Origin of the sequence: Paraburkholderia sp. WC7.3g (assembly GCF_050436345.1) — a bacterium.
Lineage (GTDB): Bacteria > Pseudomonadota > Gammaproteobacteria > Burkholderiales > Burkholderiaceae > Paraburkholderia > Paraburkholderia podalyriae.
In genome coordinates, this window is the sequence record NZ_JBNDMA010000001.1 from 2,179,428 (window position 1) to 2,294,322 (window position 114,895).

General features: G+C 64.8%; 103 protein-coding genes and 2 pseudogenes (2 of these 105 only partly in view). 70 read left to right on the plus strand and 35 right to left on the minus strand.

Translation table 11 applies throughout. From position 1 onward, the window contains the following. Positions 1-697, plus strand: partial view of a cupin domain-containing protein gene (locus OKW43_RS10065; RefSeq protein ID WP_429446938.1) — the 3' portion only. Its footprint begins 284 nt before the window's first position; the window shows 697 of its 981 coding nt (coding positions 285-981); the start codon falls outside the window, past its left edge; the stop codon is at positions 695-697. 27 nt (positions 698-724) lie between these two features. On the opposite strand, the gene OKW43_RS10070 is transcribed toward OKW43_RS10065, so the two are convergent. Continuing rightward, complete coding sequence (locus OKW43_RS10070) at positions 725-1,297, minus strand: FUSC family protein (protein WP_429446940.1); 573 nt, start codon at positions 1,295-1,297, stop codon at positions 725-727. A gap of 74 nt (positions 1,298-1,371) precedes the next feature. Beyond that, the gene (locus OKW43_RS10075) at positions 1,372-2,799 is read right to left on the minus strand and encodes a PLP-dependent aminotransferase family protein (RefSeq protein WP_429446942.1); all 1,428 of its coding nucleotides are present in this window, start codon (positions 2,797-2,799) and stop codon (positions 1,372-1,374) included. A 342-nt stretch (positions 2,800-3,141) separates the two neighbouring features. Here OKW43_RS10075 and OKW43_RS10080 point away from each other — a divergent pair, with 342 nt between their 5' ends. The 4 genes from OKW43_RS10080 (at position 3,142) to OKW43_RS10095 (ending at position 9,762) form a co-directional block, all read left to right on the plus strand. Continuing rightward, positions 3,142-4,374 (plus strand): NAD(P)/FAD-dependent oxidoreductase, encoded by a 1,233-nt coding sequence (locus OKW43_RS10080; protein ID WP_429446944.1) that lies wholly within the window; start codon positions 3,142-3,144, stop codon positions 4,372-4,374. A gap of 35 nt (positions 4,375-4,409) precedes the next feature. After that, positions 4,410-5,558, plus strand: coding sequence for a branched-chain amino acid ABC transporter substrate-binding protein (locus tag OKW43_RS10085; protein WP_187634134.1), 1,149 nt, complete (start codon positions 4,410-4,412; stop codon positions 5,556-5,558). A 495-nt stretch (positions 5,559-6,053) separates the two neighbouring features. Further along, a complete protein-coding gene (locus OKW43_RS10090; protein WP_429446946.1) occupies positions 6,054-6,839 on the plus strand; it encodes a response regulator transcription factor in 786 nt (261 codons plus the stop codon). Between the two features lie 157 nt (positions 6,840-6,996). After that, the gene (locus tag OKW43_RS10095) at positions 6,997-9,762 is read left to right on the plus strand and encodes a LuxR C-terminal-related transcriptional regulator (protein WP_429446948.1); all 2,766 of its coding nucleotides are present in this window, start codon (positions 6,997-6,999) and stop codon (positions 9,760-9,762) included. A gap of 38 nt (positions 9,763-9,800) precedes the next feature. Here the strand turns inward: OKW43_RS10095 and OKW43_RS10100 are convergent, their stop codons facing one another. Beyond that, a complete protein-coding gene (locus OKW43_RS10100) occupies positions 9,801-10,214 on the minus strand; it encodes a DUF3175 domain-containing protein (protein ID WP_429446950.1) in 414 nt (137 codons plus the stop codon). Positions 10,215-10,276: 62 nt separating this feature from the next. After that, positions 10,277-10,783 (minus strand): PRC-barrel domain-containing protein, encoded by a 507-nt coding sequence (locus OKW43_RS10105; RefSeq protein ID WP_187634138.1) that lies wholly within the window; start codon positions 10,781-10,783, stop codon positions 10,277-10,279. A 311-nt stretch (positions 10,784-11,094) separates the two neighbouring features. On the opposite strand from OKW43_RS10105, the gene OKW43_RS10110 reads away from it, so the two are divergent. Together OKW43_RS10110 and OKW43_RS10115 are read left to right on the plus strand one after the other, a co-directional pair. Then, on the plus strand, positions 11,095-11,391 hold the full coding sequence (locus OKW43_RS10110) for a hypothetical protein (protein ID WP_187634139.1): 297 nt from the start codon (positions 11,095-11,097) through the stop codon (positions 11,389-11,391). A gap of 86 nt (positions 11,392-11,477) precedes the next feature. Beyond that, entirely contained in the window at positions 11,478-11,774 is a 297-nt protein-coding gene (locus OKW43_RS10115) for a hypothetical protein (protein WP_187634140.1), read from the plus strand. Positions 11,775-11,778: 4 nt separating this feature from the next. Here the strand turns inward: OKW43_RS10115 and OKW43_RS10120 are convergent, their stop codons facing one another. After that, positions 11,779-13,011, minus strand: a complete 1,233-nt coding sequence (locus OKW43_RS10120) for a DNA topoisomerase IB (RefSeq protein WP_429446952.1) — start codon at positions 13,009-13,011, stop codon at positions 11,779-11,781. A gap of 175 nt (positions 13,012-13,186) precedes the next feature. On the opposite strand from OKW43_RS10120, the gene OKW43_RS10125 reads away from it, so the two are divergent. The 6 genes from OKW43_RS10125 to OKW43_RS10150 all read left to right on the plus strand — a co-directional run bounded on the left by OKW43_RS10125 (position 13,187) and on the right by OKW43_RS10150 (position 16,551). Further along, positions 13,187-13,531 (plus strand): chemotaxis protein, encoded by a 345-nt coding sequence (locus OKW43_RS10125; protein WP_429446954.1) that lies wholly within the window; start codon positions 13,187-13,189, stop codon positions 13,529-13,531. A gap of 201 nt (positions 13,532-13,732) precedes the next feature. After that, the gene (locus OKW43_RS10130) at positions 13,733-14,284 is read left to right on the plus strand and encodes a type 1 glutamine amidotransferase domain-containing protein (protein ID WP_429446956.1); all 552 of its coding nucleotides are present in this window, start codon (positions 13,733-13,735) and stop codon (positions 14,282-14,284) included. Between the two features lie 59 nt (positions 14,285-14,343). Next, positions 14,344-14,916 carry a DUF4142 domain-containing protein gene (locus OKW43_RS10135; protein ID WP_187634144.1) on the plus strand — a complete coding sequence of 191 codons (573 nt, stop codon included), beginning with the start codon at positions 14,344-14,346 and terminating at the stop codon, positions 14,914-14,916. Continuing rightward, positions 14,913-15,254 (plus strand): DUF1488 domain-containing protein, encoded by a 342-nt coding sequence (locus OKW43_RS10140; protein ID WP_429446958.1) that lies wholly within the window; start codon positions 14,913-14,915, stop codon positions 15,252-15,254. Before OKW43_RS10135 ends, OKW43_RS10140 begins: the two co-directional genes overlap by 4 nt. A gap of 97 nt (positions 15,255-15,351) precedes the next feature. Further along, entirely contained in the window at positions 15,352-15,933 is a 582-nt protein-coding gene (locus tag OKW43_RS10145; RefSeq protein WP_429446960.1) for a hypothetical protein, read from the plus strand. Positions 15,934-16,098: 165 nt separating this feature from the next. Then, positions 16,099-16,551, plus strand: a complete 453-nt coding sequence (locus tag OKW43_RS10150) for a PA2169 family four-helix-bundle protein (RefSeq protein ID WP_187634146.1) — start codon at positions 16,099-16,101, stop codon at positions 16,549-16,551. Positions 16,552-16,640: 89 nt separating this feature from the next. Here OKW43_RS10150 and OKW43_RS10155 read toward each other — a convergent pair whose 3' ends face one another. Beyond that, complete coding sequence (locus OKW43_RS10155; RefSeq protein WP_187634147.1) at positions 16,641-16,979, minus strand: BON domain-containing protein; 339 nt, start codon at positions 16,977-16,979, stop codon at positions 16,641-16,643. A 507-nt stretch (positions 16,980-17,486) separates the two neighbouring features. On the opposite strand from OKW43_RS10155, the gene OKW43_RS10160 reads away from it, so the two are divergent. Both OKW43_RS10160 and OKW43_RS10165 read left to right on the plus strand, forming a co-directional pair. Beyond that, positions 17,487-18,968, plus strand: coding sequence for an RNA polymerase factor sigma-54 (locus OKW43_RS10160; protein WP_429446963.1), 1,482 nt, complete (start codon positions 17,487-17,489; stop codon positions 18,966-18,968). A 215-nt stretch (positions 18,969-19,183) separates the two neighbouring features. Next, positions 19,184-20,359 (plus strand): pyridoxal phosphate-dependent aminotransferase, encoded by a 1,176-nt coding sequence (locus tag OKW43_RS10165; protein ID WP_187634149.1) that lies wholly within the window; start codon positions 19,184-19,186, stop codon positions 20,357-20,359. A gap of 74 nt (positions 20,360-20,433) precedes the next feature. Here OKW43_RS10165 and OKW43_RS10170 read toward each other — a convergent pair whose 3' ends face one another. After that, entirely contained in the window at positions 20,434-21,423 is a 990-nt protein-coding gene (locus OKW43_RS10170) for a ferritin-like domain-containing protein (protein ID WP_429446965.1), read from the minus strand. A 215-nt stretch (positions 21,424-21,638) separates the two neighbouring features. On the opposite strand from OKW43_RS10170, the gene OKW43_RS10175 reads away from it, so the two are divergent. The 7 genes from OKW43_RS10175 to OKW43_RS10205 all read left to right on the plus strand — a co-directional run bounded on the left by OKW43_RS10175 (position 21,639) and on the right by OKW43_RS10205 (position 31,252). Next, positions 21,639-23,453: a S10 family peptidase gene (locus OKW43_RS10175; RefSeq protein WP_429446967.1), complete on the plus strand. Its 1,815-nt coding sequence runs from the start codon at positions 21,639-21,641 to the stop codon at positions 23,451-23,453. Positions 23,454-23,547: 94 nt separating this feature from the next. Beyond that, positions 23,548-24,294: a FadR/GntR family transcriptional regulator gene (locus OKW43_RS10180; RefSeq protein ID WP_187634151.1), complete on the plus strand. Its 747-nt coding sequence runs from the start codon at positions 23,548-23,550 to the stop codon at positions 24,292-24,294. A 146-nt stretch (positions 24,295-24,440) separates the two neighbouring features. Next, positions 24,441-25,184 (plus strand): (Fe-S)-binding protein, encoded by a 744-nt coding sequence (locus OKW43_RS10185; RefSeq protein WP_429446969.1) that lies wholly within the window; start codon positions 24,441-24,443, stop codon positions 25,182-25,184. Continuing rightward, positions 25,181-26,584: a lactate utilization protein B gene (locus OKW43_RS10190; protein WP_429446971.1), complete on the plus strand. Its 1,404-nt coding sequence runs from the start codon at positions 25,181-25,183 to the stop codon at positions 26,582-26,584. Before OKW43_RS10185 ends, OKW43_RS10190 begins: the two co-directional genes overlap by 4 nt. Beyond that, positions 26,571-27,155 carry a LutC/YkgG family protein gene (locus OKW43_RS10195; protein ID WP_429446973.1) on the plus strand — a complete coding sequence of 195 codons (585 nt, stop codon included), beginning with the start codon at positions 26,571-26,573 and terminating at the stop codon, positions 27,153-27,155. Before OKW43_RS10190 ends, OKW43_RS10195 begins: the two co-directional genes overlap by 14 nt. Before the next feature lie 69 nt (positions 27,156-27,224). After that, positions 27,225-28,994 (plus strand): VRR-NUC domain-containing protein, encoded by a 1,770-nt coding sequence (locus tag OKW43_RS10200; RefSeq protein WP_429446975.1) that lies wholly within the window; start codon positions 27,225-27,227, stop codon positions 28,992-28,994. Next, the gene (locus tag OKW43_RS10205) at positions 28,991-31,252 is read left to right on the plus strand and encodes an ATP-dependent DNA helicase (RefSeq protein ID WP_429446977.1); all 2,262 of its coding nucleotides are present in this window, start codon (positions 28,991-28,993) and stop codon (positions 31,250-31,252) included. Before OKW43_RS10200 ends, OKW43_RS10205 begins: the two co-directional genes overlap by 4 nt. Before the next feature lie 46 nt (positions 31,253-31,298). Here OKW43_RS10205 and OKW43_RS10210 read toward each other — a convergent pair whose 3' ends face one another. After that, complete coding sequence (locus tag OKW43_RS10210; RefSeq protein ID WP_429446979.1) at positions 31,299-33,881, minus strand: mechanosensitive ion channel domain-containing protein; 2,583 nt, start codon at positions 33,879-33,881, stop codon at positions 31,299-31,301. Positions 33,882-34,253: 372 nt separating this feature from the next. Continuing rightward, on the minus strand, positions 34,254-35,693 hold the full coding sequence (locus tag OKW43_RS10215) for a sigma 54-interacting transcriptional regulator (RefSeq protein ID WP_429446981.1): 1,440 nt from the start codon (positions 35,691-35,693) through the stop codon (positions 34,254-34,256). A 1,329-nt stretch (positions 35,694-37,022) separates the two neighbouring features. Between OKW43_RS10215 and OKW43_RS10220 the strand changes: the two genes are divergently transcribed. The 5 genes from OKW43_RS10220 to OKW43_RS10240 all read left to right on the plus strand — a co-directional run bounded on the left by OKW43_RS10220 (position 37,023) and on the right by OKW43_RS10240 (position 41,685). Continuing rightward, entirely contained in the window at positions 37,023-37,316 is a 294-nt protein-coding gene (locus OKW43_RS10220) for a hypothetical protein (RefSeq protein ID WP_187634279.1), read from the plus strand. Then, a complete protein-coding gene (locus tag OKW43_RS10225) occupies positions 37,282-38,484 on the plus strand; it encodes an AAA family ATPase (protein WP_429446984.1) in 1,203 nt (400 codons plus the stop codon). Before OKW43_RS10220 ends, OKW43_RS10225 begins: the two co-directional genes overlap by 35 nt. A 180-nt stretch (positions 38,485-38,664) precedes the next feature. Next, positions 38,665-40,104 carry a nicotinate phosphoribosyltransferase gene (locus OKW43_RS10230; protein ID WP_429447388.1) on the plus strand — a complete coding sequence of 480 codons (1,440 nt, stop codon included), beginning with the start codon at positions 38,665-38,667 and terminating at the stop codon, positions 40,102-40,104. A gap of 141 nt (positions 40,105-40,245) precedes the next feature. Next, positions 40,246-40,725, plus strand: coding sequence for a nuclear transport factor 2 family protein (locus tag OKW43_RS10235; protein ID WP_429446986.1), 480 nt, complete (start codon positions 40,246-40,248; stop codon positions 40,723-40,725). A 99-nt stretch (positions 40,726-40,824) separates the two neighbouring features. Next, positions 40,825-41,685, plus strand: coding sequence for a 2OG-Fe(II) oxygenase (locus OKW43_RS10240; RefSeq protein ID WP_429446988.1), 861 nt, complete (start codon positions 40,825-40,827; stop codon positions 41,683-41,685). 283 nt (positions 41,686-41,968) lie between these two features. Here the strand turns inward: OKW43_RS10240 and OKW43_RS10245 are convergent, their stop codons facing one another. From OKW43_RS10245 to OKW43_RS10265, 5 genes are all read right to left on the minus strand, one after another. Then, the gene (locus OKW43_RS10245) at positions 41,969-42,262 is read right to left on the minus strand and encodes a contact-dependent growth inhibition system immunity protein (protein ID WP_187634162.1); all 294 of its coding nucleotides are present in this window, start codon (positions 42,260-42,262) and stop codon (positions 41,969-41,971) included. Between the two features lie 11 nt (positions 42,263-42,273). Next, positions 42,274-43,101: an RNase A-like domain-containing protein gene (locus OKW43_RS10250; protein ID WP_429446990.1), complete on the minus strand. Its 828-nt coding sequence runs from the start codon at positions 43,099-43,101 to the stop codon at positions 42,274-42,276. A 122-nt stretch (positions 43,102-43,223) separates the two neighbouring features. Then, a complete protein-coding gene (locus OKW43_RS10255) occupies positions 43,224-43,376 on the minus strand; it encodes a hypothetical protein (protein ID WP_429446992.1) in 153 nt (50 codons plus the stop codon). Between the two features lie 34 nt (positions 43,377-43,410). Next, entirely contained in the window at positions 43,411-44,850 is a 1,440-nt protein-coding gene (locus OKW43_RS10260; protein WP_187634165.1) for an MFS transporter, read from the minus strand. A 241-nt stretch (positions 44,851-45,091) separates the two neighbouring features. Further along, a complete protein-coding gene (locus OKW43_RS10265) occupies positions 45,092-45,976 on the minus strand; it encodes an isocitrate lyase/PEP mutase family protein (RefSeq protein WP_429446994.1) in 885 nt (294 codons plus the stop codon). Between the two features lie 198 nt (positions 45,977-46,174). Here OKW43_RS10265 and prpR point away from each other — a divergent pair, with 198 nt between their 5' ends. The 3 genes from prpR to ahpF all read left to right on the plus strand — a co-directional run bounded on the left by prpR (position 46,175) and on the right by ahpF (position 50,679). Further along, entirely contained in the window at positions 46,175-48,196 is a 2,022-nt protein-coding gene (gene prpR, locus OKW43_RS10270; RefSeq protein WP_429446996.1) for a propionate catabolism operon regulatory protein PrpR, read from the plus strand. Between the two features lie 147 nt (positions 48,197-48,343). Further along, positions 48,344-48,907 carry an alkyl hydroperoxide reductase subunit C gene (gene ahpC, locus OKW43_RS10275; RefSeq protein WP_090809789.1) on the plus strand — a complete coding sequence of 188 codons (564 nt, stop codon included), beginning with the start codon at positions 48,344-48,346 and terminating at the stop codon, positions 48,905-48,907. Positions 48,908-49,080: 173 nt separating this feature from the next. Then, a complete protein-coding gene (ahpF, locus tag OKW43_RS10280; RefSeq protein ID WP_429446998.1) occupies positions 49,081-50,679 on the plus strand; it encodes an alkyl hydroperoxide reductase subunit F in 1,599 nt (532 codons plus the stop codon). A gap of 111 nt (positions 50,680-50,790) precedes the next feature. On the opposite strand, the gene OKW43_RS10285 is transcribed toward ahpF, so the two are convergent. Continuing rightward, complete coding sequence (locus OKW43_RS10285; protein WP_187634169.1) at positions 50,791-51,204, minus strand: DoxX family protein; 414 nt, start codon at positions 51,202-51,204, stop codon at positions 50,791-50,793. A 93-nt stretch (positions 51,205-51,297) separates the two neighbouring features. Continuing rightward, positions 51,298-52,023, minus strand: coding sequence for a pirin family protein (locus OKW43_RS10290; RefSeq protein WP_187634170.1), 726 nt, complete (start codon positions 52,021-52,023; stop codon positions 51,298-51,300). 137 nt (positions 52,024-52,160) lie between these two features. Between OKW43_RS10290 and OKW43_RS10295 the strand changes: the two genes are divergently transcribed. After that, a complete protein-coding gene (locus tag OKW43_RS10295; RefSeq protein ID WP_429447001.1) occupies positions 52,161-53,051 on the plus strand; it encodes a LysR family transcriptional regulator in 891 nt (296 codons plus the stop codon). A gap of 70 nt (positions 53,052-53,121) precedes the next feature. Here OKW43_RS10295 and OKW43_RS10300 read toward each other — a convergent pair whose 3' ends face one another. Further along, on the minus strand, positions 53,122-54,138 hold the full coding sequence (locus tag OKW43_RS10300; RefSeq protein ID WP_429447003.1) for a 1-aminocyclopropane-1-carboxylate deaminase: 1,017 nt from the start codon (positions 54,136-54,138) through the stop codon (positions 53,122-53,124). Positions 54,139-54,278: 140 nt separating this feature from the next. Here OKW43_RS10300 and OKW43_RS10305 point away from each other — a divergent pair, with 140 nt between their 5' ends. From OKW43_RS10305 to OKW43_RS10330, 6 genes and pseudogenes are all read left to right on the plus strand, one after another. Beyond that, positions 54,279-54,818: an Lrp/AsnC family transcriptional regulator gene (locus OKW43_RS10305; protein ID WP_429447005.1), complete on the plus strand. Its 540-nt coding sequence runs from the start codon at positions 54,279-54,281 to the stop codon at positions 54,816-54,818. A 153-nt stretch (positions 54,819-54,971) separates the two neighbouring features. Continuing rightward, a complete protein-coding gene (gene msrA / locus OKW43_RS10310) occupies positions 54,972-55,730 on the plus strand; it encodes a peptide-methionine (S)-S-oxide reductase MsrA (protein ID WP_429447007.1) in 759 nt (252 codons plus the stop codon). 318 nt (positions 55,731-56,048) lie between these two features. After that, a complete protein-coding gene (locus tag OKW43_RS10315) occupies positions 56,049-56,948 on the plus strand; it encodes a MipA/OmpV family protein (protein WP_429447009.1) in 900 nt (299 codons plus the stop codon). A 162-nt stretch (positions 56,949-57,110) separates the two neighbouring features. Then, entirely contained in the window at positions 57,111-58,310 is a 1,200-nt protein-coding gene (locus OKW43_RS10320) for an aromatic amino acid transaminase (protein WP_429447011.1), read from the plus strand. A gap of 100 nt (positions 58,311-58,410) precedes the next feature. Further along, a pseudogene (locus OKW43_RS10325) lies at positions 58,411-58,614 on the plus strand (class II aldolase/adducin family protein); the annotation flags it as partial. A gap of 78 nt (positions 58,615-58,692) precedes the next feature. After that, the gene (locus OKW43_RS10330; RefSeq protein WP_429447013.1) at positions 58,693-59,688 is read left to right on the plus strand and encodes a 2-dehydropantoate 2-reductase; all 996 of its coding nucleotides are present in this window, start codon (positions 58,693-58,695) and stop codon (positions 59,686-59,688) included. Between the two features lie 132 nt (positions 59,689-59,820). Here OKW43_RS10330 and OKW43_RS10335 read toward each other — a convergent pair whose 3' ends face one another. From OKW43_RS10335 to OKW43_RS10365, 7 genes are all read right to left on the minus strand, one after another. Then, the gene (locus tag OKW43_RS10335; protein ID WP_429447015.1) at positions 59,821-61,626 is read right to left on the minus strand and encodes a WD40 repeat domain-containing protein; all 1,806 of its coding nucleotides are present in this window, start codon (positions 61,624-61,626) and stop codon (positions 59,821-59,823) included. Then, positions 61,527-62,075 carry a WD40 repeat domain-containing protein gene (locus OKW43_RS10340; protein ID WP_429447016.1) on the minus strand — a complete coding sequence of 183 codons (549 nt, stop codon included), beginning with the start codon at positions 62,073-62,075 and terminating at the stop codon, positions 61,527-61,529. The genes OKW43_RS10335 and OKW43_RS10340 overlap by 100 nt, the downstream gene beginning before the upstream one ends. 258 nt (positions 62,076-62,333) lie before the next feature. Next, the gene (locus tag OKW43_RS10345) at positions 62,334-64,073 is read right to left on the minus strand and encodes an AI-2E family transporter (RefSeq protein WP_429447017.1); all 1,740 of its coding nucleotides are present in this window, start codon (positions 64,071-64,073) and stop codon (positions 62,334-62,336) included. 377 nt (positions 64,074-64,450) lie between these two features. Further along, positions 64,451-64,669 (minus strand): hypothetical protein, encoded by a 219-nt coding sequence (locus OKW43_RS10350; RefSeq protein ID WP_187634179.1) that lies wholly within the window; start codon positions 64,667-64,669, stop codon positions 64,451-64,453. A 169-nt stretch (positions 64,670-64,838) separates the two neighbouring features. Then, a complete protein-coding gene (locus OKW43_RS10355; protein ID WP_429447390.1) occupies positions 64,839-65,039 on the minus strand; it encodes a UbiA family prenyltransferase in 201 nt (66 codons plus the stop codon). Between the two features lie 508 nt (positions 65,040-65,547). Continuing rightward, the gene (locus OKW43_RS10360; protein WP_429447018.1) at positions 65,548-67,221 is read right to left on the minus strand and encodes a hypothetical protein; all 1,674 of its coding nucleotides are present in this window, start codon (positions 67,219-67,221) and stop codon (positions 65,548-65,550) included. Positions 67,222-67,545: 324 nt separating this feature from the next. Next, on the minus strand, positions 67,546-68,826 hold the full coding sequence (locus OKW43_RS10365) for a DUF445 domain-containing protein (protein WP_429447019.1): 1,281 nt from the start codon (positions 68,824-68,826) through the stop codon (positions 67,546-67,548). 221 nt (positions 68,827-69,047) lie between these two features. Between OKW43_RS10365 and OKW43_RS10370 the strand changes: the two genes are divergently transcribed. Further along, the gene (locus OKW43_RS10370; protein WP_429447020.1) at positions 69,048-70,253 is read left to right on the plus strand and encodes a metallophosphoesterase family protein; all 1,206 of its coding nucleotides are present in this window, start codon (positions 69,048-69,050) and stop codon (positions 70,251-70,253) included. Further along, positions 70,250-72,871, plus strand: a complete 2,622-nt coding sequence (locus OKW43_RS10375) for an AAA family ATPase (RefSeq protein WP_429447021.1) — start codon at positions 70,250-70,252, stop codon at positions 72,869-72,871. The genes OKW43_RS10370 and OKW43_RS10375 overlap by 4 nt, the downstream gene beginning before the upstream one ends. A gap of 30 nt (positions 72,872-72,901) precedes the next feature. Here the strand turns inward: OKW43_RS10375 and cobJ are convergent, their stop codons facing one another. Genes cobJ through cobG form a run of 4 tightly spaced genes read right to left on the minus strand, consistent with a single transcriptional unit; the run spans position 72,902 to position 77,545 of the window. Then, on the minus strand, positions 72,902-74,674 hold the full coding sequence (gene cobJ / locus OKW43_RS10380; RefSeq protein ID WP_187634273.1) for a precorrin-3B C(17)-methyltransferase: 1,773 nt from the start codon (positions 74,672-74,674) through the stop codon (positions 72,902-72,904). Next, positions 74,671-75,414 (minus strand): precorrin-2 C(20)-methyltransferase, encoded by a 744-nt coding sequence (locus OKW43_RS10385; protein ID WP_187634184.1) that lies wholly within the window; start codon positions 75,412-75,414, stop codon positions 74,671-74,673. The genes cobJ and OKW43_RS10385 overlap by 4 nt, the downstream gene beginning before the upstream one ends. Then, positions 75,415-76,041 carry a precorrin-8X methylmutase gene (locus tag OKW43_RS10390; protein ID WP_187634185.1) on the minus strand — a complete coding sequence of 209 codons (627 nt, stop codon included), beginning with the start codon at positions 76,039-76,041 and terminating at the stop codon, positions 75,415-75,417. After that, positions 76,034-77,545: a precorrin-3B synthase gene (gene cobG, locus OKW43_RS10395; RefSeq protein ID WP_429447392.1), complete on the minus strand. Its 1,512-nt coding sequence runs from the start codon at positions 77,543-77,545 to the stop codon at positions 76,034-76,036. The genes OKW43_RS10390 and cobG overlap by 8 nt, the downstream gene beginning before the upstream one ends. Positions 77,546-77,572: 27 nt before the next feature. Between cobG and OKW43_RS10400 the strand changes: the two genes are divergently transcribed. The 9 genes and pseudogenes from OKW43_RS10400 to OKW43_RS10440 all read left to right on the plus strand — a co-directional run. Next, a complete protein-coding gene (locus OKW43_RS10400; RefSeq protein ID WP_429447415.1) occupies positions 77,573-77,827 on the plus strand; it encodes a hypothetical protein in 255 nt (84 codons plus the stop codon). A 30-nt stretch (positions 77,828-77,857) separates the two neighbouring features. Then, complete coding sequence (gene cbiE, locus OKW43_RS10405) at positions 77,858-79,081, plus strand: precorrin-6y C5,15-methyltransferase (decarboxylating) subunit CbiE (protein WP_429447022.1); 1,224 nt, start codon at positions 77,858-77,860, stop codon at positions 79,079-79,081. Continuing rightward, complete coding sequence (locus OKW43_RS10410) at positions 79,081-80,181, plus strand: cobalt-precorrin-5B (C(1))-methyltransferase (protein ID WP_429447023.1); 1,101 nt, start codon at positions 79,081-79,083, stop codon at positions 80,179-80,181. Before cbiE ends, OKW43_RS10410 begins: the two co-directional genes overlap by 1 nt. Continuing rightward, positions 80,178-80,918: a cobalt-precorrin-6A reductase gene (locus OKW43_RS10415; RefSeq protein ID WP_429447024.1), complete on the plus strand. Its 741-nt coding sequence runs from the start codon at positions 80,178-80,180 to the stop codon at positions 80,916-80,918. Before OKW43_RS10410 ends, OKW43_RS10415 begins: the two co-directional genes overlap by 4 nt. A 19-nt stretch (positions 80,919-80,937) precedes the next feature. Beyond that, positions 80,938-81,666 (plus strand): precorrin-4 C(11)-methyltransferase, encoded by a 729-nt coding sequence (gene cobM / locus OKW43_RS10420; protein ID WP_429447025.1) that lies wholly within the window; start codon positions 80,938-80,940, stop codon positions 81,664-81,666. Between the two features lie 176 nt (positions 81,667-81,842). Then, on the plus strand, positions 81,843-82,376 hold the full coding sequence (locus tag OKW43_RS10425; protein ID WP_429447026.1) for an alpha/beta hydrolase family protein: 534 nt from the start codon (positions 81,843-81,845) through the stop codon (positions 82,374-82,376). Positions 82,377-82,649: 273 nt separating this feature from the next. Beyond that, the gene (locus tag OKW43_RS10430; RefSeq protein WP_187634191.1) at positions 82,650-82,925 is read left to right on the plus strand and encodes a DUF1488 domain-containing protein; all 276 of its coding nucleotides are present in this window, start codon (positions 82,650-82,652) and stop codon (positions 82,923-82,925) included. A gap of 317 nt (positions 82,926-83,242) precedes the next feature. Next, on the plus strand, positions 83,243-83,878 hold the full coding sequence (locus OKW43_RS10435; protein WP_187634192.1) for a carbonic anhydrase: 636 nt from the start codon (positions 83,243-83,245) through the stop codon (positions 83,876-83,878). A 143-nt stretch (positions 83,879-84,021) separates the two neighbouring features. Next, positions 84,022-84,366, plus strand: a pseudogene (locus tag OKW43_RS10440) (Fic family protein); the annotation flags it as partial. A 1-nt stretch (position 84,367) separates the two neighbouring features. On the opposite strand, the gene OKW43_RS10445 reads toward OKW43_RS10440, so the two are convergent. After that, positions 84,368-85,414, minus strand: a complete 1,047-nt coding sequence (locus OKW43_RS10445) for a YncE family protein (protein ID WP_429447027.1) — start codon at positions 85,412-85,414, stop codon at positions 84,368-84,370. Between the two features lie 436 nt (positions 85,415-85,850). On the opposite strand from OKW43_RS10445, the gene OKW43_RS10450 reads away from it, so the two are divergent. After that, positions 85,851-86,651 carry a DUF4148 domain-containing protein gene (locus OKW43_RS10450; protein WP_429447028.1) on the plus strand — a complete coding sequence of 267 codons (801 nt, stop codon included), beginning with the start codon at positions 85,851-85,853 and terminating at the stop codon, positions 86,649-86,651. 32 nt (positions 86,652-86,683) lie between these two features. On the opposite strand, the gene surE is transcribed toward OKW43_RS10450, so the two are convergent. After that, the gene (surE, locus tag OKW43_RS10455; protein WP_187634195.1) at positions 86,684-87,463 is read right to left on the minus strand and encodes a 5'/3'-nucleotidase SurE; all 780 of its coding nucleotides are present in this window, start codon (positions 87,461-87,463) and stop codon (positions 86,684-86,686) included. 115 nt (positions 87,464-87,578) lie between these two features. On the opposite strand from surE, the gene OKW43_RS10460 reads away from it, so the two are divergent. The 8 genes from OKW43_RS10460 to OKW43_RS10495 all read left to right on the plus strand — a co-directional run bounded on the left by OKW43_RS10460 (position 87,579) and on the right by OKW43_RS10495 (position 94,453). Further along, complete coding sequence (locus OKW43_RS10460; protein ID WP_429447029.1) at positions 87,579-88,754, plus strand: epoxide hydrolase family protein; 1,176 nt, start codon at positions 87,579-87,581, stop codon at positions 88,752-88,754. 164 nt (positions 88,755-88,918) lie between these two features. Continuing rightward, complete coding sequence (locus tag OKW43_RS10465; RefSeq protein WP_187634197.1) at positions 88,919-89,701, plus strand: COG4705 family protein; 783 nt, start codon at positions 88,919-88,921, stop codon at positions 89,699-89,701. A gap of 28 nt (positions 89,702-89,729) precedes the next feature. Beyond that, entirely contained in the window at positions 89,730-90,182 is a 453-nt protein-coding gene (locus tag OKW43_RS10470; RefSeq protein WP_187634198.1) for a hypothetical protein, read from the plus strand. Between the two features lie 16 nt (positions 90,183-90,198). Further along, positions 90,199-90,957 carry a COG4705 family protein gene (locus OKW43_RS10475; RefSeq protein ID WP_429447031.1) on the plus strand — a complete coding sequence of 253 codons (759 nt, stop codon included), beginning with the start codon at positions 90,199-90,201 and terminating at the stop codon, positions 90,955-90,957. A gap of 22 nt (positions 90,958-90,979) precedes the next feature. Continuing rightward, entirely contained in the window at positions 90,980-91,645 is a 666-nt protein-coding gene (locus tag OKW43_RS10480) for a response regulator transcription factor (RefSeq protein ID WP_429447033.1), read from the plus strand. Further along, complete coding sequence (locus tag OKW43_RS10485; RefSeq protein WP_429447035.1) at positions 91,621-92,997, plus strand: ATP-binding protein; 1,377 nt, start codon at positions 91,621-91,623, stop codon at positions 92,995-92,997. Before OKW43_RS10480 ends, OKW43_RS10485 begins: the two co-directional genes overlap by 25 nt. Before the next feature lie 82 nt (positions 92,998-93,079). After that, positions 93,080-94,024: a metallophosphoesterase family protein gene (locus OKW43_RS10490; RefSeq protein ID WP_429447037.1), complete on the plus strand. Its 945-nt coding sequence runs from the start codon at positions 93,080-93,082 to the stop codon at positions 94,022-94,024. Between the two features lie 138 nt (positions 94,025-94,162). Then, positions 94,163-94,453 carry a cupredoxin domain-containing protein gene (locus tag OKW43_RS10495; RefSeq protein ID WP_246530048.1) on the plus strand — a complete coding sequence of 97 codons (291 nt, stop codon included), beginning with the start codon at positions 94,163-94,165 and terminating at the stop codon, positions 94,451-94,453. Positions 94,454-94,599: 146 nt separating this feature from the next. On the opposite strand, the gene OKW43_RS10500 is transcribed toward OKW43_RS10495, so the two are convergent. Then, positions 94,600-94,866, minus strand: a complete 267-nt coding sequence (locus OKW43_RS10500) for a hypothetical protein (RefSeq protein ID WP_429447039.1) — start codon at positions 94,864-94,866, stop codon at positions 94,600-94,602. 44 nt (positions 94,867-94,910) lie between these two features. Next, positions 94,911-95,393 carry a hypothetical protein gene (locus OKW43_RS10505; protein ID WP_429447041.1) on the minus strand — a complete coding sequence of 161 codons (483 nt, stop codon included), beginning with the start codon at positions 95,391-95,393 and terminating at the stop codon, positions 94,911-94,913. A gap of 450 nt (positions 95,394-95,843) precedes the next feature. Between OKW43_RS10505 and OKW43_RS10510 the strand changes: the two genes are divergently transcribed. Then, positions 95,844-96,671, plus strand: coding sequence for a hypothetical protein (locus OKW43_RS10510; RefSeq protein ID WP_429447043.1), 828 nt, complete (start codon positions 95,844-95,846; stop codon positions 96,669-96,671). Then, on the plus strand, positions 96,628-97,824 hold the full coding sequence (locus OKW43_RS10515; RefSeq protein WP_429447045.1) for a diguanylate cyclase: 1,197 nt from the start codon (positions 96,628-96,630) through the stop codon (positions 97,822-97,824). Before OKW43_RS10510 ends, OKW43_RS10515 begins: the two co-directional genes overlap by 44 nt. A gap of 13 nt (positions 97,825-97,837) precedes the next feature. Here the strand turns inward: OKW43_RS10515 and OKW43_RS10520 are convergent, their stop codons facing one another. The 3 genes from OKW43_RS10520 to OKW43_RS10530 are packed head-to-tail and all read right to left on the minus strand — an operon-like array spanning position 97,838 to position 100,176. Beyond that, positions 97,838-98,488, minus strand: a complete 651-nt coding sequence (locus tag OKW43_RS10520) for a glutathione S-transferase family protein (RefSeq protein WP_429447047.1) — start codon at positions 98,486-98,488, stop codon at positions 97,838-97,840. Next, positions 98,489-99,964, minus strand: a complete 1,476-nt coding sequence (locus OKW43_RS10525; RefSeq protein WP_429447049.1) for a sodium:solute symporter family protein — start codon at positions 99,962-99,964, stop codon at positions 98,489-98,491. Beyond that, positions 99,961-100,176, minus strand: a complete 216-nt coding sequence (locus OKW43_RS10530; RefSeq protein WP_429447051.1) for a DUF3311 domain-containing protein — start codon at positions 100,174-100,176, stop codon at positions 99,961-99,963. Before OKW43_RS10530 ends, OKW43_RS10525 begins: the two co-directional genes overlap by 4 nt. Positions 100,177-100,541: 365 nt before the next feature. Between OKW43_RS10530 and OKW43_RS10535 the strand changes: the two genes are divergently transcribed. From OKW43_RS10535 to tssF, 11 genes are all read left to right on the plus strand, one after another. Beyond that, positions 100,542-101,219, plus strand: coding sequence for a MarC family protein (locus tag OKW43_RS10535; protein ID WP_187634208.1), 678 nt, complete (start codon positions 100,542-100,544; stop codon positions 101,217-101,219). Positions 101,220-101,614: 395 nt separating this feature from the next. Next, positions 101,615-103,987, plus strand: coding sequence for a DUF2345 domain-containing protein (locus tag OKW43_RS10540; protein ID WP_429447053.1), 2,373 nt, complete (start codon positions 101,615-101,617; stop codon positions 103,985-103,987). Positions 103,988-103,991: 4 nt separating this feature from the next. Continuing rightward, a complete protein-coding gene (locus OKW43_RS10545; protein ID WP_429447055.1) occupies positions 103,992-106,496 on the plus strand; it encodes a M23 family metallopeptidase in 2,505 nt (834 codons plus the stop codon). Further along, complete coding sequence (locus OKW43_RS10550; protein ID WP_429447057.1) at positions 106,496-107,095, plus strand: hypothetical protein; 600 nt, start codon at positions 106,496-106,498, stop codon at positions 107,093-107,095. Before OKW43_RS10545 ends, OKW43_RS10550 begins: the two co-directional genes overlap by 1 nt. A gap of 19 nt (positions 107,096-107,114) precedes the next feature. After that, positions 107,115-107,477: a hypothetical protein gene (locus tag OKW43_RS10555; protein ID WP_429447059.1), complete on the plus strand. Its 363-nt coding sequence runs from the start codon at positions 107,115-107,117 to the stop codon at positions 107,475-107,477. Then, positions 107,443-108,465 (plus strand): IS30 family transposase, encoded by a 1,023-nt coding sequence (locus OKW43_RS10560; protein ID WP_429445436.1) that lies wholly within the window; start codon positions 107,443-107,445, stop codon positions 108,463-108,465. Before OKW43_RS10555 ends, OKW43_RS10560 begins: the two co-directional genes overlap by 35 nt. A 258-nt stretch (positions 108,466-108,723) precedes the next feature. Next, positions 108,724-108,999 carry a hypothetical protein gene (locus OKW43_RS10565; protein ID WP_429447061.1) on the plus strand — a complete coding sequence of 92 codons (276 nt, stop codon included), beginning with the start codon at positions 108,724-108,726 and terminating at the stop codon, positions 108,997-108,999. 96 nt (positions 109,000-109,095) lie between these two features. After that, the gene (locus OKW43_RS10570; protein WP_429447063.1) at positions 109,096-109,356 is read left to right on the plus strand and encodes a PAAR domain-containing protein; all 261 of its coding nucleotides are present in this window, start codon (positions 109,096-109,098) and stop codon (positions 109,354-109,356) included. Then, positions 109,356-110,636, plus strand: a complete 1,281-nt coding sequence (locus tag OKW43_RS10575; RefSeq protein ID WP_429447065.1) for a hypothetical protein — start codon at positions 109,356-109,358, stop codon at positions 110,634-110,636. The genes OKW43_RS10570 and OKW43_RS10575 overlap by 1 nt, the downstream gene beginning before the upstream one ends. Further along, positions 110,617-114,276, plus strand: coding sequence for an ImcF-related family protein (locus tag OKW43_RS10580; RefSeq protein WP_429447067.1), 3,660 nt, complete (start codon positions 110,617-110,619; stop codon positions 114,274-114,276). Before OKW43_RS10575 ends, OKW43_RS10580 begins: the two co-directional genes overlap by 20 nt. After that, on the plus strand, positions 114,273-114,895 hold the 5' end (the start) of the coding sequence (gene tssF / locus OKW43_RS10585; protein ID WP_429447069.1) for a type VI secretion system baseplate subunit TssF. Its footprint extends 1,237 nt past the window's final position; 623 of the gene's 1,860 nt are visible here — the first part of the coding sequence; it begins with the start codon at positions 114,273-114,275; its stop codon lies beyond the right edge, outside the window. The genes OKW43_RS10580 and tssF overlap by 4 nt, the downstream gene beginning before the upstream one ends.

Below are 114,895 nucleotides of genomic sequence, written 5' to 3' on the forward strand. Positions count from 1 at the left end.
CATGCTGCCCGTGCGGCGCAACGACGGCCACGAAACCACCGACACGTCCGAGCCCGCGCCCACCGGCACTGCGATACATGACGGCGTCGATCTGCTGTGCGGCCGCTTCGTCTATGTGCCCGGTTCATCGGCGCTGCTGCTCAACGCGCTGCCCGATCCGCTGCACGTGTCGCTTGGCGACCCCCAAACGCTCGATGCGTTGCAAACGGTGATCGCGCTGATGCGCGGCGAAGCGGAGCGGCGTCAGCCTGGCGCGCTCGCTATCGTGACCGCGTTGAGCCACGCGCTGTTCGCGATGGCACTGCGCGTACACGGCGAGCGCAACGCGAACAACGCCGGCATGCTCGCGTTGCTGACGGACGCACGCCTCGGCGCATCGGTGCAGGCCATGCTCGACGCGCCCGAACGGGCATGGACGATCGCTGAACTCGGCGAGCGCGCGGCGATGTCGCGCGCGACAAGCGCGCGCCACTTCAACGAGCGCGCGGGCGTGACCGTGATGGATTTTTTGACGCAGATCCGCATGGCGATCGCCAGCGATCTGCTATTGCGTACCCAGCGCAGCGCGGCGGACATCGGCGAGGCGGTCGGCTATCAATCGGAAGCGGCGTTCGGCAAGGCGTTTGCGCAAAGCGTCGGCGTGACGCCGGGACGCTACCGGCGTCGCAAGCAAGCGGACGATGCTCTGGATGACTGACTGAAGACTCGACGCGTGCGTGCGATTCTATTTGCGCGGCTTTTTCTTGCTGAACGCACGTCTTTCGAGCGACGCCATCAACCGTGCGACCAGCAGCGCGCAGACCGTGCCGAGCGTCACTTCGGCAAGCCGCAGCAAGGCCTTGTCCCATGCGGGGCCGACGCCCGGCGCCAGCAGCATGATCGTCGCGGTGATGCCGCCGAGGCGCGCCGCGCTGCCGACGTTGACCACCCAGCAGATCATGATCGCGGCCGCTACGGTCGCCGCGTAGGCGGCGAAATGGCCGCCGCCCGCGAGCGTGCCGATCAAGCCGCAGATGCCGCCGACCATCGCGCCGATGAACTGGTCGCGCGACAGCTTGCGGGTGTCGATATAGCTGTGCTGGCTCACCGCAATCGCGGTGATCGCGGCCCAGAACGCCTGCTCGGTATGCAGCGCGCGGCCGATGCCGAACGCGAGACTCGCGCCCGCAACCGCCTGCACGGCCATGAAGCCGCCCTCGATCAACCTGTCGCCGAGCGGCAGCGTCTTCAGGAAAGCGAACAGCGCATCGGCGGCGTGCGTGCGCGAGGTATGGCTTGAATCGTCGGACGGAGTCATCGGATAAAGGCGGCTCGGCGGAGCATGACGGTGCCGTATTCTAGCCGCTCCGCTCGACCGCTCCATCGCTATGGCTAGATCGTGCCGAACAGCGCGCGCGGCCGGTCGCGCAGCGTGTGCGCCAGAATCTGCAGGCCGCGCGTCAACTGCTCGCGCGACTCGGCGCAAGCGAGATTGATGCGCACGCCGTGCTCGACGGTCGAGCGATCGACCGCAAACGCGGATGCTGGCATCGTGTTGACGCCGCGCGCGAGCGCGTTCGCCGCGAAGTCGTCCGAGCGCCACGGCGACGGTATGCGCAACCACACGAACATGCATGCGGGGTCGCTCTTCAGATGCTCGGCAGGCAACAGTTCGCGCGCGATCTGCTGGCGCGCGCGCAGCTCGGTGCGCTGCGCGTCGAGGATCGTCCGCGCGGTGCCGTCCTCGATCCAGCGCGTGGCGATCAGCGTCGACAGCGGCGCGGGCATCCATGCGGTCGTGCGGACCGCTTCCGCGGCGAGGGCCGAGCCGTGCGGCGGCGTGCGCAGATAGCCAATACGCAAACCCGGCGCGAGGACCTTCGACGTCGACGTGATGTGGAAGGTCAGCTCCGGACACAGACTCGCAATCGTCGGCAGACGCGCTGGCAGCAGCGGGCCGTACACGTCGTCCTCGATGATCACGATGTGATGCCGACGCGCGATGTCGGCGAGCGCCGCGCGACGCGCGAGACTCATCGTCACGACGGTAGGGTTCTGCAGATTCGGCACCGTGAAAATCGCCTTCACACGCCTGTGGCGGCATACATCTTCGAGACGGTCGGGCAGCAGCCCTTCGTCGTCGCTCGGAATGCCGACCAGTTCGAACTGGAACACCGGCGCGAGGGCTTTCAGGCCGTAGTAGGTCAGCTGGTCCGACAGGATCACGCCTTCGTGACCCATCAGGCTGCTGAGCACCGCGTACAGGCCATGCTGCGCGCCGCTCGTGACGACCACGCTATCGGCACCGGGCGCGAAGCCAGGCGCGGCGATCCACTGCGCGCCCGCCGCGCGCGCCCACTCGGGGCCTTGCGGCGGCTGATATTCCTGGGTCTCCGGGTAGCGGGGATCGTGCGCGATCTGCGCCATCGTCCGCGCGAGCTGGGTAAGGAATTCGCCGGTGGCCGGCCGGTTCACGGTCAGGTCGATGACGGCGTTCGCGTTGGCGCTGCCGCTTGCCGATGCGTTGTCGCTTCGGGCATGCACGGCGGGCATGGCGCCGCCGGTGACGATCGAGCCGCGCCGCTTGCTTGCGACGATCAGTCCACGCGCCTGCAACTCCTTGTACGCACGCGACACGGTGGAGACATTCAGACCCAGCTCCGCCGCAAGCTCGCGCTGTGGTGGCAGGCGGCTACCTGGCGGGTAAAGCCCGCTGCGGACTTTTTCCTCGAGGCTGCGCGTCACTTCGAGATAAGTCGGCTGACGTCCCTTTGTCTGGAGGATGTTTTCTTCTTTTGTGTGGTCAATTGCGCTCTTCATCCAGGTCCTATCTCCATCCAAAAAAATCGGTCGACCGCCGGCAGGTCAATACTAAACCCGTTTGCTGTCCGGCTGACTGCTTCGAACCTGCTTCTGATGCACGATCTCGGCCTGCATGTGCTCGGGAAAGTACCTAAGTCCATACAAAGCCAAATTAATTGCACACAAAAAAACTTTGTGTGACTATTAAAGCATGATTTGTGTGGCGTCGCATCAAAACGCGACCTGCAACAGTAGTACAGGAGGGACGGTTGTGACAGAGCAACAGAACACGATCCTGCCGGACGATGCAAGCGGCGCAAGTTCGGGTCGGGCGGTCGGTTCGACCGGCCGGCAAGCGCGATGAGCGACGTCGCCGTGGTGGGCGCGGGCTTCATCGGCCTGTCGAGCGCCTACTGGCTGATGCGCGACGGTCACCACGTCACGCTGTTCGACGCGCTCGGTCCGGGCGAGGCCACGTCGTACGGTAATGCAGGCACGTTCGCCAACTACGGGTGCATTCCGGTGAACAACCCGCAGGTGTTCCGCAATCTGCCGCGTTTCCTGTTTTCACCGACGAGTCCGCTGCGGATCCGCTGGCGCTATCTGCCGCAGCTCGCGCCGTGGCTCGCGCGCTTTCTGCTCGCATCGATGCCGCGGCGCTACCTGCACAGCGCGCAGGCGCTTGCGAGCCTGCTGTCGCGCGCCTCCGACGGCTACGGTGAAATGCTCGCCAGCGACGACCTGGCTCGCTTCGTGCGGCCGCGCGAATGCCTGTACCTGTACTCGAGCGTGGCATCGTTCGAGGCGGCGCAGCCGTCGCTCGCGTTGCGCCGCTCGCTTGGCGTGCGCTTCGACAACGTCGACCGTGCCGGCATCGCCGCACTCGAGCCGAATCTCGCGCCGATTTTCGTGCACGGCACCTTGTTCAACGGCAGCTGGTTCCTCAGCGACCCGCGCGGCTTTTTGCAGGCGCTGCACACAGCGCTGCTCGCGCGCGGTCTGCGGCACGAGCGCATCGCGGTTCGCACACTCGCGCCGGGCCGCAACAGCGTGCGCATCGTCGACGACGCGGGTCGCGCCTATGACGCCGCGCAGGTGGTCGTCTGCGCGGGGGCGTTTTCGCGGCGCTTCGCGCGCCAATGCGGCGACCGCGTACCGCTCGATACGGAGCGCGGCTATCACGTGCGTTTCCCCGGCACGTCGTCGCTGATTTCACGGCCGTGCGGCTGGGCTGAGCGCGGCTTCTACATGGTGCCGATGGACGGCGGCATCCGCGCCGCAGGCGCCGTCGAGCTCGGCGGCTATGGACCGCAGCGTAATGCCGCGCTGCTCGATCTGATCACGCGCTCCGCGCGGCACGCGCTGCCGCAATTGCCGCAGCCGGACAGCGACTGGCTCGGTTTCCGGCCGAGCCTGCCCGACGGACTGCCGGTCGTCGGGCCGTCGAGCGCGTCGCCACGCGTCGTCTACGCGTTCGGTCATCAGCATCTGGGCGTCACGCTGGGCGGCGTGACGGGCAGCGTCGTCGCCGATCTGGTGGCGGGGCGCGTGCCGCCGGTCGATCTCACGCCTTTTAGCCCGCGTCGTTTTTAACCACCGCAACTGTTGCACGGAAGAGGACGGACATCATGAAACGCAGAAACCTGGTTGTCGCACTCGCCCTTGGGATGTTGTGCGCGCACGCGCCGTCGTACGGCGCCGAGCCGCAAATCGTCAAGATCGGCTTCGTCGGACCGCTGACCGGACCGGTCGCGCGGGTCGGCAAGGACCTGCAGAATGGCGCGCAGCTCGCGGTGGACGAAGCGAACGCGAAGCGTCCCACGATCGGCGGCAAACCCGTCAAATATGTGCTCGACGTGCAGGACGATCAGGCCGATCCGCGCATCGCGATCCAGGTCGCCCAGAAGCTCGTCGACGACGGCGTGGTCGGCGTGATCGGCCATTACAACTCGGGCTGCAGCATTCCGGCCTCGGCGGTCTATCACACGGCGAACGTCGCGATGATCACGCCGGGCTCGACGAACCCGGCTCTGACCGCGCAGGGTTTCGCGAACGTGTTTCGCACGATGGGGCACGACGGCGTCGGCGGCGTGATCGCGGGCGAGTTCGCGGTGCAGCAACTGAAGGCGAAGCGCATCGGCATCATCGACGATCGCACCGCGTTCGGCCAGGGCCTCGCCGATGCGTTCGAAAAGGGTGCGAAGCAGGCGAACGGCAATATCGTCGATCGCGAGTTCACGAACGACAAGGCGGTCGATCTGCGCGCGATCCTGACTTCGTTGAAGCAGAAAAACGTCGATCTGGTTTTCTTCGGCGGTCTCGACGAGCAGGGGGCGATGCTGGTCAAGCAGATGCGCTCGCTCGGCATGCCCGCGCAACTGTTTGGCGCGGGTGCGCTGAAGAGCAACGCGTTCCTGCAGATTGCGGGCAACGCGGGCGAGGGGACGCGCGATCTCGAACCCGGCCCGGCACTCGACAAGCTGCCGGCGGCGCAGGAGTTCGGCAAGCGCTACAAGGCGCGCTTCAATCAGGACGTCGAACTCTATGCGCCGTTCGCCTACGACGCCGCGCTCGCGATGATTCAGGCGATTCAGGACGCGGACTCGCTCGATCGCGCGAAGATCGTCGCGGCTTTCCCTAAGGTCAACGTGACGGGCGTGACGGGGAAAATCGCGTTTGATCCGCATGGGGATTTGATCAAGCCGCCGTATACGCTGTTCGAGGTGCAGCAAGGGCAGTGGAAGAGTCAGCGGACCGTGGGCGGGAATGGCGTTTGAGATTGATTCGCGCGGGCGCGGCTGTCGCGACGACGCTTCGCTTCGCAAGTCGGTGTCCACGATCGGCTCGGACAGCTACATGAACTCCACGACAGTTCGACCGTAGTCGGGGAACCCGACGGTCTGTCCTCGACGACCGCGATTTTTTTGCCGCCGCCGACGCGCGGCCGGATGCTCTCCCCCAGATCGAATCACCGATATGGGGGGGGGCTGACCAGGCGATATGCCCCCCCTTCGAAAGCGCCATCCCCACTCCCCACAGGGGGGGATTTGAAAAGCCACTGGCTCTATCTTTCTTCTCGAAATTCACAAGGCATATGGGGCCGACGCCGCTGGCCGCTCACGCCGACCCAAAGCCGTATGCGATTTTCATGTTGGCTTTTTCGTGCTGTTTGAACTGGGTGCTCGTATGAGTGGAATTCCAGATGCAAATGTCTTTCGCCGCATTTGTCGGGGGGGCCGGTTTTCCACTCGGGCGAAAGAAAAAGGTGATCAATGAATATCCTGTTGGTGGAAAACGATCCTGCGCAAGCTGATTCGGTTGAAAGGGAAATCAGGCTATCCGGGCATCGAATCAGCAAAGTGGAGCGGGGCAAGGACGCAATCAGCTTTCTTCAGGCTAACGAGGTCGATCTCGTGGTGCTCGATTGGGAATTGCCGGGCATGAGCGGCTTCGAGGTGCTGTACTGGATACGCCGCCATCTGGGCCGCGAACCCGCGGTGCTGTTCGTGACCAGCCGACTTCTGGAAGTCGACATCGTGCAGGCGCTAGACGCCGGTGCGGATGACTACGTCATCAAGCCGTTCCGAAACAAGGAGCTGGTGGCGAGAGTCGGCGCGCTGTTGCGTCGCGCACGGCGCACCATAAAAGTCGAAAGCGCAATCGCCCTTGGACCGTATATCTTCGACGTCACGCAGCGCGGTGTTTTTCTGCACGGCGAATCAATCTTGCTGACCGAAAAGGAATTCGACGTCGCGGCGTATTTCTTCGCGAACGTGGGACGGGTCGTTTCCAAAAGGCTTCTGGCGAAACTTGCCTGGGGCCGCGAGCTGGACAGTACGTCGCGCACGATCGACACGCATATCTATCGGCTTAGACGCAAGCTGGCCCTGCACCCGGACAACGGCGTGCGACTGACGACCGTCTATACGCACGGCTACCGGCTCGACGAGGTCGATGCCGGCAGTGTCGACGCGCAAGCGCCGGTCGAATCCGAGCGGGAAGATCCTGTCGCGGCGAACGACATGCCCGAGCAGGGCGCGCAAAGCAATCTGCGTTAGCGATTCGACATGAAGCCATGCGCGACCTGAACCGGATTCCGGTCGTCGCGCCTCCTGCGCAGCGCTGCATTGAGTCGTCACGCGGTTCGGCGTATCTTGAAACCAAATTCACCAAGACCCTCCATGCCTGTCACGGATAGGTGTGAGAGGACCACTCATGAATACATCCACAGATAGTTTCGAGCGTGAATGGATCGTGTCGCTGATCCAGACCAAGATGATGCCGCCGCGCCTTCCCGCGGGTTGCGTGCAACGGCCTCTATTGATGCGGCGACTCGATGAACGACGCCCGCGTCACATCACAGTCGTCACCGCGCCCGCGGGTTTCGGCAAAACGACCTTGCTTGCCGCGTGGAGCGAAGCGCAAACCAGAAAGAAGCGTCCCATTGCGTGGCTCAGTCTCGATGGAGAAGACGACGATCCCCAGCAACTCGGCGCCTATCTGGTAGCGGCGCTTGCTCGCGCCTCGAAGGAGATCGCGTGGCAGGCGCAGCAACTGCTCGATAACGATGCACACACGCCGGTCAGAACAGTCATTTCAGTGCTGCTCAATGGCATCGCCGCATACGGCCGGGATGCTTTCCTCGTGCTCGACGACGTCGACCGTCTGAGCGCGAGACCCGTTCTCGCGATCGTGTCACGCCTGCTGCGCTACGCGCCCGACAATCTGCATGTCCTGCTCGGCGCGCGCGGCGAACCGGCGCTGTCGCTGGGCGCGCTGCGCTCGCCCGACAAACTTTCGCGTGTGAATGTCGACGATCTTCGTTTTTCGCTCGACGATGCTCAGGCGTTTTTCGACCAAACGGGTAACGCGCTGCTCAACCGCAACAGCGTGGAGTTGTTGAACAGCGCGACCGAAGGATGGGTGGCCGGTTTGCAACTGGCTTCCCTCGGACTGAAACGGGTCGACGACGTGGCCGCGCTCGCCGGTCATCTAGCCGATACCCGATTCGGAATCGATCGCTACCTGAACGATACGGTTTTTGTGCATCTGCCACCGCATATGCTGACATTTCTGCTGTACACGTCGATTCTCGAACGACTTACCGGGGCGCTGTGCGATGAAGTCATGGGCGGTGAAGGCGAGAGCGGAGAGAAACTGGACTGGCTCGAGCGGCATAACGTGTTCATCCGGCCGCTCGATGAAACGCAAAGCTGGTACCGCTATCACGCATTGCTGAGCGATGCGCTTCGCCGCCGTCTCGTGCGTCGGACGCCACGGCAGGTCCCGTTGCTGCATCGCCGCGCAAGCCTCTGGTTCGCGCGGGCTCGCCTGTGGCCCGAAGCCGTGCGACATGCGCTGGCCGCGGGCGATCTCGCGCAGGCGGCGCAGTGGGCCGAAAACTGTGCGATGGAGATGCTCCAACGCGGGGACCCGTTCATGCTGCCGGGCTGGATTCGCAAACTTCCGCCGGATGTGATCGCGGGTCGACTGCGCTTGCGTCTGGCGAAAGCCTGGGCTCTCGCAATGTCGCTTGAAACCGCGCGTGCGTCGAAGGAGATCGGTGACATTGCCGACGAGTTCGAGCGGATGGCCGGTGATGACCGGTCGGTAGCCGACGAGGTCGCATCGGCGGAGATCAACGCGATCCGCGCGGTGATCGCTTGTGTGAACGACGACAGCGAGCATGCGCTCGAACTCGGGCGTGCTGTTGAGGCATCGACGGTGCCTGCGGACCCTTGGGTACGCCATTACGGGCAAAGCGCGGAAATTTTCGGTTTGATGTATCGAGGGCAGTTCGCCTATATATCCCGCGTCTGGAGAGCGCGAGTCGATCAGGTCGGACTCAGCCGGAAGCCGAACAGCGCGGATATGCTGCGCGACGCTGTGTATGGCATTGCCGCGCTGATACACGGCGAGCTTCCCGATGCGAGGCGCGTGATGGAGGTGGCGATACGGTACTCCGAAGATAAGCTAGGGGAGTGGTCGGCGGCCGCGGCGGCGGTAGCCGGTTGCCTTGCGTCGATTTACTACGAGGGTAACGAACTGTCCAAGGCTCGGAAATTGATCGAGGGTCGCATGACCATCGCTCTCGAGACCGCGCCACTCGCTGCGTTGATGCGCTATCTGCTGACCGCGTCGCGCCTGCTGTGGCGCGATGGCAAGAAGGGGCCCGCGCTGGCCGTTCTCGAGGACGGTCGACAGGTCGCGATAAGCCGTCGATGGTTGCGTCTGAAGCTCGCGTGCGATGCGGAAACCGTCAGACAGCTCGTTGCGGACGGTAGGGTGGTCGAGGCGCGACAGCTCGCCGATGAACTGAGCGCGAGCGTACCGATGATGTGCGAAGGACGGCGGGGCTCGGCGATGGAAACGTGGGCAAGCTACTGTGTGCTGCAGGCCCGCGTCCTGCTCGCTGAAAATGCCGCCGAGGACGCCGTTGGTTTTCTTTCGCGCTCGCTCGAGAATCTGGTTGCACTGGGTTGGCGCTATGCCGAGGCCGTTGTTTCGTTGCTGCTTTCTGTCGCGCATGACCAGAATGGCGCTTCGGAACAGGCGTTCGCCGCGCTCGGAAATGCGCTGCGGATCGGCTGCGCGATGGGGCTGATCAATAGCTTCGTAGACGAGGGGCCGCCGATGCGCGCGTTACTGGAAAGCTTTCGCCGCACGCCATCGGAAATCGCAACAGGGCACGCCACCTATATCGGCACACTGCTGTCGGCTTTCGACGACGCCGATAACCTGCGCGCCTCGTCGTCGGGCTATGCCGGCATCAAGGTGACGCCGGGCACCCTGAGCGCGCGAGAGCTCGAAATACTGGGCTACGTTGCGCGCGGGCTGTCCAACAAGGAAATCGGACGATCATTGAATCTGGCGCCCGAGACGATCAAATGGCATCTGAAGAACATCTTCGAAAAACTGAACGTCAATTCGCGATTCGAGGCCGTGCAGAGTGCCTTCGGCATTCAGCCTGGAGCCGACTGAAGCGCCGCGCTGCGTGACTGCGCCGCCATCGCGTCACCTCACCGCGGCTCGCGTCCAAACGCTTCGCGCAGCTTGCGCTTGGCCCGTTCCAACGTATCACGCCGCTCCTTCGGCAGGTTGCGGCCCGCTCGATTGATGTAGAAATTGAGCATCGACATCGCGGATTGAAACGGCGTGCCCTTGCGTCGACTGCTCACCGTCGACGAGTGCTTCAACGATTGCGCGATGGACTCCGCGTTGCCAGTTTTGAAAATATCCTTCTGGATGTCCATCGCGTCGCTCGTTTCCATTACATGATGCGACCATCTCTTCCCGCCGGAGGCGCCATTCGACTTCGCGGTTTTCGCACGATGCGCGGCGTACGCCTGCGCGTGGCGTTGCCGCGGCGGCCGTCCCGACTTGCCACGCGACTCAGGGCGTTTCGATTTGCTGCTGCTCTTTCGCGGCGCCATGATGTGCTCTCCCGAAGCGGAACGTCGGACCGGTCACAGGTCGAAAATGGTCGGGTTGGCGCTCAGAGCTTCACGCCGCCGGCCTCGGGCGCGTCCGACGATCCCGGAGGAATTTGACCGGCGCCGAACTCCTCGCGTCTCGTATAGACGTCGCCGCCCCAGTACGGTTCGCTGCCGTAGTACTGATGCACGCTGGTGGCCCACGTCTGATCCGCCATCGACGGCCAGTGATCCTTATCGAATCCCGGGGCGTTCTTCACGCGCTCGGCCGTCATGTTCAGCACGAAGCATTTCTCCTCGGTGTCGAGCGTCAACGCACGCCAGGGAATCGCGAGCAGCTTGTCGCCGATGCCAAGAAAACCGCCGCTCGACAGCACCGCATACGCGATGCGGCCGGAACGCACATCGAGCATGATGTCTTTGATCTTGCCGATGTTCTCGCCGTCGCTGCTGAGGACCTTGTTGCCGTCGAGCGTAGCCGCGGCCATTACATCCGGGCCTGGGCCTTCCGCGGTTGCGGCGCCTTTGCCGACGATGTTCGCACCTTGCGTCTGGGTCTGGATGACCATGATGGGCTCCTTTGAGGGGTGTATGTACGAGCCATTTAGCAACGGCCGTTCCATCGAGTCGTGCGGCGCGCTCACGCCGTGGCGCACGGCGGACCCGCGCGACGAGGCTGCGCGCGCGTAAAGGATGCGAGCGCGTTTGAAATTATTTCGTCCCGGCTAACGCAAGCGCTGACGAAGAGAAGCGTGAAAGAAGCGTGAAGCGAACCAGCGACGCACCCCTCGCGCGGCATAGGCCTTGCTCGACTTTGAGTGACAGCAGCAGGGAACCGAAGGATCGCCCCCCGTCCTTTTTTACTTCAGGGAGAAACCGGATGAACAAGTATCCGAAGGCATGGCTAGCCGCGGCATGTGTGATCGCGTCGGGCGCGGCGTTCGCGCAGGCGGGCGGCGGCAACGGCAATAGCGGTGCCGGCGGCGGCAACGCGCATGGCGCCGCGACCGCCGCGCCGACGGCGGGCAACCAGCCCGCGTCGAATGCGATGGGCAGCACCGCGGGCTCGACGTCGTCGATGAAGCATCATCACAAGAAGTCGAAGGCGAACAAGCCGATGACCGATACGACGAACACGCCCGGCGCCGATGCCAGCAGCGATACGAAGGGACAGTGACGCTGGATCGATGCAGGCGCGGCCACGCACCGCTGCGGTTCGTAGCGCCCGGGCGATGCCGCGCTCTGCCTGTCGGGAGAACGATCGTGGGAAAGAAAATTCATTATCAGACGAACATCTGCGGCGGGGACTTCGCGCACGTTCGCGAGTGCTTCCGCAACTGGAAGTCCGAGACGCTCGTGTATCGTCGGCAGCAGCCGATGTTCGAAGGCAAACAGGAAGTTCGGCCCTTGTCGGAGCGTGTGTTCACCAACGGTGAAGTCGCACACAACACGCTCGCGCGCGTGTGTTCGCCGGGCGATGCCTATGCGCTGGCGGCCGAGATAAACGACGGCGAACGCGATGTCTGGCTCGTGATGGCTGCGTTCGAGGAAGATGCTTGAGCCATCATCGATTCACCACGGAGCCTGTCACTGAGTTGGCGGCTTTCTTGCGCACCACGCGCGATTTTTTCAGCAAACTCGTCAGTGAACCGTTGATGCTCTCGTCGACCGACAACTCTCGTGCCTTGCGGCCTTTCGCACCGGCTGCGCGCGCCAGTTTCGCCGCGCGTTTTTCCGCCTGCGCGAGCAAGACCGCGAGGGCCAGTTCATCTGCCTTCAGTCCACGGCGCGATTGGCGCGGTGCGAGGCTCTGCAATTCATCGGCTTCGAACGCGCTGATGATCGCCGGGTGGATATAGCAGCGCCGGCAGACGGCGGGCGTATTGCGCAGCAGCGCGGCCACGTCTTTGACGGTCGCGACGATATGACGGCGCGCTTCGGCCGCGCTGCTGCACATCAACCGGCGCAATGCCGCCAGCGCGTATACGCTGCCCGCCCACGTGCGATAGTCCTTCGCGGTGAAGTCCGCCCCGCTCACCCGACGCAGGTAGTCGTTGATATCGGTCGAGCCGACGGTGCGGCGCGTGCCGTCTTCGTCGAGGTACTGGAACAGGTCGTGACCCGGCAGCTCTGCGCAACGCCGCACGATCCGCTTGATGTGCGGATTGTCCACCGCAACGTCATGCTCGATGCCGCTCTTGCCGCGAAACTTGAAGCGCAATTGAGCGGCCTCTATCTTCACGTGCTTCTTGCGCAGTGTCGTTAATCCGTATGACTGATTATCGCGCGCGTATTCGACGCTGCCGATGCGGATCAGCGTCGTGTCAAGCAACTGCACGATGGCCGCGACCACCTTGTCGAGCGGCATGCCCGGCAATTTCAGATCACGTGCGACGCGCGCGCGGATTTTCGGCAGCGCCCGGCCGAACTCGGCCATCCGTTCGTACTTGTCGGCGTCGCGCGTTTCACGCCAGCGCGGATGATAGCGGTACTGCTTGCGGCCACGCGCGTCGCGGCCGGTCGCCTGCAAATGACCTCGCGGATCGGGGCAGATCCAAACGTTTTCATAGGCCGGCGGAATCGCGAGCGAGTTGATGCGTTGAATCTCGTCCTCGTCGACGATGCGCTCGCCGTTCACGTCGAAATAGATGAAGCCTTTTCTGTCGCGCCTGCGTGTGTAGCCGGGCCTGGTGTCGTCCGCGTGACGCAGACCCGGCGGCATCGGTTGCGAGGCGGTGTCGCCGTTCGCGCTCGTCGGGTTGCGCGATGCGGTCGTGGCATGAGTCGCGGTAGCCATCGTTGCAGGTAGAAGTTTCAAGCGTGGTTGGGATCGGTTCGCCCGGTACGTGCGATGCGTGCCGTGTGATCGGCGGGAAGCAAGGGGGATGCCATTCGCCACGCCCAGCAGCGCCGAAGCGGAACGGTCCTTGCGAAAGAGCCGGTGTGATCAACCAGCCGGAAAAGGAGGTTTCATGAGCAGCACACTCGATCCCGATGAAGAGCCGCAGAAGACCGTCAAGCAGACGTCTGGCACGACGGGCGAACTGGGCCCGAGCGACTCGTCCGATAGCGGCAGCGATGTGGCGGGCGCAAAGCGTCACGTGTTCGACGTCGATACGGAACTCGACAATCACGCACTCGAAACCGGCGACACCGAACTCGGCAGCGATACCGATCGCTCGGGCACGGGCGAGCGCGCGTCGGCCGATGGCGATTCGACGTTGGAGTTCGACCGCGATATCGAAGCGGATCACGTCGTTGATCCGCGAGTGTCGCCGGGCGCGGAGCGCGCCGGCGAAGACGAAACCGACGTCTGACCGCGACGCTGTGCCGATCACGCGGCCCGCGCGACGCAGCGCGAACGCAGTGGCAATGCAACGCCAACCCGGCGTAAACCATGGACACGGGCTTCCAGTGGGCACGTGTTTTGCGTAACAACGCTTTAACGGAGGCGCCGCGCTATGCGCGTGCTTAGCGAGCAAGTGCATCAGCGCGGCGCCGCACGAAGGAGAGGACGCATGACCGACGCATTGAGTGGTTGCAAGGTAGCGGTACTCGCGGTAGACGGTTTCGAGCAGGCAGAACTCGTGGAACCGAAACGAGCGCTCACCGAGGCGGGCGCGACGGTCCATGTGATTTCGGCGAAGCCGGGCAAGATCCAGGGCTTCAGGCACGTCGACAAGGGCGACACCGTCGACGTCGATGCGACTTTCGACAAGGCCAGTCCCGACGACTATGACGCAGTGGTGTTGCCGGGCGGTGTCGTGAACGGCGATGCGCTCCGGTTGCTGCCGCAGGCGCAGGCGTTCGTCAAAGCGGTCAACAACGCGAACAAGCCGATCGCGGTGATCTGCCACGGCACGTGGCTGCCGGTGTCGGCGGGGATCATCAAGGGGCGCACGGTGACCAGTTGGCCCAGCCTGCAGGACGATATCCGCAACGCGGGTGGCACCTGGGTCGATCAGGAAGTGGTCGAGGACGGCAATCTGATTTCGAGCCGCAAACCCGGCGACATTCCCGCGTTCAACAAGACGCTGATCGGGCAGCTGACGAAGCGCAAAGCGGCTTGAGCGAAGGCGGCGGTTGGCTTCGGCGCCCGCGCATCGGTGCTTCAACAGGGAGAAAATGCATGAAATTCCGGTATTCCCTACAAGTGTTGACTACCGCGCTGGCCGTATTGGGCATGGGCGCGGCATCGATCGACACGGCCCGCGCGCAGGCGAGCGATGCACCCGCGAGCGCGGCGCCGACCGGCGGCACGACGCTGTCACCCGCCGATCAGCAGTTCGTGCTCGATGCGTCGAAGTCTGACGCCACCGAAATCGCCGCCAGCAAGGTCGCGCTGAAGAACTCCAACGATCCGCAGGTCAAGAAGTTCGCGCAACAGATGATCACGGACCACACGAAGCTGTCGCACGCAATGGCCGCGCTGGTCGCGAAGAAGGGCTTCAAGCCGACACCGTCCGCGGATTCCGCGCTGGTCGGCAAACTGCAGACGTTGAAGGGCACCGAGTTCGATCAGGCCTACGTCGAGCAGGTCGGCGTGGAAGCGCATCAGCGCGCGGTGGATCTGTTCCAGCAGCAAAGCGGGAGCGGCACCGATTCGCAACTGAAGGCCGCGGCCGCGCAGGCGCTGCCGACCATCAAGCATCACCTCGAGATGGCGCAGCAACTCGCCGGCAAATTGAAGGGCTCGTCATGAACGCGATGCTGCCACGGCCTGCCTATGAGGACTCTCTGATGCAGATCACTTTTCCCGATGACGAACCGACCTTCGACGGCGCCAATCTGACGGTGCGCTTTCTGGCGTGCGTCGATGGTGAGCCGGTGGTCTGCGCGATCACCGCCGAGGCTCTGGAAGATCATTTCGGCGCCGAGTCGGCACTCGAAGCGGCACTGATGGCCGCTTTCGACAAAGGCCGTCAGCGCATCCGCTCAGTCTGCGCCGAAGCACTCGACCAGAACAAAGGAGCAGGCGTAGTGTTGCATAGCGGACTGTTCAGAGTGGAAGGCATGGAACCGGATCGCGGCGCCGCTTAGCGCCGCCGCGTGCCGCGCTAAGCGGGCGCGCTGCTTTGACGCGCGCCACCCGGCGACCGTATGGTCCGCGAATGCCAATCAACGATAAGGACGCCGTATGTCACTCATCGTCGCAGCACGCTTCATGACTTTTCCGGCTGCGGAAAGCGCGGCGCAAAAGCTTTTCGATGCAGGTTTCGTGGAAGAGGACGTCACGCTGTTTTTCGTCAATCCGCGCGGCCAGCATGCGCGTTTCCCGATCGGCGGTGACACCGATACCGACCCCGGCGCGCGAGAGGCGCCCAAAGGCGCGGGCATCGGCGTGACGATCGGCGCGGTGATCGGCGCGATCGTTGGCGTGGCGATCTTCGCGGCGTTTTCCGCACCGCTGCTGGTGTCGCTGATCGCGGCGGGCGCCGGCGCATATGTCGGCTCGCTGGTCGGCGCGATGTCGCGCACTCACGAGCGCGGCAATTCGGACTATCGCGTGCCGTATCACGAGGAGGCGCGCGATTCGGGTGTGCTCGTCGCCGTGCACGTGTCGCCCGACAATCAGCTCGACGCCGCACGCGTGCTGCGTGAAGCGGGCGGCGTGTCGATCGAGAAGGCGACCGGCCGCTGGCAGCAGGGACGCTGGGCCGATTTCGATCCGCGGAAAACGCCCGAGCCAATCAAGGAATTCGCGGACAAGCGCGCGTGATATAAGCCACGCGCCATACCAACATAAAAGCGGCCTAATGACGCCGGGCACGCGTGATGCGTGCATCCAAATGCAGCCCGCCGCGCGTTGGATCGACCCATCGCGACACAAACAAAAACCCCACGCGGCGGATTCCGCGAGGAACGAAACCCTTGGAGGTATTGAATGGCTACCAACGTTGTTTCCGTGTTGAATGACCTGGTCGAAACGTCGAAAGATGGCGAAAAGGGCTTTTTGAAGGCCGCCGAGGATGCGCACGACGAACAGCTGAAAACACTGTTCCGCGACAGTGCCGAAAACTGCTCGCGCGGCGCGCGTGAGTTGCAGGATGCCGTTCAGACACTGGGCGGCAAGCCCGAAAACCACGGCAGCATGACCGGTGCGCTGCATCGCGGCTGGGTCGACGTGAGATCGGCGGTGGCGGATCGCAGCGACCATGCGATTCTCGCCGAGTGCGAAAAAGGCGAAGACGTCGCGAAGAAACGCTATCACGACGCGCTCGAAAAGGATTTGCCAGCCGACGTGCGGGAGATCGTCGAGCGGCAGTACCATGGCCTTCTGCAGACGCATGATCGCGTGCGCGATCTGCGCGACCAGTACGCGGCGATGAAGCGTTGATCGACGCGTCGGTGCAATAGAAAGAGCCGGCGATGCCGGCTCTCTTTCGTTCCACTGAGCAAAATCGGCGCGAACCGCTTGCGCGGGTATCAGTCTGCCGCGACCTTCAGATGGTTCTTCACGCTGGTCACGCCCTTGACGTTCTGCACGACATCTTCGGCGGCGGATTTTTCGTCGGCCGAAGGCACCGAACCGGTGAGCCACACCACGCCCTTGTGGGTCTTCACGTGGATATGCGTCGATTTGACGTTCTTCGCGGCAAGCAGATCGGCCTTGACCTTGGTCGTGATGGTGCCGTCGTCGATATGCTGGCCCACGCTCTCCGACGCCGCGGGCGGGGCCGAAGCGCTGGTCTGCGCGTTCGCGTTCAGCGCGAACGCGGCGATGGCGATGCTGCCGGCGGTCTTCAGAAGCTGGATGGTTTTCATGGTTCTCTCCTTCAGGTGTTGATGAAAATGGCGGTCTTGTTGCCGGTGGCCGATCGCGGCCGATGCCGCTGATGACACACGTGGGGCGCCGCTACGGTACCGTCAGGGGCCCGTTTCTCGACACCGGAGGCCGTGCTCGCAGCGGCGCTTGATCGGCGCATTTTTGCGAAGGGCGGCATCCGTCCACACGCCACCGTTTCGCAAGCACCGTGCCCGCCTTCTCGGCGCCACCCCATGCTGCTCGCAAAGGCCGCGTCCACCGGGACTTTTCGACTGACGAATCGGGCCGCGGCGCGGCCATGTGCGAGGCGGCCTGAGATGTGAAGAAAGGGACGGGAAATTGCCTGCCGTTTGTAAAAACCGACATTCGCGGTCCCGGCAATTCGTGCGTCTGAATAAACAAAGCACAATCAAAACAGCGTGTTGCGCGAACTGGTACGGACGTTGCGTTGAAGAGCGAACTCTGCTCTTTGAGTCCTTGGTTACCAACGAACGGGATCTACTCCAATGCCTTCAATCGAACTACGTACAAGGCAGTCTCTGGCACTGACGCCTCGTCTTCAGCAGTCGGTGCGGCTCTTGCAGTTGTCGGCTCTCGAGTTCCAGCAGGAATTGCGCACGGCGCTCGATACCAATCCGTTCCTCGAATACGACGCATCCGAAGCGGAGGACGTCGCGCTCGCCGGCACGACGCCGGTTGAAGACGCCAGCGCGCCGCCCGCCGCCGATGGGCTTGCCGCCACCGAGCCCGACGGATTGCCGGTGGAAAGCGCCGGTAGCGACACGCTCGAAAGCGCGGGCCAGGACGACATGCCCGCCGACTTCTCCGGCGACTATGGTTCGCGCAACTCGACGCGCCAGAACGGCGACTCGGACGGCAGCGACCCAGCCGATTGGGCTCGCTCTCAACCCACGCTGCGCGAGCAGCTGCACGACGCGTTGCGCCTGTACCGGCTCGATGACCGCGATCGCGCGGTGGCGCGCTTCATCATCGAGGCGCTCGATGACGACGGCTATCTGCGGCAATCGCTCGCCGACCTGGCCGATAGCGTCGATCTCGAACCCGAGCTGACCGAGGAAGAACTGCTGGTGGCGTTGCGCCTCGTGCAGTCGCTCGATCGTCCGGGGCTCGGCGCGCGTTCGCTGTCGGAATGCCTCGCCCTGCAGATCACGGCGCTACCCGCCAATACGCCGGGGCGCGACGTCGCGCGGCAGATCGCCGAGCATCATCTGGAACGTCTCGCGCGCCGCGAGCAGGCCGAGTTACAAAAGCAGATCGGCTGCAGCGCGGAGGAATTGCGCGTGGCCTGCGCGCTGGTGCGCAAGCTCGATCCGAAGCCGGGCAATTGCTACGGCCGCGCCGAGGATAACTATGTGGTGCCCGACGTGATCGTGCGTCAGGCGCGCAACAAGTGGGTCGTGTCGATCAATCCGGCGGTGCAGCCGCGGGCGCGAATCCATCGCATGTACGCGCAGCTTTTCGCGCAGTCGGCCGGCGCGAGCCGTTCGCCGCTCGCGCAGCAGTTGCAGGAGGCGCGTTGGCTGATCCGTAACGCGCAGCAGCGTTTCGATACGATTCAGCGGGTTGCCGAATGCATCGTCGCGCATCAGAAGGCCTTCTTCCTATATGGCGAGATCGCGCTGAAACCGATGGTGCTGCGCGACGTGGCCGACGAACTCGGCCTGCACGAATCGACGATCTCGCGCGCGACGGGCAACAAATATATGGCGACCCCGCGCGGCATCTTCGAGTTCAAGCATTTCTTCCCGCGCGAGCTCGGCACCGAAAGCGGCGGCACCTGCTCGGCCGCCGCAGTGCGCGCGCTGCTCAAGGAGATGATCGCCGCGGAGAACACGCACGACCCGCTGTCGGATGTGACGCTCGCGAGGATGCTGGCGGATCAGGGCGTGCTGGTCGCGCGGCGCACGGTGGCGAAATACCGGCATTTAATGAAGGTGCCACCGGCGGAACTGCGCCGGCAGCTTTGACGCGCCGAAGTTTTAGCGGGGGTTTGAAACAAGGCAGTCGTTCGGACAGCAGTACATCGAGCAGTACATTGCGCATAGGGTCATGTGAGATTGTCATCTCGCATGACCCTTTTTCGTATCTGGACGTTTCGTCGGCGTGCCATTACATTGGCGGGTCGAATCGAAAGAGATCAGCGGAACGGTTCGGCACAACAGCACAACAACGGGTGAGCGCAATGAAGTATTCGAATCTGGTCGAGCGACTGCAAGGGCGGCGCACGTCGGCGTGGGAAATTCATCGCGTCGCGCAGCAGGCGGCCGCCAACGGTGAAGACGTGATCGTGCTGAGCGTCGGCGATCCCGAATTCTCGACGCCCGCGCCGATCGTCGAGCGCGCCATCGACGCGTTGCGCGCCGGCGACACGCACTATACGGCGATGGCCGGTCGCGAGCCGCTGCGCGCGGCGATCGCCGCGGAGCACGCGCGCACGACGGGCTGCGAGGTGAGCGCCGCCAACGTGGTGTTGACCGCCGGCGCGCAAAACGGCGTGTTCGCGGTGTCGCTGTGCCTGCTGGAAGCCGGCGACGAAGTGATCGTTCCCGAACCGATGTATCTGACCTACGAGGCCTGCGTGCGCGCAGCGGGCGCGACGCTCGTCGCGGTGCCGGTCGACCCGGTGCGTGCGTTTCACGTCGACTGCGACGCGCTCGAAGCGGCGATCACGCCGCGCACGAAAGCGATCTTCTTCGCGACGCCGTGCAATCCGACGGGCGTGGTGATGCGGCGCGCCGACCTCGAACGCATCGCGCGGCTCGCGTGTGAGAACGACCTGTGGGTGCTGTCCGACGAGGTCTATGCGGAACTCACGTTCGAGCGCGACCACGTGAGCATTGCGTCGCTGCCCGGCATGGCCGCGCGCACGGTCACGCTCGGCAGTCTGTCGAAGTCGCATGCGATGGCGGGCTGGCGCGTCGGCTGGGCAATCGGGCCTGCGGCGCTGATCGAGCACATGGCGCGGCTCGCGCTCGCGATGCTGTATGGCCTGCCGGGTTTCATCCAGCAGGCCGCGTTGACGGCTTTGGAGAACCGGGCGGACATCGTCGCCGATATTCGCGAGATCTACCGGCGTCGGCGCGACGTCGTATTCGAGCGCTTGCATCGCGTGCCGGGCTTGCGGTGCCTGTTGCCCGAAGCCGGCATGTTCGTGATGGTCGACGTCAGCGGGACCGGGCTCGATACGGTTGAGTTCACGTGGCAGCTGTTTCGTGCGCAAGGCGTGGCCGTGCTCGACGCGAGTGCGTTCGGGGAGACCGCGAAGGGATTCGTCAGGCTGGGGCTGGTGGTGGGCGAGGATCGGTTGATCGAGGCGTGCGACAGGATCGCGATGTTTGTGGAAGGGGTGAGGCGCTGACTCGACCGTCAATCGGCGATTCGCAATGCCCGAATGCTGAGTCGCGCGGGCAGCGCGCGTGCTCGCGGCGCGTCTTACTTCTTGTTGCGCACGAACTTCAAGCCGAAGCGCACCAGCCACGGCATCGTTTCGGGCCGCAACAACCGTGGGTCATAGCCGGCGAATCGCCGTTCGTTTTCCTCGAGACACAGTTGCATCAATTCGGGCACGCTGATATCGACATTCGTCACCGATTGCGCGCCGTTTACCGTGAAATTGTTGTCGTGCTCGTGAACGTTGCCGTCGGCATCCATCGCACGGGCGAGCCCGATACGCTCCCAAATGAGAAACGCCCACACGCCCGCCACCTTGATCTCGAAGCGGACGCGCTGCCACCATGAAAGCTGCGCGCGATGCCATGCGACCCAGTTCGCGAATAGCAGAATATGGCGGCACTCTTCCTGCATCACCGGCTCGAAAGTCTCGGTCAGTTCCGGCGGGAACAGGCCCGAACGCCGCGCTACTTCGAACAGGCCGAAGGCGAAGAAGCTGTCGATACATTCGCTATAGCCGGTCACGAGGTAAGCCCGTTCCGTGTCTTGCGGATAGACGTAGCGCGGCTCGCTCGCGAGCGCGATGCCATACGCGTGCACCATGCGCGACAGCACTTCCTTATGGCGGTTTTCTTCCCACGCGTTCAGCGCGAGCGCGTCGCGCAAGTCCGGGGTGTCGAGCGTCGCCGCATAGGCGGCCATGCGCAGGCGCGCCCTGCCTTCGGTCTGCACGGCGATGTCCCAGATCGGCAGCTCGACGATGCGCTTGAGCGTCGCGGCTTCGAGCGGCGGCCATGCGAGTACGGACGGGCGATACGGATTGAAGGTCTCGCGAAACATGCGGCACATTTCACGCCGATGCACGTCGGAGCCGGGCGGCAGCGGGCCGCTGACGGTGCTTGTCCAGTGGCGCATCGCGTGGTCGGCGGCGTCGAGGGTCGAGGGGTCCGGCTGTTCGTGCGGCAGTTGGGGCGCGCGAAAGCCGGGGATCAGCGCGGCAGCGTCGAATGCATCCAGTACCAGTTGGTCCATTGGGTATTCTCGACAAGGCGACGAAGGTTCTGTCGATTCTGCCATGACTGCGCAGGTGCACGCCACGACGAGGGAAAAGCGCTTCGTCATGTTGGGCGTGCGAGGATGCGGAAGGTTGACGCCGCGCAATCTTGCGTCAAGAATCGAGCGCCGGGTTTGCCGTCGAATCCGGCTAGCCGGATTCCAGCGTGTTTCGACTCCTCGTGGACAACTTCATGATGCTTCGTTGCTTCCCTTCGTTGCGCCGCTTGCTGACGGCGGGATTACCAGCCGCCGCGCTGACGATGACGCTTTCTGTCGTCAGCGCGGTGCCGTTCGGTGAACGGTGCATCGCAGCCGAGCAGTCCGATGCGTCGAGCGGCGCGCAAAGCACGGAAACGGGGGACAGCGCGGACGCCGCCGCATCCGCGCCCAACGCGCCAGGCCAGGGGCCAGAGGCGAACGCAGCGCCGGTCGGCGATGTGCGCGAGCCGCACGCGACGGCGGCGCGTCCGAATGGCGAGCCGCGCAAGCGGACGGCTTCGCGTGGCGATACGCAGGCTGCAACGGATGCACCGGCCTCGGCCGACGCGACAGCCAGGCCACGCAACGATAAGGCGTCGACGCCCGCGATCCCGGTGCCGCCTGAAACCACGAGCGTCACCACGCATTCGCTTCGCGTGGACGGCCGCAAGCTCGACTACACCGCGAGCGCCGGCAATCTGTTGCTGCACGACAAGACCGGCGCGGCCAACGCGAGCGTGTTCTATGTCGCTTACACGGTGCCCACGAAAACGCCAGCGACGCGTCCGATCACCTTTCTGTTCAACGGCGGCCCAGGCGCCGGCAGCGTGTTCCTGATGATGGGCTCGGTCGGGCCGAAGCGGGTGCGCACCGCGAGCCCCGCGAGCACGCCGCCCGCGCCGTATTCGCTCGCCGACAACCCCGACACCCTGCTCGACACCAGCGACCTCGTGTTCATCGACGCGGTCGGCGCCGGCCTGTCGAGACCGGTCGGGCATGGCGCGGGCAAGGACTTCTGGGGCGTCGATCAGGACGTCAGTGCGTTTGCGCAATTCATCGACCGTTATCTGACGGTGAATCAGCGCTGGAATTCGCCGAAGTACCTGCTTGGCGAATCGTATGGCACCGCGCGCGCCGCGATGCTCGCTTATCGGTTGGGGCAGAACAATATCGCGCTGAACGGCGTGATCCTGCTGTCGTCGGTACTCAATTCCGCGGCGTTCTCGCCGGGTACCGATTTCAAGAGCGAGAGTTATCTGCCGAGTTTCGCGGCGATCGCTTGGTATCACGACAAGGTCACGCCAAAGCCCGCGAGCCTAGCGGCCTTTCTCGACGAAGCGCGCGCGTTCGCTCGCGGACCCTATGCGCAGGCGCTCGAACAAGGCGACGCGCTGCCCGACGACCAGCGCGACGCAATCGCCGCGCGCGTCGCGTACTTCACCGGACTCGACGCGGGCTTCGTCAGGCGCAACCGACTGCGTCTTTATCCGTCGCGTTTTCGAAACGAGCTGCTGCGCAACGAGTCGCGCAGCGTGGGCCGCTACGATGCGCGTTTCGAAGGCCTGAATCACGACGATGCATCGGAGGACCCCGACTTCGATGCGTCGGTGAGCAGCGTATCGAATGCGTTCAATGCGGCGCTTCATCAGCACCTGGCGGAAGACCTGCACTACACGCCAACCGATCGTTACCTGGTGTTCAGCGACGACGCATTGAAGCAATGGGACTGGAAACATCGCGAATGGTGGGGCGAGCGGCTGCAGCTCCCCTACGCGGGCGGCGATCTGGCCGAAGCGATGCGGCAGAACCCGCAGTTGCGGGTGCTGTCGCTGAACGGCTACTTCGATCTGGCTACCCCGTTCTTCGCGACCGAATACGCGCTCGCTCATCTCGGCCTCGATCGGCCGCTGCGCGAGAACGTGCGCATCGCCTACTATCCGACCGGCCACATGGTCTATCTCGACGATGCCGCGCTGCACGCGATGAAGCGCGATCTGGTGAGTTTTTATACGTCGCAGCCGCGTTGAGATCGGCCAATCGGCGCATGCCGTGCAACGGTATAATTCCAGGCATCGTGGAGTCGCCGCGCGCTCCGTCAACCGGCTTCATCGTTTGCCGCTCATGCCATTCACACCGATTCCGTCCTTCGCGCGTAAGCGCATTTCCGACGTGGTGTCCGACCAGATCAAGCAACTGATCTCGGAGGGCACGTTGATGCCCGGCGACCGGCTGCCGGCCGAGCGCGATCTCGCGGCGCAGCTGGGCGTGTCGCGGCCGTCGCTGCGCGAGGCGCTGATCCGGCTGGAGGCGGACGGTTACATCGAAACGTCGGGGCGCGGGGGCTTCACGGTGGTCGACGTGACCGCGCCGATCATCTCGAAGCCGCTTGCCGAACTGCTGCTGCAAAATCCGCGTACCAGTGCCGACATTCTGGAGTTGCGCCAGGGGCTCGAAGCGATTTCAACCGTCTATGCCGCGCAGCGCGCCACCGCCACGGACCTGAAGAAAATCCGCGCCGCGTTCGAGGCGTTGAAAGCCGCGTCGTTGTCGCACGATCGCGCGAATCTCGCCGAACTCGATGCCGCATTCCATCTCGCGATCGCCGATTCCACGCACAACGTCGCGTTGGCGCATGTGATGCACGGCATTCATACGCTGATTCGGGAGGGCATGCGCCAGTATCATCGGTTGATCGATTACGACGACGCGATGGAAAAGCAGTTGATGAGCCAGCACCAGGCGATTTACGACGCCGTCGTCGCACGCGATGCGCCCAAAGCGCGCAAAGCGGCCGAGCGGCATCTGGCCTTCGTGCGCGAGATTTATCAGGACGATGCGACGAAGCCGTCGGCCGCCGTGATTTCCTGATTTCCCCGATTTCGAGGCCCGCGCTGGCCGAATTGACACCGCCAACGGACTTTTCTATAGTCTTGGTCAGACCAACATGACCAAGGCGGCCAGACGGGCCACCTCGGTCGACCAACATCGTCCCCGCCGCTTTTCCCCGAGAGCCTATGAAAGTCGCGCTGTTTATCCCGTGCTTTATCGACGCGTTCTATCCCGAGGTCGGTATCGCGACGCTCGAACTGCTCGAACGTTTCGGCATCGAGGTCGACTATCCGCAGCAGCAGACCTGCTGCGGCCAGCCGATGGCCAATAGCGGCGCGCATGCGGACGCCGCCGCGACCGAGCGGCTGTTCGCGCGCAACTTCGCGGGCTATGACTACATCGTCGGGCCGTCCGCGAGCTGCATTCATCATGTGCGCGAGCATCTGAGCGCACTCGAGCAGACCGATGAAGTGAAGAAACTGCGCGCGAGCGCTTACGAACTGGTCGAGTTTCTGCACGACGTGATCGGCGCGCGCGAATTCCCGTGGGCCGAGTTTCCGCATCGCGTCGGTCTGCATACCAGTTGCAGCGCGCTGCGTCATCTGAGGCAAGCGTCCGTGTCGGAGATCGCCGGCAAGCCGTTTTCGAAGCCGCGCGCGTTGCTCGACGGCGTGAAGGGCATCGAGTTCGTGAAGCCCGCGAGGCCCGACGAATGCTGCGGTTTTGGCGGCACGTTCTCGGTGACCGAAGAGGCGGTGTCGGTGCGCATGGGACAGGACAAGGTGCGCGACCATCTGAATGCGGGTGCCGAGTACATCGTCTCGGGCGACATGTCGTGTCTGATGCACCAGCAGGGTTGCGCCGAACGCATGAAGGCCGACGCGCACTTTATCCATATTGCGCAGGTTCTCAATGGAGCGCGCTCATGAGCCGTGGCGATTACCGTGTCGATCACGCCAAAGCGGCGGGTTCTTTCATCGGCCAGACCGAACACGTCGCGTTTCACGACAAGCGTCTGTGGGACCTGCGCGAGAAGCGGGATGCGCAGGCGCACGGCATTGCCGAATGGGAAACGCTGCGCTCGCTGGCGTCGGGCATCAAGGAGCACACGCTGTCGCATCTGGCCGACTACCTCGAGCAGTTTGCGGCGGCGGCCGAGGCCAATGGCGTGGTCGTGCATTGGGCGGCCAACGCGCAAGAGCACAACGCCACCGTTCACCAACTGATGTCCGAGCGCGGCATGACGACGCTGGTGAAGAGCAAGTCGATGCTGACCGACGAATGCCGGATGCGCGAGTATCTCGAACCGCGCGGCATTACCGTGATGGAGACGGACCTCGGCGAGCGCATCCAGCAGCTCGATCATCAGGACCCGAGTCATATGGTCGTGCCGGCCGTGCACAAGCTGCGCGCGGACGTGGCCGAGCTGTTCGGCCGCTCCATCGGCACCGATCCGACGAATAGCGACATTCACTATCTCGCCGAAAGTCAGCGCATGAACACACGGCCGTATTTCGTGCGCGAGAAAACGGCTGGTATGACCGGCTGCAATTTCGCGGTGGCGGAAACCGGCACGGTCGTCGTCTGCACGAATGAAGGCAATGCGGATTTGTCCGCGAACGTGCCGCCGCTGCATATCGCGTCGATCGGAATCGAGAAGCTGATACCGAAGGTGTCGGATCTTGGCGTGTTCGTCCGCATGCTGTCGCGCAGCGCATTGGGTTCGCCGATCACACAGTACACGTCGCATTTCCGTGCGCCGCGGCCGGGCACCGAGATGCATTTCATCCTCGTCGATCATGGCCGCTCCGAACGGCTCGCGATGGCGGACTTCTGGTACTCGCTCAAATGTATTCGCTGCGGCGCGTGCATGAATACATGTCCGGTCTATCGACGCAGCGGCGGCCTCTCTTATGGCGGCACCTATTCGGGGCCGATCGGCGCGATCATCAATCCGACTTTCGATCTGAAACGCTATAGCGCGTTGCCGTTCGCGTCGACACTCAATGGCAGTTGCACGAACGTGTGTCCCGTGAAGATCAATATTCACGAGCAGATCTATCAATGGCGCGCGGTGATCGCCGAGCAACACGAAGTGCCGTTCGTGAAACAGGAGGTGTTGAAGATGGCGGGGCGTCTGCTATCGAGTCCGACCTTGTATCGCGCGACGGTGTCGTCGATGGGCAGCGCGTTGCGGCGGCTGCCGAATTTCGTGCTGTACAACCCTCTGAATATCTGGGGCCGGCAGCGCGAATTGCCGGAAGCGCCGAAGATGACCTTTCACGCGTGGTACAGAAAGAATCGCGGAGGCGGCGATGATAACGCGTGAGGCTTTTCTCGCCAAAGTGCGTGCCGCGCAGCCGGCTGCGCGGCCGCGTCCCGACGTGCCGTTGTTCGATGCGGTTGGCGGCGATCTGCGGGCGCGATTCACGGCGGCGTTGCAAACGATGGGTGGCACGTGCGTCGAAGCGCCGAGCGCGAGCGGCGTCAGCGATCTGATTCGCGAGCGTTTCGGCGCGGCGGCGTCGATCGCATCGGCGAGCCCGGAAGTGCCGGGCACGCGGGCGATCGGCGCGGATATCGAGCCCGCATCGCTGCAGGACGTGGACGTCGGCGTGGTGCGGGCACGCTTTGGCGTCGCCGAAACCGGCTCGGTGTGGTTCAGCGAGCGCGAATACGTGGTCAATGCATTGGGCTACCTCGTCCAGCATCTGGTCGTGCTGCTCGATCCGTCGCAATTGCTCGATGGACTGCAAGACGTCTATCGTCGCGACGATTTCCGCAGCGCGCGTTATGCGGCGCTGGTGACGGGACCGTCGGCCACCGCCGACATCGAGGGCGTACTGATTCGCGGCGCACAGGGCGTGCGTTCGCTGACGGTCGTGTGGCTCGGGGGCTGATGCGTGGCGGTTGTCGCGCCGGACTTTGCTATCATCACTGTATAAACATACAGGTTCTGCAAAAACGCCGTGGCAACCGATGCTCGCTCAGAGCGCCGCTCTGAGGTCCCTTATTACCTGCTGAATTTCGAGCGCGCGCTTGCGTGGCTGGCCGCGCGTTACGACGACCTGCTCGACGACGAAGAGCACGCTTTTCTGCAGACTTTCGCGACGTTGCCACAGGCATCGCGTGCGTTGCTGGTGCGCATGCTGATGCGCAAGGGCATGCTGTTTCGCGCGAGCCGCCTCGTTTATGACGAAATCGGCTGCCCATTGCGGGCGGTGCTGCCGATGGCGGCGCATCGCTGGATCGACACCGAACCGGCTTTGTCTGTCGACGATCTATTCGCGCTCAGCACGCGTGCGCAATTGCTGGACATATTCGCCGAAGCGATCGCGCGGATTCCCGGCGCGAAGGCGTTGCGCAAAGCGGATCTGCTCGAAACGCTGCGCGCGTTTTACCAAACTGCCAGCGGCGACGCGCATGCGAACCCCTCGCGTCCGCTTTCGGCATGGCATGGCGCCACGACGGACCGCGTGCTGCACGTCGCGATCGCGCCGTTGTGCGATCGCTTGCGCCTGATGTTCTTCGGCAATCTGCATCAGGACTGGTCGGAGTTCGTGCTCGCCGATCTTGGCGTGTTCCAGTACGAAAAGGTCGCGTTCGGGACTTCGTCGCGCGCGTTCCAGCAGCGCGCCGACGTGGACGTATATCTCGCGCTGCACGCGTGCCGCGAAGCGCTCGAATGGCTACCGGTCGACCACGACGTCTCCGTACTGCACGAACTGATCGCGACCGTCCGCTCGATCGACACCGCGAATGCGTGGCTCGAAATGCGTCGCGCAAAACTGCTGTTCCGGATCGGCCGGGATTGCGAGCGGCGTGCGCAGTGGGACTCCGCGCTCGCGGTATACGAAGCGTGCGCGTGGCCCGACGCGCGTCATCGACGCATGCGCGTGCTCGAGCGCAGCGAGCGCTACGGCGAAGCGCTCGCGCTGGCCTCGCAGGCCGATGTCGCGCCCGGGAGCGAGGAAGAGGCGCAGCGCGTCGCCCGGATGTTGCCGCGCTTGCGGCGCAAATGCGGCGTGCCGGTGCCGCGCGCGCCAGCGGCGCGGACTGTCGAGCGCGGCACGCTGGTGCTAGCGAAGCCTGATACGCCGGTGGCCGTCGAATACGTGGTGCGCGATCATTTGAGCAGCGACGCGGCGCCGGTGCATTACGTCGAGAACGCGCTGATCAATTCGCTGTTCGGCCTGCTGTGCTGGGAGCCGGTGTTCGCGGCGCTGCCCGGCGCGTTTTTTCATCCGTTCCAACGCGAACCGGCCGATCTGCACGCGCCGGATTTTCACGCGCGTCGCGCGACGCAGTTCGCCGCCTGCTTCGCGCAGCTCGATAGCGGCGCGTATCGAGAGACGATTCTGCGGCATCTGCGCGACAAGGCCGGCATGCAATCGCCGTTCGTGTTCTGGGGACTGCTGACGCCCGAACTCGTCGCGCTCGCGCTCGACTGTCTGCCCGCCGCGCATCTGAAGCTGTGGTTCGAACGCTTGCTGCGTGACATTCGCGGCAATCGTTCGGGCTTGCCCGACCTGATCCGGTTCTGGCCGGCCGAGCGTCGCTATGAATTGATCGAAGTGAAAGGCCCCGGCGATCGTCTGCAGGACAACCAGGTTCGTTGGCTCGCGTACTGCGTGCAGCACGGCATGCCGGTCCGCGTGGTCGATGTCCGATGGGCCGGGCAGGAGCCGCAGAGCGAAGCCGATGTCGCGACGCCAGCCGCCGCGGAGCGCGTTGCATGAGCTACGTCGTGGCCGTCCGCGCGATGTGCGAATTCACCGCGCGGCGCGGCGATCTCGATCTGCGCTTCACGCCCGCGCCGACTTCGCTCGAAGGCATTGCAGGCCATCAGATGGTTGCCGGCCGTCGCGCAAGCGGCTATGAAACCGAGCTTACGCTGACGGGCACCCATCGCAGCTTGACCGTGCGTGGCCGCGCGGACGGCTATGATCCCATCGCGAACCGGCTCGAAGAAGTGAAGACGTATCGCGGCGATCTCGCGCGCATGCCCGCGAATCATCGCGTGCTGCATTGGGCGCAGGCGCTCGTGTATGGGCATCTGTTGTGCCGGGCGCGCGGGCTCGCCGAGTTGACGGTCGCGCTCGTGTACTTCGATGTCGGCAGTCAGAAGGAAACCGTGCTGACGCAGCAGCACAGCGCGCGCGAACTCGAAATCTGCTTTATCGAGCAGTGCGAGCGGTTTCTTGATTGGGCCGTGCAGGAAGATGCGCATCGCGTCGCGCGCAATGCGGCGCTCGTCACGTTGCAGTTTCCGTATGGGCAGTTTCGCCGCGGGCAGCGCGAGCTCGCGGTGGCCGTGTATCGCGCGGCACGTGACGGCAAGCGGTTGATGGCGCAGGCGCCGACCGGCATCGGTAAGACGCTGGCGACGATTTTTCCGTTGCTGAAGGCTTGCGGCGAGGACCGGCTCGATCGCGTGTTCTTTCTGACCGCGAAGACACCGGGCCGCGCGCTTGCGCTCGATGCGATCGACTCGCTGCACCACCGGGCACTGTTGCCGCTCAGAACGCTCGAACTCGTCGCGCGCGACAAAGCCTGCGAGCACCCGGACAAAGCCTGCAACGGCGAATCCTGTCCGCTCGCGCGCGGCTTTTACGATCGTCTCGATGCGGCGCGTGCCGCCGCGCTGGCAAGCCCGCGGCTCGATCGTGCGGCGGTGCGCGAGGCCGCGCTCGCGCACGACATCTGCCCGTACTACCTGGCGCAGGAGCTCGCGCGCTGGGCCGATGTGATCGTTGGCGATTACAACTACTACTACGACGCGAGCGCGATGCTGCATGCGCTCACGCAGATCAACCAGTGGCGCGTCGGCGTGCTGGTCGACGAAGCGCATAACCTGCTCGAACGCGCGCGCCGCATGTATACCGCGTCGCTCGATCAAAGCGCGTTCCGGCTCGCGCGCAACAGTGCGCCGGCGGCGTTGAAGAGGCCGCTCGAACGCTTGCAGCGCGAGTGGAACGCGGTGAAGCGCGCGCAGACGGCCAGCTATCAGGTGTATGCGGAGGTGCCCGGCAAACTGCTGTCCGCCGCGCAGAACCTGATTGGCACGGTAACGGATCAGCTCGCCGACGCGCCGTTGTCGATCGACGAACACGCGCTGCGCGTTTTCTTCGACGCGATGCACTTCGTCGCGCTCGCCGAGCAGTTCGGCGAGCACTCGATGTTCGACGTGACATTGAGCGCCGACCGCTACGCGTCGCGCGACAAAACCAGCGCATCGCTGTGCGTACGCAACGTGATCCCCGCACCGTTCCTCGCGCCGCGCTATGCGGCCGCGCGGACCACGGTGATGTTCTCCGGCACGCTGAACCCGCAGCATTTCTATCGCGACACACTGGGGCTCGCCGACGACACGCAATGGCTCGACGTGGAAGGGCCGTTTCGCGCGGAACAATTGCAGGTGCACGTGGCCGCGCATGTATCGACGCGCTGGCGCGACCGCGAGCGCTCGCTCGCGCCGATCGTCGAGCTGATCGCGAAGCAGTACGACGCGCAGCCCGGCAATTACCTGGGTTTTCTGAGCAGCTTCGACTATCTGCAACGCGTGGTCGCGCTGCTGCGCGAGCGGCATCCCGGCTTGCCGGTGTGGGCGCAGCAGCCCGGCATGGACGAAGCCGCGCGCGATGCGTTTCTCGCTCGCTTCAGGACGATGAATCAGGGTATCGGCTTCGCGGTGCTCGGCGGCGCGTTTTCCGAGGGTGTCGATCTGACCGGCCAGCAACTGATCGGCGCGTTCGTCGCGACACTCGGTCTGCCGCAGATCAACGACGTCAACGAGCAGATGCGCCGCGCGCTCGACGCGCGTTTCGGCAATGGCTACGACTACATGTACCTGTATCCGGGATTGCAGAAAGTCGTGCAGGCCGCGGGGCGCGTGATTCGGACCGAAGAGGACCGCGGCGTCGTGCATCTGATCGACGACCGCTTTCGCAGGCCGGAAGTGCGGCGCCTTTTGCCGCGCTGGTGGCAGGTTCGCTAGCGCTGCGCCGCGCGAGCGAACGCTCACGCGCGCGGCGCTCGGCGCATCACGCGTGCGGCGAGGCCGCGCCAGGATTGCCGGGCGTGCCGGGGCCGCCCGCTGGGCTCGAATCGACCGGAATCTGATCGTCGAGCGGCGCGTCACCCTTATGCGGAGCGTGGTCGTCCCGCGCGGCGTCGCCGTCCGGATGGTCACCGTGGCGTGCGCGAGGCATGGCTGTATCGACCCTGGCCTTGCTCGCCGGGTCCCACGTGAGCAGATGACGCTGCGGATTCGCGATCTCGATGCCGAGTTCGCTGAAGCGTTCGAGGATGCGCCGGTTGAATTCGCGCTGGACGCCCCAGCGCGACGTATCGCGGCATTGCATCTGGCCGGCCAGCGTGATCGCCGAACCGTCGACTGCATCGACGCCCCAGAACGAGAAGTCCGACAGGATGCCGCTGTTGAAGTTGTCGTCCGCGCGCAGCGATGCGCCGATGTCCTTCAGCGTGCCGATCGCGCGCTCGACGTCCTGGCCGAACACGATGTTCACGCGCACCGCCGCATTGCCGATGCCGCGATTCGTATTGTTCACGGTCGACACGGAGCTGAACGGCACCGTAAACAGCGAGCCGTCGCTGCCGCGCAGCCGCACGGTGCGAATCGACAGATATTCGACGGTGCCCGACACGCCCGCGAGCGTGACCCAGTCGCCGACCTGCATCGCGTTCTCCATCAGCAGGAAGATGCCGGTGATGAAGTCCTGCACGAGCTTCTGCGAGCCGAAGCCGAGCGCGACGCCGAAGATGCTCGCGCCCGCGAGCAGCGGGCCGATGTTCACGCCGAGCTGGCTCAGCCCGGTCAGCACGACGATGAGCGCGATGACGCAGAACAGCGCGCTGCGCAGCATCGGCATCAAGGTGCGCAGGCGCGCGGCGCGCACCAGATCGCCGCTGCTCGTCCAGTTATCGAGGCGACGTTCGGCCGACACGTTGACGACCTCCCACACCACTAGCGCGATGATCGCGGCGACGGCGATCGTCGCGAGCGCCGATGCGAGCCGGTGGCCGATCGTGCCGCTGCGGAACAGATCGATGACGTCGACGCCCCACGCCTGCAACAGCACCAGCGCGGTGACGCTGCCGATGATCCAGCCGATCACGCGCCGCAGTGCCGGATAGTATCGGTAGGCGTGCTCATGCACGAGCGAGCGTGACGCATCGTCCTGCACATGGAAGATGCGCGCGAGCGCGCCGAAGATCACGATCGACACGAGCCGTGCGCCGATCAGTATCGCGAGCGTCATGCCGCCGATATTCACGAGCGCGTGATAGCCGTTCCGTACGTCGAAGGCCCAGACGAACCATAGGCCCATCACGATGACCACGGTCACCACGGCCCACGCGTCCGCGAACGCGTTGCCGAACATCTCCAACGACTCGTGAGCGGCGAAGCGATTGCGGATCCGGTTGGCGACCGGTTTCGCGCAGCGCAGCACGAGGATCGAGATCATCACGTGACCGGCAAGCGCGATCACTTTCAGCATCGCGAGATGCGCGGCGTCGTTCATGCCAAGCGCCTGCGCGACTTCGGCGAACGCGAGGCCGGCACCGACCACGCTGACGATCCGCACGATCCAGCCGAGCACGAACGCGGCCCACGCATCGCCCATGCGCAGTAGCCGCAGACGCGGAGCGCTCGGCTGCAGGAAGAACGCGCCGACGATTACGACGCAGCGGCATGCCACATACACGTCGATTAGCGAATCGAGCGCGCGATCCTGCGGCGTGCCGTTGTCGGTGAAGATCGACATCAGCGCGCTCGCCGCGCCGACGAACACCGCGATCGGTACGAGCCGCACCAGCGTGATCAGCAACGCGCGCGGCAGACGTTGCAGCAGCGTCCAGTGGAGCGTCGCGTTGCGCTTGCCTTCAGCTTCGATTGCGCGGCCTTTCTGGGATGATGTCGCGTACGACGCGGCCGGCCCAGTCGCGACGGCTTGCGCCTCCGCCTCCAGCGCTGGCGGCACCGACGACGCCGCAGGCAGCGGCGCGTCGTCGTTGTCGTCCTGCAGCGCGGCTTCGCGGCGCGCGGCGATCGCCCGATAGATGCGCCGCAGCAGCCGCCGCGCCAGCCATTCGAGGACCAGAGCGGGGATCAGCGCCGCCAGCAGCGACCACAGCACCTTGAATAGCACCGCGCGCGCGTGCGGGTTCGCAAACTGCCAGTTCCACCATGCGCGCACGGACGCGACGTCGAGCAGCGCGATGATCGAGCCGCGCAGCGAAATCGCGAACTGGCCCGCGTAATGCGCGCCCTCGCGCGCGAGCTGCGAGACGAGGCCATTGGATTTGAGCGCGGCCGGCACGAGCGAGGCTGCGCCGCTTGCGGCGGCCGGCGCAGACGCTTCGGCCGGCGCGGAAGCGGGCGGCGCGCTCAACGCGCCGGCCGCGGCGATCGCGTGCAGGGTATCGGCGACTTGCGCGCGACGTTTCGGATCGTTCAGGACGGCGAGCGCGTCGCGGGCCTGCTGAGGCGTCAGGGTGACGGCGGCGGGGGTGGCTTGGGCGGGCTGCGCCGCGGCGGCGAAGGCGGGCGCCGCGCCGGCGAGCAGAAAAATGAAAAAACAGAGACTCAGAAATTTTTGCATAGGGTGTAAAGCGGGATGAAGCCGGTGCGGACGATTGTGCCGGAACGTGGGGCCTGTTTCAGCGGGGCGGCCCGGGACCAGCACGGGCCGGCCGGCCGAAGTTCCTGCGGCGGAGGCCCGCGGGACGGGCGAAAGGGCCGCGAGGACGGCACCGGCCGGGCGTGGCGTTGACGTGACAGGATAGCCGATGCTGGCTGGCAGGTCTGTCGAAGGTAGCAGAAAGCTCGCCCGGCGGCCCGCTTCCCGGGTGGAAATGCCGGCTGCGGCGCGCGACGTCCCGGACGACTACGCCAGGTGCGGGCAGGCGCGATCAGCCGGCGATGATCAATCGCCGTCATCGTGAGCTGCTAAGCGCCCACTACAAAGAAACGCTCAAATCCCCGCTGACGCCACTGACGGGGTCTGCCGCCCGGCTTCGTCGTCGACATCGGGGCCACCGCTAGCGCCGCGTCCGGCCGGCTCCTGATGCAGCCGGTTCGCGTGCATCAGCCGATACAGCGTTGCGCGCGAAATGCCGAGTTCGGCCGCCGCGTCGGACAGCTTGTAGCCGTGCCGCAGCAACGCGCTTTCGATCGCATTCTTTTCCGCTTTGCTCCGAATTTCCGCGAGCGTGACCGCCGGGCCATTATCGGCCTCGGGCAAGCCGAGGTCGCTCGCGGTGATGAAGCGGCCCTCGCTCATCACGACCGCGCGGCGCACGCAGTTGATCAGCTCGCGCACGTTGCCCGGCCATGGATAGTTCGACATCGCGACGATCGCGTCGCTCGACAGCCCGCGCAGTTTGCGCGCGCCGTCCTGCTTGTACATGCTGAGCGCGTAATTGGCGAGCAGCTTGATGTCGCCGCCGCGCTCGCGCAGTGGCGGCTCGACGAGGGGCAGCACGCACAGCCGGTGGTAGAGGTCGGAGCGGAAGCGTCCGTCTTCGACGGCGCGCTCCAGATCGACGTGGGTCGCCGAGATCACGCGCACGTCGACGCTGATCGGACCGTTGCCGCCGAGCCGCTCGATCGTGCCTTCCTGCAGAAAGCGCAGTAGCACCGCCTGGCATTCGTGCGGCATGTCGCCGATTTCGTCGAGAAACAGCGTGCCTTCATGCGCGCTCTCGATGCGACCGATCTTGCGTTGCAGCGCGCCGGTAAACGCGCCGCGCTCGTGGCCGAACAGTTCGGCTTGCAACAGGCTTGGCGGAATCGCCGCGCAATTGATCGCGACGAATGTGCGGTCCGCGCGCGGCGAGCGGTCGTGAATAGCACGGGCGGTCAGCTCCTTGCCGGTGCCCGATTCGCCCGCGATGAACACCGGCGCGTCGGTCACGCCACATTTGTCGATACGCCGGTAGAGCTGCTGCATCGGCTCGCATTGTCCGACCATGCCGTGGCGGCCGAGCGACGGCTCCGGCGCGACGCGCGGCTGACGCAGGCTCGACAGTCCGTGCGCGTGGCCGAGCGCGAACACGAGCCGCTCGTTGAGCCACGGCTGCGTGACGAAGTCGAAGCAGTAATCGAGGATGAAACGGCTGACCAGCTCGTTGCCGGCCTGGCCCGGCACGATCTGCGCGACCCAGTTGGTTTCGACGCGGCGCATGCACAGCGCGAACGCGGACAATTGCTGCGACGTGCAATTTTCGGGCAATTGAACGAGACCGACCTTGATGTCGCCGCGTTCGATCATGCGTTCCGCGACGGCCGTGCTTTTTGCGTGCACGGCTTGCCATCCCGACGCGGCCAGAAACTCGACGAGTTTCTGGTCGGGCGCGTTCGCCACGTATAGAACCGTGCGTTCCATGTCGGCCGGCGTGCAAGTCGTAGTCATGGTGCTCCCCCGTTCGATCCTCAGGACTGCTGTGCCACGTAGTGAATTCAGGCGGCCAGTTGCTGCACTCCGGCTGCGACGCATCGACGGCAGCAGCAGTCACGAACAAGTGACACGCTGTAAGCGCGGCGCAAACCGCAACGCGCTGCATGACGGACCGATTCATGCAATGCCGGCGACCTGTCGTTCATTGCTGAAACTGCCTGGCGACTTTATCCCCGAATCGTGAAAACCACTTGCGACGTGGCTTGCCTCGTCGACCCGATACAAACGCTCTGATTGGCGTATTGCCTAAAGATAAGCGAAAGCGCCTGAAAGTGCCAGACAAAGAAACATGGACCATAAATGCGTGTTGGTTTTTCGGATTAGCACGAATCGCTAATCAAATAGCGGTCAAGCCCGCTTATGCGAGCCATCGCACATAGCGTAGCAATTGACTGGGCATTAAGGCGTGACAAAAACAGACGAGGCGCGTGCGGCCATGTTTCACATTTGCGACAGATTGGACGGCGCCTGTCGAATGCGCTTTGCCGCGCCGGGCGGGGCGCTTCTACGACCTGGGCGAGCGGCGAAGTCGCGTGCGGCCGGCACCGCGGCCTGCCTGCGGGCCGGCGAGACGGGCCGGAGCGCGCGTTTTGCGGCCAGCGCGCGGCGATTTGGCGTATCAGAAACGAATCAATCCGCGCCGCGCCAAAAATCGGGCAGGTTCGCGCCGCATCGAAAAGCGAATCGCTTTCACGGTGGCGTGAAGCATTGGCGGGCTCCTTACCGATTGGAACGCGTGTTGGCATAACCGTTGCAATAAGGTCTGACAGAAAAATGTTTTGCCGCCAGGTCGACGGTACGGGAAAACCGGAATAAAAAAGACCGGCGGTAAACAGGTCACTCGCAGGCACGGTCGGGGAAGCGATCAGGTGTTTGCGGGAGCGCGGCGGGGCCTTATTAAATACGTCAGAAAAACCGGTGAGTGGCGGACCGGCATAGCAGCCATTCGAAACCGGACGACAAAAGGGCATCGACTTCGCCGTTTTTCCTTTTCGACTTTTTGTCCTAACGACGCGAAAAGGATGGCGATAACGACAGGCAACGCGCTGGCAACGTTCGCGAGCGACGCGCCGAAAAGGGAAGGGGCAGCGCCGGATCAGGACCGGCCGGCGCGATGAGGCGGGGAGAGAGGCCATAAGTCTCCACAGAGAGACGAATGTACGAGGCGAACCAGGAGCCGTGTCCGTGGGTTGGCATGGGCACGGCGACCTGGCCCAATGGCCGGGGGCGTTGTCCACAAAACGACGCGGCCAGGCGCAAATCCGATCGACATCGGGGGCTGTCATGAAACCACAATTGATTCGCAGGCCGGCCGCTTCGCACGGAACGGGGCTCACTGACCGGCAGTATGTTGCGGCGCCGCGCGCGCGTTTTTTCCTGCGGGCGGGCTCGTCGGTCGATCTGCTGACGCTGGTCGTTGCCGAGGCCCTTAAGCGCCGCGCGGATAACACCGTTTGCCGGCTCATGGTTTTCACGGAGGCGCGCCGAACAGACGCCTGGAACAAAAACCCGCGCATGACGCGCCAAGCGCCGCAGAGCTGCCATGATCGAGATCTTCCTGATTGCCGCCAGCATTGAGACCGCGCAACGCATCGTCTTGCGGCTAGAAGAGAGCGGCGTGCATTACCGGCTGCACACCGTGTACGGTTCGGCCCGGCAACTGCCGATGCACGCGCGCACGATCCGCGAGGCAGACCTGCTGATCGTCGACGACGCCAATCTGAACGTCCGCGGACTCGACGGCATCGAGGAAACGCTCGCCTGCGCGCCGACGCTCCATTGCATGCTGGTGACGCCGACACCGTCCACCGCGCTGATCGGTGCGGCGCGTCGCGTCGGCGTGCGGCATGTGCTGTCGTGGCCGCTCGATCGTCATGCCGTCGCCGACGCGCTCGCGCAGATCGAAGTGCAGCCCCGCGAGCCTGAGCGGCGCGGCGCGCGCGTGGTGGCGCTGGCGTCGAGCAAGGGCGGCAGCGGCACGACGCTGATCGCGGTCAACCTCGCGTGCGCGCTCGCCGCGCAGCGCGAGCGGCGCGTGCTGCTGATCGACCTGGGCCAGCAATTCGCCGACGCGAGCCTGCTGATGGCGAACCGGCCGCCGCCGATGACGCTCGCCGATCTGTGCTCGCACAACGGGCAACTCGACGCTGCCCTGTTCGATGCGTGCAAGATGCACGTGCGCCCGAACCTCGATCTGCTCGCTGGCGCCGGCGATCCATTGAAGGCTGCCGAACTGCTGCCGGCGCAACTCGAGCGGATTCTGACGCTGGTGCGCGAGCGCTACGATGCGGTACTGATCGACGTCGGCCCGAGCCTGAATCCGTTGACGATCCGCGCGCTCGCGCATAGCGACGCCATCTGCATGGTGGTGCGGCAGAACCCGCTGTATCTGCATGGCGCGCGCCGCATGCTCGAGATTTTTCGCGAACTGGGGCATCCGGCCGGCAAGGTGCGGGTCATCGTCAACCAGTACGACAAGAACGCGCAGATCAATCTGCCGATGCTCGAACGCACGCTCGGCGCGAAGGTCGCGCATCAATTGCCGCGCGACGACCAGCACGTCAACGACGCGCTGAGCCGGGGCGTGCCGCTCGTCACGTGTGCACGCGACAGCGGGTTCGCTCAAGGCATCGTGCTGCTCGCGAACATGCTGTGGCCGGCGGGTGCCGAGCGCCGCAGGAGCATGCTCGGCCGGCTGCGCGCGACGTGGCCGAATGTACCGCCGCAATTGAAGCCTGGGGTCTAGTCCGTCCGCTTGCCGGCAAGCGCCTGCGTATTCTGCGCGACCGGAGTAAGGTGAAGTTTCGGGGGACTCCCGGGCTGCTTGACGGCGCAGAGTACCGCGACGTCAGAGGTTCGAAAGCGTCGGGCAGGCTCGCGCCGTCCGGTCACTCTAGCGAGAAATCACGTGAGCGCACCACCGTCCATGCAAAGCGCGCAAGGTTTCAGCGACCTCGCGTCGATCCTGGCCAATCCGATTCTGAACACGGATTCGTACAAGGCATCGCACTTTCTGCAATATCCACCCGACGCGTCGGCGATGTTCTCGTACATCGAATCGCGCGGCGGACGTTACGAGCGCACGCTGTTCTTCGGCTTGCAGATGTTGCTGAAAGAGTACCTGTGCCGGCCGATCACCGGCGCGATGATCGATCAGGCCGGCGCCTTCTTCAGCGCGCACGGCGAGCCGTTCAACGAAGCGGGCTGGCGCTACGTCGTGCAGCACTACGGCGGCTATCTGCCGGTGCGGATTCGCGCGGTGGCCGAAGGCTCGGTCGTGCCGACGCACAACGTGCTGGTCACCGTCGAATGCGACGACCCCTACGTGTTCTGGCTCGCGTCGTATCTGGAGACGATGCTGATGCGCGTGTGGTATCCGATCACGGTCGCGACACAAAGCTGGCATCTGCGCCAGACGATCCGCACGTATCTGCTGAAAAGCAGCGACGACCTCTCGCAGTTGCCGTTCAAGCTGCACGATTTCGGCGCGCGTGGCGTATCGAGCGCGGAGTCGGCGGCGATCGGCGGCGCGGCGCATCTCGTCAGCTTCATGGGCTCCGATACGGTGCTTGGCGTGCTTGCGGCCAATCACTACTACCACGACAACATGGCCGCGTTTTCGGTGCCGGCGGCCGAGCACAGCACGATCACGGCGTGGGGCCGTGAGCGCGAATTCGACGCGTATCGCAACATGATCGCGCGCTTCGGTCGGCCGGGCGCAATCGTTTCGGTGGTGTCCGATTCCTATGACCTGTTCGCCGCGCTGAACGCATGGGGCGGCGAGCTGAAGCAGGCTGTGCTCGATTCCGGCGGCACGCTCGTGATTCGCCCGGACTCCGGCGATCCGTGCACGATCGTGCTGTACACACTGCGCTCGCTGGAGGCGTCGTTCGGATCGAAGACGAACAGCAAGGGGCGGCGCGTGCTCGACCATGTGCGCGTGATTCAAGGCGACGAAACGAACCCGGATTCGATCGTGGCGATTCTCGCCGCGATGGACGAGGCCGGCTTCGCCGCCGACAACATCGTGTTCGGCATGGGCGGCGCGCTGCTGCAGCGGATCAATCGCGATACGCAGCGCTTCGCGATGAAGTGCTCGGCGATCCGCCTAGACGACACGTGGCACGATGTATCGAAGGATCCGGTCACGGATCACAGCAAGCGCTCGATGAAAGGCCGGCTCACGTTGCTGCGCCATCGCCGTACCGGCGAGTACCGGACGGTCAGGTTGCCGATCGTGTGGGACGAGCGCACCGTGGCGGGCGAGTGGGACGAAGCGCTCGAGACGGTGTTCGACGCGGGCCGCTTGATGGTGGATACGTCGCTGGCCGAGGTTCGCGGCCGGGCTTATGCGGACGAGGTTTGATTCACTTGTCCTCGCGTGGGTCCCCATCCGCGTCGTTTTCCTATATCGTGTGCGCGATGCCCGCCGCCTGCCGCGCGCGGGCTGTTTTTCCGGAGCGCGTGCACGGCACGGCGCGCTCCCGCAATGCACGACACGACATCAATGAGCCATCCCAATACCGAGCTGATCGAACGTTTCTACACTGCCTTCCAGCAACGCGACGCCGAGACCATGGTCGCCTGTTATGCCGACGACGTCGTCTTCAGCGATCCCGCCTTCGGCGAGCTGGTCGGCGACGAAGTGCGCGACATGTGGCGCATGCTCGTCAAGCACGCGCAGGACTTCACGCTGAGCTTCAGCGACATCCAGGCGGACTACCGCACCGGCCGCGCGCAGTGGGTCGCGCGCTACCGTTTCGTGCAGACCGGGCGCGACGTGGTGAACCGGATCGACGCGCGCTTCGTGTTCCGCGACGGGCTCATCGTCGAGCATCGCGACCGCTTCGATTTGTGGCTGTGGATGCGGCAGGCGATGGGCGTGCGCGGCACGCTGTTCGGCTGGTCGCCGTTCGTGCAGCGGATGCTCAGGCAGCAGGCACGCCGGGGTCTGCTGCACTACCGCGGGCAGTTGAAGCGCGACTAGGCGCAAGCGGGCGCCGCGCCCGTCGCGCCCGTTCAGCTTGCTATGATCGAAGTCGGACGGTGCCCGCACTGCTTGCCGGGCCGCCGCACAGGAAGCGCTATGCGAGTCGTCAATGCCGCCTGGCAAGAATGGCTGAGCAGCAATGTCGCGCGTGGCTGCACGCCGGGCTCGATGATCGACGCGATGGTACAGGCCGGCTTTGCCGACGACGACGCGCGCGTCGCCGTTCACCACGCGTTCGATCGGCGCCCGGCCGACCCCGCCACGACGGCCACTGTCGCCGATCCCGTCAGTGAGCCGTATCGATACGACCCGATGCCGGTCGCGCGCGGCAACCTGATCCGCGCCGACGAGCGCGACGTGCGCGTGCTGCTGCGCTGTGAGCGCCCGCAGCTAGTCGTGTTCGCCGACCTGCTGTCGGCCGGCGAATGTAGTGAGCTGATCGAGCGCTCGCGGCATCGACTGAAGCGCTCGACGACGGTCGATCCGCTTACCGGCAACGAGGACGTGATCCGCAATCGCACCAGTGAAGGCGTCTGGTATCGGCGCGGCGAGGACGAGTTGATCGCGCGGGTCGAGCGGCGCATCGCGAGCCTGACGAACTGGCCGCTCGAAAACGGCGAAGGCCTGCAGGTGCTGCATTACGACACGAGCGGCGAGTACAGCCCGCATTTCGACTATTTCCCGCCCGATCAGCCGGGCGGCGCGGTGCACACCGCGCAGGGCGGCCAGCGTGTCGCGACGCTGATCATCTACCTGAACGACGTCGCCGATGGCGGCGAGACGGTGTTTCCCGCGGCGGGCCTGTCGGTCGCGGCGCGCGCGGGTGGCGCAGTGTATTTCCGCTACATGGACGGCCAGCGCCAGCTCGATCCGTTGACCCTGCACGGCGGTGCGCGTGTGCTGGCCGGCGACAAGTGGATCATGACCAGGTGGATGCGTGAGCGCGCGTACGGCTGAGGCGGCGTCGAAGCTCGACGCAACCACGCCCGCCGATTGCGCAGACGTGTTGCGGCCTATCTGGCTTGAGAAGCCAGAGCCCGCGAGCCGCAGCCGCCAGCGCATGCCTTCGCCGCCTGCTTCGGAAGGATGTGATCGACCATGCTAACCGGGTTCGCCGCCATATGGCCGTGTGCCCACGCCCATGCACGACGGCGGGCCGTCGGTGGCTGTTGACGGTCGTAAACGCGAAAAGGCGCGCGACAATGGCGGGACTTCTTTTTAACCCGTCCTGAGCAATTGCCTACTCACTCAGTAGCCGTTTTACTTCATCAAGGAAGGAAGCCGTCGTGTAGCCCCACAAAACTGGATCGAACTGGCGGCCAAACCGCTCTTTAAACTCTGAGTCCAGCGTCTCTGGATAGTCGGCTTCGAATGAATTGATGTCAGATATGAGCGCGTCAATGTCACTCCTTGACATTTTCTCGGTGTAGGAAGAAACGAGTTCTTCTACTGAGTTTCCGAACAGGTCAAAATCTTCGTGGAAACGAGAACGGATCAGCCCCGTCAGATCGCCATATTTCTCATTGTCGGCCATACGATAAGCCCTCACTCCAAGTACGATGTCACGATATAGTACGGCATCCCGTTGTATGTCTTATGTCGGAGGATGACTACGACCTTCTGGGCCTCAACTCTTTTTCCCGTACTCCGGACAATCGCAAAACCAACATTTTTCCCGACGTTCTTTGACAGGTCCAAATCTCGTACCGGCGCTTTTGCCCAGGCGCTTATCCTCAGCGCGTTTTCCCTCATCGCTTCCGATATTGCCCATTCGGCGGCGTTCAGATTGTAGAAGGTGGACACCGTCACCCGTTTTGGCTCGTCGATCAGACGCTGCCGTAATTGCGCCTCCGTCCGTCCAACATGCTTCAAGATCGTGTGGCCGCCAATTCCGCGAAGCGTCTTTGCTTCATGCATGTTCAGGTTGATCTTGCCCATCGAGATGCGCGCAGCCCGCACCGCCTTGATTGACCCGGCAAAGCCGAACGGCACGACCATGTCAAGTGACAGGCCGATATGGTTCGCCATGTCAGGACTAGCCTTCATCGCCTCGGCCAGATTCGTCGTACCTTGCTGGGTCAGTGTGGCCGTATCCTGGCCCGTCCAGGCCTGACGCAAACCTGCCGCCGCCGTATCAGAGCCATGTATGCCGAACACAACGCACCCTGCCTTGCTTAGCATGGTCGGTTCCGGGATCACACACAACGCACTTGCGCCGACCATTTCCAGCACGCCACCGACGATTTGCAACCCGCCCCATAGCCGGTTGGAAAGCATTTCCGTCTGGCTGATTGACTGTCTTGCCAGCACCGCCGCCAGTTGCGGCGCACTGAGCACCACGCGCACGCCATCCGAATCCTGTTGATACGACATTCCGAACGCCTCCGTAGCTGTTGGGGCTCCCAAGCTAGCAGGCGACAACAGGCAGAGGAATGGGCGACGGATGAAAATTGGGGATCTGCTCTTTTCAGACGTGCTGTTGCGTTGCTCCTACTTCAGACGTGGGACGCGCTGCGGTGGCGGCGAATCTGTGTGGCTGATGCCGCGCGTAGCGTGCCGATACTGTCTGAGTAAGCGGCCAACGCGTAGACCATGTCGAGGTCGAGATCGTCATTGCGGTTCGAAATCGTCAGATCGCCTACTTGCATCGCGCGTCCCCCTTGGTCGCGTAGCACGTACCACTTATCCCTTCGCCGTATTGTCGCCGCTGCGCGAACCTCCGCCGATGCTCTGCCCAGCATTGCGCGCGAGCCCCAGATAACCGGACACGGAGAGCAGCGTCAGCACACCGGCGAACAGGAACGCGAGGCGGAAATCGTCGAGCGTGAACACGTGGCCGGTGGTCTCGCCGTTGAACAGCGCCGCGACGCGCAGCGACACCGCGCCGAACGCGATGCCGAGACCGATCGTCATCTGCGCGGCCGCGCTCCACAGCGTGCTCGCCGCGCTCATCTGCGGCTGCGGGATGTCGGCGTAGGCGAGCGTCGCGAGGGTCGAGAACTGCATCGAGCGCGCGACGCCGTACACGAACACGACGATCAGCACGAACACGAGCGGCACGTTCGGCGTCAGCAATCCGCACGCGATGATGAAAATGCCGGCCACCGCCACGTCGACGATCGACACCATCCGGAAGCCGTAGCGCTGCAGAATGCGCGTAGTCAGCGCCTTCATGCCGAGGTTGCCGAGCGCGCTCGCGAGCAGCAGCAGACCCGAGCGGAACGCCGACAGACCGAAGCCGACCTGGAACAGCAGCGGCATCAGATAGGGCACCGCGCCGATTCCGATGCGCGTGAACGAGCCGGTGATGACCGTCACCGAAAACGTCGGCACCTTCAGCGTCGATACGTCGACGAGCGGATACGGATGTCGCCTCGCATGCTGGAACGCGATCGCGCCGACCAGCAGACCGCCCGCCACGACCGCGATCGCGAGCCACGGATTGGCGGCCGGCTGGCTCGCGAGTTCCGCGCCGTACAGGATGGCGGTCAGCGCGACGCCGCTCAGCAGCAGGCCGGCGACGTCGAGCGGCTTGCGCTCGGTGCTGCGCAGGTTCGGCACGATGGCGAGCGCGACGGCGATCGCGGCGAGGCCGAACGGCACGTTCAGCAGGAAGATCCAGCGCCACGACGCGTAGGTCGTGATGAAGCCGCCGATCGGCGGGCCGACCACCGGCGCGGCGATGGCCGGCCATGTGATCGTCGAGATCGCCTGCATCATGCGGGCTTTGTCGGTGCTGCGGACCACGATCAGGCGGCCGACCGGCACCATCATCGCGCCGCCGATGCCTTGCAGCAGCCGCGCGGCCGTGAACTCGGGCACGTTCTGCGACAGCCCGCACAGTATCGACGCGACCGTAAACACGCCGATCGCGCTGACGAACACGGTACGCGCGCCGCAGCGGTCGGCGACCCAGCCGCTCGCCGGGATGAAGATCGCGAGCGCGAGCATGTACGCGGTCATGCCGAGGCTCAGGCTGTTCGGGCCGACGCCGAACGAACGCGCCATCTGCGGCAGCGCGGTGGCGATCACCGTGGTGTCGAGATACTCCATGAAGAAGGTGGCCGCGACGATATACGGCAGCCAGCCGACGTGCGCGTTGCGGGTGCCGGCGCTGTTCATCGCGCGATGTCCCGTGCCGCTCGCGTGCGCGCGGAAAGACCATTGACGGGCCGGCGCGGGGCGCGTGAAGAGTATGACTTCATGGTGCTTGCGACTACCTTTCGATTGCGTTGGGTGTTTCTGCGGGCGTCCGGCAGAGCGGGCCGGCGAGGCGGCCGCGTTCGCCAGCCCTGAATCCTAACGCAATAAAGGGTCCCATAACGCCGAGGCGCGCAGCGCGTCGCCGCGCCGCCCCCGTGCGTCAGTCCTTCGCTGCGTACTCCTTGTCCAACCGGTCATACAGCGGCTTGTTGACGAGCCGCTGCCGCTCGCTGAACGGCGCGACGATCGTCGCGTCCTCGTCGAGGCGGCCGTTGCTTCGCAGCGTGCCGAGCGCGCGCTGCATGCCGAGCACCGCGCCTTGCAGCGCGGCGTTCGCATATAGCACGATGCCGTAGCCGAGCTTCGCGAGCGCATCGCGCGACTGCACCGGCGTCTTGCCGCCGATCACGATGTTGATCAGCTGCGGCACGTCGAACAGCCCCGGCAGACGCTCGATGTCGGCGAGCGATTCGGTCGCCTCGATAAACAGGATGTCGGCGCCCGCCTCGATGAAGCGATGACCCCGCTCGATCGCGTCCTCGATGCCATGGACCGCGGCCGCGTCGGTACGCGCCATGATCTGCAGGTTCGCGTCTTCGCGCGCATCGACGGCCGCGCGGATCTTGCCGACCATCTCGCTCGTCGCCACGACTTCCTTGCCCGAGAAGTGGCCGCATTTCTTCGGCATCACCTGGTCTTCGAACTGGATCATGTCGGCGCCGCTGCGCTCGAGCACGCGTACGGTCTGGCGCACGTTCAGCGCGTTGCCGAAGCCGGTGTCGGCATCGACGATCAGCGGAAGCGCGACCGCGTCGCGGATGCGCGCGGTGTGCTCGGCGACTTCGGCGAGGCCGATGAAACCGAGGTCGGGCAAGCCGAGCGACATGTTCGTGACGCCCGCGCCGGTGATGTAGACCGCCTCGAAGCCGGCGTCCTCGATCACGCGCGCGCTCATCGCGTTGAACGCGCCGGGCACGAGCAGGCCCTGACGCTGATTGACCTTGGCGCGGAACGCGGCGCGGCGGGTGACGGAAGTGGTGGTCATGATGCAGGTCTCCAGAAGGAAAATCGGAAGTGGAACGCGGCCGACATACTGCAGGAAGCGTGCCATCGAACGGCGGTTCGCCAGTCGTGCCGCTGGAACAAGGGTTTGCGCGAAGTCGGCTGCGCCTCGGCGTTCGTGGCACAATCGTGGAACGTTTCATGAAACGTTTCGCGGAACGTTTCGACCTTGGAGAGCCGTGTGTCCACGTTCACCCCGTTCGTCGCGAATCCGAGTCCCGCCGTCGATGCCGGCCGCCCCGGGGTCGCGCTCGTCAGTATCAGCCGACTGCAGTCGCTTTGCGAGGCGGTAGCGCCGCGCTACGCCGGCCGCGCGAAATTCTTCACGGTGCGGGAAGGATACGGCGCCGCCGTCGCCGCTCTGCAAGCTTACGTGGACGCGGGTTCCGTCGACGTCGTATTGTCCGCCGGCTCGAACGGCGCATACCTGCGCGAGAACCTCAGCGTGCCGGTCGTGATGGTCAAGGTGAACGGCTTCGACGTGTTGAACGCGATCACGCGCGCCACCGCCACGTGGCCGCGGGCGCGCATCGGGCTCGTGCTGCATGAAGCAATCGCGCAGGAACTGGCCGACCTGGGCCCGCTGCTGAACGTCGATCTGAGGCAGCGCGCGTACCGGTCGATCGACGAAGTGCGACTGGCGGTCGATGAACTCGCCGCGCAAGGCTGCCGCGTGGTCGTCGGCGCCGGCATGGCTTGCGATCTGGCGCAGCAGGCCGGCATCGAAAGCGTGTTCCTGTATTCGCTGGCCGCGGTCGAGGAAGCGTTCGAGCGCTCGGTCGAACTGGCGCGCGTGAGCCGGCAGAAGGAATCGAAGCGCGGGCGCCTGAACACGATCGTCGCGCATCTGCGCGACGGCGTCGCCGCGTTCGACGAAGCCGGCCAGCTCGAAGCCGTCAACCCGGCGATGCTCGAACTGCTCGGTTCAGGCGCCGCGCAGGAAGTCCCGAAGGACGACGAGGACACTCCCGCGCGAGTCGCGCGCGCGCTCGCGCCGCTGTTGCGCGAAACGCGCGCCGCCGACCAGCCGGTCGACGAACGCATCGAGCAGGTGGGCGGCCGCGCGTTGATCGTCAACTGCGTGCCGATCGTCGAGCAGGGCGCGCGCGCCGGTTTCGTCGTGACTGCGCAGGACGCGCTCGTCGCGCAGCGGATCGACCGTTCGCTGCGCACCAGCCAGCGGCCGAGGCATCTGGTCGCGCGGCATCGGCTCGACGATCTGATCGGCGCTTCGGTGGCGCTCGAGCGCGTGCGCCGGCTCGCGCGCGCCGGCGCCGCGCACGACGCGACCGTGCTGCTGTGCGGCGAAAGCGGCACTGGCAAGGAACTGGTCGCGCAGGGCATTCACAACGCGAGCCGGCGGCGCGGCAATCCGTTCGTCGCGTTCAACTGTGCGGCGCTGCCCGAGGGGCTGATCGAAAGCGAGCTGTTCGGGCACGAGGAAGGGGCCTTCACGGGCGCGCGGCGCGGTGGCAAGCCGGGGCTGTTTGAAATTGCGCACACCGGCACGATCTTTCTCGATGAAATCGGCGAAATGCCGGCCGCGCTGCAAAGCCGGCTGTTGCGCGTGCTGCAGGAGCGCGAGGTGATGAAGCTCGGCGCGGGCCGCGCGACGCCCGTCGATGTGCGCGTGATCGCCGCGACGCACCGCGATCTGCATGCACTTGTCGAACAGGGCGCGTTTCGCGCGGATCTGTATTTCCGATTAAATCTGCTTCAGATAAAATTGCCGCCGCTGCGCGAACGCCGCGCCGACATTGCGCCGCTGGCGCGGTATCTGCTGGAGCGCGGCGCGCTGCAGTACGGCTTGTCGGCAGGGGCGCTCGAGCAGGTGCTCACGCTTCTCGGCCCGCTTTTTGCGAACTACGCGTGGCCCGGCAACGTCCGCGAGCTGGAAAATCTGCTGGCGCGCGCGGCGATTTATATCGGTGACGTAACCCGGGAGATATCCGGGAACCTGGCCTGCGACGGATTGCCAGACTGGCAGGCGGTGTTTCCCGAATTCGCCCGGATCAGCCCGGCTCAGGTCGAGCGGCTCACGCAGGCGTCTCAGGGCTCGGTCCGTGACAGCACGGCGCCCCGCACCACCGTCAGCCGTGAGGACGCGCTGCGCGCCCTCGAACAATCGGGCGGCAACCGCGCCGCTGCGAGCCGCGCGCTCGGCATCGGGCGGACCACACTGTGGCGGCTCCTGAAGGGCTGAAACGCCCCACGCGTAAACCCGATAGTCTGCACCGCCGAAACTAATAGGGTCAGTCTATCGAACTCATTAACACAATCCACTTTACCTATTAAGCGCAGTCTGACATACTGACCTCACTTTCCAACCCCCTCAGAGAGGATTCAGCAAATGCCGATCATCAACAGTCAAGTCAAACCGTTCAAAGCACAGGCTTTTCACAACGGCGATTTCCAGACCGTCACTGAAGAAAGCCTGAAGGGCAAGTGGTCGGTTTTCGTGTTCTACCCGGCCGACTTCACGTTCGTGTGCCCGACTGAACTCGGCGACCTGGCCGATCGTTATGAAGATTTCAAGAAGCTTGGCGTGGAAATCTACAGCGTGTCGACCGATACGCATTTCACGCACAAGGCTTGGCACGACACGTCGGACACGATCCGCAAGATCAAGTACCCGATGCTGGCTGACCCGACGCTCGCTATCTCGCGCAACTTCGACGTGCTGATCGAAGAAGAAGGTCTCGCGCTGCGCGGCACGTTCGTGATCAACCCGGAAGGCGAAATCAAGCTGTGCGAAATCCACGACAACGGCATCGGCCGTGACGCTGGCGAACTGCTGCGCAAGGTTCAGGCTGCTCAGTACATTGCGAAGCACCCGGGCGAAGTGTGCCCCGCCAAATGGACGCCGGGCGCGCAAACGCTGACCCCGTCGCTCGACCTGATCGGCAAGATCTAAGGTCTTCGCAGCTCACGCTGCACCCCGCAGTCTGCATCTGCCGGGAGCTTCCCGGCGCGTCACCGCGCGAATCGCCTGATACGGCGCTTCGCGCGTCCCCGGGCCCAACACGTCCTATCCGGATGCGTGCGGCGCCGGGACCTCCACACCCTTCGTCACGGAATCGCAACGCCATGCTTGACGCCAATCTCAAGACTCAACTCAGGTCGTACCTCGAAAAAGTTAGCAGGCCTATCGAGCTCGTCGCCTCTGTCGACGACAGCGCGCAGTCCCAGGAGCTGCTGGCGCTGCTGAACGACATCGCGACGTTGTCGGAGCGCGTCACGGTGATCGAGCGTCGCGGCGACAGCGAGCGCAAGCCGTCGTTTTCGATTGGCGAAGCGGGCAAGGACACCGGCATCCGTTTCGCCGGCATTCCGATGGGGCATGAATTCACGTCGCTCGTCCTCGCATTGCTGCAGGTGGGCGGCCACCCGGTCAAACTCGACGATGCGGTGATCGAACAGATCCGCAGCCTCGACGGCGACTATCGATTCGAAACGTATTTCTCGCTGTCGTGCCAGAACTGTCCGGAAGTCGTGCAGGCGCTGAACGTGATGGCGTTGATCAATCCGCGCATCCGTCACGTCGCGATCGACGGCGCGCTGTTCCAGAACGAAGTCGACGCGCGCCAGATCATGGCGGTACCGACGATGTTCCTGAACGGCGAAACCTTCGGCCAGGGCCGCAGCGGCGTCAAGGAAATTCTCGCGAAGCTCGACACCAACGCCGGTGCGCGCGCCGCGAAGGAACTGGAGAAGAAGCCGGTGTTCGACACGCTGATCGTCGGTGGCGGCCCAGCGGGCGCGGCGGCGGCCATTTACTCGGCGCGCAAGGGCATCGCGACCGGTGTCGTGGCCGAGCGTTTCGGCGGCCAGGTGCTCGATACGCTTGCGATCGAAAACTTCGTCTCCGTGACCGAAACTGAAGGACCGAAGTTCGCGACGGCGCTCGAACAGCACGTGAACGCCTATGACGTCGACATCATGGACGTGCAGCGCGCCGAAGCGCTGATTCCGGGGCGCATCAACGAAGTGCGTCTGGCCAACGGCGCGGTGCTGAAGGCGAAGACGATCATCCTCGCGACCGGTGCGCGCTGGCGCGAGATCAACGTGCCGGGCGAGCGCGAGTATCGCAATCACGGTGTCGCGTACTGTCCGCACTGCGATGGCCCGCTGTTCAAGGGCAAGCGCGTCGCGGTGATCGGCGGCGGCAACTCGGGCGTCGAGGCCGCGATCGACCTCGCGGGTTTCGTGCGCGAAGTGACGTTGCTCGAATTCGGTGCGACGCTGCGTGCCGACGAAGTGCTGCAACGCAAACTGCGCAGCCTGCCGAACGTGACGGTCGTCACGCAGGCGCAGACCACCGAAATCACCGGCGACGGCAACAAGGTCAACGGTCTGGTCTACAAGGACCTCGCTTCGGGCGAAGTGAAGAACGTCGAGCTCGAAGGCGTGTTCGTGCAGATCGGTCTCGTGCCGAACACCGAATGGCTGAAGGGCACGGTCGTGCTGTCGAAGCATGGCGAGATCGTCGTCGATGCACGTGGCGCGACCTCGGTGCCGGGCGTGTTCGCCGCCGGCGACGTGACCACGGTGCCGTTCAAGCAGATCGTCATTGCCGTGGGCGAAGGCGCAAAAGCATCGCTCTCCGCATTCGACCACCTGATCCGCAACAGCGAAGAAGTCGCGGCGGCGAGCGAGGCGGAAGCGGAAGCTGAGGCAGCGGTTTGATCCGGTAGATCAGAGACTCAAACGGCGGCCCGCGGGTCGCCGTTTCAGTTTGCGCATGCAACAAGGCCCGCATTCGTGCGGGCCTTGTTCGTTAAAGGACGGAAATCGGTATCAACGCCGGTCGAACGAATATTTGCCGGGGCCGGTCACGCACAACAACAGCAAGCCGCCGATGATTCCAATGTTCTTGTAGAAATGAATCATGTTGTCGTACTGCATCGCGCCAGTCATGTTCCAGTAGTGATGGCCGATGATTGCGGTGCCGAGCGTATACAACGCAAGCAGCAGCGCGAGCGGTCGCGTGAAAAATCCCACTAGCAGCGCGACGCCCACGACCAGCTCCATCACCACTGCGATAACAGCCGACAACGCCGGCACGGGCGCGCCTGTCGATGTCATATAAGCGACGGCGCCAGAAAAGCCGATCAATTTCGACCAGCCGAACATCACGAACAGCACCATGAGCAGGATTCGAGCGACGAGAACGACGACGTCTTTCTGGTTTTCAAACAGCGTGTAGCGCATGATTTTTCCCGATAGCGTAGAGGGGCGAAGCTCGCTGGAAATCGTCGTCCAGCGAGCCGCGTTCAGATTAGCTTGTAGCGGTGCAAGCGGAGCTTATGCCCACAACGCCGAGGTTTCGATGTTGCGCAGATCGAACACCAGCACTTCCGCGTCGCGGCCTTGCGTGAACGTCAGCGCTTGTTCGCCGCGCACCCGCGCGCCGTCACCCTCGCCAAGCTCGACGCCATTCACCGTGACGCTGCCGCGCGCCACTTGAACATACGCATAGCGGTCGTTCGCGAGTTCGAGCCGCGCGGTTTCGTCGCCGTTGAACAGACCGGCGTACACGCGCGCGTCCTGCCGCAACTGCAGCGAACCGTTCGCACCGTCCGGCGACAGCACGAGCCGCAGCACCCCGCGCTTGTCGGCCGCGCCGAAGTGCTGTTGCTGATAGCGCGGCTTCGCGCCTTGCTCAGCCGGCGCGATCCAGATCTGCAGGAAGTGCACCGGCTCGCTGTTCGAATGGTTGTATTCGCTGTGCGCCACGCCGGTGCCCGCGCTCATCAACTGGATGTCGCCCGGCACGATCACCGAGCCCGTGCCCATCGTGTCCTTGTGTTCGAGCGCGCCTTCGAGCACATACGAAAAAATCTCCATGTCGCGATGCGGATGCTTGCCAAAACCCTGCGCCGGCGCGACACGGTCATCGTTGATCACGAGCAGGTCGGAGAAGCCGTTCTGCTTCGGATCGTGATAGTGCGCGAACGAAAACGTATGACGCGAGCTGAGCCAGCCGTGTTCCGCGCGGCCTCGTTGGTTGGCGTGTCTGACTTCGAGCATGCTGTTTCTCCTTGAGTTTTGTCGTGTGATCCGGGCCAGATGTTTGGCTGCGATCCATGAACGACAGTGTAGGTCAATCATGATGACTATAATCATGGCAAAACCGGAAACACTGTCGCTATGGAGTGGACAATACGATGCAACTCGATGACATGCGGATCTTCGTCGCGACCGTCGACGCCCACAATTTCACCGTCGCTGCGAACCGGCTGTCGCTGTCCAAACAGTTCGTGAGCCGCCGGGTGATGGCACTCGAGGAAGCGCTCGGCGTGCAACTGTTGATCCGCAATACGCGCAAGCTGGCGGTGACCGATCTAGGCCAGGAGTTTTACGAGCGCGCGAAGCGCATCCTCGGCGAGGTCGAGGACGCCGAGCAGGCTATGTCGCTGCGCCGCGCCGGGCCGCGCGGGCTGCTGCGCGTGAGCGCGCCGATGTCGTTCGGCATGATGCATCTGTCGCCGCTCGTCGCGGCGTTTCTGCGCGAGCATCGCGACGTGCGCTTCGACATGGAACTGAGCGACCGCGCCGTCGATGTGGTCGGCGAGGGCTTCGACATGGCGATCCGCATCGGCACGCTGGCGGACTCGTCGCTGATCGCGCAGAAGTTGATCGATGTGAAGATGGTCGCGTGTTGCAGCCCCGGTTATCTACGTCGGCGTGGCAGCCCGACCGTGCCGGCCGATCTCGCGAAACACGAGTGTCTGCTGTACGGTCACGGCGGCGCGGTGAGCTGGGAGTTCAGCATCGACGGCGCGATCAGGAGCGTCGAGGTGCGAGGGCCGTTGCGGGCCAATAACGGCGACCTGATTCGCGATGCGGCGGTGGCGGGGCTTGGAATCGTTCGGCTTCCCGATTTCATCGTCGCCGATGCGCTGGCAAACGGCCAGCTCGTGCCCGTGCTCGAAGCGTTCCTGCCGACCACGACGGGTGTCTATGCCGTCTATCCGCAGCATCGGCAAAGCTCGGTGACGATCCGGGTCTTCGTCGAGTTTCTGCGCAAGCATCTGAGGAAGAAGCTCGCGGGTTGATGTGCAAGCTGAAGTCCAGGCGGAAGTCGAACCTGAAGCCGAACCTCGGACACATGTCGTCTAAACCCCGTCAGCCATCGCGGAAAATAAAGCTGTACGCGCTCAACGCCGGCACACCGCCCAGATGCGCATACAGCACGCGCGAGCCGGCCGGAAATTCGCCGTTGCGCACCTTGTCGATCATGCCGTGCATCGACTTACCTTCGTACACCGGATCGGTCAGCATGCCTTCGAGCCGCGCGCACAGACGGATCGCCTCGAGCGTGCCGTCGTTCGGCAGACCGTACTCGGGGCCGCCGAAGCGCTCATCGAGCACGATGTCCTTCGCCGTGATGTCGCGGCCCAGTTCGACGCGCTCGGCGGTCCGCTTCGCGATGCGCGTGATCTGCTCGCGCGTCTGCGCCGGTTTCGCCGAGGCGTCGATGCCGATTACCCGATCGGCGCGGCCGTCCGCGGCAAAACCGACGACCATGCCCGCCTGCGTGCTGCCCGTCACCGAGCACACGACGATGTAGTCGAACCTGAAGCCGAGTTCGGCTTCCTGCTGACGCACCTCGTCGGCAAAGCCGACGAAGCCGAGCCCGCCCAGCGGATGATCCGAGCAGCCGGCCGGAATCGCGTACGGCTTGCCGCCGGCCGCGCGCACGCTGTCGAGCGCGTCTTCCCAGCTCTTGCGAAAGCCGATGTCGAAGCCATCCGGCACGAGCCGTACGTCGGCACCCATCATGCGCGACATCTGGATGTTGCCGACGCGGTCGTACACCGCATCCGAGTAGTTGACCCAGTTCTCCTGCACGAGCACGCATTTCAGGCCGAGATGCGCGGCAACCGCCGCGACCTGGCGCGTCTGGTTCGACTGGATGCCACCGATCGACACGAGCGTGTCGCAGCCCTGCGCGAGCGCGTCGGGGATCAGATATTCGAGCTTGCGGGTCTTGTTGCCGCCGAACGCGAGGCCGCTATTGCAGTCCTCGCGCTTCGCATAAAGCTCGACCTTGCCGCCAAGATGTTCGCTCAGACGCTTGAGCGGCTGGATCGGCGTCGGTCCGAAGGTGAGCGGGTAGCGGGGGAATCGTTGCAGGTTCATCGCGGCTCCGGTGGTGAGTGGTTTCCGTGAGTTCATGGTAAGAAAAACGGCCAGAAATGAGCTTGCGAAAAAAGTGGCCCGCACGTATTTTTAGAAATCGAACAATGTCCGGTCCCTAACAAAACTTCGTAAACATTCCGATGAACGCAACAAAAGTTCGTGCTGGATCGAAACCTTCAGGCACAACCCAGACTCCTCCCGCATCGCCGGCCGATCCCCGCCACGGGCTGGACCGCATCGATCGCGCGATCCTGCGGCAGTTGCAAACCGACGCGTCGATTTCGAACGTGGCGCTCGCCGCGAAAGTGAAGCTGAGCGCGCCGGCGTGTTTGCGGCGCGTCGAACGGCTGAAGGAGTCCGGGTTGATTCGCGGGGTGGTCGCGTTGCTCGATCCGAAGGCGGTCGGCGCGGGCATGCTCGTGATCATCGGCGTCGTGCTCGATCGCTCGACGCCCGAGTCGTTCGCCGAGTTCGAAAAGGCCGCGCAGAAAGTGGCCGGCTGCATGGAGTGCCACGTGGTGACCGGCGAGTTCGACTATTTCATGGTGATCCGCACGCGCGACAGCGACAGCTTCAATCGCCTGCACGCCGAGCAGTTGCTCTATCTGCCGGGCGTGCGGCAGATCCGCTCGTTCATGGTGCTAAAGGAAATCCTGTCGACCACCAAATTTCCGCTGTGAGCCGCGCGGCCGCGGCCGCGCAGCCGGCGGCGAAAACGCGCATGCTGTCATAAACGCCGCGCCCGCGCGACCAAGCTTCGGCGCACCCGCATGCGGCCGTGGCAACACCGTGCGACGGCGGGCTGGCGTCGGCACTTTTCCGGAGCGACCATCATGACTCGCAACAGACGGCAATTCTTTACATCGTTCGACGACATCCCGAAACGCTCACGTGTGGCCGCGCTGTCGTTGCTGCTAGGCGTGGCCGCGCTCGCGTTGCCGCTCGCGCAGCGCGTCGCGTTCTCGGCCGAGAGCGCCGTCGCGATCGCGCCGCCCGCGCTCGACGAACCGATCCAGGCCAGCACTGCGCACGAGGAAACCGCCGTATTCGCGGGCGGCTGCTTCTGGGGCGTGCAGGGCGTGTTCCAGCATGTGCGCGGTGTCACGCGTGCGGTATCGGGCTACTCGGGCGGCTCACGCGACACCGCGCAGTACGAGACCGTCAGCGGCGGCGAGACGGGGCACGCCGAATCGGTGCAAGTCACGTTCGATCCCGGCAAGGTGACGTACGGTCAACTGCTGCAGGTGTACTTTTCGGTGGTTCAGGACCCGACCGAGCTGAATCGTCAGGGGCCCGACAGCGGCACGCAATATCGCTCGGCGATCTTTCCGCTGAACGACGCGCAGCGGCGCGTCGCGCAAAGTTACATCGCGCAACTCGACAAGTCGCACGTGTTCCCCGCGCCCATCGTCACGAAGACGGAGCCGTACAAGGGCTTCTATCCGGCCGAGTCGTATCACCAGAACTATCTGACGTTGCATCCCGATTCGGCCTATATCGTGTTCAATGACATGCCGAAAATCGCCAACCTGAAGCACCTGTTTCCCAACCTGTATCGCGACAAGCCGGTGCTCGTCGAAGCCGGGCAATGACGCCTGTGAGCGGCGGCGCCAGCCGCGCCGCTGCATCGCCCGAGCCGTCGTCGCGTTGCTCCTCGAGCGCTCGTCATCAATCCTCCACAGAGTTGGCGCATATCTTGCACACCAATGCGACGTTGGCCATTGTCCGCGTCACCGCGGCGTGGTCACGCGGGCTCGCCGCGCCTCGTGCGCACTGCGCAGCCCGCGTCATTGGCTAGAAAAATTACACGCCGTAAGTAACAGTGCGGCGGTCGTCCGGGCTTTTGAGTCCGCACTGGACCCCGGGCGAGAACCTAACCTCCTCGCGACGAGTGAGATCGGAGGCTTCCGGTGTTGAACAGCCGTAGAAAGAAGCGGGGCGCCACGCCTCGCCACCAACAAACCGGCATCGCGGCGGGCTCGCTCGTCGCCGCGATTTTGGGAGCGATGGGCTGCGTGCCCGGTGTGGTTTTCGCGCAGACGCCATCGCCGCTCGGCGAATGGCAATACTCGGTGGGTATCCCGCTGCAGAAGATGTGGCAGCCGAACATTCCCGACTGGCAACTGCGCTTCGGCGTGGCGACGTCGTTCCAGCCGCGCTTCGAGGGATCGGACCGCTATCACGTCGTGGCCGGCCCGAGCATCGACGTGCGCTACAAGGATCTGTTCTTTCTGTCGAGCGGAGAAGGCCTCGGCGTCAATTTCGCGCAAGGCGAGAACTGGCGCATGAGTCTCGCGGCCGTCTACGACCTCGGGCGGCGCGGGCAAAACGATCCCCAGGAACTCAACGGGCTTGGCAACATCAATCCGGCGCCGGGTCTGAAACTGTCGGGCGAGTACGTCGTGTCGCAGGATTTTCCGCTCGTGCTGCGCGCCGATATCCGCCGCTATTTCGGCGGTTCGAACGGCTGGATCGGCGATCTCGGCGCCTACATGCCGATGCCCGGCAGCACGAAGCAGTTGGTCTGGTTCGCCGGCCCGAACGTGACGCTCGCGGACTCCAATTACATGAACAGCTGGTTCGGCCTCAATCAGGAGCAGGCCGCGCACTCGCAGTATCCGCGGTACCACGCGAGCGCGGGCTTCAAGTCGGTGGGGTTCGGCGTCAGCGCGATCTGGCTGCTCAGCAAGCACTGGTTCGCGACCGCCGACGGCGCGTTCGAGCAGCTCGTCGGCAGCGCGGGCAACAGTCCGATCACACGCAGCCGCGCGACCGGCGTCGCCGACGTGTCGATCAACTACCGGTTCTGACGCAACGCCGCTGCGCAGCATCTCGCCGCGACCGACGACAGACACTCATGCGGAATCGACTTGGCCCGGCAAACCCGCTTAGACTTGAGGTTTGCCCGTCGTCCCGCGCCGCGCCGACGACCGCGACAACAGGCCTGCAGAGGCCGTCTTCAAGGACCCGTCATGTTCGAGCATATTCCCGCCTATCCGGGCGACCCGATTCTGAGCCTGAACGAAGACTTCCAGCTGGACCCCCGCCCGAACAAGGTCAACCTCAGCATCGGCATCTATTTCGACGACGCCGGCAAGCTGCCGGTGATCGACGCGGTGCGCCGCGCCGAAACCGCGCTGCTCGACGCGATCGGCCCGCGCTCGTATCTGCCGATGGCGGGTCTGCCGCTCTATCGCGACACCGCGCAGGCGCTCGTGTTCGGCGCCGACAGCGCGGCGCGCGCCGAAGGCCGCGTCGCGACGCTGCAAACGCTCGGCGGCTCGGGCGCGCTGAAGGTCGGCGCCGATTTCCTGAAGCGCTATTTCCCCGGCTCGCAGATGTGGATCAGCGATCCGAGCTGGGAAAACCATCGCGTCGTGTTCGAAGGCGCGGGGCTGACGGTCAACACGTATCCGTACTACGACCCGCAAACCGGCGGCTTGCGCTTCGCCGGCATGCTCGCCGCGATCGACGCTTTGCCGGAAAAGAGCGTCGTGCTGCTGCACGCGTGCTGCCATAACCCGACCGGCGTCGATCTGAGCCCGGCTCAATGGGCGGAACTGGTGCCGGTTTTGCAGCGCCGCAAGCTGATCGCGTTCGTCGACATGGCCTATCAGGGTTTCGGCGCGGGCCTCGAAGAAGACGCCGCACCGGTGCGCCTGCTCGCCGACGCGAACGTGCCGCTGGTCGTCGCGAACTCGTTCTCGAAGAATTTCTCGCTGTATGGCGAGCGCGTCGGCGCGTTGAGCGTAGTCTGCAAGAGCGCCGACGAGGCGGCGCGTGTGGCGGGCCAACTGATGTCGGCGGTGCGCGCGAACTACAGCAACCCGCCGACGCACGGCGCGCGCCTGGTCGCCAACGTGCTCGCCGATGCGACGCTGCGCGCGTCGTGGGAAGCCGAGCTCGGCGCGATGCGCGAGCGCATTCTGGCAATGCGCAAGGTGATCCACGCGGGGCTCGCCGGGCGCGTCGATGAAGTGATGCGCGCGCGCTATGTCGCGCAGCGCGGCATGTTCACGTACACGGGCCTGTCCGAAAGCCAGGTCGAGCGTCTTCGCAACGAATACGCGGTGTACGTGCTGCGCTCGGGCCGCATGTGCGTCGCCGGGCTCAACGCGCGCAACGCGGACTATGTTGCGTCGTCGATCGCGGCGGTGGTGTCGGGCGCCTGAAGCCGTGCGGCGCTCCGGCCGCTGTTGCAACCCGCGTGAAAAAAAGGTGGGCGGCGCGCACCGGCGCGCCGTCACAACGACAATCATGGAGACAGCGACGATGGCCACGACCTTCGAAGCGCAACCGGCAAGCCCACCCAGGTCGGCCACGATGCATGCCGACGAATGGCAGGCTCGCGTGCAACTCGCCGCGTGCTACCGGATCTTCGATCTGCTCGGCTGGACCGAGATGATCTACAACCACATCACGCTGCGCGTGCGCGACAGCGTCAGCGGCGCCGGGCGCCAGTTCCTGATCAACCCGGCAATGATTGAAGCCATGCGTAAAAGAGCGCGGCAATCAACGCTGCGATAACCCCCCCAACAGGCAAGGATTCAGGCGATGAAAGTAGCGATCTACGGCGCCGGCGCGATCGGCGGCTGGATAGGAGTGAAGCTCGCGCAGGCGGGGCATCAGGTCAGCGTGGTCGCGCGCGGCGCGACGCTCGACGCGGTGCGCCAGCATGGTCTGCGGCTGATCGAAGGTGGCGTGATCTACGCCGAGCAGGTGAAGGCGAGCGACAAGCCGGCCGATCTCGGTGTGCAGGAGCTCATCGTGATCGCGGTGAAGGGCCCGGCGATGGCGGCGGTGGCCGCGCAGATCAAGCCGCTGCTGGGCCCCGAGACGATCGTGCTGACGGCGATGAACGGCGTGCCGTGGTGGTTCTGTGACGGCCTCGCCGGCGAGCTCGGCGGCCAGCGCCTGAAGACGATCGATCCCGACGGCGCGATCGCTGCCGCGATCCCGGCCGCGCAGACGGTCGGCTGCGTCGTGCACGCTAGCTGCCTGACCGACGCACCCGGCGTGATCCGGCATCACCAGGGCAACGGGCTTATCGTCGGCGAGGCGTCGGGCCGGCCGAGCGAACGCGTCGAGCAGCTCGCCGCGCTGCTGCAGGCGGCGGGCTTCCATGCGACGGTCTCGGCGCAGATCCAGCGCGACGTCTGGTTCAAGCTGTGGGGCAACATGACGATGAACCCGGTCAGCGCGATCACCGGCGCAACGACCGACCGGATCCTCGACGACGAACTCGTGCGCGGCTTCGTCACGCACATCATGCTGGAGGCGAAGGAAATCGGCGCGCGCTTCGGCATCCCGATCGACCAGCCGCCCGAGGACCGTCACGCGGTCACGCTGAAACTCGGCGCGATGAAGACGTCGATGCTGCAGGACGTGCAGGCCGGCAAGGCGGTCGAACTCGATGCGCTGGTCGGCGCGGTGCGCGAACTAGGGCAGCTGACGCGCGTGCCGACGCCCTATACGGATGCGTTGCTCGGACTCGCGCGGCTGCATGCGAGTACGTTGGGCTTGTATCCGAGGACCAGCTCGAAGGGCTGAACGATCTCGTCGCAACGTCCGTTCGGGTGCTGGCGCGTCGCGCCGATGGAGTATCTGATCCAGCGTCGCGTTCACGCGTCATGTCGGCCTGCCGCCGACGCAGTATGCTCGAGATGCAGCGGACATCGTTGCTCAATAGCGATTCAGATTCGATCCACAGACGTTTTCGCCCCGGCGCCCGCGTACGAGAGAAAGGGCAGCTTCATCATCGGTTGTGAGCAGGTTTGCTCCCACGAGCTTTTCCCTACACACGGCTGTAGCCAGGCTCTGACCTCGCTTCTGCATCAGCCATCGAATAGGCCATACCCGCGCGGTCTGATCCGCGGACGCGGTCACGACGCGCCGGCCGTCCGGGCTGAAGGCGGCGGAGAAAACCGGTCCCTGATGTCCGGTGAGCTTCGCGATCACCTCGCCGGTCGCCGCGTCCCACACCCGCGCGGTCCCGTCCGCGGACGTGGTCACCACGCGCTGGCCGTCCGGGCTGAAGGCGGCGGAGAAAACCGCTCCCTGATGCCCACCGACCTGGGCGATCTGTTTGCCCGTGGCCGCGTCCCACACCCGCGCGGTCTGATCCGCGGACGCGGTCACCACGCGCTGGCCGTCCGGGCTGAAGGCGGCGGAATAAACCAGATCCTGATGCCCGCTGAGCTGCGCGATCTGTTGGCCCGTGGTCGCGTCCCACACCCGCGCGGTCCCGTCCCAGGACGCGGTCACTACCCGCCGGCCGTCCGGGCTGCAGGCGACGGAATCAACCGGGCCCCGATGCCCGCTGAGGAGCAAGATCGGTTTGCCGGTGGCCGCGTCCCACACCCGCGCGGTCCCATCCCAGGACGCGGTCATCACCCGCTTGCTGTCCGGGCTGAAGGCGGCGGAGTAAACCCACCCCTGATGCCCGTCGAGCTGAGCGACCGGTTTGCCCGTGGCTGCGTCCCATAGCCGCGCGGTCCGATCCCCGGACGCGGTCGCCACCCGTTGGCCGTCCGGGCTGAACGCGGCGGAAAAAACTGCCCCCTGATGCCCGCTGAGCTGCGCGATCCGTTTGCCCGTGGCTGCGTCCCATACCCGCGCGGTCCTGTCCGCTGACGCAGTCACCACCCGCTGGCCGTCCGGGCTGAAGGCGGCGGAAATAACTGATCCTTGATGCCCTCCGAGCAGCAAGATGCCCATCGCCGCGTCCCATGCGCGCGCGGTCCTGTCACGGGACGCAGTCACCACCCGCTGACCGTCCTGGCTGAAGGCGACGGAATTCACCGGCCCTTCGTGTCCGGTGAGCTGCGCGATCACCTGGCCGGTCGCCGCATCCCACACCCGCGCGGTCTTGTCATCGGACACGCTCACCACGCGCTGGCCGTCCGGGCTGAATACGGCGGAGCTCACCGGTCCGCGATGCCCAGTGAGCTGCACGATCAAGTGGCCGGTCGCCGCGTTCCACACCCGCGCGGTCCCGTCCGCGGACGCGGTCACCACGCGCTGGCCGTCCGGGCTGAAGGCGGCCGCGAAAACCGGTCCCCGATGCCCTATGAGCTGCACGATGACCTGGCCGGTCGCCGCATCCCACAGCCGCGCCGTCTTGTCATCGGACGCGGTCAGCACGCGCCGGCCGTCCGGGCTGAAGGCGGCGGAGCTTACCGGTTCCCGATGCCCGGTGAGCTGTGCGATCACGTGGCCGGTCGCCGCATCCCACACCCGCGCGGTCCTGTCCGCGGAGGCGGTCACCACGCGCCGGCCGTCCGGGCTGAAGGCCGCGGAGAAAACCGGCTTCTGATGCCCGGTGAGCTGCGCAATCTGTTTGCCCGTAGCCGCGTCCCACACCCGCGCGGTCCTGTCCGCGGAGGCGGTCACCACGCGCCGGCCGTGCGGGCTGAAGGCGGCAGAATAAACCAGATCCTGATGCCCGCGCTGAGCTGCGCAACCTGTTTGCCCGTAGCCGCGTCCCATACCCGCGCGGTCCGGTCCGCTGACGCAGTCACCACCCGTTGGCCGTCCGGGCTGAAAGCGGCGGAATAAACCAGATTTTGATGGCCACTGAGCTGCGCGATCTGTTGACCCGTGGCCGGGTCCCACACCCGCGCTGTGCCATCCCAGGACGCGGTCACGACCCGCCTATCGTCCAGGCTGAAGACGGCGGAATCAACCGCATTCTGATGCCCGCCGAGCAACGCAATTTGCATCGATGCTTGCGCGCCACGCATAAGCTCAAGCTCTGCTTCGACTGATCCCGGCGAGAGCCAACCCTTGCGCATCCCCAGCATCGCGAAGCGCATTGCGCGGTCATAAATTCCCGCGTCGTTCGCCGTCGTCGCGGCCGACGCCAACGCAACAGAAGTCTCGCGTGCGACCGTCCGAGTCTGGTGAATGATCCACCCCGAAGTCACGATTAGAATCAATACGATTGCGCCAATCAGTATCTGGATGCGTCGCCGCGCGCCCTGTCCGTGCCTGCTGTTCCTTGACATGGGCTTGATCCTCAACGATTGGTTGCAACTGCGACTCGCCCGCCCCGGGCGATCGCGACGGCGCGCGTCCGTGGATCGCGTCCGTCGACGAGCGGCGGCACCGCGGCCGGGTGGCGGCGCGGCGCGAACGGATACGGTTTGAACGGGCGGGTCATGCGCAGGTCGCCGCAGCTTCGGACCGCCCTGGCTTCACCCCGCGCTGGCAGTCTGCGACGGCTGCCGCATGGCCAGCCCGCCGGTCGCCGCATGACATGCCTCGATCATCGAGCGGAACGTCGGCGAGGTATGCATCGCGCCGGCCGCATCGAGCTCGACGCTGGCTTCCGGCGCGCCGTCGACGCCGACGCCGACCACCAGCGTCGCGCGCGGCCGCCATTCGCGCGTGCGCCGCAGCATGTTGCGCAGATACAGCGGCGAGTCGGGCGCGTCGAGCGACACGATGCAGATGATCGACGTGTCCTTGAAGCTCGGCTCGTCGGCGCGCGCCTTGCGGTAGCCCGAGTGGGTCGCCATCAACGGCGCGAAGCCCTGGCGGTTCAGCAGTTGCACCGCGATCGCGGTCGTCACCTCGTCGAACGCGCCACGGCCGGGTACACACAGCACCGCCGCCTTGCCCGCTTCGTCCGGGTGTTGCGTGCGCGTCAGCAGGCCGCCGCCGTAGCGCTCCGTGGTACCCGCGCCCGGCGTCGTCCGATCCGGCGCCCCAGCAAGCAGCGCGCTACCCGGGTCCGCCGGATCGACAGGCGACAGCGCATCGCGCAGCCCTTCGGCAATGTCGAGGTTCTCGACGATATCGACGAGCGCGTCGTTGATCCGCTGCAACTGGTCGGGCATCAGCACGCCGCGCTGCGCGTCGTTGCGCGCGAGGCGCAGGCCTTCCAGCGCGACCTTGTCGTAGTAGTCGATCAACGACATCTCGCGCAGCAGCCGCTCGGCCTGCACGATCGCCTCGTGCGGATCGTCGGCGAGCAGGCGCTGATAGAAGTTCTGCGCGGGCGTCAGCGCGGGCTGATCGCCGAGCAGCACGGTCAGGAAGTTCAGCCGGTCCGCGTAGCGCCCGAGCGTGACGACGCACAGCGTGAGCGGCGTCGACAGCACGAGGCCGATCGGCCCCCACAGCCAGCTCCAGAAAATCGCCGCGACGACAACCGCGAGCGGCGACAGGCCCGAGCGATGACCGTACAGCAGCGGCTCGGCGATCTGGCCGGCGACCACGTCGACGACGATGAACAGGATCAGCGTGAGAACCGCCATCGTCCATTGCGGCTGGATCGCGGCGGCGAGAAACACCGCGAGGATCGCCGCGATCCAGATGCCGATGTACGGCACGAAGCGCAGCAGCGCGGCGATCACGCCGAACAGCAGAGCGCCGGGCACGCCGATGACCGCGAGCCCGATCGCGATCATGCCGCCCGCGCTCAAATTGACGCCGAGCTGCGCGACGAAATAGCGTGACAGGCGCCCGGCGGCGTCGTTGATCGCGGTGGTCGTGCGGTGCAGGTCGCGCGATCCGAACAGGCTGATCAGCCGGTCGCGCAAATCCTCGCGCTGCAACAGAATGAAGATCGTTACAACGAGCACGATGAAGGTCGTCTCGATCGGCGCGATGGCCGGCGTCAGCGCGCGCTGCGCGAGCTGCACCGGCGTTGGCGCGGGCTCGTGCACCTCGACCTGTTGCGGCACCTGCGGCGCGTTGCGCGCGGCGCGGCCGGTCGGGCGCGGCGGCGCGGGGCGCGATGGCGCCACCCGCTGCAGCGCGCTGGCAGCGCTGCTCATCAGGGCATCGGCGCGGCCCACGGTCTTTTCCTGCACCGTTTCGATCTTCTGCTCGATCGCTTCCTGATACTGCGGCAGGTCGCCCGCGAGCTGCACGAGCTGCGCGCCGATCAGCGCGCCGATCGCGAGCAGCGAGGCGAGCGCGAACAGCACGGCGATGAAGATCCGATGGCAACTGGCCCATGTGCAGACGCCGCAGCGTCTGCACGAGCGGCGCGAGCAGGAAGCTCAGCAGCACCGACAACGTGATCGGAATCAGCACCTCCCGCCCGAAGTACAGCCCGCACACGACCACCACGCCGGTGATCAGCGACACCAGACCATGCAGGCCCGGCGTGCCCGGCGGGTAAACGCGGTTCGGCCGCCCATGCGGCGGCGGTAGCGATATTTTCATGTGAACAGAATTCCGGTTGGGACGCGCTGACGACCGAGCGGAGCACGGTTCGTCAGCAAGACAGATGCCCGAATTGTAGGCGGTTTGGCGGGGTGGGGATGCTTTGCGACGTCGCGGCGACCGGTAAGAGGCCGATTCAGATCGCCGGCAGCGCATCGGTCGAGCGGTGGTCGTGCAGCGGTACGAGCACGCGAACACTTTGCGAGCCAATGAGCAGACCCGGCAGCGCATCGTCTGGTTCCTGGAAGGCTGGTACGACGTACGCCGCCTGCACAGTAGGATTGGCTACCGTTTGCCGCTCGAATTCGAGAACGCCAACACCCAACGGCGAGACCGTGAGCGAAGGGCGACGCATGCCAGGGTCACCAAAGGCAACATGGCGTCAGCGGCTGTCGAACTTATCGACACATTCCGACATGCGACTGATGAACGCGTGCGCCGGTCACGCACCATGCATCGCGGGCTAGATCGCAATGAGCACTGCAACTAGCACAGCACAATGGTCAGAAGGCTGGAGCGGCCTTTTATTGCGTAGGCGGCAGTTCACCGGATGCGAAGGGGCGCTCGCGCTTTCGGCTATGACGCCGGTCTGCATCGAGGTCGAGCATGTCATTTAACAGGTACACGGACGACGCACAGAAAGAGAAAGAAACAAAGGCTATTGCGTCGGCGCTCAATGCCTCGACGTTAGCAAACCGGTGCGAGGCGAGAGGCGGCACGAACATAAGGACATTCTTCACCCATTGATAGGCGAGGCGCGCATCTCTTTGATGACGAGCCAAAGGAGCGGTCTTTTGCTATCAAACACGACCGTTGCGTGATTGCCTTTGGAGGCCGCAGCCTGGATGCTTTTTCCTCCAACGACGATTGCCTTGCGGGCCTGCTTCCACACGGGCACGTCAGCGCGGGAATCGCCGCAATAGTCGAAACCCTACGCCGAACTCGACCGTCAAGGCGCCGGCTTTGCTAGCGCCTGATAGATTTCGCAGCTCGTTGCTCGCCATCACGCCTTTGAAGAAGCCGAAATGCGAAGCGATCTGCTCTGTAAAGCGTTGATCGCCTGAAGGTACAGCGGTCAGGAAACGGGTTCAGCAGACCTTACGTACTATTCTGTTTCGGTTTGTCGCGATATGAGGCGAAGCTCAGAGAATGCCTACCCGACGAACTGTGGTCCCTCGTCGAACCGTTGCTACCCGTGGGGGCGCTCGAAACAGCTTCCAAGCCGACAGAAGTTCACCGACTGAGTACCGTCACAGCGGGAAATCGCATCAGATACCAGGCGTCCTGACTGTCTCCCACATAGCGAATATCAAGCAACCTCCCCGGGCGAACAGGATCGGCCGCCACGCCGCGAGCAACCAGACGCTCCAGGACGTCATGACGCAGCCAGAAAAGCGTCCCATTGTAAATCGCGGGCAGATAGTCCGTCTGGAATTCGGCGACGGAGTATATCCCGCTGTTGCTGCTCCAAAGGCCATGTGTTTCGATGACTTCCGGACGTTCCTTGCTCAGATAGTCCGCAAACCCTGCATACCCGCGACGCGCCAGCGATGGGTTGGTCAACAGCGCCGAATCCAGAACGTCCAGATGTTCGCAGCACAGTGCGGCGCCACCAACGTCTGGCGTCATGAACTTGAGCGTCGGTTGCCCCAGATACTCGCGCAGATGATCAACCGAAGCACCCGTCATCGCGTAGTTCGCCGGCGTTATTCCGCGCCAGTCACCGGGGAAATCGTGCCACGCTCTTTTTCGGGCCGCGTCTCCCGCCGCATTCAGCGCAGCGGGCAGCACGCCACGCATCGCCGCACCAAGGATTACCGTGTCGACGTTGTCGCGCAGCAACGCAATGTTGAACAGGAAAGTCCCAGAAAGGCACAGCAAAAGCCCGCGAAATACATATGGTTGACGCATATTCGCAAAACGTTCTGCGAGAGAAAGGACGAAAAGGGGAACCACGGCCATGAACATCCGCCCGGTATAGCCCCAATTTTTTCCCGATACGAGCGCGAATACGGCAAAAGAAAATATTAGAAGTACAGACATCGGATCCAGACGGCGCTTTTTCTCTCCCTTCCGGCTCAGGTACATGCCAGCCAGAAACGCGGCATTCACGAAAAGGAAATCCTTGAGACCGCGCAGCTTTACCAATACGCCGTCCCAGCCTTTTTTACTGTAGGGCATTTGCAGCTTGGCCAGGATGGTATTCGGCAATAGCGTGCCGAAGACACGATACCTCCAGATTGTCATCAGCAGAAAGCAAAGCATGAGCCAGACGCACATTCGAATGGCATGCGGCCTATCCTGCGGGCAAAACACGACCATCCAGCCAAGCGCGAATCCCAGATAGAACACCGCCTCGAAGCGAGTCAGCATCAGAAGAGGCAACAGTGCATAGGCAAGTGTCGATCGCACGCGCCAGGAGAGCACGAACGCAAACAGCAGCAACGCAAAGACCGTCATTTCCATGCCATTGATGATCTCGGCCTGGCAGGCTGGCAGCAGTCCCAGCAAGCACACCACAATGAGGCGATGCGTTGGGCTCGGCAGGTACGCTTCAAGTGCGCGCCACACGAGCACCAGGGTAGCGCTCATTGCGATGAAGGAGAGCAACTGCGCCGTCATGATCGCATCCAGAAAGCCTGGATGCATCATCCACTGCCCTATCGCCAACATCGCCGTCATGAGCAAAGTTGACGTACCTTCTGCCGGCGCCGAAGCTGATGTCAACGCGAATACCCCGTGTCGCCCGAGTGTATGCGCATAGGCAATAGTGATGGCGCCGTCGTCCCAGCCATAAGGGCCGACCAACGCTATCGCTGTCAACGAAAGCGCCGCATACGCGACGACGAAGAGGAACCCGGTGGCTCCAACTCTTCCCTCGGCACTGTGTGTAAGGTTCTCGGACATAGCCAGTCGACGTAAGTAGGATGGCTGATAATACATCGGGCAAGCGGCGAGGGAACGTGGCCCAGACTACATGGACGCCGGTTGGTTCGACTTAATACGGCACGTCGGAAGATGAATGAGTTCCGTTTTGTACAGACCATTGTCCGATTTGCGCGTGACGAAATGCGAAATGATTTCCGAACGCGGCATGCACGAGTCAGAGAATTGCTCGATGCTTACTCCTTGATCGAAACTGGGATCGAAACCGCATCAGTGAAAAAGTACGACGTCCTTCGGCCGATCGACGGCATGGGAGACTACCGGTAGGGGCCGCCAATCCGCACGCTAGCCCGCATGCACCCGCACCATCTCCAGCAACAGCGAACTCACATACAGCAACAAGCCGATAAATCCACCGACGATCGTGCCATTGATCCGGATGTACTGCAGATCCTTGCCGATATTCAACTCGACCTGCCGCGACATCTCGTGCGCGTCCCAGTTCTTCACGGTATCGCTGATATGGCGCGTGAGGAATTGCGCGAACTCCGGCGCCATCGCGCGCGCCGCTTCCTCGAGGTGGTCGTTCAGCGATTGCCGCAACGCCGGATCGCGCGCGAGTTCGCGGCCGACCCACGCGCCCATCGCAGCGACCCGCGCATGCAGCGCTGAGTCGGCGCTTTGCAGATCGCGCTTGAGCCATGCGCGCAGATCGCCCCACATATCCTTCACGTAGCTGCTGAACGCATCGCCCTCGACCAGATAGCGCTTCAGCGCTTCGCCTTGCTGCAGGAAAACCGGATCGGTCTTCAGCCGCACGATCAGCCTCTGCACCGCCTCGTCGAACTTGTCGCGCAGCTCGTGCGTCGGGTTCTGCGCGATCTGTTCGAGCATCCGGTTCGCGGCGCTCGCGATCGCTTCGGCGCCCTTGTCGCCGAGCCACGCTGATGGCAGGAACTTCTCCATCGTCGGATACTCGCCCTTCACCCAATCGACGATGCGCGCTGCGATGAACTCGCGCGCCGGCGCCTCGCGCAGCACTGTGATCAGCTGATCGATCGCGGTGTCGAGCAGTTCCTGATGACGGCCGCCGCGCGTCAGCGTGTCGAGAATCGCGCCGAGCGATTGCGACAGATCGACCTTCGCGAGCACGTCGCGCAACGCGTCCCTGATGAAGCTCTGGATGCGCGCGTCGTCGGCCACGTCGAGGATGCCGCCGGTGAGCCGCACCACGTAGTCGCCGAGGCGCGCGGTGTTGGCCGGCTCGCTGAGCCACGCGGTGATGGTCTGCGCCGGATCATGCCGGCGGATCAGACCGATCAGCGACGGCACGTCGAGAAACTTGTCCTGCACGAAGTGCGCGAGGTTATCGGCGATCTTGTACTTGTTGCGCGGGATGATCGCGGTATGCGAGGACACCAGCGGAATCGGCACGCGGCGAAACAGCGCCGCGACCGCGAACCAGTCGGCGAGCGCGCCGACCATCGCGGCCTCGGCGACGGCCTTGATGCCGTCGACCCACAGGCCGCGCGGCAGGAACGCGGTGACGACGAAAACGCAGGCGGCCGCAGCCAGCAGCAGTAAAGGCGTGCGCTTTGCCTTCTTCAGGTCGGTGGTCTTGTCCATCGGCTCGGTTGATCCTGTCGGGCGGCGGCTTCAGGGCGGCGGGTCAGCCGGTTCGATTGCAATGATGCGATACGGCCGGCGCGCGCGTCCAGCCTGGATACGCGCGAGCGCAATACGCGCCGGCGCAATACGCGCCGACGCTTCGGCAAGGTAACATTCGCGCTTGGACGCCTCGTCGAGCCCGACGCGAGACGACGCAACGCAATCGCAATGGAGGCACAGTGATCAGGTTTCTGCACACCGCGGACTGGCAGATCGGCACGCAATTCGGTCAGTTCGAAGCGGACGAGGCCGCGCATCTCGCCCAGGCGCGCTTCGACACGGTGCGCCGCATCGCCGAAGCAGCGGCCGCGCGCAACGTCGACGCGGTGCTCGTCGCAGGCGACGTGTTCGATCTGCAGACGGTGTCGGACACCGTGATCCGGCGGTTGTTCGCCGCGCTGCAAGCGTTTTCCGGTCCGTGGATCATGCTGCCGGGCAATCACGACGCGGCGCTCGTCGAAAGCGTGTGGACTCGCGCGCAGCGGCTCAATTGCGTGCCGCCGAACGTGCGCCTCGTGCTCGAATCCGGCGTCGTGCTGCTCGACGCATGCCGTTGCGCGCTGCTGTGCGCGCCGCTTACGCAGCGCATCACCTACGACGACACCACCGCGTTCTTCGATTCCACCGATACCCCCGCCGGCTATCACCGGGTCGGGCTCGCGCATGGCAGCGTCGGCGGCATTCTTCAGGAGGGCGTCGATTCGTCGAATCCGATCGCACCAACGCGCGCCGCCAGCGCGCGACTCGACTACCTGGCGCTCGGCGACTGGCACGGCCATCTGCGTGTCGATGAACGCACGTGGTACGCGGGCACGCACGAGCAGGACCGTTTCCGCGCGAATCAGCCGGGCTTCGTGCTCGACGTCAGCATCGGCGAGCCGGGCGCCGCGCCGCGGGTCGACGCGGTACGGGTCGGGCAATATCGTTGGCATCGCTGGGACGAGACGATTTCGGTGCCGACCGACGTCGACGGGTTGAAAACCCGCCTCGCCGAACTCGGCGCGCATGACGTGCTGCGCATCGAGGTTGGCGGCACGGCGGCGCTCGCCGATGCCGAAGCGCTGCATGTCGCGCTCGAAGAGGCCCGTGCCCGCGTGCGCGCGTTGCGTGCCGATGTGGGCAGCCTGCACGTGCTGCCCACCGCCGACGATCTCGCCGAACTCGGCGCGCAAAGCGGCTATCTCGCGAAGGTGGTCGCGCGGCTGCGCGCCTTGCAGGAAGACGCGCAGGCCGATTCGCAACAGGCGCGACGCGCGGCGGAGGCGTTGCTGCTGCTGGCGCGTTTCGCGCGCGAACAGCGGCAACGCGATTCTGATGCCGCACCCGCCGCGCAGGCGCGCGAACGGCAACAACCGGAACTGCCGCAAGAAGGAGCCTGCGCATGAAGCTGCAACGTATCGCGATTCGGGAATTCAGGCAGTTCGGCGGGCAGCTCGTGATCGACGACCTGCAGCCCGGCCTCAATCTGTTCATCGGCCCGAACGAGGCCGGCAAGAGCACGATCGCCGAAGCGGTGCGCACGGTGTTCCTCGAACGCTACAAGGCCTCGCATCTGAAGGACCTGTTGCCTTGGGGGCTCGCGAGCGGGCAGCCGTCGGTCGAGGTCGGCTTCGAGCTCGATGGTGTGGCGTGCCGTCTGTCGAAGCAGTTCGTATCGCGCCAGCGCTGCGAGCTGAGAATCGGCCAGGCCGTATATAGCGAGGACGAGGCCGAAGACAAGCTCGCCGCGCTGCTCGGCTTCTCGCGTGCGGCGCGCGGTCCGATGAAAGCCGAGAACGCCGGCGTGCCGGGTCTGTTGTGGGTGCAGCAGGGCGGCACGCAGGAGATGCGCGATTCGACCGGGCACGCGGCGCAGTATCTGCGCGACGCGCTTACGCAACTGTCGGGCGGCCGCGAAGCCGGTGGCGAGGACGCGTTGATCGCGGCCGTGCAGCGCGAGCTGCGGCAACTGCTGACAGCGCGCACGCAGAAGTCGACCGGGCCGCTCGCGGAGGCGGAGCAGAAGCTCGCCGCGCTGGGCACGAGCCGCGACGAGCTGCAACTGCAACGCCAGCAGTTCGACGACAACATCGCGCGCCTCGCCACTCAACAGCAGGCCTTCGACGAGGCCGAGCGCCGGCGTCCGTGGGAGCTTCACGAGCAGAAGGCCGCGCTCGCGCAGCAACGCGCCGCAGAGGTCGAGCAACTCGAACGTGGTCTCGAAGGGCTCGCGCAGTCGTTGAAGATCGGTGAGGCCGAACTCGCGTTGTCGGTACAGCAGGAGCAGGGCGCGCTCGAACTGGAGGCGGCGATCGCGCGCGAGCGCGAGCAACTCGACGCGGCGCGCGCCGAGGTCGCGGCCGCGCAGACCGCGCACGCGCAGGCGGAAAGCCGGGTGGCGCAATTCGAGCAGGCAGCGGCCGAGGCGAACCGCGCGCTCGAACTCTCGAACGCGGCCGTCACCGCCGCCGATCTACGCAGCCAGGTCGATTTCTACCGGACTGAGAGCCGGCGGCTCGAAGCAACGATCGTCGAGGCGGACAAGGCGAGCGCGGCGGTGCTGCAGGCTGCGCGCGACGCGGCGGCGCTCGAACTCGACGACGCGCAGTTCAAGCGTCTCGTCGCGTTCGACGGCGAATTGACCGTGCTGCGCGCGCGGACCGAAGCGGCGATGACGCGCATCGAGTACCGGTTGAATCGCGAATTGAGCGTCGGCGATCAGACGATCAGCGGCACCGGCGTGCTGCGCGTCGACGAAGAAAAGCGCATCGGCCTCGGCGAGCTCGGCGAATTGCGCGTGATCCCGGGCGTCTCGGATCTGTCCGCGCGGTTGTCGGAGCTGGCATCGCTCGAAGCGAAGCACGCGCAACTGCTGCGGGCGCTAGGCGTCGCATCGGTGGGCGATGCGCAGGCGCGTCATGAGCAATGGAAAGCGCTGGTCGCGCAGCAGAAGAGCCAGGCCAGGATTCTCGAGGTGCACGCGCCGCAAGGCATCGATGCGTTGCGGGCGGCGCTGGCCTCGACGGCGGCGCGCTTGCAGGCGTCGAGCGAGCGCCTGGCGAGCCTGCCCGATGTCTCCGCGGCGGCGCCGCTCGACGACGCGCGCCGCAACGCCGATATCGCGCGCGACGCGTTGGAGGCCGCGCGCAAGGTGCTCGCGCAGGCGGCTGGCGCGCAATCCACCGGCGTCGCGAAGGCCGATTCGCTCGCGGCGCAACTGCAGCGCAAAGAAGCGCAGTTGAACGATGAAGCGTTTCGGCGCAACCGCGCGCAGTGGCAGACGCACAGCGTCGAGCAGCGCATGAAGGTCGACGCGTTGAAGAACCAGCGCGGCGAGCGCGAGCGCGAACTCGATGCGGCGCGCCTCGACGATCCCGTGGCTCAGGCGAAGCGCTATCGCGCATCGGCGGAACTCGCGCGCAATGAGCAGCGCGAGCGTCAGTTGCGGATCGCGGAGCTGCGTAGCCAGCTTCAAACGATGGGGGCATCGGGCCTCGGCGAACGGCTTGCCGCGATAGAAGCGCAGCTCGAGCAGGCCACGCGCCGCAAGGACGAACTGAGCCTGCGCGCGAGCGCGCTGAGTCTGCTCGACGAAGTGCTGGTGGACGAACGCGACACGGCGCTCGCGCAACTGCGCGCACCGTTGACCGAGCGGCTGGGTCACTATCTGAAGCGGATTTTTCCGCAGTCGAGTCTCGCGCTCGGCGACGATCTGATTCCGGCGCTGCTCGATCGCGACGGCCGCGCGGAACTGCTCGACGCGCTGAGCTTCGGCACGCGCGAACAGCTCGGCATTCTGACGCGGCTCGCGTACGCGGACCTGCTGCAGGCCTCGGGCCGGCCAACCTTGCTGATGCTCGACGATGCCGCGGTACACAGCGATGCCGCGCGTCGCGACGCGCTCAAACGCGCATTGATCGACGCGGCGACGCGGCATCAGATTCTGGTGTTCACGTGTCATCCGGAGTTGTGGGACGACCTGGGCGTCAGGCAGCGGGCGGTGGAAGACCTGAAGGTGGTGTGAGCGCAGTGGGCAGGTATGGGTACGTCCCGCTTACTCGTACCAGCGCGGCGTGTACACCCACTGCGTGCCGTTATCGCCGCAAGCGAATCTTCGCGTCAGCGACGACCCGACGATCACCATCGTGCGCATATCCACGTCGGCCGAGCGAAGCTCGCCGAGCGTCAGTGTGCGCAGCGTGCCGCCGGGCCGGCCGATGTCGCGCCCCAGCACCACTTGCGTCGATGGCGCGCGATACTCCCGCACGATGTCGAGCGCCTTGTCGAGTTGCCACGGACGCGCGCGCGAAACCGGGTTGTAGAACGCCATCACGAGGTCGGCTTGCGCGGCATGGCGCAGGCGGGCTTCGATAATGGTCCACGGCTTCAGGTTGTCCGACAGCGACAGCATGCAGAAGTCGTGGCCGAGCGGCGCGCCGGCCTGCGCGGCGGTCGCGAGCGCGGCCGACACGCCCGGCACGATCGTTAGCTCGACGGCGGCCCATGCGTCGTTCCGGGAAGCGTCGAGCGCTTCGAGCACCGCGGCCGCCATCGCGAACACGCCTGGGTCGCCCGAGGACACCATCACGACCGAGCGGCCTTCGCTCGCTAGCTCGAACGCGTGGCGCGCGCGCTGCATTTCCTCGCGATTGTCGGTGCCGTGCACACGCTGATCGGCGCGCAGCGGGCCGGCCATTTTCACGTAGGTGTCGTAGCCGAGAATGTCGGTCGCTTCGCTCAACGCGGTGCGCGCGGCCGGCACCATCAGTTCGGCGCGGCCGGGGCCGAGGCCGATCACGCTCAGACGACCGCGGGCACGGCCGATCGTCGCGGGGTCGATGGCGAGCGGGCAGAGGGCGAGCGCGACGCTCGCGTGCGCTCCGTCGTGCAGCGTCTCGTGGGGGATGCGCAGCGCGGCGCGCAGCAGCGCCGCCGCGCCCGGTCCGCCATTTTCGGCGCTGGCATCGGCGAAGCGCAGCGGCACCCCGAGAAGCGTTGCCGCTTGCGCGAGCGCCGGGGCGGCCATGCTTGCCGATGGCGCGAGCAACGCCGCGAGCGAAAGCGCTGCGAAACCGCGCGCGTTCAGTGCCGCGCGCACGCGTGCGACGATCGTGTCGGCGGCAGTGGCGTTGGCTCGAGCGCACGCATCGTCGATGACCACCGCCGCCACCACACTGCGCGGATGGATCACGAGCTCGTCTTGCCGCCCATCCCACGCGCGCGGCGTCACGCGAATCGCGAGACGCGCCGATGCCGAGCGTGGCAGTTGCGCGTCGTCGAGCCACGGCGCGTCGCCTTCGATGCGCGTGCTTTCGCCCGCGAGCAGATCCGACACGAAGCGCTTGCCCTGGCCGAGGTCGGCGAGCGCATAGCCGTCCGGCGGATTGAGCACGCAGGTGCCGAAGCGCAGTTCGCCGCTGGTCGTGATCGCGGGCTGCACGGCCAACGCGGCGGCGATGTCGCGTGCCATCAGGTTGACGCCCGCGAGCCCGCCTAGCAGCGGCACGACCGCGCTGCCGTCCTCGGCGACCGCGAGCACCGGCGGCTCGGCGCCTTTGTTCGACAGCAGCGGCGCAAGGCAGCGAATCACGATGCCGGCCGCGCACAACGCGACGATCGGCGTGCCGCGCGCGTACAGCTCGCGCAGATGCGCGCCGAGTTCGGTGTACGAGACATCGGCCTCGACGCGGCCTTGCAATGCATGCACCCGGCAGTGCGCGGCAACGCCCGCCGCGACGTGCTCGCCACGTTCGACATACAGCGTCTGAATTCGCCGCGCGGTCGCGAGCGCGCCCGCGCCGAGAATCACAATGGCGGGCGGGTTCATCCTTGCCATTTTTGCCCCGGCACGACCAGCAACGAAAAATACGGCGACGCCATCGGATCGACTTCGGTGAGCGGCACGATGCGCTGATTGCGCATCGTCGCGCGTTCGACGTACAGCGCGCGCTGCGCGAGTCCGAGTTCGTCGAGCACGCGCCGCACCTTGTCGAAATTGCGGCCGAGTTTCATGATGACCGCCGCGTCGGCATCGGCGAGACGGCGGCGCAATTCGTCTTCGGGCAGCACGCCCGACAGCACCGACAAGCTCTGGTTGCGATACACGAGCGGCGCCCCGAGCACCGCCGCGCCGCCGAGCATCGAGCACACGCCGGGCACGACTTCACTGTCGTAGCGCGCCGCGAGCCGGTCGTGCAGATACATGTACGAGCCGTAGAAAAACGGATCGCCTTCGCAGATCACGGCGACGTCGCGGCCCGCGTCGAGATGGCCCGCGACGATCTCGGCGGCGGTGTCGTAGAAGTCCGCGATGATCGCTTCATACGACAGCGGCGGTTCGAGCGCTTCGGTCGTGACCGGATACACGAGCGGCAGTTGCTGCTGCGCGTCGTGCAGATGCGCCTCGACGATGCCGAACGCGTTGCCTTTCTTGCCCTTCGCGACGAAATACGCGACCACCGGCGCGGCCTTTAGCAGACGCAGCGCCTTCAACGTGATCAGTTCAGGGTCCCCGGGACCGACGCCGATGCCGTATAGCCGGGCGCGACGGGTTAGCTGGCTCGCCATTTATTCGACCTCCGTGGCGAGCGCGTTGACCGCGGCGGCGGCCATCGCGCTGCCGCCGCGCCGTCCGTGCACGACCACGTACGGCACGCCACGGCTGTCTTGCGCAAGCGCCGCTTTCGATTCGGCCGCGCCGACGAAACCGACCGGAAAGCCGAGAATCAGCGCGGGCTTCGGCGCGCCGGCGTCGAGCATGTCGAGCAGATGAAACAGCGCGGTCGGCGCATTGCCGATCACGACGACGCTGCCCGCCAGATGCGGACGCCACAATTCGAGCGCTGCGGCCGAGCGCGTGTTGCCGATTTCGCGCGCGAGCGCGGGCACGTCCGGGTGCGCGAGCGTGCAGATCACTTCGTTGTTCGCGGGCAGTCGCGCGCGCGTGATGCCTTGCGCGACCATGCCCGCGTCGCACAGGATCGGCGCGCCTTGCGCGAGCGCGCGGCGGCCCGCGCTACCGGCGCCGTCGCGGAACGCGAGGTCGTCGATCACATCGACCATGCCGCACGCGTGGATCACGCGCACCGCGAGTTTTTCGAGGTCGGCGGGGATGCGCGCGAGGTCGGCTTCCGCGCGAATCGTCGCGAACGATTGGCGATAGATCTGCTGACCGTCGCGAATGTAATCAAGCATGTGGAGTACTCCGGGCGAGGCGCGCGAGCAGCGCGGCGGCCTCGTCGATCGTCAGTTGCGGCGCGACGCATTGGCCGAAGCCGGGGCGGCCGTCGCGTCGATAAAGGTCGTAGCGGCCGGGCGCGGCGGCGAGCAGCGTGTAGGGCGCGCGATGCGCGGCCGCGCACGAGCGCGGGCAGCCGCTCAGATGCACGTCGACGCCGGCGGGTAAGCACTCGGCGAGTCGCAGCGCGTCGCTCCTGGTGTCGGCGAGGCCATTCGCGCAGCCGGCCGAACCGGCGCAGGCGATCACATGCGTGATGGCCTGGGCGGGATCGCAGGCGAGCTCGAGTGCGCTCAGCTTCGCGAGCACCGCGGGCACCGCGGTCGTCGCGATGTCGGGCAGCAGCACGCTTTGCCACGGCGTGGCGTGCAGCATGCCGTTGCCGTGTTGTTGCGCGAGCGCGGCCAGCTGGCGCAGCGTGGCCGCGTCGATACGGCCGAGCGACGGTTGGCCGCCGACGTGCCACGTGCCGTCGTCGCGCTGCGCGTGCGCGCCGAGCCGCAGCGACGCGTCGGCGGCGATGTGGCGCTGCCAGTGGCTCAGCGATGCGTCGCGCGCGAGCGGGAAATCGACGTAGCGCTGCGCGTGCCGCAGCAGCGCGTCGGCGGAGTGCGTGGCGAGCAGGTCGCGCATGCGGGTCGCGTCGGCGGCGGCGAGGTCGAGGAACGTGTGCAGCAACGCGCGCACGAGCTCGGGCACGCGCGACAGCGGCACGGCCGCAAGCGCGCCCGTGCCGTTGGCCTCGCGATGCTCGCCGACGCTTGCGTTGGTGCTGTTGGTTGCGGTCGCGCCAGCCGAACCCGGACACCCCGCGAGGCCGAATACGAAGCGCACACCCGCTTCGTCAGGCGACGCCGCGAGCCACACGTCATGCGGATGATCGACTCGCGCGAGTTGTTCGCCGCCGTCGAGCAGCAGCGCGAATTTCGGCGACAACGCGACGAAGCGCGGGTCGCTTTGCAGCAGCGTGAGCAATGCTCCGCACAGCGGCGTCGTGTCGATCAGCGCGTGCGGATCGCGGCCGGCGGCGGGGCTGATCATCACGTTGCGCACGTCGTCGGCGCAACTGAGTGCGGTAGGGTCGGTGGTATGCGGGTGGTTCGCGGTGGCGTGTGCGGAAGAAAGCTCGGCAGCCGGTCCAAGCCCGGCGCGAATCAACGCCGCGCTCAACGCCGCTTCGTGTCCGCTGCGCACGCCGCGCAGTTGCAGGTTCGCGCGATTGGTTAGCTCGGCGACGCCGTTCGCGTGCCGTGTGCTGGCATCGGCGATCGCGCGTGCCTGTGTCGCGCTTAGCACGCCGCCCGGCAGCTTGATGCGGCAGATGCCGCCGTCGCGCGCGGGGACGATGCGCAGCAGCCCCGGACATGCCGAGGACCGCGGTGCCGTGACCGCGTGGGGCAAAACGGTGGGAGGCGAAGCTCGATTCAAGAGGACACCGGGTTTAGTGTCGCGCGACGGCATGGCTGCGGCCTCGCTGCATGCTGCCCGATGAGGGCCGGCGCGAACCGGGCGGCCGAACAGCGCTTCGGGCTGACCGTGAGCAAAGAAAGCGGCCATTATATCTTCAGGCTGCGGCCGCAGCGCCTGATTGTCGGCCATCGCGGGATGCCGCCGAGCCCGACGGCATTGCGCCGCGCCGCGAACCCGCGGGGCGCATGGCGGCGGTATCATGCGGACTTTCGCAACCCGCCGTTCGACCCTGCGCGCAGCCGCACGCGTGACGCGGCGTGGCGCAATCGCTAAAGAATCGACGCAACCGATGAGGATGGATAGATGCCGGCATGGCTGACCGTGGTGGGCATTGGCGACGACGGCTTCGCCGGTCTGGGGCGGCCCGCGCGGCGTGCTTTGCTGGGCGCGGCGGTCGTGTACGGCGGTGAGCGCCATCTGGCGATGCTGCCCGCGCGGCTCGCCGCGCGCCGCGCCGCGTGGCCGCGTCCGTTCGATCTCGCGCCGTTGCTGGCCGAGCGTCCGCACGCGGTGTGCGTGCTCGCGAGCGGCGACCCGATGCTGTTCGGCGTCGGCGCGACGCTCGCGCGGAAGTTACCGGCCGGCGAGCTGCGCGTGCTGCCCGCACCGTCGTCGTTGTCGCTGGCGGCCGCGCGGCTCGGCTGGCCGTTGCAGGATGTCGCGACCGTGTCCCTGGTCGGCCGGCCGCTCGCCGCGCTGAATACGCATCTGCATGACGGCGCGCGCCTGTTCGTGTTGAGCGCGGATGGAGGTACGCCGGCGGCGTTGGCGGCGTCGCTCGCTGCGCGCGGTTTCGGCGCCACCTGCATCACCGTGCTCGAACATCTGGGTGGCGAACGCGAACGGCGTGTCGATGGCCGCGCGGATCGATGGCCGGCCGGCGAGATGGCCGCGCTCAATCTGATCGCGCTCGACTGCCGCGCGTCCGCGCACGCGCCGCGTCTGCCGCTGACCTGCGGCTTACCCGACGACGCCTTCATCCACGACGGCCAGTTGACCAAGCGCGACGTGCGCGCGATCACGCTCGCGCGCCTCGCGCCCGCGCCCGGCGAATTGCTGTGGGACGTCGGCGCGGGCAGCGGTTCGATCGGTATCGAATGGATGCGCGCGCATCCCACGTGTCGCGCGATCGCGATCGAAGCGCACGAAGCGCGGCAGCGCTTCATCGAACAGAACCGCGATGCTTTGGGCGTGCCCGGGCTGCAACTCGTGGCCGGCCGCGCGCCGGACGCGTTACGTGGGCTGCCGGCGCCGCACGCGGTGTTTATCGGCGGTGGAGTGACGCAGCCGGACCTGCTCGACATCTGTTGGGCCCAACTGCGCGACGGCGGCCGGCTCATTGCGAACGCGGTGACGCTGCAAGGCGAGGCGGTGCTCGCCGCGTGGCGCGAGCGGCATGGCGGCACGCTGACGCGCATCGCGCTCGCGCACGCGCAAGCTCTCGGCGGCTTCGATACGTGGCGGCAGGCGTTGCCGATCACGCTGCTCGAAGTGACGAAACCCGCGCAACTGTCGACCGATTCGTGATGCGTGACGAGACCCCCGAACAACCGGCGCCGCTGCGCAGCGGCTATACGACCGGCAGTTGCGCGACCGCGACGTCGCTGGCGGCCGCGCGTCTGCTGCTGGCGGGCGAGTTCAGCGAGGTCGCGGAGATCGTGTTGCCGAAGGGCCAGCATGTGACGATGCGGCTCGCGTTCTGTCGTCTCGCCGCCATCGATGGCGAACGGGTTGCCGAAGCCGGCACGATCAAGGATGCCGGCGACGATCCCGACGTGACGCACGGCGCGCTCGTGTTCGCGCGCGTGCGCCTCGTGCCCGAGCCCGGTGTGAGCTTTCGCGCTGGGCTGGGCGTCGGCACGGTCACGCGCGCGGGTCTCACGCTGCCGGTGGGCGAGCCCGCGATCAACCCGGTCCCGCGCCAGATGATGACGCAGCACCTCGTCGAACTCGCCGCGCGCCACGCGTATCGCGGCGGCTTCGAAGTGACGATCGGCGTCGAAGGCGGCGAAGCGCTCGCGCTGAAAACGATGAACCCGCGTCTCGGGATTGTCGGTGGACTGTCGATCCTCGGCACCACCGGCATCGTGCGGCCGTTTTCGTGCTCGGCGTATATCGCGTCGATCCATCAGGGCATCGACGTCGCGCGCGCGAATGGCTATACGCATGTGGCCGCCTGCACCGGCAACGCGAGCGAGGACGCGATGCGCGCGCACTACGGCCTGCCCGATATCGCGCTGATCGAAATGGGCGATTTTGTCGGCGCGGTGCTCAAGCATATGAAGCGCGCGCCGGTCGAGCGTCTGAGCATTTGCGGCGGCTTCGGCAAGCTCAGCAAGCTCGCGGCCGGCCATCTCGATCTGCATAGCCGCAACTCGAGCATCGATCTCGAACAGCTCGCCGGCTGGGCCGCCGCGCACGGCGCGGACGCCGCGCTGCAAGCGGCGATGCGCGCGGCCAACACGAGCCAGCAGGCGCTCGCGCTCGCTCACGCGCGGCAGGTGCCGCTCGGCGATATCGTCTGTCAGCACGCTTTGGCCGTTGCTCGCGATATCGTGCCGCCGCAGGTCAGCGTCGAAATCTTCGCGATCGACCGGCAGGGCAACATCGTCGGAGTCGCGCGATGACGCGCATCCTGCTGCTCGGCGGCACCGGCGACGCGCTGAAGATCGCGCGTCAACTCGGCCCCGCGCAGGTGTACAGTCTCGCGGGACTGGGCAAGGTGCCCGACGACCTGGCGTGCGCGGTGCGTGTCGGCGGCTTCGGCGGCAGCGAGGGCCTTGCGCGTTACCTTGCGAGCGAAGCGATCGGCCTCGTGATCGACGCGACGCATCCGTACGCGGCGAGGATCAGCGCGAATGCCGTAGACGCGTGCCGCGCGGCGAAGGTGCCGTGCTGGGCGCTGCGGCGTCCAGCGTGGCGGCCGCAAGTCGGCGACGACTGGCGCATGGTCGATGACTGGAACGAACTGATCGACACGCTCGCGCCGTTCAGGCGGCCGCTTTTCACGCTCGGTCGCGAACCGCTCGCGCATCTCGATGAGATTCCGCCGCATCAATTTTGGACCGTGCGCGTGCTCGATGCGCATCCGGACACCGCACGCTCGCGCATCCTCTCGGCGCGCGGACCGTTCACGCTCGACGGCGAACGCGCGCTGTTCGCGCTGCAGGCGTTCGACGTGGTCGTCAGCAAGAACAGCGGTGGCGGCGCGACCGAGGCCAAGCTCGAGGTCGCGCGCGAGCGTGGCTTGCCGGTGATCATGTTGCGACGGCCGCGGTTGCCCGCTGTCGATCGCGAGTTCGCCACCGTTGCCGATCTTGTCGATGCGTTGCGCCCAGGGGCGCATCCCGATTCAGATAATTGAGCCAATCTCGGAGTGCTGAATGACAGTGTTTTTTATCGGCGCGGGTCCGGGCGACCCGGAGCTGATCACGGTGAAAGGGCAGCGCCTCGTGCGCAGTAGCCCGGTGATCCTGTATGCGGGGTCGCTGGTGCCGGCGGCGGTGCTCGAAGGGCACAGCGCCGAACAGCTAATCAACACCGCGGAACTCGATCTCGACCAGATCGTCGCGTTGCTCGCGGCGGCGCACGCGAACGGGCAGCACGTCGCGCGCGTGCATTCGGGCGATCCGTCGCTGTACGGTGCGATCGGCGAGCAGATCCGCCGCTTGCGCGAACTGGGCATTCCGTATGAAATCGTGCCCGGCGTGACCGCGACGGCCGCGTGCGCGGCGGCGCTCGGTTGCGAGCTGACGCTGCCCGGCGTGTCGCAGACGCTGATCCTCACGCGCTATGCGAGCAAAACGTCGATGCCCGACGGCGAGCGGTTGGCCGATCTCGCGCGGCATCGCGCGACGCTGGCGATTCACCTCGGCGTGCGGCATCTCACGCGCATCGTCGATGAATTGCGGCCGCATTACGGCGGCGCGTGTCCGATCGCGGTGATTTATCGCGCGAGCTGGCCCGACGAGGAGAAGATCGCCGGCACGCTCGACGATATCGTCGCGAAAGTGCAGGGCAGCGCGATCGAGCGCACCGCGCTGATTCTGGTCGGGCAGGTGCTGGCAGCCGAAGGGTTCGCCGATTCGACGCTGTATGGGAAGGGCGGTTGACCGCGCCGTGAAAGCCTGCCAACTGTCAGTAAGCCGCGTGCGTTGTCGATCATAATGTGACGCAGCGCGCGAACGGGCCGCCCGCCTGCTGGCAAAACGCGAAGGCACGAACCCGCAAAAGTCCGCAAGTTCTGCACCGCCCCGCGCCGCGCAGACCGCTATCGTGGCGCTTGACGGTGTCGACGACGCTCTCGCCCATGGAGCGCTTCTGCACGTCGCCCGAAGCCGATGCGATCTGCTCGCCGCCCGAAGCCGCGAGTCTCGCGCACGAAGCGGGCGCGCCGGCGCTGACGGTGGAGAGGCTATCGGCCGAAGCGAACGCATCGCGCGCGCATTCGGGCGACTCGTATCGCGATCCGCGCATCAAGGCCGCGTTCGCGATTGCGCCGGCGCTCGGCGAGGCATTCAACAGCTCGTCGTTCAGGGAAGTGACGATTCCGGTCGCGCTGCTCGCGGGCGAGGCCGATACGACCGCGCCGGTCAACACCAACATTCACCGCATCGCGGGCTTCATGCCGCAAGCGACGGTGACGATGGTGTCGGGCGCGTCGCACTATACGTTCATGGATGTGTGCGAGCCGGCGGCCGTCGAGCGTCTGGCGCCGATCTGCAAGGACGGGCCCGGTGTCGACCGCGCCGCGATTCATGCGCGAACCGCCGCACAGGTGCGCGATTTCTTCGTGGCGACGCTGCCGGCAAGCGGGTCGTAGCGCTCGCACACGCGCGCCGCTCACTACGCCGCGCGACTCGAACGCGTGAAGACAAGGCCGCGGGACATGAAGAGCGTAGTATCGGTATGTTGAGCGCGTCGGCGGCCCGCTGGAGGCTGTGCCGCGACGCATCAACGCGGCCGCGCGTGGCGGCCGGTCAGGCGTATGCACCTTGCGGAGAATGCGTGCTCGCGCCCGGGCAGTTGGCCAGCCGGCCAGTATGGGCACGACCATTGCGTATTCTGGTTTCCCTTTGACACATGGAGGACCATTATGAGGATCGAATTCACCGGACGCCGGGAAGCGGTGGCTGCTGCGCGCGTCGCTTTCGAAGCCAATGTGGACGGGACGGACGTATGGTGCAGCGTGTCGCTCGACGCGCTCAATGACCATTTCGGCAACGGCAACCTCGGCAACGGCAGCCCCTCGGCTCACGATCTGGTGGGAGCGTTCGAGGCGAACCGCGCCCGCATTGAAAATGCTACGCGGCGGGTGCTCGAACGAAATGGGGGACGGTCCGTGGAACTCGAGACGCGCGACTTCGATTGAGCGACCCGCTCGATTTCATCGGGTAAAGCCATTGCGGTCGCGGCGGAAAGGACTCTTCCACCGCGGCGTCTGTATTCGCCGCGCCGGCGCGCCTACAGTTGTGCTGCACGCACCGATTCAGGTGAGTGAGCGAGAGAGTTGGACCCGGCTGCCGGCAGCCGGGTCTTTTTTATGGCGCGTGCAAGCACGCCATGATTGCGCTGGCAATTCGCCGCAGGCGCGTCCGGCGCTTAGCACTGTGATTCGCGCGACGATTGAAAGGCTGCGGTATAGTCGCGGCAATTTAAATCCGTCTCTTCGATTCTCTGGAGAATATCGTGCAGGAAATCATCGAAGGTCTGATCCGCTTTCAACGCGAGGTCTTTCCGCAGCAAAGCGCGCTCTTCAAGCGTTTGTCGACCGCGCAGAATCCCAGCACGCTCTTCGTGACCTGTTCGGACAGCCGCGTGGTGCCCGAACTGCTGACGCAGTCCGAGCCGGGCTCGTTGTTCGTGATTCGCAACGCGGGCAACATCGTGCCGTCGTACGGCCCGGAACCGGGTGGCGTGTCGGCGACCGTCGAATATGCGATCGCCGTACTCGGCGTGACCAACATCGTGATCTGCGGCCATTCGAACTGCGGCGCGATGACCGCGATCTCGGCCTGCACGAATCTCGAGCACATGCCGGCGGTCGCGAGCTGGCTGCGTCACGCGGATGCGGCGAAGGCGATCAACGCGTCGCGCCACTATGGCTCGGATGCGGAGCGTCTCGCGGCGCTGGTCGAGGACAACGTGATCGCGCAGCTCGCCAATATCCGCACGCATCCGTCGGTGGCGGTCGGGCTCGCGAACAGGACGCTGCGGCTGCATGGGTGGATCTTCAATATCGAAAGCGGCGACATGCTCGCGCTCGATGGGAAGACGGGGAAGTTTTTGTCGATTACGGCTAATCCGGAAATATATGCGGTTTGAAGCGGGATCAAAGCGGGTTTTCAGGGGTGTCCGTATTTTATTTGCCGGTTGACAGGCTAACTGTTCCGGGTAATTTGGTGGAAAGGGTTAAGCCGCCATTGGCGATATACGGTTGGCGTAATGGACCTTAGTTCGAGAGAGGAATGTCGAATCAAACTGTCGCGCTGCTGTTGACGATTGACGCTGACAAGGCGACGCTCGAGGCCGCGCGCCCGCTGCCGACCCACACCGTTGCGTCACTGCGCGAGAAGCTGACGCTGGAGTGGACGTATCACTCGAACGCGATCGAAGGCAACACACTGACGCTGCGCGAAACCAAGGTGGTGTTGGAAGGCATTACGGTCGGCGGAAAGTCCCTTCGCGAGCACTTCGAGGCGACAAATCACCGTGACGCGATCCTTTACGTTGAGGAAATCGTCGCGAAGCATGAGGCGCTGAGCGAGTGGCAGATTCGCAATCTGCACTCGCTTGTCCGACCAGACGCCGACATTACCTGGGCGCCATTACGCGCAGCACGGGATGTCCGTCAACGTTCTTCAGCGGGAAAAATGTGTGATGGGTGGCGGGGTCGATAGCGACCACGTGCGCGTTCGGCCCGAGCCGGCCTTCGCCGATTTTGGTGACATTCGAGCCTTTGACACTGAAGATGGAAACGATGCCGGCTTCCCCGGCCACATACAGCCTGCCCAGTGCCGGATCGAACGCGAGCACGTCCGGGTCTTTGCCGATGTCGAACGACTGCACGACCCGCCGTGCTCCCATATCGAACACGAGCAGCTTGTGGTTGCCCTGACAGGCGACGAAGGCAAGCCGGTCAGGTGAATCGATCAACAGTCCATGGTTCTGTTGGGCTCCCGGGAGCGCATGACGGGCAACGATCCTGTCGATCGTCGGGTCGATTTCAACGAGTTCGTTGCGTGTCTGAACACTGACGAAGATGTGATGCGATTGCGAATCGTATTGCGTATTGCCAACCTCGCCACCAAGCGGAATGGTCGCGACACGCTGGTTGCTCTGGACGTCAACGACTGTCTCGGTGCCACCGGTCTCGTCTGATGCGTAGAGTTTATGCACGTCGGGCGCGTAAGCCATCCCGTCGGGGTAGTGTCCGCCAGGCATGCGTGCGACTATCTTGAGCGTTGCCTCGTCGATTGCGACGATCTCGTCCGTTCCAGTCGCCGAGGCGTATACGCGCGACATGCCGGGAATGGCGAGCAGGCCGTGAACCGATGAGACGTCAGGAATTCGCCCGATCACGCGCGATGCATTCACATCAACGACAATCACCTCCCCGTCGCCGAGGTGTGCGATGAACAGCAGGTGGCGATCGGGATCGTAGCTTTCGTAGTCCAGCCGAGTCGCGCGACCCGGCAACGGGATATCGGCGACGTGCGTCAGCGGCAGGTTATTGATCCCCTCGTCCGCTGCAGCGTGTGGAACCGGATGGACCAGTCCGCCTGCAACGGCAGATAAAACGAGAAGGACGAGGTACGTCAGGACGGCCGGGTGAAATCGGCTGCGTTGCAAGGTTTTCATGAAACCCTCCCACGACATGATCGCCACCGCTACGGCGAGCCGCCGGCATCATCGCCGCTACGTGTCGCGGCGCAGCAGGCGACAAAGTGATTGGATTCCCGGATTTGCCAGAGCAGGGCGCGCGAGTCACGTGCGAGAGCGCGCGCGAGCGCGGGCATAATCCTATCCAATTACCCACGCTCACAGCACCCTCCATGCCGCCCGTCGTCGCCGTCCGCCCGAGCGCCGTACCCTTGCGCAGCGTCGCGCTGATCCTGTTTGAACAGAACAATGCCCGTCGATTTCGGACACATCCCCGACCAGATCCGCCGATTCGTCGGATGTTGGGTCTAAAAGGAAAACACTGTGATTCGGATCGCCCACAATTTGATCCATGGGTCGGTCGGATGCGCGTGCGTGTTGGAATGGGGAGCGTGCCTTGTATAGCGAACCGAGAATGATCGTGTTGACGGGCCTCGTCTTCGGCGCGGTGACGATTGGGGCCTATGTGTCGCAGCTCGACAACGACTGGTCGTCCGGCCAGGGCGCGAGCTTCGCCGCCGACACAGAGCGCGGCGTCAGCACCACGGACGGGGCGGCGGGACAGAGCGAAGGCCGGGCCGGCGCGCAGGCCACGCGCCGCCATGCGCTGCGCGATGACGTGACCGCCTTGCGGGCTCAGCCGGCCGCGTCGATTGGAGCACAGGCGGGCGACGCGCTGGCCATCGCGGCGCTACAGTTCGCGCGGGAGGCGAACAAGGCGCAAGTGCAGCCGCAGCCACAGCCACAGCAGACGAATTTGGCGCCGCAGCCCGCGGTGACGGCGAACCGGACACAGGCGCCGGCCCCGACAACGACCAGCCACGCCCACCATAGCCGCGTGGCGTCGGGCGAGCATGGCAAAGGCGCGTCGGGCACCGCGACGAAACCGCGCTCAGCGCAAAGCATTGCGACCACATCGGGTACACATCATGCGCGCGGCGGCAGTCACCGCAAAAGTTCCACCGCCGACCGGTCCGCGAAAAAAGCGGCCGGCGTCACGCCACACGCATGGCCGTTGCCGCAGTACGCCACGCAAGGCGTCGAGTCGCCATGGTCGATGCAGCGCTCGGACCAGGCGACGCAAACCGCGACCGCGGTTTCCAGCAACGCCCCCAAGTCCCGCGCCGAGGTAGAGGCCGAACTCGTGCGCGCGCGTGAGAACGGTACGATGCCCGCGTTCGGCAGACCCGAGCCAGCGGGATCAGGGGCGCACTGAATCAGGGCCTCGCGCCGCGTCTCCAGCAGCCGTCAGCTCAACGACGCGGCGAGCCGCGCGAAGGTGGCTTCATCGGTGCGATCGAACGCGAGCGGCGTGACCGATACGCGACCCGCCGCGACCGTTGCCGTTTCGCTGTCGGCATCGTTGTCGCGGGGGCCGCGTTCGAAGCGCAGCCAGTGATACGGGATGCCGCGCGGATCGACTTCCGCCAGCACCTCGATGTCCCTGACGAGCCCGACGCCCTGGCGCGTCGGCGTCAGCGGACCGGCGTCGGCGGCATCGACGTCCGGAAAGTTGATGTTCAGGCAGGTCGGCGCCGCATGCTCGATCGCGAGCAACTTGCGGATCACGCCGGGCGCGAGCGTGCGCGCGGTGTCCCAGCGCACCCGCTCACGATCGCTGAACGCCTGGCTCAGCGCGAACGACGGCAGCCCGAGCAGCAGACCCGTCATCGCCGCGCCGACCGTGCCCGAGAACATCGTTTCGATGCCGAGGTTGCCGCCGCGATTGACGCCGGACAATACGAGCGACGGCGGCGCCTCGCGCATCAGATGACGCACGCCCATCACGACGCAATCGCCGGGCGTGCCGGTCACGCCGAAACGGCGCTCGCCCTGGCGGCTCACGCGCAGCGGCGAATGCAGGCTGATCGAATGCGACGTACCGCTCTGGTCGTGCTCGGGCGCGACCACCCAGACTTCGTGCGCGAGCTCGGCGGCAACGGCTTCGAGCACGGCGAGGCCGGGCGCGTCGATACCGTCGTCGTTCGTCAGCAGCACTCGCGGCACCTTGGATTCATAAGCGGACATCGCGTCAATCTCCTGTGGGTCGGGGAATCAATCGTACGGAACGGACGCCCATTATCCGGTTTTCGCCCGACGCGCGTACGATGACGGTGAACCGCCCACTGAGCCAGGACGCCTCATGCAGATCCACCCGTTTGAGATAGGGATCGCCGATCAGGACATCGACGAACTGCGCCGCCGCATCCGCGCCACGCGCTGGACACCCGCGACGCCCGCGCCCGCGTGGCAGCAGGGCGCCGACCCGGCCTGGCTGCGCGAACTCGCGACCTATTGGGCCGGGCAATTCGACTGGCGCGCGGCCGAACGCAGGTTGAACCAGCTGCCGCAATTTCTCGCCGACGTGGACGGCCAGACCGTGCACTTCGCGCATCGGCGGGCCGCCAGTGTCGTGCCAGGCTTCCAAGCTTATCCGCTCGTGATCACGCACGGCTGGCCCGGCTCATTCTTCGAGTTTCACGCGCTGCTCGATCAGTTGTGCGATCCGGCCGCGTTCGGCGCCGATCCCGCCGATGCGTTCGACGTCGTCACGCCGTCGCTGCCGGGCTTCGCGTTTTCGCCTGCGCCCGCGCAGGCCGGCACGTCCGCGTTCCAGGTCGCGGACCTGTGGGTGGCGCTGATGCGCGGGCTCGGCTACGAGCGCTTCGGCGCGCAGGGCGGCGATCTCGGCGCGGGCGTGTCGATCGCATTGGCCTCGCATCATCCGCAGGCGGTCGACGGCATCCATCTGAACTTCCTGCCGAGTTCCTACGAGCCCGCGATCGGCGCGGCGCAGCTGGAGCTGACGTCGGCCGAGCAGGACTATCTGCGCGAGAAGAACGACTGGGCAGCACTCGAAGGCGGCTACGCGCATCAGCACAGCACCAGGCCGCTGACCATCGCCGCATCGCTGAACGATTCGCCGGTGGGACTCGCCGCATGGATCGGCGAGAAGTTTCGCGCGTGGAGCGACTGCGGCGGCGACGTGGAAAGCGTGTTCTCGAAAGACGATCTGCTGACCAATATCTCGCTGTACTGGTTCACGCAGTGCATCGGCCCGGCGATGCAGATGTATTGGGAAAACCGCCTGCAGCCGATGCGTTTCTCCGACGGCCAGCGCATCGACACGCCAGTCGGCTTCGCGCTGTTTCCGAAGGAGATCAATCATCCGCCGCGCAGCTGGCTCGAAAGAACCTTCAACGTCGCGCAGTGGAGCGAAATGCCGGGCGGCGGGCATTTCGCGGCGATGGAAAAGCCCGCGTTGCTCGCGGCCGAGATCCGCAAGTTCTTCAGGCCGTTGCGACAGAAAACGCGCTAGGCGCGCAGCGCAACGCGTCACGCTGCTTCTCTTCGAGCTGGAAGGTGTGCTGTCGCACGGCGATCGCGTCGCGCGGCGTTCCACAACGCGAGCGACCCTATGGCTCAGCTAAGGCAGCCTCGTCAGACTGACGGCAATCCTTTTCACTTCGGCACGAGAACACCATGAACAAATTGCCCGCGCCCCGATTGGATGACTGGCTCAACAAAGTCCCGGAAGTCACACTGTCGTTCTGGATCATCAAAATCATGTCCACAACGGTGGGCGAAACGGGGGCCGACTTCCTGGCGGTCAATGCGGGGTGGGGCCAGGGAATCACCCGCTCGGTCATGGCCGCCCTGCTGGCGGTCGCCTTGCTCACGCAGGTGCGCACCCGCCGCTACACCGCGTGGATCTACTGGCTGACGGTCGTGCTGGTCAGCGTAGTCGGCACCCAGATCACTGACCTGCTAACCGACGGCCTGGGGGTCAGTCTGTATGTCAGCACCTTCGTGTTCGCGGTGGCGCTCGTCGCGATCTTTTCCGTCTGGTATCGGGTCGAACGCACGCTGTCGATGCACGACATCGTGACGCGCAGCCGGGAGCTGTTTTACTGGGCCGCCATCCTATGTACCTTCGCGCTGGGGACAGCGGCCGGTGATCTGGCGACCGAGGCGTTGGGCCTGGGCTTCAGCTGGGGCGCGGTCGCGTTCGGTGCGTTGATCGGCGTTGCCTTTGCCGCCTGGCGCATGGGGGGCAACGCTGTGCTGACCTTCTGGATCGCCTACATCCTGACTCGTCCGTTCGGTGCCGCGCTGGGCGATCTACTGACCCAGGCCAGGACCTACGGCGGCCTCGGCATGGGCGCCATGTGGACCAGCGCCCTGTTCCTGATGGTGATCGTCGTGCTGGTGGCCGTCGCGCAGTTCGGCATGACTGCAGGCCGATCGGCACCAGCGGCCGACTAACCCTCGTTCCACTTCTCCAGGAGAAACCATGCGCAGTGCGCACCCCATCGCCCGTCGTGTCGCCGTCGTATCGGCGGCCGTTCTCGTCGCCCTGGCAGCCGGTTGTTCCAGGTCTGCCGACCACGTTGGCCCGGGCACAGCGCCGGCCACATCCGCGCAGGCCGCCACGGCATCGCAGGACAAACTCGTCTCCAGGCTCGGCGACCTGTCGGCGTTCCGCAACATCGCCAGCGACGTGGCAACCATCGTGGACAATGGCGATCTGCCCGCAGCCAAGGCCCGCATCAAGGATCTGGAGGTGAGCTGGGACTCGGCCGAGGCTGGGCTGAAACCACGGGCTGCCGATGACTGGCACGTGCTCGACAAGGCCATCGACAAGGCCTTGGCAGCACTGCGCGCGGATACGCCTAACCAGCAGGATTGCAAGGCAGCCATCGGCAACCTGGTGAAAACCTTTGACACACTCCAAGGCAAGGTCTGACCAGCGAACCTGTCCGATGAAAACATCCACTGAACGCGCGCTGGCCAAAGTCCCCGAAGTAACGCTGGGGTTCTGGCTCATCAAGATCGCCGCTACTACGCTCGGCGAAACCGGCGGCGATGCCGTCTCGATGTCCATGAATCTGGGCTATCTGGTCGGAACCGGCATCTTCGCGGCAATTTTCCTGGTCGCCGTGATCGCGCAGATCAAGGCCAAAGGATTCCATCCCTTCCTTTACTGGACCACCATCGTCGCCACCACCACGGTCGGCACGACGCTAGCCGATTTTGCGGATCGCTCGCTCGGAATCGGATACGCTGGCGGCGCGAGTTTGCTGCTGGCCATGCTGCTCGGATCGCTGTTTGTTTGGCATCGCACGCTAGGCTCCGTGTCGGTGAGCACGATCAGTTCGCCCAAAGCCGAAGCCTTCTACTGGGTGACGATCATGTTCTCCCAGACCCTGGGCACGGCGCTGGGCGACTGGACGGCCGATACGGCGGGTCTGGGCTACAGCGGCGCGGCCATCGTATTCGGCGGGCTGCTCGCCCTGGTCGCGGCCGCTTACTACCGGACCAGCGTATCCCGCACGCTGTTGTTCTGGGCGGCGTTCATCCTGACCCGCCCGTTGGGCGCCGTGGTCGGTGATTTTCTGGACAAGCCGCCGAGCGCAGGTGGTCTGGCCTTGAGTCGCTATTCGGCGTCGGCCGCGCTGCTTGGCTTGATGCTGACGGCTATCCTGCTCTTCAGACAGCGGGCAGCCAGGACCGCACATTGAACGACGATTGAACGGAGGGGGAATGCGGGTATTGCTGGTCGAAGACGACCCCATGATCGGTGAAGCGATCCAGGGTGCGTTGAATGATGCGTGCTATGCGGCGGACTGGGTGAAGAACGGGCGGACTGCGCTCACGACGCTGGCTTGCCAGCACTATGACCTGGTGTTGCTCGACCTGGGCCTACCCGGCAAGGATGGACTGGACGTACTGACCAGCATCCGCGCCAGCGACAACCCGGTTTGCCTGCTCATCATCACGGCGCGCGATGGCCTGGATGACCGCCTGCGCGGCCTGGACGGCGGGGCCGATGACTACGTGCTCAAACCCTTCGAGATGGCTGAACTGTTGGCCAGGATGCGTGCCGTGCTACGACGCAAGGCAGGCAGCGCAGCGCCCGTTCTTAGCAACGGCGTGGTGTCGCTCGATCCGGCCACGAGAGAGGCCAGCGTCAACGGCGGTTCTACAGTGCAACTGTCCAACCGCGAATTCTCGTTACTGCAAGCGCTGCTGGTTCGGCCGGGCGCTATTTTGTCACGCAGCGAGCTGGAAGATCGCATCTACGGGTGGGGAGAAGAAGTCGAAAGCAATGCTGTCGAATTTCTGATCCATGCGCTGCGGCGCAAGCTGGGCAGCGAAATGATCAAAAACATCAGAGGGGTTGGATGGATGATTTCAAAAGGCGCCTGAACGAGTCGGTTCAGCTCAAGCTGTCGGTTGCCCTGTCGGTGGGCATTCTTTTCGTGGCTTTGGTAGCGGGCGTTTTTTCGTTCCTGTCGGCCTTCGATGAAGCGCACGAACTGCAAGACGATGTGTTGCGCCAGGTGGCGCAGCTCATGGATCGGCAGCGCCTGTCGCCATCCCCTCCGGATTCCGGTACCCGCAGCAAAGACGGCGATGAAGAATCGCGCGTGATCGTTCAACACCTGGGCGACGCTAATCCGACCTCGGTAGCCGTGGATGACGGTGGACTGCTTGCCTTGCCTGCAACGCTGGCTGATGGTCTGCACACGCTGGATGTCGGCGGCGAGACATTCCGCGTGCTGGTCAAGACGATGGCTGCTGGCGAGCGCATCGCCGTGGCCCAGGAGTCTGGTTTCCGCAATGAAATTGCTCGCGATGGTGCGCTGCGCACCGTGATGCCTTTCCTGATCCTGGTCCCGGTGCTGCTGCTGATCGTCGCCGACCTGGTGCGCAAGATGTTTCGGCCCATCGCGGCACTCTCCGAGGAAATCGATCAGCGCGCCGAGCAGGCGTTGCATCCCATCGAAGATCGCCACCTTCCCGTCGAGGTACGGCCGTTCGTCGTGGCGATCAATCGCCTGCTCACGCGTGTGGGTCAGTCCATGGAGTCTCAGCGCCGTTTCGTCGCGGATGCCGCGCACGAGCTTCGCTCGCCGCTGACCGCCCTGTCCCTACAAGCGGAGCGCCTCGCAGACACGGAAATGTCCGTCCCGGCGCGCGAACGGCTGACTGTTCTATGCCAGGGAATCGAACGAGGCAGAAACCTGCTGGATCAACTCCTGACGTTGGCCCGCGCGCAGTCGGTGGCCGAATCGCCGAAGTCGCCGATATCCGTCCAAGGTATCTACCGCCGCGTGCTTGAAGACCTGATGCCGTTGGCCGAGGCCAGGCACATCGACATTGGGGTCGAGGGAACTCAGGACGCGCACGTGTGGGTCGGTGAGCTGGACATGATCGCCGTAGTCAAGAACCTCGTCGATAACGCCATTCGCTACACGCCTGAAGGAGGACGGGTCGATCTTTCGGTGAGTATGGAGGAGAGGCGTGCTGGGCTGCACATCAAGGACACGGGCCCTGGTATTCCGTTGGCGGAACGGGGCCGGGTTTTTGATCCGTTCTACCGCACTCTGGGCAGCGAGCAGATTGGTTCGGGGTTGGGCCTTTCTATCGTCCAAACCATTGCCGATCGCATCGGTGCCGAAATCCTGTTCGACTTCTCCGATCAGCAGAAGCAAACCGGCCTGGACGTCACCGTCCTCTTTCCAGTGACTGTCCCGGCCCATGCAACCCAACAGTAGCCCGCGGGAATAAAACCCGCCGCACGCCAGTCATGCCTCACGAACCGGGTTCGGTTCGGCGAATCCCTATCGTGAGGTCATCATGTCGTCACAACATTCATTCGATCCGGCGCGTCGCGGCGCGCTGAAGTGTCTTGCGTTCGGTGGCCTTGGCACCGTGTTCATGTTGTCGGGCGGCGTGCTGACGCCGGTCGAGCTCGCGCTCGCGGCCGACTCGAACACCGCGCCATCCGCGGCCGGCGTGCCGCTTTTCCTGCAGATCAGCGATACGCATATCGGCTTCAACAAGGAAGCGAATCCCGATGTCGCGGGCACGCTGAAACAGACGATCGACTACGTCAACGCGATGCCGGCGCGGCCGCCGCTCGCGATTCACACCGGCGACATCACGCATCTGTCGAAGCCGTCGGAGTTCGATCTCGCCGCGCAGCTGATGTCGGGACTGAAGATCACCGAGCTGCATACGGTGCCCGGCGAGCATGACGTCACCGACGGCCCCGGCACCGAGTACTTCAGCCGCTTCGGCAAGGCGTCGGATAACCGCGGCTATTACAGCTTCGACCACGAGGGTGTGCATTTCGTCGGCCTCGTCAACGTGATGCATTTCAAGCCGAACGGCCTCGGCGGTCTCGGCGACGAGCAGCTCGAATGGCTCGAAAACGATCTGAAGGGCCGCTCGTCGAGCACACCGGTCGTCGTGTTCGCGCACATGCCGATGTGGACGATCTACGAGCCGTGGGGCTGGGGCACCGGCGACGCGGGACAGGCGATGAGCTATCTGAAGCGCTTCGGTTCCGTGACGGTGTTGAACGGTCACATTCATCAGATCGTGACGAAGGTCGAAGGCAACATCACGTTCCACACGGCGCGCTCGACCGCTTATCCGCAGCCGACCGCCGGCAACGGCGATGCCCCGGGGCCGCTGAAGGTCGCGAGCGACCAGTTGCCGAAGATGCTCGGCGTGACGAGTGTCAGCATCGCGCGTCATCCGCTGAAGGCGACGCTCGACGACACGACGCTCGCCTGACGGCACGCGCTACTTTTACGCTTCAGGAGATCAGTGATGTTGACCAATACGATGGGCCGCGCGCTCGCGATTCTGTTCGGCAGTCTCGCGATGCTGGCGGTGTCGGCGGGGCTCGGCTTCGCGCAAACGACGACGCCGATGCAGATGCCGATGAAGGCGCAGCAACAGACCGTCGCGTCGACCCCTAACGCGATAGTCATCAAGAACTTCATGTTCACGCCGATGGAGCTGACCATCAAGGCCGGCACGACGGTCACGTGGAAAAATCTCGACGGCGAGCCGCACACCGTGGTCAACGACGCGGGCCTGTTCCGCTCGGCCGCGCTCGATCAGGACGACACCTATCAGTACAGGTTCGATAAACCGGGCGTGTATAAGATCTTTTGCGGCATCCATCCGAACATGAAGGCGACCATTACCGTGCAATGAGTCGTCCAATGAGCCATACAGTGAACGGCGCAACCGCGCCGCTCACGCGGTATGCAGCTCGCTCAACCGGCACAACAGAATTCCGTAGCCGGTCAGATGCCCGAGGTACACGCTCGTAAATACGTTCGACGCGGGCAGGTCCCCGGTCAGCTGACGCAGGTCCTCCAACTGCAACGGCGGCGCCGCGAGCGGCGCTCGCTCGCGGCGCAGGTCCGCCGCCCCAACTGCCGGTGCGCGTTCACGAGCTTCGCGAGCCGCGCGAGAAACGCTTCGCGCCATGCGGCGTCGAGCGCCGCGAACTGATCGTGAAACGTGTCCATCGTTTCGAGAAAATTGACCAGCGAATCGAAGGTCTCCTGATAGCTCGCGAACAGCGGCAGCCGTGCCGCGTTGCGCTTCAGATGCGGCGACACCCAAGCCTGCTCGATGTCGGTCTTCAGCAGTTGGTGCGCCTGCTTCAGGTTCGTGCCCAGCGTGCGCAGCTTCGAGGCCGCCGGCTTGATCCGCGCTTTATCGAGCCGACCCGCGGCCAGTTGCGCGACGACGTCGGTGGCCTGTTCGTTGCCATCGTTGACGAGAGCGACGGCCGCAGCGCGACGATGCTGAAGATCACGAGCGGCAGCAGCGCCGCGCCCATCCACAGGTGCGGCGCGGTCAGCCAGATCAGCAGCGTGCCGATCGGCATCGCCACCACGTTCGAAAACACGCGCTTGTGGAAGTAGCTTCTGGCCGCCGAAATCGAGCTACCGAGCGCCAGTGTCAGCATCGTCGAACCGGCGAGCGGCACGGCAACGTCCGGGTAGCCGAGCAGATAAGGGAGACCGAAACCGATCCACAGGCCGAGCGTCAGCTTCGTGTACTTGGCGGTTTCCGAAAGAGAAAAGCGAGCGAGCGCGCGACGCAACGGCGTGAGTGGCTTGTGCTGATACCTGTTCGACATGATTTCTATGCTGACGGATAACGGTAGGCCCGGCCCGGCCCCGCGCGGCGGTCGCGACATGCGCGGACCTGACCTTACCAGTCCACCGCCAGGCGCGGTTATTGCATGCGAGACAGCGACCGCGTTGGCGCGTTTTGCAGGACCCGCGTCGCATCGAGCGTAGCGGCCGACGTCAGGCGCATGGCTGCCTGTCTGGGGTTCTAGCTGGGTGGGCGTTTTTTACCAGCTTTGCACACTTTTTTTGCCAACTCGCGCAGTATCGGGCGGCGTTCGTCTGGAGCACCACGGAAGCGAGGCGGAAACGCAACGCTGCTGTGTTGTCGCGCGTACGCGACAGGATTACATTCGATGGGCAGTGCGTGCAAGCGACAGCCCGCGAGCGCGGCCTATCCGCGCGCTCGTCGATTGGTCAGCTTGTAGCAGGAAGTGGCATACCCGGAGCGTATTTCGATGGCTACCGATCCCGACGATACCGACTTGCGTGATTCCGCAGCGGACGGCCGGTACTCCGGCTTCAATCTCGACGGCCCCAACGAATCGGGCGCGCCACCGCCGCGCTTCGGCCGCCTCGCGCTGTGCCTCGCGGCAGCGGGCGCGCTGACCTTCGGCGTGATGGGCACCGTCGCCTACGGCGTCTGGTTCAATCAGGATCAGCAGACCTATGCGGATGCCATCGCCGGCGCGCGCCAGGCGCTCGGCTCGTCGGCATCGGGCGGGGTGCCGACGGTCGCCGTCGCGCACGCGCCCCAGGACGTTGCCGCGCCGTCGGCCACGCCGCCAGCTATACAGTCGGTCACAAAGTCAGCCGCGCAGCCCACCGCGCCGGATGCTGCGCTCGAAGCGGCCGGCGCGAAAGGCGGTTTCGAGGACACCAACCCGGCCGTCTGGTCCGGGCCGATTCACCCGATTGCGCCTGACCCGAGTCTCAACGCCACGCTGGCCGATACGCCGGTCGATACCTCGGTCGATCCGTCGCTCGATAGTTCGGCCGACCCGCCCGCGACCCCGATTGCTCCCGCGTCATCCTCGCGCTCCACCCGGCACGTCAGCAGTGCCGCCGGTTCCACCGCGGCCGGTTCCACCGCGGCCGGTTCCACCGCGCAGCCCGCGGCCGGCCACGGCGCGAAAGAAACGCGGCTCGCGCAGCAGGAGCGGCGCGCGTCGTCGAAGCACAAGAGCAGCAGTCTGTTTGCGCGGATCGGACAGTTCTTTCGACGCGTGAGCTATCGTCAAAATGACAACGGCCGACAGCAACGAGATACCTACTCCCATCCCTGAGGGAGCGGCCGTCGGGGCGGCAGCGCCAACCGGGCCGCGCGGCGGCGCACTCGCGCGCATGCCGGTGCGGCCCTTCCGGCCGGGGCCCGCGAGCATCGCCGTGGCCGCGCTGTTGTGTCTGCTGTTCGGCTTGCTGTACGTGGCGATGCAGATCCGCACGGTGTTTTCCGATCAGTTGAAGCAGGAGTACGCGGGCCTCGTGCTCGAAGCCGCCGGGCGCGTCGACAGCGCGCGCGAACAGTTGGCCGTGTGGCAGCGCATGGCTAATGCTCCAGCGAATCACGACGCGTCGTTCGTGCCGGCCTATGACGCGGCGCGCGCCGAACTCGCGCGGCGTTTCGCATCGCTCGCGGCGCTCGTCAACGCGAGTCCGTCGCCGGCGCCGCCCATTCCATCGATGTCACCGACGCAGGCGGCGCCCGAAGCCGTCGCGACCGTGCTCGGCAGCGTGTCGGCCTACTGGCGCGCGCAACGCGACGCCGCGAGCGCCGACGTGCGGCTGCGCGTCGCGCACGTCGCGCGCACGCTGATCGCGCTCGCCGCGCTGCTGTTCTGCATGCTGATCACGGCGCTCGGCATGTACGCGAAGCGCAACCGGCAGCTTGCGGGGCAGTCGCACGAGTTCGAGCACGCGTCGCTGCACGATCCGCTGACCGGCCTGTCGAACCGCCGCAAGCTGCTGGCCGCGCTCGACTCCGCCGCTAAGAACGCGCGGACTTCGGTCGCCGAGCAGCGGCTCGCCGTGCTGTATATCGACCTCGACGGCTTCAAGCAGGTCAACGATTCGTTCGGGCATCGCACCGGCGACGAATTCCTCGCCGCGGTGTCCGCGCGGTTTCGCGCGTCGGTGCGCAAAGGCGATCTGGTCGCGCGCATCGGTGGCGACGAGTTCGCGGTGCTGGTGCGCACCTTCGCGGGCGATGACGAACTGGCCGAGATCGCGCGCCGGCTGATGGCCTGCGTGGTCGACACCGACGAGCAGATGGGAATCGGTGGCGTGCGCGCGAGCGTGGGCATCGCGAGCTATCCCGACGACGTCGACGATCACCGCCGTCTGGTCGCCGCTGCCGATGCCGCGATGTATCGGATCAAGCGCACCGGCAAGAACGGCTTCGCGTTCGCGGCGCGGACGGGCAGGGAAGCGACGTTGTGAACCCGCGCGAGCGTCACTGATCGTCGTTGCGCCACTCGGTCAGCTTCTCCCGCTCATTGAGTTCGATAAACGCGGGCCGTGCGCGCAGCCTGCGGATATAGCTCGCGAGATGCGGCCAGCCCTCTGTCGCCGGGCGCGGCATGTTGCGGGTCCAGCGCATCAGCACGAGCGCGAGCAGGTCGGCGGTGCTGAGCTTGCCGCCCGCGAGGTAGCCGTGGCCGTCGGCGAAATGCGTGTCGAGCCGCGCGCACGCCTGCTCGATGCGGCGCCGCGCGAGCGCGCGCACCGCGTCGGCGCCAGCCGGGTCGCCGTCGCTGCCGGCGTAGAACCAGTCGCGCATCGCGGGCAGCAGCGTGTTCGCGAGGTAGATCATCCATTCGAGCCATTCCGCGCGTGCGACCGACCCCGGCGCGGGCGCAAGGCCGGCCTCGGCGTGGCGCTCCGCGAGCAGCATCAGCAGCGCGGCCGATTCATGCCGCGGCTCGCCATCGACGATCAGCGTCGGCACGCGGCCGGCCGGATTCAGACGCAGATACTCGGGATCGTGCTGCTGGCCGGCGTCGATATCGACGAGCCGCGCTTCGAACGGCACGCCGATTTCGAGCAGCATCCAATGCACGGCCATGCTGGCCGCGCCGGGCGAGTAGTACAGAACGTAGGACATTCAATGCACCGACGCGTGCTTTTCCTGCTCGGCCGCGCTCGGCTGTGTAACCGCGCTGACGATCGCGAACACGATCACGTTCACCGCGAGCGCGACGAAGCCGATGTTGACGTCCTTCAACGCATCGGGCAGGAACGGCATCAGTTGGCCGACGCTCCAGTGCAGCGTCGTGCTCAGCGTAACCACCGCGACACCCGCGACGATGCCGCAGAACGCGCCTTGTTTGGTCGCGCGGTCGCGTGGAAACAGGCTGCAAATCACCGCTGGGAAAAGCTGCGTGACGAAGCTGTAGCCCATCAGCAGTAGCGCGACGATGGTTTCGCCGCCGTTCAGCGTGAAGCCGACCGCAACCAGCGCCACGACCGGCACGAGGACGCGCGCGATCGTCGCGACCGACGCATCCGACGCGTTGCGGTTCACCATGCCGCGATAGACGTCGTTGGCGAGCAGCGTCGATGCCGCAGTCAGGATCATCGAGCCCGGCACCAGCGCGGTCAGGATACCGGCCGCGCCGATCACGCCGATGAACCACGGATCGAAGGTCTGCAGCGACAGGCGGAACAGCGACAGGTCGATGTCGGCGCCCTTCAGGCCCGGCACGCGCAGCGTCGCCGCGAAGCCGACGAAGAACACGAACAGCAGGATCAACTGATAGAGCGGCAGGATCGCGGCATTGCGGCGGAAGATCCGCTCGTCCTTCGCCGTGAAGATCGAGCCGAACGTGTGCGGCCACATGAAGAAGCCGAGCGCGGTCAGCAGCACCGTGGACTGGAACCACACGACGCTCGAGCCACGCGCCGGGAAGGTCAGGAAGCCGGGACGCGCGGCGTCGATCGTGCGGAACATCTCGCCGAAGCCGCCGTAGTAATGCAGCGGCAGATAGATGCCGAGGAACAGCACGATCGCGAGAATCAGCAGGTCCTTGACCACGGAGTTCCACGCGGAGCCGCGCACACCCGACACGATCACGTAAGAGGTCACGACGATCGCGCCGATCCAGATCGCCGCTGTCGACGTGATCACACCGTACGACGCGGTCGCAACGATGATGCCGAGGCCCTTCAGTTGCAGCACCAGATACGGAATCAGCGCGGTCACGCCGACCAGCGCGACCAGCGTGCCGAGCGCCGGACTATCGTATTTGCGCGTGAAGAAGTGCGGCTGCGACACGAGGTGGTGCGTTTTCGCGTAGCGCCAGATCGGCGGCAGCATCCAGTACGACAGGATGTACGCGAGCGTGCCGTAGGCGAGGATGTAGTAGACCGGCGCGCCCTTGCCGTACGCGAAGCCGCTGCCGCCGAGGAACGTGAAGGTCGTATAGATTTCGCCGGCCATCAGCAGGAACACGAACGCGGTGCCGAAGCTGCGGCCGCCCACGCTCCACTGCTCGAGGTTCATGTCGTGGCCGCGCCTTGCGCGCACGCCGAGGAACAGCGCGAACAGCGTGACCGCGGCGATGATGACGAGTGCGCTCATGAGCGAGCCTCCTCGCCAGCGGTGGCGACGTGTCGGTTGGTCGGATCGAGGTGGTAGATGATCGCCATGATGATCGCGCTCGACACCACCCACATGACGATCCAGGCCAGCACGAACGGCATGCCGAGCACGAGCGGCTCGACCCGATTGACAAACGCAATGCCGACCAGCATGCCGATGAACGGCAGTGCGGCAAGAACTCGAAGCAGCATGTGGGCAACTCCTCGAACCAGTAGGTATGTGTCGTTGAAATTCCGGGCTTCGCTGACGACTGTATGCCGGATGCTTCGGTCCCGTAAAGCAGGTCAAAATAAATGTGAGGACTTCGACCGTTGCAGATGCATCTTCCCGGCCCGGGTTGCTGCACCGCAAGGCGGGACGCGCGGCGGGACGCAAGTTGCTGTGCAGCTTTTTTTGCAAGAGTCACGGGCGCGCCGCGATATCATCTGCGAGCATTTGCAGCATTTTCCGGACCGCGCGATGCGTGCCGGCTTCATCGCCGTCGGCGCGAACCCGCGCATGCGCACTCAAGCGCACGCAGACGCACGCAGACAAACACAGACGCACGGGCACGCACATGGTCGAAAGTCTGATCTCGGACATTCTGTTTGGCTTCACCGGCTTGATCAGCATCATCAATCCGTTCGGCGGCGCGTTTGTGTTTCTGGACCGAACCGCGTCGTTGACCCTCGACGAGCGCAACGCGCTCGCCCGCAAGATCGCGATCAACGCCGCCTGCGTGCTGCTGGTGGCGTTCTTCATCGGCACGCCGATCCTACATTTCTTCGGTATTTCAATGGAAGCGCTGCGCATCGGCGGCGGGCTCGCGCTTGCGGTGGGCGGCTGGCAGATGCTCAACGCACCCGATACGCCGGCGCTCGAGCAAACGGGAGTCAAGCGCGTCGACGCCGAGAACGCGATGTCGCGTGCTTTCTTTCCGCTGACCGTGCCGCTGACCACCGGGCCCGGTTCGATCGCGACCGCGATCGCGCTTTCCGCGAATCGCACGCACAAGCTGTCGGCGTTCGTGATGTCGAGCATCGCGTCGGTCGCGATCACGTTCGCGGTGGCCGTCACCGTGTATCTGATCTATAGCCGCGCGACCGTGTTGGCGCGCTATCTCGGCGTCGAGGGCACCAAGGTCGCCTTGCGGGTGTCGGCGTTCCTGCTGCTGTGCATCGGTGTGCAGATCATCCTGACCGGCGTGTCGGAATTCCTGATTCCGATCGCGACGATGCCGCGGGCGGCGCGCTAGCGCCGCGTCGTCCGGGCGCGCTCTTGGCAAAGAAGAGAAATGTCGAATCGCACGATGCGTTTCGATTTGGCGGACGCCGAATTGCCGACTATCTAACTCGAATAGTGTCAGCGGTATCGAAGGACATACTGCCACGGTCACCGTGCCCGCGTCCTCATCCGCTCCCGCGATTTCCCCATAACGCGCAAACCGCTTCGCGATCCCCTTATCACGTATTGCCATCTCGAAAAATGGAAGGATCGTGATTTGTCGTTGTTTGACAGAACCGTTGAAAATTTCAGACACCCGCCCGTCAGCCCGATTGACGTGTTCGTGTTGCAACCCTAGATTCCTGCGCCAGAAGCTGAGAACGCAACGATTTCGCATCGTTTCTTTCAACCGGACAGGGATGGCGTATGAATGCTGTGACGAAGGGCTTTACGGATGCGCTGCGCCACCCGAGCGCGCGACTGACCCAGCACCTCACGCTGTGGATCGGCAGGAAGAAGCACGATCTCGATGTGCTCGACTTCAAGGTGGGCGGCGGGTTCTGCAAGGACTACAAGGTCGATATCACGGTCACGTCACCGCAACTCGACATTGACGGCAAGGATTACGTCGGGTGGCGTGCGGGCCTGCAGGTCGACGAGCGCGCCGCGGTGCCTTCGGCGAACTGGACCGAACCGGCCGATCACGCGGCGGCCACCTTCAATGGGGTCGTGACGTGCTGGAAGCGCATCCGCACGAGCCGCGACGAGGCCGCGTACCGGCTGGTCATCGAGCCGCGCTTTGTGGCCTACTGCAAACGCATCATCAGGAGCGACGTCTACAAGGACGTGACGTTTCAGGAGATGCTCACGCAGGCGCTGGTCGACCGGAAGAACTTCGAAGCCTTCGATGTCGAGTTCCAGATCGAAGGGCTGCAGGAGAAGATGGAAGAAGTCGTGATGTACGAAGAGTCCTTATGGAACTTCATCACCCGTCACTGCCGCCGCCTCGGTGTTTTCTGGTTCTACAAACAGGGACGCGGCGAGGACGGCAAGCTCGACACCATCGTCTTCGCCAATAATCCGCGTGCCTACATCCACTCGATCGACGTGCCGCTGCTAGCCGCCTCGGGCCTGAGCAGCAACTGGCATGAGGCAGCGCAGGCGGTCCACGCGCAGCGCACGCTGGTGCCAGCGACCATCGAACTGTGGGAGCGCAACTACCGCACCCCGGAGGATCCGCTGCGGGCCACGGCGAGCGTCTCGGATGAGGCCGATGACCGTTCGGTGTTCGGGCAGATCAGCCTCAGCGCGGAAGGCCATCTGACGCCGGAGCAGGGCGAGGCGTTCGCGCAGACGCGGCGCAGCGAGCAGATCGCGCGTCAGGTCACGCTGGCCGGGGAGAGCGATGCGAAAGGCATCGCGGCGGGCGTCGTGATCAAGCTCACCAACACGAAGCTCGCGAGCGCCGAATACGGCTTCGTGATCACGTCGTTCAGGATGAAGGGCAGCCGCATGAAGCCGGCCTATACGCGCTTCAAGGCGATGCCCGCGCATCTGACCTACCGACCCCGGTTCGACTACCAGCGGGACTGGCGTTTTCTGGCCGGCCCGGTCGTTGGCATTGTCACAACGCTGGACTCGACCCCCTACGGGTACATGGATGCGCACGGACGCTATCCGGTCCTGCCGAAGTTCCTGCAGGGCTCGGGCAACACCGACAACAAGCTGCTGAACCTGCGCCTGCTGCGTCCCTCGTCCTCGTCCCAGGGCGGCTTCCACTCGCCCCTGCTGCCGGGGACCGAGGTGCTGCTCGACGGCGAAAACCGCGATGTGGATCGCATGCTCATCAGCGGCGCATTACACGATTTTTCGCACCAGGATCCGGTGCGGGGCACCGATGCACTCTTCAGTTATGCCACCTGGCGCTCGCCATTGCTGGGGGCCGAGGTCGTTTTTAACGATCTGCACGGCAAGGAGAGTGCGCGCCTCGCGACTGTGTACAGCCAGTCGGCGTTCAACCAGGGCTACCTGCTCGACAGCAAGAAGCTCGCTCGCGGAGAGGGGTTTGAGGCCACCACTAAATCGTGGGGCACGGCACGCGCGGCGAAGGGCCTGTTCCTCTCGGCGGACGCGGCAGCCGGGCCGGATACCCCGCACCTGGACATGCCCGCCGCTGTCGCGCAGCTCAAGGCGGCCCTGCAGCGCGTGACGGATCTGGCAACGGCGACCACGCAGGCCGGTGCTGATCCGGCCGACCGCGCCACGCAGTCGGCGCTGCTCGACGGGCTGAACCAGCTTCGCGACGCAGGGCTGCTCGCGAGCGCCCCCGGCGGCATGGCGTTCGTGACGCCGAAATCAATGCAGCACTCGGCGGGGCAGAACGCGATTGTCACGGCAGGCCAGGACATGGACGTGAGCGTCGTTAGGCGCCTGCGCATGGCGGTGGGCGGCATGATCTCGCTGTGCGCGCACAAGCTCGGCATCAACCTGACTGCAGCAAAGGGCAAGTTCACGGCCTCAGCGCTCACGGACGGCATGGACCTGTTCGCGAAGCAGCAGGTACGCATGGCCAGCGAAAGTGCGGACGTGCAGGTCTCGGCGAAAACGAAGATCGCGCTCAACAGCGGCGGGGCGTCGCTTGAGATCGAGGGCGGCAACATGACGTTCCACTGTCCGGGCTCGTTCACCATCAAGGCGGCGTCGTTCACGTTCGTTGGCCCCGACAACGTGCCGACCCGGTTGCCGTCCCTGCCGAGAAGCAGCCTGAAGATTTCCGACCCGTATTCGTCATCCCACTGAAGCCATGATCATCAGCCCTCCCTTTCTTCCCGCGTCGGGCCTGACGGCCAGCGACGCGTCGAAACCGGACACCATGATGGATACGGTCGACCAGTTCGAGATCGGCCATCATGGGGTCTGGCCGGTCACCTTCGACCGGCGTTCTCATTGCGGCATCCATCTGAACCCGGGTGAGCAGACGGAACCTGTTCGCGCGATCGCCGATGGGGAAGTTGTCGCGTACCGGGTCTGCAAGAACGCCATCTCGGACGGCTCGACCGATTCGACGAGCGGGCAGCCTCTGCTGAACTCGAATGCCGGGTTCGTCCTGCTGCGGCACCAGACCGACACGGGCGACGGACGGACGATCACGTATTACTCGCTCTACATGCACCTGCTGGACATGACCAGCCAGGAGCACATCGTCCCCCAGCCTAACGATCCGCCGGAGACCGGCTCGGCGAATGCGCTGCCCAAATGGCTGCTCGATACGGCAGGGGGCAAGGATGGGGTGGTCCAGACGGGCGGCACGAAGAAGGTGTATCGCAAGGACATGCTTGGCTACGTCGGCCAGTATCAGGGTGTGGCGCATCTGCACTTCGAAATCTTCATGGCGGACACTGATTTCACGGCCTGGTTCGACCAGGCTGGTCACAAGGTTCAGATCGGCAAAAAGAATCCGGTTCAGCCTCAATCGGGCGACTATTGGGGGCACAGCTATTTCATCATTTCCGGCCCCCAGGAGCTTTATCCCCAGCCGGCAGGCATGGATGAGAAGTGGTTTCCCAAACTGCCGGGCGGCTCGCTTGGCGCAGGCGACACGCTCTATGTCGAGGCGTGGTTCAACAAGGGGCAGCGCTTTACGCGTGCGTGGATCGATAACGGCGGTAGTGGCAACGTGACGCTGCTCACGGCGGACCCGGTCGCAGACCCCTATGACAGCGGGACCGACAGCCACCACAATCCAAAGCGCTACGAATATGATCTGTATGAGCGTGCAATGGCGCTCTATCCGACGTGCCCGAGCGATGGTTATGAAATGCTGCGGTTTGGACGGATTCTCTCGGACCATCCGACGCTGACGGGGACGGCTTGTGCCACCTGGATCGCGGTGCCGTTCGACGGGAACGGCACGCTGGGCTATGTCAACATCGCGCCGGACGCGATCAGGAAGTTGTCTGATGCCGATTTCCCGTTCTTTACGGGGTGGCAAAAGGTGGATGGCGACAACACGCCGTTCAACGACGCTGGACGATGTGATTACGCCACGCTTTGCGGGTTGACCGGCATTCAGGATTCGCTGCCATCGGCACAGCCGCTCGAAACCGATCCAAACAACAACAATGAGGTCAACCTTCAGCTTGCCAGCTACGTACAGAACACGGACGGCGTGGATGAAAAGCTCCGGGGGATGGTGTTCAAGGCGCGCAGCGAGTGGGATCCGTCCAACAACGAGGAGCGCTACAAGGACCTGAACGACCCGTCTGGCTTCTTTGGCAAGCAGAAGGATACCAACCCCGATGGGTACGCCAAGTTCACCGATTTCCTGAGCAAGTTCCAGTTTCTGGACAAGACGCCCCTCGTCGGGCAGAAGCTCTGGTTTTTTCATCCGTTGGCGCTTATCCGGCATTTCAGGAAGTGTGGGTGGCTCTCGGCAGACGAGTTTAGACAACTCCTTCCAAAAGAAGTACTTCGGGAGGGGGCGCATCACGCTGTTTACTATGAGACAGTGAGCTATACGCAGAGCCGGAGGCATTTTGCAGAGAACAGCCTTATACCGCTTAACTATGCATTAAGAAAATATAATTTGAGCATACCGTCCCGAGCGTCAACTTTTTTTGGAAACTCAGCGGAGGAAACGGCATGGTTTGGTTCCCTCTATGAAAATAATGCCGGTGAGTGGTATCACCCTTGGGACGGTCGGGGCTTTCTTCAACTTACTGGCCCGGAAAACTACATGCACTATTGGGACTTTAGGGGGCGAAAGAGCCAAATATCCGATGCGACGCGAGTTAGACTAAAAGAGAGCTATCGTAACGCGAGTAACAGCCGATCTAACGCTGCACATTATCTGTCTGATTCCGTTAGCGGTGTAACGGCGCCAATGATTGCATGGCGAGCGCAAGTTTCTGCGAACTCGATGCCTCCTTCGGATGAAGATGTAATGGCGCCATCAGATAGCGCGGGATTCTATTGGATTTTTTCTGGCATGGGTGTTCGCGCCGACAAGCAAATTGCCCTCGAACGGCGAGGGGTTACGGCGACACGCCCACCCGTCCACCACCAACAGAATTCGAGTAATCCGCCAGTTAGCAAGGTTTACTATCATTGTGCCTCATTTAGAGATGCATCGGCGGCGGTCAATCTCCCGGCGGCAGTTGGGCATCCAGAGAGGCCATTCAATGGGTATATCGCGAGATGCGTCGGCTACGCTCAAGCGCTAGCCGTCTTGGGGGATATGTTTTTCCCAGATGCGCAAGGTGCAATGACATTGGGATTCCCAGAAGGGCGCGAGCCGAGGAGAAGTTGATGGTTAAATTTAGTGCTGCTTTGAGGGCTGTCTTCGGGATATGTATCTATTTCTCGCCGGGATTTTCGGCGCACGCCGGTCAAGAAATAGTTTATGTCGATATGGGGGGCCGGTGTCATATCGGCATTGAAGATATTTATGAAGGGCATTTCGCAAGCAAGATGCCACTGAAAGCGGGATATTGGACGGACACTCCACCACACAAAACTGATATGGAAAATTTTGGTGTCCCGTTTGAGTGCCAAATTTTGAATGGTTCCACGGTTGATCAAGTTTCCATGCGATTTGGCGCAGTTCCCGATAAAACGGCAGACGAGGGTTGGTCAGTCTATTACGAGTCTGATGAGGATCGCGATAATTTGCACAGCTTGACTAAAGTCTATGCATTGAAGGCAGTAAATGCGAGCGGATTTTATATGGTGCAGGATGATAACGATGGTGATGAAGCTACGCGCCAACGTTATTTCTCATATTGCCTTTTCCACGATCATTCGGCGGTTTGCGGTTCCCGATCTGTTATGCGCCTCCAAAACCCGCGGGGTAGTGTCTTGCCTGAAATTGTTAATATTTTGAAATCTGTAAGATTTGTCGACAATTGATAATATAGCGGGGTGATGTATGACGGCCAAGGTAATCACAAAAACACTTATTTCAATCGTATTTCAGACCTTTTTCCTGACAGCGTGGTCGAGTGTGCTGGCAGACGAGGCTTCTCCTATGCTTGCCGATCTTGGTATTAATGAGGCATACAAAGATTGCAGATTATTTGTATTTGACAATAAAAATGATGCGGTACTCTTTTCTAGTGTGAGCCACTTTTCTAAATTGTCAGAAACCTATGGGAATCAGGATGTACACGATCAATGCATAGTAGGGCTAAGGTCTAAAGTGTTAATGGGCGCGATCAAATTTGAAGTGCAACACCTTGCTCGTGTAAGGTGTGCCAATGCAAAAAAGAAGTTACCAACAACTGCAGCCTGAAGAACGCATGACGATTGCAAGCATGAAGCAGCAGGGTTCGAGCGTTCAGGTCATCGCCCGAACACTCGGGCGCGCGGCGTCAACCGTGAGCCGCGAGCTGACCAGGAACACGTGTTCTGCCGTGGGCTATGCGTCTGCACCAGCGCAGGCGCTCAGCACGAGCCGACGCGAGGCTGCGCGCCCGTGTCCCAAGCTGCACCCTCAAAGCGTGTCGTGGCGCGTGGTACTCACCCTGCTGGAATGGAAGTGGTCGCCCCAGCAGATCTCAGGTACCCTCAAGCGCATGTGGCCCAACGATCCGACCCAGCATGTCTCGCACGAGACCATCTACACCGCCATCTATGCCCAGCCACGCGGCGAGCTGCGCCGCCAGCTTATCGCCTGTCTGCGCCACGGCCACAGCACGCGTATGTCACGCAAGCGGGGCACTGACCGGCGCGGCCAGATCCCCGACATGGTGAGCATCCATGTGCGCCCGCCTGAGGTCGATGACCGGGTGATGCCAGGCCATTGGGAAGGCGACTTTATCAAGGGTGCCGGCAACCAGTCTTCCGTCGGCGTGCTGGTTGAGCGCACCAGTCGCCTGGTGCTGCTGGCGAAGATGGACGACGCCACCGCCGCCTCGGCCCTGGCCGGCTTCACTGCGAAGCTGAATTCGATCGCTGCGCCCCTGCGCCAGAGCTTCACTTACGACCAGGGCAAGGAAATGACCCGCCATCAGGAGCTCAGCGCCGCCACCGGCGTGCGCGTGTACTTCTGCGATCCGCACAGCCCCTGGCAACGCGGCACCTGTGAGAACACCAACGGGCTGCTGCGTCAGTACTTGCCAAAAGGCACCGACCTCTCGATCTACAGCCAGGACGAACTCGATGCCATCGCCGACAGCCTCAACAGCCGACCGCGTGCTACGCATGCATTTCATTCGCCATTCGAGGTGTTCGAACGTATGCTCGCAACCGCTTCCATAACTTCAGCTTCCGTTCATTAACCCGCTGTTGCGCTTCACCTTTGAAACCGCCATGCCTATGTCGTCAACCGACGCACATCAGGATGGAGAATTTGTGAATATCATGATTGTGCGCCGAGCTTATCTTTCTCCGAGTTATCTTGCGAAGGAAAGCCCGACTATGACGAATGCTTAGAAAAGGCTGTACTCAATTACAACGGATTTTACGAGGGATATCAAGGTCGCTGGGAAAGGAAGGTCTATAATTTGGGTGATGCTGGAGGCGAGTTGGAGAAGTCCATGTCGGAAACCATTAATGGAACCATACGAAATTCTGATGGAATTACAGTTATCAGCGAATGGAAGCGTCCGTATCATTTTCCGGATCAAACGGGCAGTGATTTGATAATTCTTGACGTAATAAGACGCACCCCATTCGGGTACGTCTTCGCCGGCGGAAACTATGGTATTGCTATTCCGGTTGACAAAACGGAAGGATCGCAAATAAAAGCCACCGAGCTTATCAATCGAGTGATTGATGTTGTTCAAAGTGTTCGCATGAAAAATGGTGGCTGATGCTGTCTAATAAAATTACGGCATTCGCAATGCAAGCGGCATTTCTATTTAATCTGAAAGCGCTAGAAAAATGGAACAGAATGTGTTGGTGACGCGATGACGTTTCCCATCCGCAAAGGCGACGAACTCGAACACGGCGGCGAAGTGACTGGCGGCTCGCCATGGATGAACTTCATGGGCAGGCCGCTTGCCCGCAAGGGCGATGAGGCGATCTGCGCGCAGCACGGCCCGACTGTCATCGACGAAGGTTACGCGAAGTTCCCCGACCGCGACGGCAAGGAGGTTGCCTTCCATCATTACCGCTGCGCGTGCGGCTGCCGCCTGATCTCGTCGCTGCAGAACGTCAATATCGCGTAATGCCGGTCGATCTTTCTCCTGCCGGACGCTCCAGCGCGTATCCGCCCAGGATGCGCTTCTGGCCATGGGCGGTTACCTGCTTCGTCTGTAACGTGTTCGGCCCCGTGATCGTGCTGATAATGTGGCCGAAGGGTGAGTCTGCAAACGGCCTCAAGTTCTGGAACTGGGCGGTGGGGGCGCCGAACGGGCTGTTCCTGGTCCTGCTTGGGTTTGCACGCGCGGGCTACGAAGCGCTGTGGTATCGCGCGTACTGGCGCAATCATCATCGTGACCGCTGGCTCGCGGAGAAAATCCGGTTCGCGCAGCGCCCGCTGCACGTACTCGGTGCAGGGTATTGCCTGCCGCTGGCGGGCAAATCCTTGGCAGACGTTCTCGCAGGAAAGCAGTCGCTCCTGAAGATGCAGAGCGCGCGCCATGGCTCGGGCAAGGTCCTGTGCAATCGCTTTGAGGACCATGATCCGCTACTGGCCGGGCTGCCCATGGTGGGTGAAGACGAAAGCGAGGGCGGCGGCGCAGGCGTTCTGACGAAAACCGCTCTCGCTGTCCAGATGATCCGTGCTGCGCTTGAGCCGCTGGCCGGAAGTATCCAGGCGCTAACCCGATACGACAAGGCGCACTGGCCGCAGGTGCGCGTGCTGGCCGGGCCGGAGATTGCGGGCCTGCGCGTGGCCCAGGTCCGCGACGCGCTGCGGCTGGCGGCGCTGCCGCCGCTCGAGGTTCAGGTTGTCCCGGCATCTGACGGGCTGCTGGTGGCCGATGCCTGGCTCGATGCGCGCGAGTGCCGTCCGCTTCTCGCCATCGCGGCAGCGTGGTATGACGATGCCATCGACGAAGGTCGCGCGGAAGGATGCGCTGCAGTGCTCTTCGGCCCCGGCTACTTCAGGCTCCCACCGGAGGTCAGCCCGAAAGCGGCGCTGCACCGGCCCGTCCAGGGGATCGACGGTGAGGCCGGGTACGGCTTCGCGAATGCGGCGATCTGGGGCAAGGTCAAAGCCGCCGCAGTGACGCGCGCGTGGATCACGCACCCGGTTGAGCACTGCGACCGGGCTCTGGCTGCTGCGGGTTTTCAGGCCGCTTCGAAGGATGCCGCGCAGTGCCGCCTGGATCGTATTGTCGGCGACGCCGGCGCAGCCAACGGTCTGCTGGCAGTTGCCGCTGCGATCGAATCCGGCACCGCAGGCGGACCGCAACTGGTTGTCGATGGCCTGCAGTTGGCCATCCTCCATGTCTTACCCGCAGATCAAGAAAACGCATCCACGCATGACGATACCCAAAAATAACCTGCAGAACATGGAGCCTGAAACCGCGGCCAGCAAACCGGCTCCGAGCCGCGTGGCGATCTGGGGCATGCCCCTCGCCGCGCTCGTCCTCTCCATCGCCGGACTCCTGCTGGTCTGGTTCGGGAATAACCGTCTTGGCATTCCGGATGGCGTACCGCGCACTCAGCTATTGATCGGTATTCCGATAGTGCTGGTCATCATCGTGATCGCCCATCTGTTCGCCGTATCGACAGGCGCATATCGTGGGGCGGCCAGACTGTTCCGCTTTGAAACAGGCGACCGAACGAAGGCGGAGAAACCCCTCAGGCGCGATGCGTGGCTGCAGCGTGTGGTCGAGGAACTTCGTGTTTCGCACGGCTGGTTCTGGCGCGGCCGCCAGCGCTGGCTACTCGTGAACGGTGCGGACGAACGCGTCAATCAGGTCGCGCCCAGTCTCAAGCAGGCGGGCGTCATGCACGTGGCCGAAACCATTCTCGTGCATGCGGCGCCGGACGGGATCGAGGCTGCGAGGTGGCTCGGCCAGATCCGGCAGTTGCGCCGCCGCCGTCCGGTCGATGGCGTTGTGCAGGTCGCGCGCGCTGACGATCCCGATCACGAATTACCGCGCACGCTCTCGGGAATCGCCACCGCGCTGGGCTGGGCTGCGCCGATTGCCTTTCTGCATCCGGTCGACGCGAAGGGTCGACAGCCCGAATGTTTCGAGCCGGTTGGCGCGTTCATGCCGGACGGTTCGCGCCGACAGGCGCAGGTTGCCGCAGCCATGCTGCCGGACGTGCTCGACGAACTGGAGCAGAGGGCGGCGGGCGCGGGCGTACGCCAGTGCGGTGAGCCGCACCGGATGACCTGGCTGATGGAAGTCTCGAAGTACGTCGGCGACCACGCCGGACGGATGACCGGAAGCCTGCGCGCGCTGGGTGCGTCGAACTGGCTGCGCGCGCCGCTGGCGGGCGTCATGTTCGCGCCGGTGTTTCCGGGCGCGCCCACCGTGCCGGTGCCGGTTGCCGAAGGGGAAGATGTGCCCGGCCAGGCTGCCCCGGCGGTGCCGGTGAACGGGGTCATGCGCGAACAGCCGTCCGCACTACTGCCCGTCTGGCAAAAGATTGCGGCATCAGCGGCCCATTATCGTGGCCGCCGCATGGGTCTGTACTGGCCGGACGTGCTGGCGGTGTGCGTCCTGCTTGGGGGGATCGCGTGGACGGTGATGCTGGTGATCTCCGGTCTCGGCAACCGGGCGCTGGTTCAGGACGGACAAACGGCAACCACGGCGGCGCTGGCCGCTTCTCCTGGCACACCGCAGGCGCTGCGCGCGCAGATCGCCCTGCAGAAGCAGATCGACCTGCTCGAATATCGCCAGCAGCACGGTGTGCCGTGGTATCTGCGCGCGGGCCTGTCGCGCAACGATGACCTGCTCGAAGCGCTCTGGCAGCCCTACAAAACCGTCGCCACGCGCAACTTGCGGCAACCGGTCGTCCAGGCGCTGGAGGGCCAGTTGGCCCAGCTCTCGCAGATCCGCGCCGACGAGCAGCAGGGCCACGACGCGCAACAGCAGGCTTACAACCGCCTCAAGGCATACCTGATGCTCGGCACCCCGGCGCGTGCCGATGCGCGGTTCCTCAAGGACCAACTGCTGGACGTATGGCCCGGGCCCACCGGCATGCGCGTGGGGGAATGGCTCGACACCTCGCGGCAGCTGGCAGGTTTCTGGGCCGATCACCTCAAGGCGCACCTCGACTGGCGGATCAGCACGTCGATACCACTTGTCACGCTGATGCGCTCGACGCTCGTGAACCAGATCGGCCTTGCGGCAAGCGACGACGTGCTCTACCAGCGCGTGCTCGACGCGGCGCGAGGCAAGTACGCCGATGTATCGCTCGCGACGCTGCTCGCTGGCGCGGATGCGCATGGTCTCTTTACGACCACGCAGACGGTGTCGGGCATCTTCACGCGCGCCGCGTGGGAGGGTGTCATCGGGCAGGCCATCGATGACGCCGCGAAGCAGCGGCACGTCGAAGACGACTGGGTGCTGACCGGCGGCCAGCCGGTTGCCCAGGTGAGCGCCACCACGGTTGAAGGGGCGATCGGCGCAGCGCGCACCGCCGTCGATGCGAAGCACGATGCGGACGATCTCAGGCAGCGGTTGCGCGCGCGGTATTTCACGGACTACACGGCGGCCTGGGCGGCCATGCTCAACAGCTTCCACTGGATCCCGGCCACCAGTTTCTCCGGCGTGATCGACCAGCTGACGCGCCTGACCGATGCGCAGACCTCGCCGCTGCTGACGGTCATGAAATCGGTGCAGTACCAGGGCGAGGCGGGCCGTCCCTCGCAGGCGCTCACCGATACTCTTGTGCGCGAGGCGCAGGGGCTGCTCGGCGGGGGCGACAGTAACGCGACGCAGGCTCCGGTGGTCAATCCGCTGGACCGCACGTTTGGCCCGCTGCTGGCACTGTTGGGTGATGCGAATGCGGCTCCCGCCAGCGGCAACGCGGGCAACAGGCAGGCCGCGAATGCCGCCGCGTTCAGTGGCGTGAGCCTGTCGCGCGTGCTGACCGCCGATACGACCGTGCGGCTGAAGCTCCAGCAGATCCAGGCGAGCCCGGACGCGCAGGCGATGGCGCGCTCGCTTGCGCAGGCGATCTTCCAGGGCAAGCTCTCGGACCTGTCGCAGGCGCGCGAGGACGCGGCGCTGACCGCCGCAAGCCTGGGCGCGCAATGGTCGGGCTTCGGGCAGACCCTGTTCGTGCAGCCGCTCGATGCGGCCTGGCAGGCGGTCCTGCAGCCCGCTGCCGCGAGCCTGAACGACGCATGGCGCGCCGCGGTGGCCGCACCTTTCCAGTCGTCGTTCGCGACGCGCTATCCGTTCGCGCCGACGAGCGCCGATGCGTCCTTTGCTGAATTCGGTCGCTACGTGCGGCCCGACACGGGGCTGATCAGCCGCTTTATCGATATCGAGCTGGCCGGTGTGCTCAAGCGTCAGGGCGACCAGTGGGTGCCGAACGAACTTGCGCCGCAGTCGCTGCAGTTCGATCCGAAGTTTCTCGCGATGCTGCGCCTGATCGGGCCGATGGGCACGCATCTCTACGTGCGGGGCGAGTCCGGTTACCACTTCGAAATCATGCCGCAGCCGACGCCGGACGTGACGCGCACGGAGCTGACGGTGGACGGCCAGCCGGTCGTCTACTTCAATCAGCACGAGACGTGGACGCCGTTCGCGTGGCCGGGCAACGGCCTGAACGGCCACGCGTCGCTGAACTGGCAGACGCTGAACGGGGGACTGCGCCTCGCGTTCGACCGCACCGGGGACTGGGCCTTCCTGCGGATGCTGGAGAAGGCCCAGGCCAAGCCGCTCGATGATACGCGCTACGAGCTGGTCTGGAATGGTGGGACGGCGACTGACGAAGCGAAGGCCGCGTCCGCTACAGGCGGGACGGCAAATGAGACGACAAATGGGACGACAGGCGGCAGCGCGAACGGCGATGCAGCAGTGCCGCTGCGCTACCTGTTGCGCGTGCAGGTGGGAGCGGGGCCGCTGGAGCTGCTCAGGCTGCGCGGTTTCAGCATGCCCGGGCGCATCTTCGTGACGGGCCGTGCCGGCGTGATATCCGGACTGCCACCCTTACCCCCGGAGTTACAGCCATGACGGCGCCGTGGAAGCCCTTCCAGCAGGAAGGCCGGAACCCGTTCCTGAAATATTTCGAAGCCGAGATGCGCTACCTGCGCGAAGCCGGTCGCGAGTTTGCACGCGACCAGCCCGACGCGGCGCAGCGCCTGGGCATGCAGTACGGCCAGGAGAACGACCAGGTGCGTGCAGTCAACGAAGGCTTCGCGCTGCTCGTGGCGCGGCTGCGCCAGAAGCTCGACGACGCGATGCCGGAACTCACCGAAGGGATGCTCGATAACGTCTACGAGCATATGGCGCGGGCGATCCCGTCGCTGTCGATCATCGAATGCACGCCACTGAACCGCCGGGACCTGAAGACGGCGCAGATTCCCGCCGGGGCGGTGGTGCGCTCGGCGCCTGTCGGTCCCGATCGGGTGCAGTGCCCGTTCCGCACGACCCAGGCAGTCGACCTGCTGCCGCTCTCGGTCGAGGACGCGGCGGTGGCGGTGCGCGCCGACGGGTGCACGGTCATCCGCCTGACGTTCGGCCTCTGGTTCGGTGACCAGCGCGAGCATACGGACCTGTCGCGGATCCGCCTGTACCTGCATGGCGAGCGGCGCGCCGCCGCCGCGCTGTACGCGGCGCTCACGGGCCAGGT

Coding starts and splice junctions, on each gene's coding strand:
- OKW43_RS10070 (WP_429446940.1), bottom strand. CDS start 1,297: ATGACTCCGTCCGACGATTCAAGCCATACCTCGCGCACGCACGCCGCC.
- OKW43_RS10075 (WP_429446942.1), bottom strand. CDS start 2,799: ATGAAGAGCGCAATTGACCACACAAAAGAAGAAAACATCCTCCAGACA.
- OKW43_RS10080 (WP_429446944.1), top strand. CDS start 3,142: ATGAGCGACGTCGCCGTGGTGGGCGCGGGCTTCATCGGCCTGTCGAGC.
- OKW43_RS10085 (WP_187634134.1), top strand. CDS start 4,410: ATGAAACGCAGAAACCTGGTTGTCGCACTCGCCCTTGGGATGTTGTGC.
- OKW43_RS10090 (WP_429446946.1), top strand. CDS start 6,054: ATGAATATCCTGTTGGTGGAAAACGATCCTGCGCAAGCTGATTCGGTT.
- OKW43_RS10095 (WP_429446948.1), top strand. CDS start 6,997: ATGAATACATCCACAGATAGTTTCGAGCGTGAATGGATCGTGTCGCTG.
- OKW43_RS10100 (WP_429446950.1), bottom strand. CDS start 10,214: ATGGCGCCGCGAAAGAGCAGCAGCAAATCGAAACGCCCTGAGTCGCGT.
- OKW43_RS10105 (WP_187634138.1), bottom strand. CDS start 10,783: ATGGTCATCCAGACCCAGACGCAAGGTGCGAACATCGTCGGCAAAGGC.
- OKW43_RS10110 (WP_187634139.1), top strand. CDS start 11,095: ATGAACAAGTATCCGAAGGCATGGCTAGCCGCGGCATGTGTGATCGCG.
- OKW43_RS10120 (WP_429446952.1), bottom strand. CDS start 13,011: ATGGCTACCGCGACTCATGCCACGACCGCATCGCGCAACCCGACGAGC.
- OKW43_RS10125 (WP_429446954.1), top strand. CDS start 13,187: ATGAGCAGCACACTCGATCCCGATGAAGAGCCGCAGAAGACCGTCAAG.
- OKW43_RS10130 (WP_429446956.1), top strand. CDS start 13,733: ATGACCGACGCATTGAGTGGTTGCAAGGTAGCGGTACTCGCGGTAGAC.
- OKW43_RS10135 (WP_187634144.1), top strand. CDS start 14,344: ATGAAATTCCGGTATTCCCTACAAGTGTTGACTACCGCGCTGGCCGTA.
- OKW43_RS10140 (WP_429446958.1), top strand. CDS start 14,913: ATGAACGCGATGCTGCCACGGCCTGCCTATGAGGACTCTCTGATGCAG.
- OKW43_RS10145 (WP_429446960.1), top strand. CDS start 15,352: ATGTCACTCATCGTCGCAGCACGCTTCATGACTTTTCCGGCTGCGGAA.
- OKW43_RS10150 (WP_187634146.1), top strand. CDS start 16,099: ATGGCTACCAACGTTGTTTCCGTGTTGAATGACCTGGTCGAAACGTCG.
- OKW43_RS10155 (WP_187634147.1), bottom strand. CDS start 16,979: ATGAAAACCATCCAGCTTCTGAAGACCGCCGGCAGCATCGCCATCGCC.
- OKW43_RS10160 (WP_429446963.1), top strand. CDS start 17,487: ATGCCTTCAATCGAACTACGTACAAGGCAGTCTCTGGCACTGACGCCT.
- OKW43_RS10165 (WP_187634149.1), top strand. CDS start 19,184: ATGAAGTATTCGAATCTGGTCGAGCGACTGCAAGGGCGGCGCACGTCG.
- OKW43_RS10170 (WP_429446965.1), bottom strand. CDS start 21,423: ATGGACCAACTGGTACTGGATGCATTCGACGCTGCCGCGCTGATCCCC.
- OKW43_RS10175 (WP_429446967.1), top strand. CDS start 21,639: ATGATGCTTCGTTGCTTCCCTTCGTTGCGCCGCTTGCTGACGGCGGGA.
- OKW43_RS10180 (WP_187634151.1), top strand. CDS start 23,548: ATGCCATTCACACCGATTCCGTCCTTCGCGCGTAAGCGCATTTCCGAC.
- OKW43_RS10185 (WP_429446969.1), top strand. CDS start 24,441: ATGAAAGTCGCGCTGTTTATCCCGTGCTTTATCGACGCGTTCTATCCC.
- OKW43_RS10190 (WP_429446971.1), top strand. CDS start 25,181: ATGAGCCGTGGCGATTACCGTGTCGATCACGCCAAAGCGGCGGGTTCT.
- OKW43_RS10195 (WP_429446973.1), top strand. CDS start 26,571: ATGATAACGCGTGAGGCTTTTCTCGCCAAAGTGCGTGCCGCGCAGCCG.
- OKW43_RS10205 (WP_429446977.1), top strand. CDS start 28,991: ATGAGCTACGTCGTGGCCGTCCGCGCGATGTGCGAATTCACCGCGCGG.
- OKW43_RS10210 (WP_429446979.1), bottom strand. CDS start 33,881: ATGCAAAAATTTCTGAGTCTCTGTTTTTTCATTTTTCTGCTCGCCGGC.
- OKW43_RS10215 (WP_429446981.1), bottom strand. CDS start 35,693: ATGACTACGACTTGCACGCCGGCCGACATGGAACGCACGGTTCTATAC.
- OKW43_RS10220 (WP_187634279.1), top strand. CDS start 37,023: ATGAAACCACAATTGATTCGCAGGCCGGCCGCTTCGCACGGAACGGGG.
- OKW43_RS10225 (WP_429446984.1), top strand. CDS start 37,282: ATGATCGAGATCTTCCTGATTGCCGCCAGCATTGAGACCGCGCAACGC.
- OKW43_RS10230 (WP_429447388.1), top strand. CDS start 38,665: ATGCAAAGCGCGCAAGGTTTCAGCGACCTCGCGTCGATCCTGGCCAAT.
- OKW43_RS10235 (WP_429446986.1), top strand. CDS start 40,246: ATGAGCCATCCCAATACCGAGCTGATCGAACGTTTCTACACTGCCTTC.
- OKW43_RS10240 (WP_429446988.1), top strand. CDS start 40,825: ATGCGAGTCGTCAATGCCGCCTGGCAAGAATGGCTGAGCAGCAATGTC.
- OKW43_RS10245 (WP_187634162.1), bottom strand. CDS start 42,262: ATGGCCGACAATGAGAAATATGGCGATCTGACGGGGCTGATCCGTTCT.
- OKW43_RS10250 (WP_429446990.1), bottom strand. CDS start 43,101: ATGTCGTATCAACAGGATTCGGATGGCGTGCGCGTGGTGCTCAGTGCG.
- OKW43_RS10255 (WP_429446992.1), bottom strand. CDS start 43,376: ATGCAAGTAGGCGATCTGACGATTTCGAACCGCAATGACGATCTCGAC.
- OKW43_RS10260 (WP_187634165.1), bottom strand. CDS start 44,850: ATGAACAGCGCCGGCACCCGCAACGCGCACGTCGGCTGGCTGCCGTAT.
- OKW43_RS10265 (WP_429446994.1), bottom strand. CDS start 45,976: ATGACCACCACTTCCGTCACCCGCCGCGCCGCGTTCCGCGCCAAGGTC.
- ahpC (WP_090809789.1), top strand. CDS start 48,344: ATGCCGATCATCAACAGTCAAGTCAAACCGTTCAAAGCACAGGCTTTT.
- ahpF (WP_429446998.1), top strand. CDS start 49,081: ATGCTTGACGCCAATCTCAAGACTCAACTCAGGTCGTACCTCGAAAAA.
- OKW43_RS10285 (WP_187634169.1), bottom strand. CDS start 51,204: ATGCGCTACACGCTGTTTGAAAACCAGAAAGACGTCGTCGTTCTCGTC.
- OKW43_RS10290 (WP_187634170.1), bottom strand. CDS start 52,023: ATGCTCGAAGTCAGACACGCCAACCAACGAGGCCGCGCGGAACACGGC.
- OKW43_RS10295 (WP_429447001.1), top strand. CDS start 52,161: ATGCAACTCGATGACATGCGGATCTTCGTCGCGACCGTCGACGCCCAC.
- OKW43_RS10300 (WP_429447003.1), bottom strand. CDS start 54,138: ATGAACCTGCAACGATTCCCCCGCTACCCGCTCACCTTCGGACCGACG.
- OKW43_RS10305 (WP_429447005.1), top strand. CDS start 54,279: ATGAACGCAACAAAAGTTCGTGCTGGATCGAAACCTTCAGGCACAACC.
- msrA (WP_429447007.1), top strand. CDS start 54,972: ATGACTCGCAACAGACGGCAATTCTTTACATCGTTCGACGACATCCCG.
- OKW43_RS10320 (WP_429447011.1), top strand. CDS start 57,111: ATGTTCGAGCATATTCCCGCCTATCCGGGCGACCCGATTCTGAGCCTG.
- OKW43_RS10330 (WP_429447013.1), top strand. CDS start 58,693: ATGAAAGTAGCGATCTACGGCGCCGGCGCGATCGGCGGCTGGATAGGA.
- OKW43_RS10335 (WP_429447015.1), bottom strand. CDS start 61,626: ATGGGACGCGGCTACGGGCAAACAGGTTGCGCAGCTCAGCGCGGGCAT.
- OKW43_RS10350 (WP_187634179.1), bottom strand. CDS start 64,669: ATGCGTCGCCCTTCGCTCACGGTCTCGCCGTTGGGTGTTGGCGTTCTC.
- OKW43_RS10355 (WP_429447390.1), bottom strand. CDS start 65,039: ATGTTCGTGCCGCCTCTCGCCTCGCACCGGTTTGCTAACGTCGAGGCA.
- OKW43_RS10360 (WP_429447018.1), bottom strand. CDS start 67,221: ATGTCCGAGAACCTTACACACAGTGCCGAGGGAAGAGTTGGAGCCACC.
- OKW43_RS10365 (WP_429447019.1), bottom strand. CDS start 68,826: ATGGACAAGACCACCGACCTGAAGAAGGCAAAGCGCACGCCTTTACTG.
- OKW43_RS10375 (WP_429447021.1), top strand. CDS start 70,250: ATGAAGCTGCAACGTATCGCGATTCGGGAATTCAGGCAGTTCGGCGGG.
- cobJ (WP_187634273.1), bottom strand. CDS start 74,674: ATGAACCCGCCCGCCATTGTGATTCTCGGCGCGGGCGCGCTCGCGACC.
- OKW43_RS10385 (WP_187634184.1), bottom strand. CDS start 75,414: ATGGCGAGCCAGCTAACCCGTCGCGCCCGGCTATACGGCATCGGCGTC.
- OKW43_RS10390 (WP_187634185.1), bottom strand. CDS start 76,041: ATGCTTGATTACATTCGCGACGGTCAGCAGATCTATCGCCAATCGTTC.
- cobG (WP_429447392.1), bottom strand. CDS start 77,545: ATGCCGTCGCGCGACACTAAACCCGGTGTCCTCTTGAATCGAGCTTCG.
- OKW43_RS10400 (WP_429447415.1), top strand. CDS start 77,573: ATGAGGGCCGGCGCGAACCGGGCGGCCGAACAGCGCTTCGGGCTGACC.
- cbiE (WP_429447022.1), top strand. CDS start 77,858: ATGCCGGCATGGCTGACCGTGGTGGGCATTGGCGACGACGGCTTCGCC.
- OKW43_RS10410 (WP_429447023.1), top strand. CDS start 79,081: ATGCGTGACGAGACCCCCGAACAACCGGCGCCGCTGCGCAGCGGCTAT.
- OKW43_RS10415 (WP_429447024.1), top strand. CDS start 80,178: ATGACGCGCATCCTGCTGCTCGGCGGCACCGGCGACGCGCTGAAGATC.
- cobM (WP_429447025.1), top strand. CDS start 80,938: ATGACAGTGTTTTTTATCGGCGCGGGTCCGGGCGACCCGGAGCTGATC.
- OKW43_RS10430 (WP_187634191.1), top strand. CDS start 82,650: ATGAGGATCGAATTCACCGGACGCCGGGAAGCGGTGGCTGCTGCGCGC.
- OKW43_RS10445 (WP_429447027.1), bottom strand. CDS start 85,414: ATGAAAACCTTGCAACGCAGCCGATTTCACCCGGCCGTCCTGACGTAC.
- OKW43_RS10450 (WP_429447028.1), top strand. CDS start 85,851: ATGATCGTGTTGACGGGCCTCGTCTTCGGCGCGGTGACGATTGGGGCC.
- surE (WP_187634195.1), bottom strand. CDS start 87,463: ATGTCCGCTTATGAATCCAAGGTGCCGCGAGTGCTGCTGACGAACGAC.
- OKW43_RS10460 (WP_429447029.1), top strand. CDS start 87,579: ATGCAGATCCACCCGTTTGAGATAGGGATCGCCGATCAGGACATCGAC.
- OKW43_RS10465 (WP_187634197.1), top strand. CDS start 88,919: ATGAACAAATTGCCCGCGCCCCGATTGGATGACTGGCTCAACAAAGTC.
- OKW43_RS10470 (WP_187634198.1), top strand. CDS start 89,730: ATGCGCAGTGCGCACCCCATCGCCCGTCGTGTCGCCGTCGTATCGGCG.
- OKW43_RS10475 (WP_429447031.1), top strand. CDS start 90,199: ATGAAAACATCCACTGAACGCGCGCTGGCCAAAGTCCCCGAAGTAACG.
- OKW43_RS10480 (WP_429447033.1), top strand. CDS start 90,980: ATGCGGGTATTGCTGGTCGAAGACGACCCCATGATCGGTGAAGCGATC.
- OKW43_RS10485 (WP_429447035.1), top strand. CDS start 91,621: ATGGATGATTTCAAAAGGCGCCTGAACGAGTCGGTTCAGCTCAAGCTG.
- OKW43_RS10490 (WP_429447037.1), top strand. CDS start 93,080: ATGTCGTCACAACATTCATTCGATCCGGCGCGTCGCGGCGCGCTGAAG.
- OKW43_RS10495 (WP_246530048.1), top strand. CDS start 94,163: ATGCAGATGCCGATGAAGGCGCAGCAACAGACCGTCGCGTCGACCCCT.
- OKW43_RS10505 (WP_429447041.1), bottom strand. CDS start 95,393: ATGTCGAACAGGTATCAGCACAAGCCACTCACGCCGTTGCGTCGCGCG.
- OKW43_RS10510 (WP_429447043.1), top strand. CDS start 95,844: ATGGCTACCGATCCCGACGATACCGACTTGCGTGATTCCGCAGCGGAC.
- OKW43_RS10515 (WP_429447045.1), top strand. CDS start 96,628: ATGACAACGGCCGACAGCAACGAGATACCTACTCCCATCCCTGAGGGA.
- OKW43_RS10520 (WP_429447047.1), bottom strand. CDS start 98,488: ATGTCCTACGTTCTGTACTACTCGCCCGGCGCGGCCAGCATGGCCGTG.
- OKW43_RS10525 (WP_429447049.1), bottom strand. CDS start 99,964: ATGAGCGCACTCGTCATCATCGCCGCGGTCACGCTGTTCGCGCTGTTC.
- OKW43_RS10530 (WP_429447051.1), bottom strand. CDS start 100,176: ATGCTGCTTCGAGTTCTTGCCGCACTGCCGTTCATCGGCATGCTGGTC.
- OKW43_RS10535 (WP_187634208.1), top strand. CDS start 100,542: ATGGTCGAAAGTCTGATCTCGGACATTCTGTTTGGCTTCACCGGCTTG.
- OKW43_RS10540 (WP_429447053.1), top strand. CDS start 101,615: ATGAATGCTGTGACGAAGGGCTTTACGGATGCGCTGCGCCACCCGAGC.
- OKW43_RS10545 (WP_429447055.1), top strand. CDS start 103,992: ATGATCATCAGCCCTCCCTTTCTTCCCGCGTCGGGCCTGACGGCCAGC.
- OKW43_RS10550 (WP_429447057.1), top strand. CDS start 106,496: ATGGTTAAATTTAGTGCTGCTTTGAGGGCTGTCTTCGGGATATGTATC.
- OKW43_RS10555 (WP_429447059.1), top strand. CDS start 107,115: ATGACGGCCAAGGTAATCACAAAAACACTTATTTCAATCGTATTTCAG.
- OKW43_RS10560 (WP_429445436.1), top strand. CDS start 107,443: ATGCAAAAAAGAAGTTACCAACAACTGCAGCCTGAAGAACGCATGACG.
- OKW43_RS10565 (WP_429447061.1), top strand. CDS start 108,724: ATGTCGGAAACCATTAATGGAACCATACGAAATTCTGATGGAATTACA.
- OKW43_RS10570 (WP_429447063.1), top strand. CDS start 109,096: ATGACGTTTCCCATCCGCAAAGGCGACGAACTCGAACACGGCGGCGAA.
- OKW43_RS10575 (WP_429447065.1), top strand. CDS start 109,356: ATGCCGGTCGATCTTTCTCCTGCCGGACGCTCCAGCGCGTATCCGCCC.
- OKW43_RS10580 (WP_429447067.1), top strand. CDS start 110,617: ATGACGATACCCAAAAATAACCTGCAGAACATGGAGCCTGAAACCGCG.